The sequence below is a fragment of the Limosilactobacillus portuensis genome (assembly GCF_028607025.1).
Lineage (GTDB): Bacteria > Bacillota > Bacilli > Lactobacillales > Lactobacillaceae > Limosilactobacillus > Limosilactobacillus portuensis.
The window spans coordinates 345,009-460,351 of record NZ_CP117296.1; the positions used below are offsets into that span (position 1 = coordinate 345,009).

Below are 115,343 nucleotides of genomic sequence, written 5' to 3' on the forward strand. Positions count from 1 at the left end.
AAGGAGGGAATGGAATTGGCTCAACAAGTTCAATACAGTGGTACTGGTCGGCGTAAAGACGCTACTGCGCGTGTTCGCTTAGTACCAGGTTCTGGTAAGATTACAATGAACGGCAAGGCAATTGAAGACTACATTCCATTTGCCAACTTACGTGCTATTGTTAACCAACCATTTAACGTTACTAAGACTGACGGTCAATACGATGTTTTAGCTAACGTTAATGGTGGTGGTTTCTCTGGTCAAGCTGGTGCAGTACGTCACGGTATCGCCCGTGCATTACTCGCAGTTGACCCTGACTTCCGTGACGCTTTGAAGAAGGCCGGTCTCTTGACTCGTGACCCTCGTATGAAGGAACGTCGTAAGCCAGGTCTTAAGAAGGCTCGTAAGGCTGCTCAATTTAGTAAGCGTTAATATTCGATTTATCGCTTCCAAAAAAGAAGTTGGATTTTTGTCCAACTTCTTTTTTTATACACATACACAATCGTATTTCTTTTATCTTTAATTTAAAAGACGTATAATATAGTTGTTGTAACCGCTTACTAATATAAGGAGGCTAAATTATGGCAAAACGTGTTGCTTTAGTTACTGGTGGTAGTCAAGGTATTGGTAAGGCAATTGCAGAACGGTTAGTTAACGATGGCTTTTCCGTTGCTTTAGTTGCCCTTGAAGAAAATAAACTACAGGAAACTGCTAAGGAACTGGAAGAAAAGGGTGGTGAAGCTTTACCAATCGTTGCGGATGTTTCTGATCGTGATGCTGTATTCGCTGCGGTTAAGAAGACTGTTGATCATTTTGGTGATTTAAATGTAGTTGTTAATAATGCTGGCCTTGGTCCAACTACGCCAATTGATACAATTACTCCTGAACAATTCGAAAAGGTTTATGGAGTAAATGTTGGGGGTGTTCTTTGGGGAATCCAAGCTGCACACCAAGCATTTAATAAGTTAGGTCACGGTGGAAAGATCATCAATGCCACCTCACAAGCTGGGGTTGTCGGTAATCCAAACTTAGCACTTTATTCTGGTACTAAGTTCGCTATTCGGGGAATTACCCAAGTAGCCGCTCGTGATTTGGCTGATGAAGGCATTACTGTTAACGCATACGCTCCAGGAATTGTTAAGACACCAATGATGTTTGATATTGCCCACCAAGTAGGAAAGAATGCTGGTAAGAGTGATGAATGGGGAATGCAGACATTTGCTAAGAACATTGCTTTAAAACGGCTCTCTGAACCAGAAGATGTTGCCAATGCTGTTGGCTTCTTAGCTGGCCCTGATTCAAATTACATTACTGGACAGACGATCATTGTTGATGGTGGGATGCAATTCCACTAGAATGAGTGATCGTAACTCAGTGAAGAATTTGCGGAAGACTAGCGAGTTTTTGAGGAGCAAATTTCAATCATATTAACTAACGGGGGTTGGATAAAATTCCAGCCCTTTTCTTATTTTTAAATTTAAAATACTAAAATATTCTCCCAAACAAGGCTTATTTTGCTACAATCAATAGTTAGTAGTGAAAATAAGGGAGGCATAGCTTTTGGCAAAACGGCGGCGGAGAAGAACGAGGAAGAAAAGATCACAGGGAAGCATTTTTGTGTGGCTATTGGTTATTGTTATATTGTTCCTAGGCGTCTACGTTGGTCATCACTTTTACCGAATATGGAACCAACAACGCATCGAACAGGCTGCATTGAAACGGGACCGTGAAGCTAAAGAGTTGTTTATTAAGCAGGTAGCTCCAGAGGCTCAAGCAATGCAGAATACATACCATGTTTATGCGTCAATTACGATTGCTCAGGCGATCCTTGAATCTAATTGGGGTACCAGTAAATTAGCTACTCAGTATCATAATCTTTTCGGAATTAAGGGAACTGGTGCTAATTCAAAAGTTATGACAACTAAAGAATATACTGGTGGTAAATGGATTGTCATTAAGGACCGTTTTCGTGTTTATAGTAGTTGGGATGAATCGATTAAGGATCATACCCGGCTAATGCTTCAGGGAACTGATATGAATCGGCAGAATTATGATCGAGTTGTTAAGGCTGCTAATTATGAAGAGGCAGCAAAAGCTCTGCAGCAATCTGGCTACGCTACCGATCCAGACTATGCTAAGAAGCTTATTTCAGTCATTCAAACGTATAAGTTATATAATTATGATAAATAATCAAGAGGGGTTTATATTATGAGAGAATTACAAGAGAAGATTGAACAATACGGAACGGTTCTTCCAGGAAATGTTTTGAAAGTGGATGCTTTTCTTAATCATCAGGTTGATCCAGAATTAATGCTTAAAGTTGGTCAAGAGTTTGCAAAATTGTTTGCAGATGAGGGAATCACTAAGGTTTGGACGGTTGAATCATCAGGGATTGCCCCTGCTGTAATGACAGGATTAGAACTTAAAGTTCCTGTAATTTTCGCCCGGAAGCATAAGAGTTTAACTCTGAATCAAAATATGTATACCGCAGATGTTTATTCTTATACTAAAAAGACTACTAACCGAATTTCAATTTCTAAAAAGTATGTCGATGCTAATGATAAGATTTTAATGATTGACGACTTCTTAGCTAATGGTCAAGCGGTTGAAGGAATGCTGGAAATTGCTGATCAAGCCGGGGTTGACGTTGCTGGTGCCGGAATTGTTATTGAGAAGAGTTTCCAACCTGGTGCGCAAGAGTTAAAGGATCGGGGCATTCGCGTTGAATCACTAGCACGGATTAAGTCATTAGCGGATGGTAAAGTAACCTTTATGGAAGATTAATGATGAAGTGGAGAGGAGAATTAAATGAGTAATACAATTTTTCCTGGGAGTACTTTAGGGATTATTGGAATTAACCGTAATGGAGTAGCTATGATTGCAGCTGCTAAAAAAGCGGGATTCAATGTTGGTGTCTATGTTGATCATTCTCAACCAGAAATCACTAAAATGGCAGACTTTACAATTGATGGTGCTTATAATGACAAGCAAAAACTTACCGAATTTGGTGAAGCCTGTGATGCTATTATTTACCAAACGCCGAACATTGATTCAACTGTAATTCGTTTTCTTGGTCAATATGCAGCAATCCCACAAGGAATTAACGGCTTGGAAATTGTTCAGGATCGGTTAATGGAACGCGCATTTTTGGATCAAATCAATATTAATATTGCTCCCTATGTTACCGTTATCGGATTAGATGATGTCTATCAATCAATTGATTCAATCGGTTATCCGGCCCTTTTGAAGCCGATTCAACGAGGAATTGGCGAACAATCAATGATGATTAAGCGTCAATCTGACATTACTAGAGCTGCGGACTTTATTGATACAGGAACTTATTTACTGGAATCATGGATCGACCACACGACAGAATATACCCTAACTGCTGCTTGTGCTAACGGCGAAGTTGAAATCTTCCCCTTAGCGCAATTGGAATATAACGAAGACCGGCAATTAATTTCAGTAGCTTCACCTGCTGAAGTTGCGGATGATATGTTACAAGAAATGCACCGTATTATTAAGAGCGTTGCTGATTCACTTCAATATACTGGTGTTTTCTCGGTTAACTTTTATGTGACCTCAACTGGAACACTATATGTTAAGAACATTGAATTAGGGCTAACATCAATTGCCAATGTCTATGACAACACGACAAATGTGGATCAGTACGAACAACAGTTGCGAGCAAGTGTTGGGATGCCGCTTCATGTTATCAGACAGTTACAGACGGCATTATTAATGATCATTCGGAATTATCAGGCGGTTGCTATTCGTCGTCAGTGGCTCCTTAAGAATAATTGGAAGTTCCGGTTCTTTAATAATACGGATAAAGATGATCCAGCAGGAATTCTTGGCTTTGTTTGGGTTACTGGCGATACCGACCTGAATGCTTTACAAAATCAGGTTGATGATACTGAGGTTTGGAATAAAACATTGCCCAATTCATCGTCAGATAACGAAGAGCAAGAAAAATAAATAAAAACTGAGCTGAGACTGCTCACGGAAAGTCTTAGGCTCAGTTTTATTTTTGCAACATATGTTCGAAAACAACCAAAAGAAGTTGAAAATTTGGTATAATATGAGCCGACTGAAATTTAGAGAGGATGGAAATAGGCGTGAATAGTCAAGCACTTTTAGACGGCATGAATGATAAGCAAACCGAAGCAGTCTTAACAACAGAGGGACCGCTCTTAGTAATGGCTGGAGCTGGTTCAGGAAAGACTCGGGTATTAACCCATCGAATCGCATATCTGATTGAAGAAAAGGGTGTGCTCCCTTGGAACATTCTTGCGATTACTTTTACGAATAAGGCCGCACGAGAAATGCAAGAACGTGTTGGTAAACTTTTAGGTGAAAGTGCCCGTGACATCTGGGTTTCCACATTTCACGCCCTCTGTGTACGGATCCTGCGACGCGATATTGAAAAGCTGAGTTATAACCGGGCTTTTACGATCGCTGACACCAGTGAACAACGAACATTGATGAAACGGATTTGTGCAGAATTAAATATTGATACCAAAAAATTCGATCCTCGAAGTATCCTTAGTGCAATCTCTAACGCGAAAAATGCATTACAAACTCCTGATGACTACTCAAAAGAAGCCAATAGCATGTTTGAAAATATGGTTGCTCGTGCATACAAGCTCTATCAACGGGAACTAGAGGCTAATCAATCCTTAGACTTTGACGATTTGATTATGAAAACAATTGAACTCTTTGAAAAGGATCAAGAGACTTTGGAATTTTATCAAGATAAGTTCCACTACATCCATGTTGACGAATACCAGGATACCAATGATGCTCAGTATAAATTAGTTAACATGCTTGCCCAGGGATACAAGAACCTTTGTGTTGTTGGGGATGCTGACCAAAGTATCTATGGTTGGCGTGGTGCAAACATGAATAATATTTTAAATTTTGAACATGATTATCCACAAGCACATACAGTAATGCTGGAACAAAATTATCGTTCAACCCAGACAATTTTGGATGCGGCTAATGAAGTGATCGATAATAATGTTTACCGAAAGAAAAAGAATTTATGGACAGAAAATGGCAAGGGAGATCAGATTTCTTACTACCGAGCTCAAAATGAGCATGACGAGGCTCAATTCATTGTTTCTAAGATTAAGGAGGAGCGAGAAAAGAATAATTACAAGTACAACGACTTTGCTATTCTTTATCGTACTAACGCTCAATCACGGATGATCGAAGAAACTTTCTTAAAGAGTAGTGTGCCTTATACCATGGTTGGTGGTCATAAATTCTACGACCGGAAAGAAATTAGGGATATTCTTGCTTACTTGACATTGATTGTTAATCCTCAAGATTCAATGAGTTTTGAACGAGTGGTTAATACCCCTAAGCGAGGAATTGGGATGACCAGTGTTGATCATTTGCGAGAATTTGCCAATGATAATAATTGGTCCCTTCTTGAAGCAGCCGAAAATGTTGATATTGCCAATAACATTTCCGCACGGACGCGGGTTAAAATTGATGAGTTTGGTCAGTTAATGCGTAACCTAACTAAGCAAGCGGAATTTCTAAACTTAACTGATTTAACGGAAGAAATCTTGGATAAGAGTGGGTACAATAAAGCGCTTGAACAGGATAAAAGTCTTGAAGCACAAGCTCGACGTGAAAACCTCGATGAATTTAAATCCGTTACCCAAGAATATGACGAACAGCATAAGGATGACGATGATAATAATATTCAAAAGATTACCAACTTCCTTGCTGATCTTGCACTGGTTTCCGATCAGGATGACGTTGACGAACAGGCACCAGCAGTGACGTTAATGACTCTTCATGCTGCTAAGGGACTGGAATTCCCGGTAGTCTTTCTTGTGGGGATGGAAGAAGGAATTTTCCCACTTTCCCGAGCAATTTTGGAAGATGATGAGCTGGAAGAAGAGCGACGGCTTGCATATGTTGGTATTACCCGGGCAAAGAAAAAGCTTTACCTGACAAATGCCTTTTCGCGACTTCTTTACGGACGAATTCAGCGAAATCAGCCATCTCGGTTTGTAGAAGAAATTAATCCCGACTTACTTAAGTTTGAAAATGACCAACCTGCTGATCGTCTTGGGGGACAAAAATTACCATTCGGTGGTGAGGCTGCTACTGCAACTACTTATCGAGAACAGAAGCAACGTCGCCAATACCGAAGTGCGGGGAAGCGAGTAAAGCCAGTAACTAATACTGGAACAGGAGCTGATCAAGTTTCCTGGAAGACTGGTGATAAGGTGACCCATAAGAAGTGGGGCGAAGGAACTGTTGTTAAAGTTAGCGGAAACGGTAACGATAAGGAACTTGACATTGTCTTCCCTCAACAGGGAGTTAAGCGGCTGTTAGCTAGTTTTGCTCCTATTAAGAAGGTTACTGATTAATTAAAGTGAGGCCAATAAAATGGATAATCAATCAATCCCGGTTGCACAATTAACACTGGATCAGGCAAAAAAAGAAATTGCTCCATTACGAAAGCAAATTGCTCAATGGGGGAAAGAGTACTATGAACAGGATAGTCCTACTGTGGAAGACTATGTTTATGATCGTCAATATCAACGACTTGTTCAAATTGAACAACGCTTTCCCGAATTGCAAACGCCGGATTCACCAACACAGCAAGTTGGTGGTGAAGCTGAAAGTCAGCTGACGAAGGTTCGTCATGAGATTCCGATGTTGTCAATGGGGGATGTGTTCTCAATTGAAGAGCTAATGGACTTTAACCATCGCCAGCAGGAAAACCGTGACGTTGATGTTGAGCCAGAATATAACCTTGAATTGAAAATTGATGGTCTATCGTTATCGCTTGTTTACGAGAACGGGAAGCTGGTTCAAGGTTCGACTCGAGGCAATGGTAATATTGGGGAAGATGTTACTGAAAACGTAAAAACGATCAAGTCAGTACCGCGTGAGCTTCCTGAACCACTCTCCGTTGAATTTCGTGGTGAATGTTATATGCCTAAGGAGTCATTTGCTAAGTTAAATGCTCAACGTGAGGCTGATGGGCAGCCAATTTTTGCCAATCCCCGCAATGCAGCTGCCGGAAGTCTCAGACAATTAGATCCAACTGTTACGGCCAAACGTGACTTAGATACATTTATGTACTATGTTCCCGAGTACCAAAAGTTGGGAGTTACGACCCAATCAGAAGCCCTAGATAAGATGCGTGAACTTGGCTTTAAAGTTAATCCGCATAACCGGGTTGTTCATAATCGGCAAGAAATAGAGGATTACATTAATGAATACACTGCTAAACGTGATCAACTAGCTTATGGAATTGACGGAATTGTGGAGAAAGTTAACGATCTTGAGACTGAAGAAGCACTTGGAAATACCGTTAAGGTACCCCGGTGGGAAATTGCCTACAAGTTTCCTCCAGAAGAACAGCCGACAGTTGTCCGTGACATTGAGTGGACTGTAGGGCGAACCGGGAATGTAACGCCGACTGCTGTAATGGATCCGGTTCAATTAGCTGGAACAACGGTTAGTCGCGCCTCTCTTCATAATCCCGATTACTTAAAAGAAAAGGATGTTAGATTAGGCGATACTGTTTATCTTCATAAGGCCGGTGATATCATTCCCGAAATTTCTAAAGTTGATCTAAGTAAACGACCAGCTGATAGTGAACCATACCAAATTCCGACAAAGTGTCCTGCATGTGGATCTGAACTAGTTCACCTTGATGATGAGGTGGCTCTCCGGTGCATCAATCCAATGTGCCCAGCGCAGATTAAAGAAGGATTAGCTCACTTTGCTTCAAGAAATGCAATGGATATTGGGGGGCTCGGGCCAAAGATAATTGAACAGCTGTGGGATAAGAAGCTAATTCATGACGTTGCGGGGCTCTATGCCTTAACTGAAGACCAATTATTAACTTTAGATAAATTTGGTGAAAAATCAGCGACAAACTTATTGACATCGATCAATAATAGTCGTAATAATTCTGTCGAGCGCCTTTTATTCGGACTTGGTATTCGTCATGTTGGTGCTAAAGCAGCACGTTTGATTATGGCCCACTTTAATGATTTGGACCGACTAATAGAAGCTAATGCTGATGAGATTTCCGCTGTTGATGGAATCGGCCCGACAATTGGTGAAAGTGTGGAAACATACTTTGCCAATGAACAGGTTCAGTCATTAATTGAAGAGCTTCGTCAATCCGGTCTCAACTTTACCTATCTTGGCACAACTACTTCAGTCGATGAATCAAGTGACTGGAATGGTAAACGGGTTGTTTTAACTGGAAAACTAGTAGAAATGACTCGGACAGAAGCAAAAGACTGGTTAGAGGCCCATGGTGCTAAAGTAACAGGCAGTGTTTCGAAAAAGACTGATATTGTCATTGCCGGAGAAAAAGCAGGAAGCAAACTCAGTAAGGCTCAAGAGCTTGGAGTTGGTGTTTGGGATGAACAACGCTTTAGCCAGGCAATGAAGGAGGAACAATAAACGTTGAAGAATAAAGTGAAAAAATTGACTGTTGGGATTGCTCTCTTGATGTCAACGCTTGTCTTGACTTCATGCGGATTTGGTCATAAGTCATCAAAAGATTATAGTACTACTGGATCTCTAAGTGGAACTTATCAGGGAGTTATTAAGGACGGTCACTATAAGACAAGTAAAGCGCGGGGAGTAAATGTTAGTCAAAATAGTAATCCCTATAACCTTAAAAGTTTTGAAAGTGGCTTAACTCAAGTATCAAAACGGGTTTTTTCAACCAAAAATTATATCTTCCAGGAAGGTCAGTATCTTGATACTAGTACAGTTGAGAATTGGCTAGGACGGAAGAGTAAGAGTAATCCGGAAGGCCTCAACCCTGCTGAAGGGAAGAAGAGTGATCCAAATCCAGAGTACATTCAACAAATTGAAGAACAGGATTACATGCAGGAAAGCGGTAATTCAATGAAACTTCACGGTATTACTATTGGGATTGGGATTAATTCCGAATATAATTACCAGAAGAAGACCGATGGACCAAACTATACTAAGAACATTAGCGATGCTGAGGTTAAGCGTCAGGGTGAAATTGCTGCTCAAAAGGTCTTAACCCGGTTGCGGAAGAAAAAAGAATTGCGGAATGTTCCGATTGTGATTGCTCTATATAAGCAGGCACCAGATGACAGTTTAGTTGGTGGAAGCTTCTTTGCTTATAGTAAGAATAATGGAAACAAGATTAGCAGTTGGCATAAGCTTGATTACCGGACTGCTGTATTACCAAAGGCTAACGGAACTGATCAAGAAACCAAGTCCGATCAAACGGATAACGATAGCTTCTCTAACTTTAAGAGTCAGGTTCAGAGTTTCTTCCCTAACTTAAGTGGGGTTACTGCTCAAGCCCAATACAACGGTAGTTCATTGACTGGAATGCATATTACCATTACAACGCAGTTCTACAGTCAAACTGAAATTACCAGCTTTACCCAATACATTGTACGAGCCGCAAGAAAATACTTGCCAAGCGGAATTCCAATCGATATTAAAATTCAATCTAGTTCCGAAATGCAAGCCGTTGTTTACCGTAATTCCGGCTCCGACAAATTCCAAAGTCACGTGTTTGATTCGTATTAAAAACTAGAGTGTGAGCCAGCAAAGGACTTGCTAGCCCTAGCAAGTCCCTGGCGAACACATTTCGGCTATGTTGCCGAGATAGCTTGAGGGAGCTTAGACTGAACGAGTTTCGACTATGTTGCATTAGGCGGAAGTTGCGGTCACGGCGAACACATTTAACTAAATAATAAAATTAAGTGTTTCATAACATGAAGTTTCACTTCTTCATCAATTATGAAACACTTTCTTTTCCCTTGAATATTTAGGGATGAATAGTTAAAACCATTAGTATTCTGTGCTAAAATTATTAAATGTATGTACTATATTTAAGCCATAATTACTGGAAAAGAGGTAGAGAGAATGGCCAGTAAGATCACTGAGCAACAAGTAGAACACGTTGCTGAACTTGCTAAGTTGGAATTTAAAGATGAAGAACTTACCAAGTTTACCACTCAATTAGGAAGCATTATTGATATGTTTGAAGACCTCACTAATGTTGATACCGAGGGCGTTGAACCAATGACTTCAGCTTCAGATCGGGAAAATGTTATGCGTGAGGATAAGGCAGTTAAGAGCTCTAAAGAAGAGACTGATGCACTGCTTAATAACGCTCCTGATACTGATGATGGGTACATTAAAGTTCCTGCAATCATCGATGAAAGTGAGGACGGCGAATAATGGATTTCTATCAAACCGACTTAAGTCAGTTGCATGATGATTTAAAAAACAAGAAGATCAGTGCAACCGAATTAACGAAAGAAACCTTTGATCACATTAAGGAAAATGAAGATCAAGTAAAGGCCTTCATTACCTTAAACGAAGAAGCAGCAATGAAAAAGGCTGCTGAAGTTGATCAACAAGGAATCAGTGAAGACCAATTAACTGCTGGGGTCCCATTGGCAGTTAAGGATAACATCTTAACTAAGGGATTAAAGACCACTGCAGCATCTAAAATCTTGGAAAACTTTAACCCTGTTTATGATGCAGCAGTTGTTGAAAAGTTAAATAACAACGGCTTTATTAATGTGGGGAAAACAAACCTAGATGAATTCGCCATGGGTTCATCAACTGAAAATTCGGCATTCTTCACCACTCATAACCCATGGGATCTTACCCGGGTTCCTGGTGGTTCTTCAGGTGGTTCTGCTGCCGCGGTTGCTGCTGGGGATGTCCTTGGTGCATTGGGGACTGATACTGGTGGTTCCATTCGGATGCCAGCTTCATTTAACGGAATTGTTGGGATGAAGCCAACATATGGCCGGGTATCTCGTTGGGGAATTATTGCCTTTGGTTCAAGCTTTGACCAAGTTGGGTGGTTGACGCGAACGGTTAAGGATAACGCATTGTTAACTCAAATGATTAGTGGCAATGATGAACACGATATGACATCATCCTTAAAGGAAGTTCCTAACTGGGCAGCTCAATTAAACGACGATACTAACGTTAAGGGCTTGCGGATTGCTGTTCCTAAGGAATACTTCGAAGGAATTAATGATGATGTTCATGAAGTAATTAAGAACGCCCTTGATCACCTTGAATCACTCGGTGCCATTATTGATGAAGTTTCCTTACCACACACCAAGTACGGTGTTCCTGCATACTACATTTTGGCCTCATCTGAAGCTTCATCAAACCTTCAACGGTATGATGGGATTCGGTATGGCTTTCGGGCACAAGATGTTAAGAACATTGAAGATGTTTATGTTCGTTCCCGGACTGAAGGTTTTGGTGAAGAAGTTAAACGGCGGATTATGTTGGGAACTTTCTCACTTTCGGCTGGGTTCTACGATGCTTACTTCAACAAGGCCGCTAAGGTTCGTCGCTTAATTGCTCAAGACTTTGACATTGTCTTTAAGGATCATGACGTTATTCTTGGTGCTACTGGTGCCTCAACAGCATTCAAGATTGGTGCCGAAATTGATGATCCGCAAACCATGTACATGAACGATGTTTTGACCGTTCCTGTTAACATGGCAGGTCTTCCCGCAATGTCAGTTCCAGCTGGCTTCTCAGCAAAGAACGGCATGCCAGTTGGTTTACAAATCATTGGGAAGCCATTTGATGAACAAACAGTTTACAACACTGCTTATGTCTTTGAACAAACTACTGATGTTCACAAGAAGGCACCTAAGTTAGGAGGTCAAAACTAAGATGAACTTTGAAACAACGATTGGGCTAGAAGTCCACGTCGAATTGAAGACTAATTCAAAAATTTACAGTCCATCACCAGTAGAATATGGTGACCAGCCTAACAGAAATACTAACGTGATCGACTGGGGTTACCCTGGTGTTTTGCCAACCTTGAACAAGGGTGTTGTTCGTGACGGGATCATGGCCGGCCTGGCTCTTCATGCCCAAATTGCTCGTCACATGCACTTTGACCGGAAGAACTACTTCTACCCAGATAACCCAAAGGCTTACCAGATCACTCAATCAGAAACACCAATTGCTCATGACGGTTGGATCGAGATTGAAGTTGATGGTAAGAAGAAAAAGATCGGAATTGAAGAAATGCATATTGAAGAAGATGCTGGTAAGAACACTCACACCAGCAAGTACTCATATGTTGACTTAAACCGTCAAGGAACACCATTAATCGAAATTGTTTCTAAGCCGGATATTGCTTCACCTGAAGAAGCGGTTGCTTACTTGGAAGCTCTTCGTCAACGGATCCAGTTTACTGGGATTTCTGATGTGAAGATGGAAGAAGGTTCAATGCGTGTCGACACTAACATCTCCATTCGTCCAGTTGGCTCTGACCAGTTTGGTACCAAGACCGAAATGAAGAACATCAACTCCTTTAACTATGTTCGGAAGGCATTGGAATTCGAACAAAAGCGGCACCAAAATGTTTTGCTTTCAGGTGGTCACATTGCCCAAGAAACACGGCGTTATGATGAAGCTACTGGTGAAACAATTTCAATGCGGACAAAGGAAGGTTCCGATGACTACCGTTACTTCCCAGAACCAGATATTCCTGATTTAAACGTTGACCAAAAGTGGATTGACGAAATTGAAGCCGAAATGCCTGAAATGCCAGGTGAACGGCGGGCACACTACGTTAAGGATCTTAGTTTAACTGATTACGATGCAATGGTCTTAACCCAAACCAAGGAAATGTCTGATTTCTTTGAAGAAGCAGTTAAGGATGGTGGCGATCCTAAGCGGGTTGCTAACTACTTAATGAATGATGTGAACTCCTACTTAAATGATAAGCAGGTCGACTTACCTGATACTAAGTTAACCCCAGCTAACCTGGCCGGAATGGTTAAGTTGATTGAGGATGGCACCATTTCATCCAAGATGGCAAAGAAGGTCTTCAAGGGAATTCTTGATGGTGAAGAACCAAGTGCTTACGCTAAGGAACATGGTTTGGTTCAATTATCTGACCCAGCTCAATTGCAACCAATCGTTGATGATGTTTTAGCAAACAACGAACAGTCAATTGAAGACTTTAAGAATGGTAAGGATCGGGCTGTTGGTTACTTAATGGGTCAAATTATGAAGCAAACTCGTGGTAAGGCTAACCCACAAGTTGTTACTAAGTTGTTGATGAAGTCATTAAACGCTAAGTAGTTTGGAGGGATGACCGTGCGAAAACGTGCCCGGATAATTTATAATCCTACTTCTGGTCGTGAAACGTTTCGGAGCGATCTGGTTGATATTCTTTCAATCTATGAAAAAGCTGGTTATGAAACTAGTGCTTTTGCCACAACGCCAGCACCTGATTCGGCGAAGAATGAGGCCACTCGCGCAGCTAAGGAAGGCTTTGACCTGATTGTTGCCGCTGGTGGTGATGGAACCCTTAATGAAGTAATTAACGGAATTGCCGGATTAGAGCATCGGCCAACCTTGGCAATTATTCCTGCTGGAACGACGAACGACTACGCGCGGGCATTACGGATTCCCCGTGATGATCCGATTGCCGCTGCTAAGCTGATTTTGAAGAAAAATAAAAAGTTCAAGATCGATATTGGTAAAGCCGGTGAGAACTACTTTATGAACATTGCCGCTGGAGGAACGATGACTGAGTTAACCTACGAGGTTCCTTCTCAAATGAAGTCCCTCTTTGGTTACGCTGCCTACTTTGCTAAGGGTGCGGAACTTATCCCGCGGATCAAGCCAATTGAGATGCAGATTAAGTACGATGGCAAAGAATATCGGGGTAGCGCAACGATGTTTATGATTGCCCTAACAAATTCTGTTGGTGGTTTTGAACAAATCGTTCCCGATGCTTCTCTTGATGACGGTAAGTTTACGATGATTATCGTGAAGAAGACGAACATGATTGATATGTTGAGTCTGATGGCAAAAGCCTTGCAAGGAAAGCATTTAGATGACCCACGAATTATCTATGAGAAGGCAACCGATATTGAAGTAATTCCACTAAATAAAGATGATCGCTTAATGGTTAACCTTGATGGTGAATATGGTGGCGATGCGCCAATGAAATTTCATGATCTGAAACAGCACATTGAGGTTGTTGCTAACCTGGATGAAATCCCTGATGATGCCATTACGGTTTCTGATGACTTTAAACGGGTTGAACAAGACTTCGTGAAGAGTGTTGATGACATTAAGGATCATGAAGAAAAGCAAAATTAAATAGTTGAACGGCTAGCGTCCTAAAATAGGAAGTTAGCCGTTTATTTTGTTATAATAGGGAAAGTTTGTCACGTTGAAATTAATGGAGGAATAACGTTGAAATTAAATATTCCAGTACATAAAAACGAAGAGTACCCCGCTAAGGTAGTTGATTTGACCTACGAGGGTAATGGGGTTGTGAAGATTGCTGATTTTCCTGTTTTCGTTCCGAATGCTTTGCCTGGGGAAGAGATCACTGTCCGTATTACAAAAGTTGCTAGTCATTTTGCTTGGGGTCGCGTAATGGCCTGGCAAACAAAGAGTCCTGACCGGGTTGATGTCAAGGATAAGAAGTATATCCAGACGGGAATTGCACCACTTGGTCACCTTAAATATGAAGCCCAATTAAAGTTTAAACAGCACCAAATCGTTGAGTTGCTGGCAAAAGCGCATCTAGATGAGATTGAGGTGTTGCCAACGATGGGGATGGACAAACCATACCATTACCGGAATAAGGCCCAGGTACCGGTCAAGATGGTTCGTGGTCAATTAGAAACAGGCTTTTATAAGCGTGGAAGTCATACCCTTGTGCCAATTGAAGACTTCTATATTCAAGATCCGGCTATTGATAAGGCAATTATGGTTGTCCGTGATTTATTACGGAAATATCATGTAACACCGTACGATGAACGAACTGGCAAGGGTGTGATCCGAACTGTCATGGTGCGTCGAGGATATTACAGTCATGAGGTAATGGTTGTTTTGGTTACCAACACCAAGCGTCTACCGATGGAGAAGCAAATTGTTGACGGGATTGTTGCTGAGGTGCCAGGAGTAAAAAGCATCGTTCAAAACATCAATGACAAAAAAACCAACCGTTTACTTGGCGATAAGAATAAAACGCTCTGGGGTACCGATGAAATTCATGACCAATTGCTCGGCATTGATTTTGCAATTTCACCATTATCGTTCTACCAAGTTAATCCGCAACAAACTGAACGCCTTTACCAAACGGCCATTGAAAATGCCGGCTTAGATGGTAGCCAGACAGTCATTGACGCTTATTGTGGAATTGGGACTATCTCATTAGCCGCTGCTAAGCACGCCAAGCAGGTTTACGGGGTTGAAATCGTTCCGGCTGCGATTGAAGATGCCAAGCACAATGCCAAACGGAACGGGATTAAGAATGCCCAATTTGTTGTTGGTAAGGCGGAAGAGCAATTCGCTAAATGGCAAGAAGAAGGTTTGAAGCCGGATGTCGTGATCGTTGACCCACCACGCAAAGGTCTTGCCGAATCCTTAATTGAAGCGACTGGTAAGATGGCACCACAAAAAGTGATTTACGTTAGCTGTAATCCTGCAACTTTAGTTCGTGATATCCAACGTTTTTCTGAACAAGGGTACCATGTGACAAAACCGATTCAGCCAGTCGATCAGTTCCCGCAGACGACGCATGTGGAGAGTGTTACGGTCCTCGAACGTACAGAAAAATAGCTCATAAACCGCGCTCTGACGGCATTTATAGATGATTGAAAGTGTACTTTTTCCCTTCTGAACTATTGGAATTAGTACACTTTTTCTATTTGAAGCTGGCGGGTCGAGTGTTCTATGTCCTATTTCGATAGTCGAGTAGACGAAGGTCCAGTTTGGCAGGTCGTGTCGATTAGGGTTGTGGAAGTAGAGGTGAGCCTTGATATGGTAGCGTTTGTGGTATGTACGAATCGGTCAGTTTGGTACTAAGGATTGAGTTAACAAAAATAATATTGAATTTATGCCAATTCGGTTAAAATATCGAAAATTCGCAGGAGAGTTGTATACTCGACGTATATGACAAAAATTATTCTTTTTAAATACATATAGAATAAACATGATGATTACGAATGAAGGTGCTTTCATGAAAAATAAGTGATAAGAATATGTTTCAGAATTTTGAGGTAAAGGCCTACTGGTTTCTTAATGACAATCAAAATTCCGGCTCTTACGGTTTTTTAAAATATAATGCTGGTCAGGATTCTGTATTCGAGATATCACCTGCTTTTTGTGATAAAACTGAACAATTTAATAGTCCATCACCATATGATATTTGTGGGATTTCTGAATATGGAGAAATTATCCGCGGAATTGTATACAGAGTAGGTAGTTCTTTTAATCATCCGGGATTAAGCATTGAAAAGATTCAATTCTTTGATTTAAAATAAAAAACGAAAGATGGCTCGAACCCCCGTCTTCGTTTAAAGAAAGGACCATCTTTCATGGATTATTCTCGCGATCAATCATCGTAGTAAGGATGAACTCAATCATTTACTCGCAATTAAATGGACCCAGCTTCCCCAATCACTTCAAAAAGTTCAACGGACTCTCCGGAGGCATCGTAAAGAGATTATCATCAGCTTTAAATATGGTGACTACACGAATGGTCCAGTCGAAGGAACTAACAATAAGATCAAAGTTATTAAACGAACTGCTTATGGCTTTCGTAACTTCTTTAATTTTCGGGCTCGAATCCTGCTTGCCCTTCCTAACTCATACTTTGCCATCAACTGGAAGAATAAAAGAACAGCTCATGTCCAATCTCAGACACGAGCTGTTTGAAAAGTTATTCAAATTTTTCTATCAGTACTTCTTGACGAAGAGCCATAAAAAAGAACTGCTCCATCAAAAGCAGTTCTTCATAATATTAGACAAATTATTGTGGAACAACATTAGTCGCTTTAGGTCCTCGATCTTCTTGTTCAACATCGTAACTAACTTTTTGCCCTTCCTCAAGACTCTTAAAACCGTTAGTTTTAATTGATGAAAAGTGTACGAATACATCTTTACCATCTGAACCAGAGATAAACCCAAAGCCCTTATCAGCATTAAACCATTTTACAGTACCATTTTGCATATATATATCCTCCTAGGAATCAAACCAAAGTAACCAAATTGAATTAACATCTAAGAAAATAATAGATAGCAAAAATGAATGATACTTATAACTTCCGTATATGTCAATTTAACTAACTTTAACACTTTAATTCGCTGTATGCAACCCTAAATAATTCAAGCGCACAGTTTTTCATATGACTATAATGATGTCCAATCGGAGTTGCTCAGTGTGATAAATAATTGGGTAAGTTCCTCAAAAGAGTTACAGTTACTGGTGGATGACTATTTGTTAACGGTTAACTACAGGCCGGTAATTGAAAATGATCTTGTCAATTATACACAAGGCATTGAATCGTATTTTAGAAATGCACGTCTTACTTTGAGGGATAAAATAAACAAATTTATTGAGGAATTGCCTGAATCCTATAGAGAACTATTATCTGAACACGTTGGAAATACAGATGATTGGATTGGAAAGCTTGTAAGCACAAGGGTATTCCTAACACACGGAGATAGAGAAAATATGGCGGTATCTAATCCTTATAAGTTAGTGCAGATGACAAAAATATTCGGCTTTATGGTTAGAATCTTTATTTTACAAAAATTAGGGATAACCATTGATAAACCAAAGATACTTAATAAATTTAAGAATGTTTTAACTACTCATTACTATTAAGTAACACGAACTTACTGTAAATTAGGTTTAATAAAGATCAGAATGTTTAAAATAGCACCCAGCCAAAATAGCTGAGTGCCAATATCACATATTAACTTTAATCACTTCACCATCTTTGAATGTGAATTCCATGTAGCGTTTGAAGATGGTGATTTTTTCTACTAAACGGCGAACCAGTTGTTCATCAAAATCTACCAAGCCATATTTGTGGAATTCGACCAGTTTGTTGATTTCATCAAGGTTGTGTAGTTTGGCTTGTTGATTAGTTTCCCGACTCTGTACTTTTTCTTTTTGTTTGCGAAGGTCCATAATTTGTTGGGTTAGCGCATCACAATCCTGGTGTTGGCTGGCAGCTTGAATCAATTTCATCTGCACTTTTTCCAGCTGGTGGTCGATTTGATCAAGTGTTGGTCCTTTGGAGTTCTTGATGACCTTCATGATGTTAGCTTTAATTTGCTTACTGGCTAACTCGTGGCCTTCGATTAATTGATTGAATGCTTCAACAGTGGCTTCTTTTAGCAATGGTTCTTTGACATTCCTGATCATACACCGCCGGCCAGTTTTACTTCTCCTTATCCGGCTAGCACAACGCCAGACCGCTACTTTCTCTGGTCGATACCACATATTCCGTTGCAAAATGTCACCGCATTTACCACAGAATAATTTTTGAGAGAAGCAATATTTGCCGTTAAGTCGCCGATGTTTCCCGTTTTTAGTGGTGATCCCGTTACGCCGCTGTTTGATAATCTGCTGAACTTTCGTGAACACCGATTTAGGAATAATCGCCGGATGATCATTTTCCACATAATACTGGGGCATAATGCCGTTATTCTTAACTCGCTTTTTATTAAGAAAATCAACGGTGTAAGTCTTTTGTAAAAGGGCATCACCCATGTATTTTTCATTCTTTAGGATTTTAGCCACGCTGCTAGAGCGCCAATTTTTTGTTTTGCCACCAGTCAAGATACCATCAGCTTTGAGCGAATCGGCGATTTGTTTCATAGTCATTCCGTTTAGGTAGCTATAGAATATCCGTTTAATGACCTTGGCTTCCTCTGGTTCAATTACTAGATTTCCCTGAGCATCTTTGGTGTAACCGAGGAAGTGATTATGATTGACAAACACTTTACCTTGTTGGTAACGGTATTGAATCCCCATTTTGACGTTTTGCGATAAGGACTCACTTTCTTGTTGAGCAAGGGAAGCCATGATGGTAATCAGAACTTCACCTTTGGCATCCATGGTATTGATATTTTCTTTTTCAAAGAAGATTGCAACATTGATGGCTTTTAAGTCTCTGATATACTTCAGGCAATCAATAGTATTTCGAGCAAATCGGCTAATTGACTTGGTGACAATTAAGTCTATTTTACCGGCTTTACAGGCTGCAATCATTTTATTGAATTGTTCCCGTTTCTTGGTGTTGGTTCCGGAGATTCCATCATCAGCATAGATACCTGCAAATTCCCAGGTGGGTTCCTTTTGAATTAGCTCTTTGTAGTGAGCTACCTGAGTTTCGTAGGAGCTAGCCTGCTCATCATAGTCGGTTGAAACCCGGCAATAAGCAGCTACCCGGAGCTTTTCAAAAGGTTGTGAACTACGTTGATGATGGACGCTATTTCCTTTTGGCTGATGGGCAGGAATAATGCGTACTTTACCCAATTAAATCACCTTCACTTTCGATAATACTGTACAAATATTCTGCTTGTTTGATTGGATCGTTATAACGTTGTTTGATCATGCCACGATAAAAATGTTTATCAATGGTAGCCGTCTTGGACAGCTTTTCATATAACTCCAATCCACATTGCAGTTTAAATACTACTTTGTTCGGGTTATTTACAACAATCTGTCGCACAAAATGTTGAAATAGTGTGTCACTAAAATCAGACAGTTTTTGATCCTGTTGGCACCAATGTAATAGGTCTCTCACGTCCTCAAAATTATTAGCTGAATCAGTATTCTGAGCGTTAAGTTGCTTGATCTTTTTGCGACACTGGTAGGTATCCTGTTCGAGTTTGGCAGTTTGATTTACGTAGATGGCTTTATCAAGTAGTTCGGCCTGCATCAGTTGAGTGAGCGTTTCCGCCTTTTGATCATTGATTTTGATTCTGCTGGTTAGATCTTCTAATTGACCATTACTATCGCTATTAGCCTGATTTTTTAAATCCTCTAGCAATGGCCGTAATAAGAACTTTTGGCCGAAAATCAATTTATTCATCATGTTGCAGAAAGCAGTTTTTAGACTCGCTTCAGAAACCGCCTTAATTGAACATTGTTTGGCGGACTTTAGATGTTTTTGACAGGCCCAGCAGATTTTATGGGGACGTGTTTGTCGCTTGAAAGTAGTGCCGCAATTATCACAGATGATTTTGCCAGAGAATAGGTAGTGCTGTTGATACTTATAGCTGCCAGTTTCGATATGACGTTTTTGGGCCGCCACTTTAAGCAGTGCTTGAACCCGGTTAAAAGTTTCGTGGTTAATCAGACTAGGATGGTGATTCTCAATTAAGTATTGGGTGAGTTCACCTTGGTTAAAATGACGATGATATTGATCATCACGGTAGGTCTTTTGACAGAGCATATCACCGGTGTAATTACTGTTTCGCAAGATGTTGATAACAGTATTGCTTCGCCATTGGCCGCCACGTTTTGTTGCTACACAGTTATGATTCAACTCCTTAGCAATACGACTAGCTGACATCCCATGTGAAAATTGTTGAAAGATTTTTCGCACAATCTGGGCTTCAGCTTGATTGATAACTAAGTTGCCATCTTCAATCGAATATCCATATGGAGCTGAAGATACTCGGAATTCACCACTGGCGAAACGTTGTCTGATCGCCCAGCGTAAATTTCCTGCGGTGGAGTGTGATTCGTCCTGAGCAATGCTGCTGAGAATCGATAGAAATAACTCGCTGGCCATCTCACCAGTGTTGATGCGTTCCTTTTCAAAGATGATGGGGATACTCAGCTGTTGTAACTCTCGAACAATTCGCAGACAGTCGGTAGTGTTCCTCGATAAGCGGCTGATCGACTTGGTAATTACTAAGTCAATTCGGTGATTATGACAATCAGCTAGTAATTCTTTTAAGGCATTACGCTTCGTCAATTTGGTACCTGAAATTCCTTCATCGTAATAGATCTTAGCTAACTGCCAGTTTGACTGATTGCTAATGTATTTTTGATAGTGTTCACGCTGATTTCCAAGACTTTCTAGTTGTTCAATGTTGTCAGTTGAAACCCGACAATAGGCCGCCACACGGAGTTGTTTGACATCACGTTGGTAGCTTTGAATTTTAGTAATGGTCGACATGACACTCCTCCTTTCGTCAGTGTGGTATGTTAGCTCTAGAGGCCTGATGTATCAACGCTTCCGGGCCCTAATAATGGTGGAAATGATTGTTTATTTAAGGCATCAATGTTCTTAAATTCGGTGGGTGAGATTAAGCCTTTATTAAGCAGATTCTGGATGATCTGTTTTGCTTGTTGATAATGCAAATCATTCAATAATTGCTCTGAGCTAATATTCTTACTTGTTATTAGTGGTTGATGGGTTACTGGTTGTACTTTCTTCACCATGTTTAATTACCTCCACTGATAAGCCAGAACAAGCGGAAAAGTAAACCATGGCAAAAGAAAAAAGCCTGCAGATCGTAGTCCACAGGCAAAAGTTACAGTAGTTGATTGACACGTTTTTGAATTTGAATTGGATCATAGCAGGCCTGTTTCAAACGGGTAATTCGTTCCTTACCATTACCCCAGGATCCTCGGATAACTTCACAGGCGATTTGGTCGACTGACTTATGATTCAACAGGCGATTAACTTTTTCCTGTACCACTGCGTAGTCGTAACCAGCAGCGGTTAAACGTTGTTGACGGTCGACACCATTGCCCCATTGACCATTTAATACTTCAGCAGCTAGTTCATCAGGATTTTTCCTGGTAACTAGCTGTTTTTTGTTAATAACTGCTGCGTAATCAATGTAGGCATAATCCAGATCACAGTTGCCATTGACACCTGGAACAGAACCAGTAGAGGAATGTTGCCAGATTCCGTAATTACCACTGTAGTTACAACGCGGACCATATTCAGCCACCCAGACAGCATAACGCTGAGCGACAGCTGATGAAATATAGTTTTGTAGTGGTGACCGTGAGATGTAGAGACCGGTGTAACAACCGTTTTGTTCTAGCACACAGCAAAAACTTTTGACTAAACTATCACAGAAGGCACGTCCCTGATGGAATTGCCATTGTTCTTCGAGGTCAAAGTAAATTGGATAATCAAAATGACGGTTACCTAAAACAGTCAAACAGGCACGAGCTTCGTTAGCTGCGTCTTCGGGAGAAATAGCATAGGAATACCAATAAGCTCCTACTTGTAAACCGGCTGCTTTGGCTTGGGTATAGTGTTCTGCAAAGTAACGGTCTTCTTGGCTCGCTGACCGACCATAGCCAGCTCTGATTAGAACAAACTTAACACCACTTGCTTTGACTGCATTGAAATCCACATGTCCTTACCATTCAGAAATATCAATCCCAGGAATCATGATTTATCACCATCCTTGTCATGTAATTGTTGGAGAATACTCTTTAACTTATCGGGCACAGGTAAGCCTAAGCGACTGGTATTTTCCAGTAATGAAATTCCTTCATTAGAGATATAGAAAAAGACTGTTGCTGTTCGGATGGCCGAACCGTTTTTTAGCAGATAGACGTCAAGAGAGTGGGCAATACCTACTAAGAGTAGAATCAGCATTTTTCTAGTGAGACCACGAAAACCGATCTCACTGGAGAGTTTATGTTCATTAATTGCGCAGAGCACACCGGTAATATAGTCCGCCACCATGAAAATGAGTAGAACATACAAAAAGCCATCCAGGCCGCCTAAAAACCAGCCAAGAAATGCACCAACAGCACCAAAACAAGTATTGATGATGGTTAAACTAGTTGTCTTCATCTGGATTATCAACTCCTCTCGAATACTCGGCCTTAATTTCCAGATACTCATGGTTGTATTTGACGTCATCGATAAAGCCGATATTGTAGCCGCGTCCTTCAAACCAGATGTTAGTTTCTTCGTCAACGTCGTCACGGTATCGGATAATAAAGGACAATTGCTTTTCCAATTTAACGGATACCGCCGTGTAGTATTCCTGACCGTGCAATGCCGAGACTTTAGCCCATACATCACCGAGGCGAACATCTTTGTACATCGACATTCCAGTATTAGGATTTTCGCCGACATATTTCTTTTTCATTAGAGTAATGCGTCGATCTAGTTCACCAATATCAGCAATCTTACTGATACGTTTGTTTTGCTGTTGCATTAAAATTCCTCCTTCCGGTAAGGGGACAAAATGGCCCGAAGAAATTTAATCATGGCATCAAAATCAGCTGTTTCCCGATATTCATAAAGGTAAGCCACTGTATAGAGAATGGCGGTATGAATATCATCAGGGAGGGGATCAAACGCTGATATTGGTTGGCGAAGCACATTCTCGACCGTAGCTGTTGCCGATCCAATCAACTTTGTAATGAGGTCATCTTCAACAGTGTTGTCTACTCTCAGGTAGGCTTTTGCTTCGGCCAAAGTAATAGCAGCCACATTTCATCAATCCTTTCTATTTAGCAGCCATGGACAAGGTTTTAATTGCTTCTGGTAGGATAACTTTGCCGTCAACTCTTTGTGAGCCTAAAAAACCAACTTGACCAGTTACGGCATAAAGTTCATTAAGACGTTTGAAAGTTCGGCCTTGTCGATCTGCAATCCAGTAGTAATTGAAGTCGCCGAAGAGAACTGGCTTATTGGAAGCAGACAGTGTTGGCATGAATGGACTGGTATAAACAGGGCAGTTGAGGATTCTGTCTGGCTGACCTGCTTGAACGGAAGGTTGCCAAATGTATTGGTCATTTTTATCTTTCATCTTGCGGATGGCCTTCACAGTATCATCATTCATCAAAAAGACAGCATTTTGACGGTATGGTGTCTTCAAAGAATAGAAGAGATCGATTAAATCATCAAAAGTTAATGAATCGGCCTTAGCAGCTGTGGATCCGGCTGAAGCACCATTAGTGTCAGTTAAGATGCCAGTAGGTTGACCAGTACCGGTACCGGTTAAAAAGGCTTGTTCTTCGGCATTACCGAGCCTGCGACCGAATTCATCAGAGAGATAGGACATCAAATCAAATGCGGAATCGTTTAGTAATTCTTCCGACACTTTGATTAGGGTTCCTAACTTATGGGCGCCTAGTGACACCTGACTAAATTGTGTGTTGGACTCTGTGTAGGCCGTTTCTTCTTCAAGCCAAGCAGCTGTTCCTTCGCTGGCAACAACCGGAATCTTGTGTTCACCGCTGTTGGTTTGGATGACATGGCTGATGGTTCGTAGGACATTTGTTTCTTGCAACTTTTGGATAAGCTGGTTTTCAAATTCGTCGGGCACTAAGAAACCACCATCGGGGTCCGCACCTTCCTTAAGAGCATCCACGACGGCATGTCCACGCATCATTTGCCAGAAATCTTTTGCATAAGCATCCTGGCTCTTTGGTAGCTGATCAGCAGTTGGGGAATTAGTAAGGGCCTTACTGGTGGGTTGGTTCAGTATCACTTCAATTTCTGCCTGCTTGTGCCTTCGATCGATTTCCTTACCTAAGTCGACAACTTCTTGCTCCATCTTTTCATAGCGGGCATTGTCTTCGGCTGATAGTACATCCGACTCCTTTTGCTTAGTATCCAAAAAATCCTTTGCTTGCTTCCAAATACGGGCACGCTTTTCTTGTAATTCAGTAATCTTACTCATTGATAAGTCCTCCTAAAAATTAGTGTGATAACAAAGAAAGCCGCTTTTGTAGCGACTTTACAGAGATAGTATTTTGGCTTGTTCGTTTGAGTTTATTGAGGACAACGAGATCCGATTGCTTATCCGAATAGGAATAACAATCTGTGATATCTTTATTTTGACCTAGCATATCATCAGCAAAGCCCAACTCAATCGCTTTATTGACATTCATCCAGGTTTCGTCATCCATCATGGCTGAAATCTTCTCGCGGGGTAGGTTTGTTTTAAGCTCATAGGCATTAATGATTGATTCTTTGGTTTCAGCTAGCATCTGTGCAGCTTGATCAAGATCTTCTTTTTGTCCACCAACAATGGTTAATGGATTATGGATCATGATCATCGCGGTTGGAGCCATGGAAACTTTTGTTCCTGCCATGGCGATAACTGATGCCGCTGAAGCAGCGATACCGTCAATTTTGACGTTCACGTCATCGGGATAATTCATTAGCATCGTGTAAATGCGACTGGCAGCGACACAGTCACCGCCGGGAGAATTTAACCAGAGATTGATTGGCCCTTTCCCTTGACTTAATTCATCTTGAAATACTTGGGGGGTGACTTCATCATCAACCCAGCTATCTTCAGCAATCGTACCGTTGATAGTTAAGACACGTTGATTTTGAGGACCGCTCCAGTTCCAGAAACGTTTCATTCTTTTGGTTCCTCACTTTCTTTAGATGGCTGAGAACTATAGAAGTTACCAGCTTGGTTGAGTGGTAGCATATTACCGTTAACCAGGTACTGATCACCGCCTTCATCAGCGGGGATACGGTTGAGATCCTCTAACTCACGAATGTCATTAGCGGACAACCAGCCGTTTTGTCGACCAATGGCGTAACCATTCATGCGGCTTTCGTAATCACCGCGCAGCAGGCCATCAACGTTGAATTTGATGAAGTATTTCTGCTGGTCGTCAGGTGAAAGTAATTGCTGGTTCATCGCTTGTTCCCAACGGACACACCAAGGGTTCAGGGTGTACTTTACGAATTCTAGTGATTGCTGCTCAATATTTGAGAAAGTTGAACGGTCTAGGTCACCAACCATATGCGGTGGAACACGAAAAATTCTGGCAATTTCGTCGAGTTGGAATTTTCGGGTATCAAGAAATTGCGCTTGGTCAGGTGGAATGGAAAGTTGATGAAAAGTCATTCCTTCTTCCAAGACAGCAATGCTGTGATTATTAGATCCCGAAAATTGTGACTGCCAACTTTTCCGAAGCCGTTCAGGGTCTTTGACTACATTAGGATGCTCGAGAACACCACCAGGTGTGGCATCATTTTTGAAGAAGGTTGCTCCATATTGTTCGGCGGCCATAGATAATCCAATCGCATTCTTAGCCATAGCAATAGGGCTGTAGCCGATCAAACCATCAAATCCTAATCCTGCGATATGAAGGACTTCATCGGACAAGAGAATTACTTGCTTCGATTTATTTTTTGCCTGGTAATCATCGTAGTTGCGAGTATAGGTGTAGTAGATTTCACCGTTGGCAGCACGGTTAACGTCCATTCGATCAGGCATCAAAGGATAGAGCCCAGTGATCTCGCCTTGACCGTTTCGAATGATTTGTGCATAGGCGTTACCCCACAGCAATAAATGGTTCATCATGGTTTCACGAAAGATAAAACTGGTCATTTCTGGATTTGGCGCATCATGAAGCAAAAAATAAAGCGGGTGGTTAATTGCTCGCTGTTTACCACCATCGTTGGTGTATTGATAAATGTGGAGTGGCAGTTCAGCTAATCCTTCAGCCAAGACTCGCACACAAGCATAAACTGCTGTATTCTGCATTGCGGTGCGTTCGGTCACATTTTGGCCAGCCATCGAACTGCCGAAGAAAAATGACATGGTGCTGGATAGGGTGTTTTTGGGTGAAGCTTTATTGGTATGGAACAATTTATTAAATAGACTCATGGCATCAACTCCTTTCAGTTCTTCGTAATTACAACATTAATAGACCTCGACCATCATAAACAGAATCACCATTATCCTCATTTCGGATAGCACGATCCAGTCCCATAATGGTGGCCACTACGCCATCAATTTTTTCAGTTGACTTAGCCTTGTCAGGTTTAATATTCCCAGCTGGGTCAGTGCGGATATAGATATTGTCCATCATCCAACGCAAGACCGGATGACCGCCATGAGCGATCTTCTTTTCCAGAGTTAATCGCATTAGTTCTTTAGTTGGAGGCGTCATGTCCTTAAATCCCTGGCCAAATGGGACCACGGTGAATCCCATACCTTCAAGATTTTGAACCATTTCGACAGCTCCCCATCGGTCGAAGGAAATTTCACGGATGTGATATTTCTTTCCCAGATCATCAATAAAGTGTTCGATGAATCCGTAGTGAACTACATTACCTTCCGTGGTTTGTAGGTAACCCTGTTGTTTCCAAATATCGTAGGGAACGTGATCACGGCGCACCCGCAGATCAACGTTATCCTCTGGGATCCAAAAGTAGGGCAGCAAAGTATAACCTTCGGAGTCATCTCTTGGGGGGAATACCAGTACAAAAGCCGTAATATCAGTAGTTGATGACAAATCAAGACCACCGTAGCAATCGCGGCCACGTAATTCATCGGGATCAACAGGAAAGGCACAAGCATCCCATTTATCCATGGGCATCCAACGAACGTCCTGTTTTACCCACTGATTTAAACGCAGCTGTCGGAAGGTATTCTCTTCAGCCGGATTCTCCTTAGCTGAATTATAGGCATCCTTGACCTTCTCCATTTTGACAGTAATACCCAGAGAAGGATTAGCTTTTTTCCAAACTTCAGGACTTGACCAATCTTCGTCACGTCCGGCGCCATAAATGACCGGATAAAAACGGGGATCATGTTTACGGCCCTCCATGATGTCGATTGCTTTTTGATGAACCTGGTAACAGATAGAGTGTTCATCATTACCAGCAGTGGTTATTAGAAAGTAAAGGGGCTGTGTTCTGGCATCCCCCGAACCTTTCGTCATGACGTCGTATAGTTTCCGGTTCGGTTGGGTATGAAGTTCATCAAAAATAACGCCAGAAACATTAAAGCCATGCTTGGAGTAGGCATCGGCGGACAAGACTTGGTAGAAACTATTAGTTGGTTCATAGATCAAGCGCTTCTGAGAAGCTAAGATCTTGCACCGCTTCTTCAAGGCAGGATTCATCCGTACCATATCAGCAGCTACGTCGAAAACAATCGCGGCCTGCTGGCGATCAGCAGCACAACCATAAACTTCTGCACGTTCTTCACCATCAGCGCAGCAAAGCAGTAGAGCAACAGCCGCCGCCAGTTCTGATTTGCCTTGCTTTTTTGGAATTTCGACGTAAGCAGTATTGAATTGACGATACCCATCAGGTTTTAAGATGCCAAAAATGTCGCGAATAATTTTTTCCTGCCAGTCAATGAGGTCAAAAGGCTTACCCGCCCAGGTTCCCTTGGTATGGCATAGGCATTCGATAAATGAAACTGCAAAATCAGCTGCGTCTTTGTTATAAGTAGAGTCCTTGGCCATGAACCTAGTTGGCTTGTAATCTTTTAGTTTTCGCAAGAGGGCATCACATCCTTTCAGTTGTACTAAAAAAGCACTGAGTGTTAACTCAATGCTTGATTGATGATTAATTAAACTTGCCAGTTAATATCAAATTTACGTATCCGGCGCGGTCAGTATTCAAGTAATCGATTAAGTCATGGCAGTTATAGTAGTATGCCAGTCTTTTGACATTTTCCACATCAAACATATTGGCTTCACCAGTGTTGCGGATTTTTAAGACCTGCTGGCGGATTCGGTTACGTTTAGCTAATTCGTCCTTAATTCGATTCATGATTAGTCCCCCTGGTTCTTAAAAGCAGCTGATCCAGTTAAGTTGCGTAACAATACTTTCCGTTGGTCTTTAAACTTGGGACCGATAAATCCTAGGCGTAGCAGGAAACAGCGGAAAGCATATTTTTCATTACTCTCTTCGTGTGGTTCTGACATGATTCGCTGGTGGCTGATGGCATATTGGACCAGCTTGTCGACAAATTGTTGATAAGCCAAAGCATCGTCAAGTTTCACTTCTTTAAACCAATCGAAGGATACCTGTTTTTCATCGACGTTTAAGGGGAGGGCTTCCAGCTGGCAAGCGTCCTTAATTAACTGCCCCTTAGCCCATATTAGGTGGCGCAGGTTATCAAGAGCCTGATCTGTAAACTTATCTCGCTGGTAGGCTAGGTTCAACTTGATTATTTCAGTAGGGTGGAAGCCTTGCTGTTCAAGATAATCGAGTAAATTGGCCGGGATCTCATCCGGGGATGTTAGGACTCCATCTTTGTTAACAGTGTACTTGCCAATCTGATAAGCGTAGGTAGGTGTGTATTGATATTCGGCCTTTCGATGAGTATAGTCAGCCAGCTTCGTCACCAATTCTTTTCGTTGCTGGCCGTGTACATTAAATTTAATTTCCATCTTCTGTACCTCCTTGTTTGATCACTGTATACATCACTCTAAAGGGTACAGATAGCAAGGAACTTTGAAGTGCCTCATAATTGTTAGACAAAAGTTCTAACGATTGTGAGGCACTTTTTATGACTAAATACAAACCTGACTTTAAAGCTAAAATTGTCCACGAATATCTGACTACTCCACAAAGTTCTCGAGCCTTGGGGCGCAAATACAGTATCAGTAGCCGACTGATCAGGAAATGGATTCAAAGATATCGCTTAAGTGGGATAGACGCCTTGAAACGGCGTCGTCATCCACGAACCCTTACCGCAGATTTTAAGTTGAGTGTGATAGACTACTACCAAACTCATGAGGAATCGATGGTTAAAGTAGCGGCTCGATTTGACGTGCAAGCGTGCCAAATTTCACTTTGGCGGTCACAGTTCAAGCGAGATGGTATTGAAGCCTTGAAACCTCACCCGAAAGGTAGGCCGTCAAAGGTGAAACATACTAAGAAACGACTTCGTCGTCTTACTAATAAGACTGAAGTGGAACGTTTAAAAGAAGAACTTGCCAAGAAAAGCCAAGAACTCTATGACACAAAATTGGAACGTGACATCTTAAAAAAATCGTTGGCCCTGTTCGGACCCTCCAAGGCAAAGAGAAAACGCAAATAGTTGATCAGATCAGGGCAGATCAAGCATCGCTACCGAAGAAATATCGCTATAAGATTGGTGACATTCTCCATAAAATCAACCTTCCTAAGGCTACTTACCATGATGAGCGCAAGCGCATCGCTAACCATCATGATAAATATGCGAGTGTTAAGCAAGTGATTCTTAGCGTGGCTAAAGAAGGGCAAGTCCGCGGACGATGGACCTACGGTTATCGTCGCGTGAACCAAAAACTGCGGGCAATGGGCATTCATTTGGCGGACATGACGGTGAACAAGTTGATGGCGAAATTAGATGTTCAAGTGGCACTGTATAATCGCCACCGTAGTGGTAAATACTCATCTTATGAAGGTAATGTGGGCACAGTTGCGGATAATCTACTAAAACAACAATTTCAGGCCACCATTCCTTATCAAGTCCTCCACACAGATGTTTCTCAAGTTCGCTTAGCTAATCACAGTTGGGCTTATATTTCCTCAATTATCGATGAAGCCAGTAAGGAAGTTTTAGCCTTCCAATTGAGTCAACATCCTGATCGACAGTTGATTACCGCTACTCTCAACGAGCTATGTACAAAGCTGCCTGATAATGCTCAACCAATTATTCATTCTGATCAGGGGTGGCACTATCAACTGGGGTACTATACCCAAAAGTTAGCTGATAATCACTTTATTCAAAGTATGTCCCGTAAGGGAAATTGTCATGATAACGCACCAATGGAGAGTTTCTTTCACCTGTTTAAGACAGAGTTATTAGATGGTTTCCCACCATGTAAAGACTTAGCTGAATTAAAATCACTCTCAGCTCAATACATTCATTACTTTAATTACCAACGTATCTCCTTAAAAACAAAAGGTATGACTCCGGTTGAATACCGAAATCATACCTTGGTAGCTTAAATAATCAATTTTGTCTAACTTTTTTGTTGCACTTCAGTCTTGTTATAACAGATGATATTTTTAATTTTTATCATAAAACTGTTCCTAATAACTTTGAGCTGTCAAATGATATAGGAATTCGTCACAGACCCTTGGATATACAAATGATGAATGTTTACATTTCACCAGGTGATACGGTATACTTTAAAATTCCTATTAATATTGGCTATGCAAATTTAAGTTCATTGATAAAATTTATTTGTAAAGACCCGAATTTTATGTCGAGTAACGGAACAACCTGTAGTTATCCTTTTGACAATCCTGAAGAATTAGACAGATTCCTTGAAAATATGAATTCATTTCCAATACAAGTGAACGTTTGTTTTAAAATTACTGATATTGAGGGTAATATTTATAATAAAGAACAACCGGTATATGCTTATTTTGATATTAGAAAAATCAGAAATAATGATAATAAAGAACATATGGATTATTTTATAACAGGTGGTATGAGTACAAGTAGTATTTTCCCAAATGATATACAGGAAATAAAGGGATTAAAAGAGTATATTGAAGAACAATTTTCAATTAATAATAAAAATGGTACCCAGCCAAAATAGGTGAATGTCATGATGCGCTGAAAGATGTTAAATTTCCTACTAATCGATCCATACACTTATTAGAATCTTTCAATACAAGAAAACGATTTTATAAAATAGTTCAGATAACCTTCTCATTTGCATAATGGGCAAAATAAATGAAGGTTGCGCCATGAGAGATAAGCTTTTTCCAACTATGGCTTAGAATTTTATTATTGTATAAGGGTACCTGTTCTTGTGGATATAAATCACCAACAAATGCCTCTCCGCTATCTAGAACAAGAGATATAGAATCTACACTATGACCAGGTGAACTCAAAATTGTGCCTGAGATTCCACATTCACTGAGGAAATGACGACTATCAGCTAAGTTTAACTTGTGGATATGTTTATCATTAATTGGCTGAAAATCAGGGTTATTTTCTTTTTGAAAGATATAATCACTTTGATGAATATAGGCTATTTGACAATCAAGCACCACTAAGGAGATTCCAAGGTTCATCAAATCAGTTGCTAATCCCATATGGTCGGGGTGGTAGTGGGTAATTAATAGATAATCAATATCTTGGACCTTTAACTTTTTTCTTCCTAGCTCTTGGAAAAATTTAGGAAGAGTACCCGCCCAGTCTGTATCAATTAACAGATTTTTCTTTGTTCCTTTTAGGAGATAACATTTAGTATTACCGTATTTTAATTGAATAATTTTAGTCATGAGGAGCTCCAATTTTTATAATTAGTTAAAATATAATCGAACTATATCTTTTCTTCCTAGGGCATAATAACACGACTTAATTATGCTTTAGTTTTTTCCGTGGAAAAAGCAAACAAGTAAATGTTAAAAGCAGAACGAAAACAATTGAATAACTATATAGTTTAGTAAATGCTTTGCCATATTCATTAATGGCAAAGTTTTTTATTTTTGTAATTTTAGCATTAATATTTTGATTTATTGTTTTAAGCTTCAAGTCTACCTTTGATTCAACTTGGATATAGATTTGCTGCTTGGCTGCTTCAGAAATTGAACCAGATTATTTCTCTATTACCTTTCACCATCTACATAGAGTTCGCGTTGAAAAATGGTGCTTTTTAATTTGGTGTAATCAAGCTCCAAATATTAGTTATTCTTATTGTATAATTAAACAACCAAAATTAAAGGAGGGACAGGCGATGACCCAACTCGAACAAAAAAGACTTGCTCTAGCTGTTAAGCAAAAAAGAGGGCTGCATTTTATCGCTGCTTCTGTAATAATTTGGCTTGCGATTGCATTTGTTTATTCATCTGCTATGCCGATCTTGACTAAGAATTTATTTGTTTTTATTTGCACGGGTATCTTATTACCGCTGGCATGGGGAATTTCAAAAGTACTGAAAGTTAACTTTAGTGATAATGAAAATCCTTTGTCAAATTTGGGCATCTTATTTTCAGTGAATCAGTTATTATATTTGCTGATTGCCATGTGGATCTATCCAACTATCCCAGATAAAATGCTGATGGTTATTGCAATAATTTTTGGTGCGCACCTAATGCCCTTTAGCTGGTTATATAAATCTAAAGTGTACTTGCTGTTCTCAATAGTTATTCCGTTTTTGGCGCTATTCATTGGCTTATCGTTTAGTCCAACTATTTTAGCTGTTGGAATGACAATTATAGAAATCATTTTTGCGGTTGCATTAATTGTTGAAAATAAAAGTTGAAATTTATGGAATATGATTAGCAATATAAACTTAATCCGGTCAAATAAAGGCGTTGCAGTATAAGACCTCGTTAAGGTGTAAAATAAACTTAGAGACTATCCAATCGAGGCGAAACCACATGCGTAAATATGTTAAAGCACTAATCATGATTATTCTGATCCTAGTGCTAATGGTTGTTGGTCAAATTACACCACTAGCGGTAGCTGACCACTTAAATTTCTCAGAAAACACGGCAGTTATCCTAATGACAGTTACTTATCCAATAATTGTTATTGGTGGGGGATGGCTACTAAATCATTTCTTGTTTCATCAATCGCTGCCGTTAGTATCCAAATGGCGTTTTCAGTGGTGGCCGATTTTATATGCAATCTTGGCGGATGGCTTAATATACCTATTTTCTTGGATTGCGCAGACTGGCTTCCATTCATCAGTAACAACGATGAATAATTGGTGGTTACAATTCGCTATGACAGTGATCAGCGCGCCATTGGTTGAAGAATATGTCTTTCGTGGGTACGTATTTGGTGCACTGGATAGCATTTTTAGTCGTTCCGTAACGGTTTGGCTAACAGCATTTATCTTCGGCTTAATTCACCTATCGTCACTCGGCAAAGCAGCCTGGTATAATGCAGTGTTCCTCGTAATTGCTTATACCGCAATGGGGATGTTCTTTACCCTAATTGCCGTGGCGGGGAAAAGTTTATGGGCCAGTTTTACCGCGCACGTTATTAATAATCTGCTGATTTATATCGTTGGTATCTGGGCGGTGGTTTCCACTTCGTCAAGCATGATGTGGCGAAGTTTAACCGGAACTTTGCTTGGCATGGGGATTGCTGCTGGATTGGTTTATTGGCGTTTTCTAAGAAACAAACAGGGCCGAAAATTGTAGTTACTAAAAGGCCAATTCTGACTTAACTACTCAAAATAATATTGTTTATAAATCAGTCAGTGTTCTTTGAAGTACCATTAACAAGTTTGTGGATGGTATTAATATTAGTAGTAAAGATCAGCAAAGCACCATACATTTCCCGTATCCTAGCTTAATTATTTGGTAATACCGTCAATAGATTAAATCACCGATACTTTACTTTAGAATTTAAGGAATAAGCAGGTGAAATTAAAATGAAAGTATTTATTGCTGGAGCATCTGGTCGTGTTGGTACCAAGCTAACCCATAATTTAATTAAAGATGGTCATGAAGTTATTGCTGGGGTACGTAATATTGAGAAAGTTGTTAAAAATGACCATGTAATTCCTGTAAAGTTTGAATTGCATGAGAGTGTGACAGAAATGGCACAAACAATCGGTAAGGTTGATGCAATTTACTTTACCGCGGGCTCTGGTGCTAAGGATCTGCTGCAAGCGGATGCTTTCGGAGCTATAAAACTTATGTAGGTGGCTGCGCAAAATGGCATTAAGCGTTTTATAATGTTAAGTGTATTATTTTCTATTGAACCAAGCAGATGGCGGACATCTAAGGGCCTTGATGGTTTAACGGATTATGACATTGCTAAGTTTTTCGCTGATAATTACTTAACTCATACTACTTTGGACTACACAATTTTGCAGCCAACGGTTATGACTGATAAGTCTGGTACTGGTAAGATTACCGTTGATGATGGTGAATTTGGTTACAATCCAGCATCTGAAATTTTGAAATATCAAAATACCAAACGTAAAATTATTAAAATGCGTGAGGGTAGTACCCCAATTGATGAAGCACTAAGTCGAATTTAATCTAAAAACAGCTTGCGATGACCTAACGCAAGCTGTTTATTTTTAAAGTTTATTATTGACAAGCGACTTTAGTGGTTTGGTAAACTAAAATTAGGAAAGCAATCGAAGAAGTATAATCACTGATTGCTCAGCGTTCTAAAAATAACACGGGAAGTAATTAATAATGAGTAAATATGATCAATTATGGCGATACATCGCTAATAATAAGAGCAAAAATTTTGAACTGACATTTAAGCAAGTTGAGGAAATTGCCGGAGTGCCGCTCGATCATTCTTTCTTAAGATACAAAAAAGAGTTGTTAGATTACGGTTTCAAAGTAGAGAAGATTTCGCTAAAGAATCAAGTAGTTAAGTTTACTAAATTAGATGAGCAATAATTACAAAAGAATACATAGGAGAAGCAATCAATGAAACTAAAGACCCTTCACGATACCATTAAGGAAAAATATGAAAGTGGGGATTACAATAACCCAACCGAGGTGAAACAACTAAAATCAAATAAAGAAAAGCAGTATGAGCAGATGCTTGGCAGTACAATGAGTGTTACTGCATTATTCTTAATTCTTCTTTGTACAGAAATTCCAGAACGTTATGCTTGGTTGGAGGATATCTTAATATTCTTAACGATTGCTAACGGCCTTGCTTGTATCTTTTCTGCTGTAAAGTTAAGCCAAATAAAGAAGCATTCAAAAGACCAGCATTAGTCTGCATACCTTTACTTCAACAGTACTATAATATTTTTAGGATGGTACAGTGGAGGTAATTGTAATGCGGCAAATACCGATTAATCAGGCTAAGTCTATCTTAAAGCAGCTTTTAAAGGCAAAAAATCAACAGAAAGTTAGTTTGCTGACCAATAAGAAGGATCGCTCATTAACGATTATCGTTAATAATGGTGAAATAACGGTCACAGAGCAAGGGTATGTTAACGATACTAATACTTACTTCACCGAGAGTACCGCCAAGCATGAAGTTACAAGGGCCTTTAAACGTGAATTTCCTCGTAGCCACCAGCTATACATTAGTCACAGATAGTAAGTAAAGGTCAAATAGTCAAATGAATATAGAATTTTACAAACCTGGCTGTAAGGACTTCTTTAAAAAACACGCTAGCCAGGAAGCAGTAATTAAGGAGAAAACCAAGGCAGCAATTATTAAGGAAAATAGTACGGGGATGACCAAAGTTAAATTAGCCAGCAAGGAACGGCTCAATGGCCAACCGATTTATGAGTTTCGGCTTAACGTTGGTAAAATTGGTTCAATTAGGGTCGCCTTTACGCTCTTTAATGATCAAATAACGGTATACTTTATTACTACCAAATTACAAAAGTCAGTCTTTAGTCAAGAATTTTTCAAAATTGTTAAAGGTATTCATAATAATTAATAACTAAGGCTCTCAATCAAATTTATAGTAATATATTTAGTATAATGAAATCGAAGACAGGTATTATTAATGACTATTTTTGTAATCCTATTAATTTATAAATTTGTTAAAGGAACTTTCGAATATGAAAAGGTGACACGATTTGACCTGGTGATTATCCCTGCTTACTCGGCAGTGATGATGCTTCTAAGTTTTAGAAATATTCAATCCACGACAGCAATCTGTATTGCGATAATCCTATTATTGGTTGGGGTGTCGATTGGGTTTCTCCAAGCCAGTAAAGTGAAAATTAGTGACACCAATAAAGTTGATTCACACCAACGGCCGATTCTCAAGGTTAAAAGAGATTGGCCTTATTTAATTGGTTGGCTAATTACGTTTGCTATTGGAATTGGTGTTGAGATTTTCTACGGGGCTCATTTAAATGCTGGCGAAGTTTCACAAGAGCTGTTTGAAGAGGTCTTAAAGGACTTGTCAGTAGTTGCACTTTTGAGTGGGCATAGCACCTGGTTCGTTTGGCTCTTAAACGTCGCCACTAGTTTTACCTATGGCGCCTGCATTGTAATTCGTCATCCAAAGATTAGGGATGCAATTCAGCGTAAAAATTCCAATAAAAATAAATCCATTTAAAAAGCATCGGCTTCGCAAAATTCGTAAAACCGATGCTTTTTCTAATCTTCTTGTTCAATCTTCTTAATTACTTTTGCGGGCACGCCACCAACGACAACGTTATCTGGAACGTCTTTTGTAACGACAGAACCTGCTGCCACGACGACACCATTACCAATCGTTACTCCGGGACAGATTGTTGAATGACCACCAATCCAAACATCATTTCCAATTGTTACTGGCTTACCGATGCCGAGACGTTCTTGGCGTCCCTTAGCAGTCAACGGATGGTTAACGGTATAAATGTCAGTGTTTGGACCAATCCAAACGTTATTACCAATCTTAACCGGAGCAATATCCAAAACGGTTAAATTATAATTAGCGAGGAAATTATCACCGACATGAATATTCTTCCCATAATCAACGTTTAGTCGACTGTGAACGACTAAGTTTTTCCCCGTTGAGCCAAAGATTTCACGGGCTTTTGCTTCCTGTTTTGCTGGTTCATTTTCGGGAATATTATTAAATTCTTGACAGAGGACTGCTGAGTTAATCTTTCGACTAGCCACTTCTGGATCGTTGACCTTATACCATTCACCATCAATTAACTTTTGTAATTCACTTTTTGCCATTTGGATATCACTCCTTGTAATTCCTTTTTAATTTCATGTGCTATCATACAAGTTAAACCATGGTTTAAGTCAACAGAAAAAAGGAGAAAAATTTATTCGTTACTCAATTGGTCAAGTTGCTGAAAAATTAAATCTACCGACTTCAACCCTTCGTTTTTTACGATAAAAAGGGTCTGCTACCATTTGTTGACCGTGATGAAGCAGGACGCCGAAGCTTCAAAGAAAATGATTTGAATTTTTTAGAAGTGATTGAATGTATGAAAAAGTGTGGGATGTCAATCAGTGAAATCCGCCATTTTATTGATTTATGTATGGCAGGTGATGTAACTTTAGATGCACGTTACGATTTGTTAGCTAAAGAAGAGTCAGCAGTAAAGAAACAAATTGCTGAGTTACAAGAACAATTAGACTTTCTTCATTATAAGATGTGGTATTTTAAAACTGCTCTTGTGGCGGGAACCGAGGAGATTCATATGGTTGATACAGATGAGGGTGAACGGGTAGCTCCCGATATTCAGAAACAATATCAAGAAGCCCTCGCAAAGTGTCATGATATTAAAGAGTTAATTGATTACCAAAAGAAAGCTTGATTTCTAATAATTATTAGAGAAGACACTATTAATTAACTTCGACAGGACTGGTGTTAATACGTCTAATCACCATTTGTGGACACTTGAAGAATAGGGGATAGATAATGAAATTTATCGAAATAAAAGAAAATAAAAAATCATATCTCGATTTGTTACTATTGGCAGACGAGCAAGAGGATATGATTGACCGTTATCTTGATAGAGGGAAGATGTACGTAATCAATGATGACGGAGTGAAATGTGAGTGTGTGGTAACAGATGAGGAAAATGGGGTACTTGAAATAAAAAATTTAGCAACTAACCCTAAGTATCAGGGAGAAGGGTATGCTAAAGCGATGATTGATTTTATCTGTCAGAAATATCGGCATAATTATTCTATCCTGCAAGTTGGAACTGGTGACAGTCCATTAACAGTTCCCTTTCTATGAGAAATGTGGCTTTATCCGTTCGCATGTTGTCGCGAATTTTTTTACTGACAATTACGATCACCCAATATATGAAGCCGGGGTGCAACTAGTTGATATGGTGTACTTGCGGAGAGAAATTTGAAATGGATAAGACTATATCGGCCGAAAACTAAGCTAGGAATTATGAACGTTCTGAAAACCAATTATTGGACATCCAATTAAAAAGAGTAATAATTTAGTTAAAGTTAAAAATGCTCTAGGATTGCTAGATTTTCTAACAATCTTAGAGCATTTTTATTACATTCTTCTATGTAAATTAAACCAAATTATCAATAAAAATGGTACGAGCGTTAACGCTGCACTAATACTAAATAAGCTACAATTTTTGATTAGTTGATCACTTTGTTGGACAAGCTGGTAGGCATAATAACTTGGCAGAAGCTTTTGGACGCTAGTCATTAATTTTATCATTGAATTGACTGACAGAAAGACATTCCAAGGGACAATAAATATTGCCAATAGGAACATGAGGGGAGTAGAACCAGCATCAATAGAAGTACGGTCAAAGCTGATTCCAAATGCAAAGCCGATTACACTGAGATAAATTCCTAATATATTTACTAAGCCGAGAGCTAACCAAGTCGAGTGGTTAAAATTAATTGTTTGTAGAATGCAAGCTAATAATACTAGTAGGATGGTAATAACGAGGTTAAGGATAACTTGAGTAATTAGTTGCGAACCCATGTACCGCCAGATTGAATATTGACTGATCCGAGCCTGCAGGAAATAAAAACGGCGATTTGAAGCAATCCGTTTACTGAAGGTCACGATCGAGTTACCCAAGATACCGATTAAAAGAGCTAATACTAGTAAGATCAGTTGGAAAGTTTGATTATGTGGTACATTGATTAGTTTAATCATCATCCAGTACCAGAGGGTCGGAAAGATAATCGTAAAGATAAGAAAACGGCGGTTACGAATAACTTGTTTGAGCTGAATAGCAGTAATCATATTAAGCCTCCTTATTGTTAAGCCGGTACCATTGAGCGATTGTTTGGTGATGACTGTGGATTTCTTTAACACTAACGTCATGAGAAATAATACCGTCTTTTAATAACCACACTCGAGAGAAGTATTTGTCAATTTGATCGAAATCATGGGTAACTACAATTGTGCTCCCATTACGCTGATCTAATAACCTCCAAAAAAAGTCAATTGAGGTAAGATCCATTCCAACAGTAGGCTCGTCTAAAATTAATAACTTAGCTGTTCGCAAGGTGCTTACTAGTAAGCTAAGGCGTCGTTTCTGACCGCCTGATAATTTTTGAACGAATTGATTAGCCTGATCGCTTAATTTAAATTTAACTAATAGATTATTGATAGATTCCGGTTGGTAAACCTTATTAATTAATGCGGCCAATTTAACTTGTTCCATAACCGTAAGATCTGGAATTAGAACATCATCTTGAGGCATCACATTTAGATCCTGTTGAAGATTAAAATGATATTTAATTTTGCCACTGTCTGGGCTAAGTAAACCAATAAGAATTTTTATTAAGGTTGATTTACCAGCACCATTACTACCAAGAAGCGCAATTCGTTCATAGTTACTAACGCTGAAATTAATATCCTTTAGAACAGGTTTATTAAAGGCTTTCTTTAGATGCTTTGCGGTTAATAACAAAGTATTGGGATCCTTACTACCAGTTACTAAATTATCTAAGCTTACGTTAAAAAGCTGTGCTAGTGAAATTAAATTATCTAGACTGGGTTCTGTATCACCATTTTCCCATTTAGAAACTGCTTGACGCGATACAAATAGTTGACTAGCAATATCATTTTGAGAAAGCTGTTGCTCTGTCCGGAGTTTTCCCAACTGATGGGCAAAAATATTTTTCATGAGAGTACACATCCTTGTAGAAATGATGTTTTTATTTTAATGGATTTTTTAATGACATCAACTAAATGCCTAGATAATAATGTTTGCGCAAGTTGCAACCATATGTTGACAGCTAATTTCCTGGGAAATAAAAGAAGTATCTAAGAGAATAGTACAAACAAGTTTGCTAATCCTAAATAGTCATAATCCATGAAAATAATTTCATGAATTATTGATTCTCTTAAATGAATATAGCCAATATGATCTGTATTATTCTGAATGCCTATTCAAATGCCATGTTAATTAGTTAATTAATATTCAAACTATGAATGTTTAAACAGACTAACAAAATTGACTATTTATTACTTATTGACTAATAGATAAAATCCTGTAAAGTTATTCGTGAAAGCGTTAACAATAGCAATTAAATCTATTGGGAGATGGTTAAGATGACAGCTAATCATTTTAGATACTTGGTAGGCTTTGCCGCATTTGGATTTGTGATGGGAACAGTTAGTTCAGCAAGTGCCTGTACAACGGTTTTAGTTGGGAAAAATGCCAGTACAGACGGCTCAACAATAATTGCGCGGAATGAGGATGTTGATACTTCCTGGGCTAAGCACTATGTTTATCACCCAGCTACATCAGGAACAAATACCCAGTACCGTTCTACTGATAATGGATTTACCGTTGATTTACCCACTAATGCTCAAAGTTACACAAGTACACCAGATTGGCAGCAGAAGAAGGGGCAGGATCAATTCGGTGAAGATGGGATTAACAGTAGTAATGTTGCAATGAGTGCGACTGAATCAGGAACGACCAATAAACAAGCACAGAAAGCAGATCCGTTTGTAAAGAAAGGGATTTCTGAACCATCAATGGTTGATGTTGTTTTACCATACGCTACTTCCGCAAAGGATGGGGTTAAGCGATTGGGGCACATTGTTGAAACAAAAGGATCGGCCGAAAACAATGGTGTGATTTTCAGTGACAAGGATTCAATTTGGTATATGGAAATTGGTTCTGGCCATCATTGGGCTGCTGTTCGGGTGCCAAACAATAAGTATGCGGTGATTCCTAACCAGAATGTCATTGGCAACGTTGATACTAAGAAGAGCAATTTTATGACCTCGAAGAATTTGCCTAAATTCGTTAAAAGTCATCATCTAAATGGTTATGTCAATAGTCACCAGGTTAACTTCGCTCAGGCATTTGGGACTAATAATAAGGAAGATGCCACCTACAATCGTCCACGAATTTGGGATGGTCAACGAATTTTAACACCAAGTAAGAAGCAATCAATTACCCAAAAGCACTATGCAATGTTTATGAAACCAGATCATAAAATCTCTGTGCAGAAGGTTCAACAGGTATTAGGATCTCACTTTAATAACACCAAATACGATAGTAATGGTAAATGGGTTGGCGGTTATCGGCCAATTAATGTGCCAACTGATGTTGAGTCCCATATTCTGCAAATTCGTCCCAACGTTCCTAAGGAGATGGCTGGAGTTCAATGGTTAGCAATGGCTTCACCGGCTACTAGTGTTTATGTTCCGTTCTATACAAATGTAAATAATACGCCGACTAGCTACCAAAAGGGAACGGACAAGCCTGACAGTGAATCAGCTTATTGGACATATAAAATGACGAAAGTATTAACTGATCCTTATAAGAATAAGCTGGTTAATAAAGATGTTGTTCCAGTTCAAAAGAAAACAACTAGTCATTTAAAGGCATCGTTAAAGAATAATGATCAGCAAGCAAGAAATCTTACCGGTGATGAGTTAACTAATTTCTTAACCCAATGCAACCAGCAAAATGCTGACTATGCGCAAAATGTTTTCCAAAGGTTGAATAACAAGTTAATCGTTGACTCAACCCGTCAAACAAAAATTGTTCAGGATAAGAATTTATAATATTGTTCCAATCCTTATCAGCAAATAATTAGCTCTCAAGATTCAGTTTAACTGTACTCTGAGAGCTTTTTTGCATGTTCGTATTTCCCAGGAAATAAAATATTAGGGTAGAGTAAGAACTTTCAGATTTGATATAAAAAAATTAATTATGATTTTGCAATATTAAAGATAGCTTAATTGTTTTAATTAATATTATCTATACTATAATATAAATAGAATTATAAAATAGTGATAAGGAGTTCTGAGAAATGAGAGTAACAAAGTTAGTTGTCGGAATATTGCTGTTGGTGTTGGCAGCTTGGTTATTAGTTGATGGGATTGCAAACGGAATTCTGGGGATTTGGACTGATCCAAATTACGTTTATGCTAGTTTAGAAATTATTTTAGCCGGATTATTTATTGGTGCAGGTGTCGTTTACATTGTTCAAGAAGATAGTCCGTTTCTCGGCGGTGATATTACTGGGCTAATTTTGTTAGTAATTGGCGGTATTATTGGGATTGTTGGTGGCTTCATGGATCGGTGGATGTTTCTCTACGCTGTTATTAGTCTGGTAGTTGGTGTTGGCTTCTTTATCTGGCATAGTAAAACGTGTGAGGATATCTAGTAGTTTTATGAATTTTAATTAAAAATTTGTGAGTGTAAAAACGGCTTCCAGTGTTCGCTGTTACTAACCTCTGGAAGCCGTTTATGTATATTAAAATTTTCCTATCATTAGAATTGAGAACCGAGGAGCTATTATGGATGATAAAGTAACACCCAAATTACTTACAGCAATCTTATCAGCGGGAATGCTTTCTTTTTTAGGAATCCTTGATGAAACGGCTACTACAGTTACTTTTCCAACGTTAATTAGGGAATTTGCTGTTACTACTGATCAAGTCCAGTGGGTTAATACATTGGTTCTTCTTGTGATTGCGACAATCGTTCCTATTAGTTCTCAAATTAGTTTACGGTTTACGACTAGGGGAATCTTTCTTGCTGGAATTACCTTTTTTGTGCTTGGCTTAGTAATTGATATTTTTACTCCACGGTTTGATTTGCTCTTACTAGGGCGAGCATTTCAAGGAATCGGAACCGGAATTGGGTTACCATTAATGTATAATATCATCCTTACTAAGGTTCCTAAGACCCATCTTGGCTTTATGATGGGAATCGGAACAATGATTACTGCAGCAGCGGTTGCGTTAGGTCCAGTGTTTGGTGGAATTGTAACTGAGCTTTTAAACTGGCGCTGGATCTTTATTATTTCGATTTTTCTTGCAATTATTAGTGCTTTTACGGGAACTTATTCGATTACTCAACTTAATAAATTACAAAAAGTTTCCTTTAAATATGGTCAGTGGCTAACGATTGCCGTTGGTTTAGTTTGCTTGATGCTGGGCTTCACTAATCTTACGAAAAATTACTTTTGGTCAGGACAAGTTGCTGGGTGTTTACTGTTAGGATTGGCTAGTTTCCTTATTTGGGGCAAGATTTCTTGGGATGATCCAGCAGCCTTAATAAGTCCGCGTCTCTTTACAAATATTACTTTTAGTATGCAGCTTCTTTGTTATTGTTTTGCCAAGATTACTACGTTAGCGCTTGGCTTTATTTTTCCTATTTATGTTCAAACGGTTAATCAGGGTTCAGTTTCCCTTGCTGGCTGGATAATGTTACCAGGAGCAATTATTGATGCTTTAATGGCAGCCTTGGCAGGAAGACTATTGGATAAGCAAGGTGCCCGTCTGCCGATTATCCTTGGAACGATTGCTAGTTTAACTGGAGTTGTTATTATGAGTGTTTGCGGAATGCATCTTTCTAATCTTGCAATTATTTTTCTCTATTCTCTTTATTATGGTGGCTATGGAATGTGCTTCAGTAGTTTAATGACAAGTGGCTTAACCTCATTAACCACAGATAATCATGCACAAGGAAACGCAATTTTTAACACTTTACAGCAATTTTCAGGTGCTGTTGGTACAGCACTTGCGGGAACACTTATTGCACTTAGTCAAAGTAACCATCAAATTTCTCGATCAATAGCTACGGCAATTGGTGCAAAATGGACCTTTCTCGTTTTAACTGGCTTAATGATCCTTAACCTAGTTCTTGTTACTATCTTTGTTCCGCGGAAAAAGCATTGACGCTTCTTTTAACAGCTAACTGCTATTTTCTAAGAAGGTGAGTGTGTGTTACTTCTAATAATCTTTTCCTTCCTTGTTTTATATAATTTTATCCGGGATACATTTCGTTTTGAGCCGGTAACACGGACAAGTTTTATTATTCTGCCAATTTACGCCACAATAATGACTGTTATCTCAATGATTGTCGAATTAAAGGAATGGCATTTCTCAGTTATTTTAACGTTAGCATTAATTGGTGTACTCCTTGGATGGTTCCAAACTTTTAGCCTAAGGGTTATCCAGATTGATAAGCATTCACATGATAAGTCTTCTGGATTTAAATATTGTCGTGGCTGGTCATATTTGTATGGGTTTATTTTAATCTTTATTGTTGAAATAATAACTAACTTTTCATTAGGAGAAAGAGTAACCTTTAAGGGAGTCTTTTTCGAATTGATTAATGAAATTTTACGTGAGCGATTTAAATTTTTGCCATATAATGGATGGGTTATTTGGCTTTTATTGGCGGTAACAACTAGTGTTTACACATTGATCTTAATTCATCGATATCCGATTATTACTAAGGTGTTAACATGTAAGCAACATGAAAAATAGAAAATTACTTTTATATAATCCTTACTATAGGAAATCATAAAAATAGCGAAGACGCTGAGAAAAATTCTTTTCGTCCTCGCTATTTTAGTTAAAATTTTGGTAATCAATTATCGTTCATCACTTGAACCAAAAATATCCAAGAAATTAATAAAGAGGTTGATGAAATCAAGGTATAGTTGTAAAGCACCGAGAATAGCCAGTCCGGTAGTAGAAGCTCCTTCACCATATTCCAGATAAATATTTTTCATTCGTTGAGCGTCCCAGGCGGTGAGAATGGTAAAAATAATAACGGCAATTACTGAAAGAATATAGTCAATTGCAGGATTTTGTAGAAAGAAGTTAACAACCATTGCAATAATCAAACCGATCAACGCTGCTGAGGCAAAGGAACCGGCTCTGGCAAAATCGCGATGCGAACAAGTACCAATGAGTGCCATAGTTAGAAAAATACCAGCAGATGAAACAAATGCGGTTGCAATATCAGTTCCAGTATATGCACCGGCAATAAATGCAAAGGTAATCCCATAAACAATTGACGTAATTATTAATAAAACAAGCCCTAATCCAGGACTACGAGTAGCGTTAAAACTAATTCCAAAAGTAAGAAAAATCGGTAACAAAATGATTAACCAAATTCCCCACCGGTTGTTGATCATGAAAGAAGTAAATTGTTTAGCGAAAACTCCCATCACCAACCAAGCTGTTAGAGCGGAGACTAGTACCGCTAAAGTCATTAGTCCGTACATTCGAGTTAGAAACCTATTTAAACCATTAATATCATTGACTACTCTTCTATTAGGTGAAAATTCATCCATGACTAGCACTCCTTTCGTTTACTATTTACTATATCTCCATTATATAATATAAATAAAATAATAACGAATATGATTGATTATAAATATTGGAGGATACCAAATTGCAAATCTTGACGATTGTCGGAGTAATTATTGTTGGTTTAATTACTGGAACTGTTACAAGCTTGATCGGTGCCAGTGGTGTTTGCGTTGTAGTCCCAGCATTAACACTCTTTTTTGGCCTTAATTCGCACTTAGCAATTGGGACAAGCTTAATGGTAGACGTAATTACTAGCATTGTCGTTGCTATTAACTACTTTAAGCACGGTAACGTCCGTCTTCAAGCAAGCTTATGGATTACAGTTGGATCAATTTTAGGCGCCCAGTTAGGTAGCCATTGGGCCGGAATGATTAATGATGCTTCACTCAGTATGATCTTCGCAGTTGTTTTAATTATTTCTGGAATTGCCACCTTAAAGAAAGGGGTTAATAACCACTTTGATTCACAAAAAGGGATTCATTTTAAAAGTAAGCTTACTCAAGCATTGTTATTATTATTTATTGGTGCCGTAATTGGGGTTATTAGTGGCCTTGTCGGTGCTGGTGGTGGCGTAATGATCCTATTAGCGATTATTTTCATTCTTCATTATCCAGTGCATCAGGCGGTTGGAACATCTACTGTCATTATGGCGATCACGGCTTTATCATCCATGATTGGTTATGCTCGTCAGGGAAATGTTGATTGGCTGATGGGAGTACTTATTGCCAGTGGCGCGGTAATCGCTGGGATTATCGGTGCTCGTTATGCAAATTCAATTAATGAAGAGAAACTAAACAGGGTCATCTCATGGATCTTTATTATTCTGGGCTTCATAATGATCGGGATGCGCCTAATTCATTAATTTCCCGGGAAATTAAATTACTGACGGGTAACTGTCAGGATTCTGGCGGCTAGATGGCGTTGTTATCCGTAATATTAAAGTGTAATTTAAAAGTACAAGCAAATAAGGGAGGAATGTCCCATGGTGGAGACTGAAGTCAAAAAATTACGAGTTGCCAAACACTTATCTCAAGAACAACTTGCTGAAAAAGCCAAAGTTTCTGTAAGAACTATTCAACGGTTAGAAGCGGGTGATGACGCTAGTATCTCAACGTTAAATTTAGTTGCAAGCGCACTAGGAGTAGAAGTTGGTGAGCTATTTCCCCAAACTCAATCTGCACAGCAAAAAGAAAAAATACAATCAGCTGATGAACAGTTACAATCACAGCTATACCAGCGGCATGAGGAATACCATACTTTTAAGAGTATCTACAATACCTGCTTTATTGTTATTATGATGATTTGGGGATGTCTTTTTCCATTAATCCACAATAATGCTTTTTCTTCAATCGCTGGTGTTTTGTGGATTGGTGGTTGGTTGCTTTTCGGTCCGTTAAAAAAGGAAATTAAAATCAAAAGAATCGACCCTAAATTAGATGCTAAATATCCATTGACCGTTAATCGGATTGATAGAGATGAGGAGACAAAATAAAAGTCAGGAGCATTTTTCTTTATCTCTTATAAGAAGTGAGTAGAATAATAGTTACCATATCGCTTAAGAGGGGAGAGTTATTTATGAAAAAGTTAACTGTGACTGACGCGGCATTGGAACGAATTAAGAAATATCTTAGTCCTGATAAGCAAATTGTCTTAGACTTTGACGATGGGGTTGGTCCATTCTCAGCAATTGGCAATTGTAGCTTAGACGCTAATTATCGACTAATTTTTGTTAACCGTGACGTTAAATTACCTGATTTTGACGAAATCGTTAGTTCTAATATTGGTGATATTCGGATCAAGAGTGAATGGTATGCTAGCGCTCAATTTGAAGATCAAATGGAACTGCGCTTTGATCCTAAGCACTTTACAATGCCATTGGTTAGCCCAACAAAAATTTTAACCGATAATGTTGAAGTTGTTGAGATTGATGAACCGCTTAAAACAGAATATAGTGGAACTCATGATTGCTAATAAATAATTTAAAACCAAATGAAAATATCCAAAAATGAAGCTACGAACTTTGAACTATAATAATTGTTCGTGGCTTTATTTTTAGAGTGTAATTAATGGGGGAAGAAGAACATGAATCCACAACAAATTTATCAATTGCTAAATCATAATGAAATTGAATATCAGTTAGTTCACCATCCGGCTGTCTTGACGACAGATGAAGCTGACCGGTATGTACAGGACTATTCGTTTGCGAGAACAAAGAATCTCTTTTTGCACACCCATAACCGAAAGGAGTATTTCCTATACGTTCTTCCTGAAAATAAGCGTTTTAATGAGAAGAGCTTTCGTCAGACAGTTAAAACCTCTCGATTATCATTTGCTTCCCCAGATGAACTGAACCAAATTCTAGGTGTGGCTCCGGGGATGGTGTCACCCTTTAACTTACTTAATGATCGATATCATCAGGTATCACTAATTGTTGATCAAGAAGTTCTTAAAATGAATAAGTTAATTGGAGTACATCCAAACACTAATACTCAGACTGTGATATTAAAGACCGCTGATTTGTTGGCACTTTTGAAAAAGGTTGGTACTAGCATTCAGATAATTAATTTTTAGCTTCAGTCGGAGTTAAACAAGTGGTGATTGTCGTTCGCTTTTATTGACACCCGATCCGAATAACATTAGAATTCTAATGACTAAGTAGTCTATTGGGGAGTAATTAAAAATAGGAGTAATAAGCAATGAGAGTAAATATCTTACAACATACATCTAATGAGGGGCCTGGTTCTATTCGGGATTGGATTCATGCAAATAACGATGAAATGTATGTTTATCACCCAGATCAGTTCGGTAATCTACCAACCGCTGCTGAGACCGATATGCTAGTCGTTCTTGGTGGACCAATGAGCCCCAACGATGACTATCCGTGGTTGGAAGAAGAACGCGAATTAATTCGTACTTTGATTGATGAACGTAAACCAATTTTTGGTGCTTGTCTAGGAGCGCAGCAGATCGTTAAGGCATTAGGTTACCAGGTTACCGCAGCTCCACATAAGGAAGTTGGCTGGGCACCAGTGTACCGGCAAAATGATGCAATTCCCGGGATTCCCGAAAAGTTAACCGCTCTCCATTGGCATCAGGATATGTTTGAGATTCCTGATGATGCTAAATTGCTTTTTAGCAGCGATTTAAATGAAAATCAGGGCTTCCTGTATCATGATAATGTTATCGGTCTCCAATTTCACTTTGAACCGATGAAGGATAATGTTCGTGAAATTGCAATTAACGACAACCAATACCCGCTTGAAAATAATGATCTCCACCAAACAACTGCCGAAATTATTAATCACGATGTTCCAGCAGAAAATAAGCAGATAATGTTCAAGCTGCTAAATTACATCACAAAATAAGAATGGTTGGTGGCTTTAGAAGACTACAGTAAAGCAATTTAAACCTGCTTGTTTTACACGATTATACAATTGTTGTCACTTCACTTTTGAGGTTGCTAATTTAGTATTCAAAGTGTTATTGTGTAAGGTATATGAGAAATGAGGTGATTTGAATGGCTGATCGATATACCGTAATTCGCCAAGCATTAAGTGAGCCGGAATTAAACGCAAAGTTATTTGCATCGGAGTTTGGACTAGAGGCAAAGAAGCACCGGGTATTAACTAATGGTCGAGCAAGTCGGTACCCATATCCAGAAGCGCTGCGTTCTCGTCGTCATAACTTATATTTGAATTCTGGCTTTACTGACAACATGATTGATTTTGAAACATCACCAGTTGTTGGCAGTAAAAATGCAGTTCGTCAATTGAAGATGCTTGAGCAGATTATGGTTGGTCAACTCCATGAGGATGAACGTTTATGGCCACTCAGCCTTGCTCCAGCACCTGTTTATAATCATGATTTAGATTACCTAATGACTGCTAATACGAAGACTTGGGACCGAGCTAATCACGATTATTTAGGCAAGAAGTATGGGATTACCCAAGAACTATTAGGTGATGTTCATGTTAATTTCAGCCTTAACAAGGAACTCTTGAAATCCTTATATGGCCAATTTTATAGGGATGAATATGATTCACTTGTTGATTTTCAAAATCATCTTTATTTTAAGATGGCCCAGTGTTTTGTTCTTTACCAATGGCTATTCACTTACCTTTATGGTGCCAGTCCGGTTTCGGAAGATATGCATATTCCAGAACATCTTGAATTGCCAGTTCGTAGTTTACGGTGTAGTGATTACGGTGATGATAACCTTCCTAATGAACAGGTTGGCTATAATTCATTAGAAGAACACTTCGCTAAGCTGCAGCAATTTTTGGATGACGGGACGTATTACAGTATTAAGGAGTTCTTTGGCCCTGTTCGCTGTCGGCGTCATAATCAAGATGTTGGTGATTTACAGGGAATGTTGACTAAGGGAATTAACTATCTTGAGTTTCGTTCGTTTGACCTTGATCCGCTTTCTCGGACAGGAGTTAGTGACGATACAATTAATTTCCTTGAATTATTAATGATTAATACATTAATTAAGCCGCTTCCGGATAATTTACCGGAAGAACTCGCTGCTGCCCGGAAACTTAATAATGAAGTTGCACTTCAAAAGCCAAAAGAGCAAACTCCAGAGATGCACGAGGCAGCGATTAAGATTATTACTGAATTACAGGATTTAGTTGATGAATTTAATGCGCCACGTGAATATCGCTTGGCCCTTAAATTTGTACAACGGCGAGTTGATGATCCCGCTTTAACGATTAGTGGTCAATTAGCGGATCAGATTGAAAATGGGAATTTACTTTCATTTGGATTAAAGTTAGCTAATGATCGCTTTACCGCCAACATGAACATGACTCACCCGCTTCAAGCAATTAGTAATAAGTATTCCGATGATACGCAACGCCTGATCAAAGCAGCAATTGAGTTGGGGGTAAATGTTTCATTTAATGATGATGGTGTGACCTTGACGGTTGGTGATCACGATGAAACGTACGAGGCTCAAGGAGACTTTGAGTTCCCCGATGGTCCACGTAAGTATACTTTAGATACATTTCCTGAAGCAATTAAGTTTCAAGAACAACAATAAATTAGATACTATTAATGAATAATGGGGCCTCACAATTTCTTGTGGTGCCCCGTTTTTGGTTAAGGAGGATCAAGATGCGAAAGATTGGAATTATTGGTTTGGGGCATATTGGACGATTATTAGCGCATACCCTAGTCACAACCGACAAAGCAGATCAATTGGTTTTAATCGATCAAGATGATGAGGTGGCTGTTGGCTTGAAAGCAGATTTAGAAAATGCCCAAACTGCCTTGATGTCAAGGACTACAATCACTATTCAAGATTACGCAGCCTTAAAAGATGCGGATCTTTTGATAACTGCATTCGGTGATAGTCAACTTCTTCAAGAACAACAGATGGCAGAATTATCGCGTAATGGACAAACTATTGATCGGATTGCACCACGGGTTAGACAAAGCGGCTTCTCAGGAATCGTCTTTAATATTAGTGATCCGAACGAAGCAATTACCGCCTACCTTCAGCAGCAACTTGCCTTGCCACCGAAACAGGTAATCGGAATTGGGACAACAATTGATACCATGCGAATGCGTCAGGCAGTTGCCAAAGGCGCGCAAGTATCGTCACAGAATGTTAGTGGCTTTGTTTATGGTCAGCATAACGGTGAAAAAGTATTTGCGTGGTCAACGGTAACCGTTAATGGTCAAAATTTAGAAAAGGTGATTAACGGTTACCACCTTGATCAGAATAAATTAAGAGTTAACGCTGATATGGATAATTGGTACACCCTAAAAGGACTTGGCTATAATGCAAGTGCTGTTGTCACTTGGACGCTTCAGATTATTTCTGTAATTTTAGGAAGTGGTAATTTGACCGTCCCGTTAGCAATTTATCAACCACAGTACGAATGTTACATTAGTTTTCCAACGCTGATTAATCGTCATGGCCAAGGTAATCCGATATTATTGAATTTATATCCTGTAGAAGAAGCTGCTGTTAAGACAGCGACAAATGCAATCCAACAGCAAGTTACGATCTTGCAACAAGGAGGGAAAGAAAATGATTAATTCATTAGCTGTATATTGTGGTGCAAGGGATGGTAATGATCAGAAATATTTAACAGCAGCGCGACAGCTGGGTGAATGGATGGCTGCCCACCAAATTGATCTAGTTTATGGCGGTGGTCAATTTGGTTTAATGGGTGCCGTTGCTAATGGGGTCCTTGATAATGGTGGAACTGTTCACGGCATTATTACCGAAACTCTTGCTAGTCGGGGAGCGGCTTATAAAAAAATTCAGGATCTCAAAATTGTTCCTGATATGGATCACCGAAAAGAAAAAATGATGGCAATGGCTGACGGAATGTTGGCCCTTCCCGGTGGCATTGGAACCCTTGAAGAAATTAGTCAAGCTGCTTCGTGGATTACAATTGGTGAGAATCTGAAACCAGTTGCCTTTTATAACCAGGACGGGTTTTATTCACCGCTCGAACAGGTGCTTGAACACATGAGTCATGAAGGCTTTCTCGAAAAAGTTTATCTTGATAGCATGTACTTTAGTGATGATTTTGACCAAATCCTTGACTTCATGGAACATTACCATGCACCTCATTACCGGGAATATAAGAAGTAGTTTTAAAAATCAAAGGGTGCTGGAAATAGTAAGAGACTGAAAAAAACAAAATGTTTTTTCCAGTCTCTATTTTAATGGTTGAATTGTATAAACCTGATCGTCAGCTTCATCAATTAATGAAACAGGACGTTGATCATTTGCTTGAATTGTAATATGGTAACCGAATTTATCAAGGTAAACTAATTTATCTTCACGAACTAGTTGAACTGTTGCAGGAATTTCTTGATTATCAATTCCTAGCTTTAGTTCTGGAGAGATGGTGATTTTATGGGTTCGGTTGCGTTCTTGATCATAATATTGCCAAGTCCCGGCATAAAAGATTGGCAACGCAGCCGATGTGTTACTTTTCTTCGCGTGACTGAACCCTAACGTACTAGAGAGTCCAGCCATTAATCCCGCGCCGAAAAGTAGCATTCCCTTTTTTTTCATATTCCATCAATCTCCTCATTTATGTGATAAGTCATTTTTCTACAAGCTTATTATACACATAATTATATGATCGAAAGATTTCATTTCTGTTAAAAACAAACAATAATTGGTATGATTAATGTAACAAGTTAAATATCTGATAAGGGAGTTGGCTTAGATGCTTAAGTTAGGAATTATTGGAACTCATATTATTACGGATCAAATGTTAGATGCTGCCAAGACTACTGGTAAGTATCAATTAACCGCGGTCTATTCACGGACACTAGACCGGGCTAAGGAATTTGGTCTGCCATACGGTGCTACAGAATTTTATGATGATCTTGAGAAATTCTTTGAAGATGGTGACTTTGACGTTGTCTACATCGCGTCACCAAATAGCTTGCATTACCAACAAGCACGCTTAGCAATTGAAAATGATAAGTTTGTGATTGTTGAAAAGCCAGCGTTTGTAAACCCAAGTGAATTTTCCGGGATTCAATCTTTATTGGCAGCTCACCCGAAGGCACGATTGGTGGAAGCTGCTCGCCATATTCATACGCCACTCTATAAGGAAGGACTAAAAAAAGTTGATGAAATGAAGAAGCATTATGTTCAAGGCGCAACAATCACTGTGATGAAGTACTCCTCACGGTATGACAAGGTCTTGGCAGGGGATGAACCTTATCCAAACATTTTTACCTTGAAGTATGCTGGTGGGGCTTTAATGGATCTTGGTGTTTACGCAGTTTATGGCGCACTAACAATGTTTGGTCAGCCACAATCGGTTGTCTATTACCCAACCCTATGTAAGACAGGCGTTGATGCTAAGGGTGTTGCCATTTTGAATTATGATAAGTTCAGCGTAACCTTAAACTTCGGTAAGACAGCCAATTCATACTTGCCATCCGAAGTTTATGGCTTAAAGGATACCCTCGTTTTTGATAGTATTTTTGAAACTCAAAAGGTAACATATTACGATGCTGATAAGAAAGCACACCAACTTGATGCACCGGTAGAGAAAAATTCAATGACAGATGAAATGAACGACTTTGCTGACTTGTTCAATGATCCAGATAATGAAGAACAAATGAAGAAATATAAGGGCTGGATGGATCTTTCAGAAATGGTTAACTCCGTAATGTACTCACTTCGGCAATCAGCTCAATTAGAATTTCCGGCAGATAAAGATCAAGAATAGGATGGGGATAACATTTGATCGAACAATTTCAAGAAAAATTCAATCAGCAATTTAAACAACCAACTGCAATCCAGGAGGCAGTTGCTAAGCCGTTAGCTGAGGATAAATCAATTATCGGCATTGCGCCTACTGGTTCAGGAAAGACGCTGGCATTTACCTTGCCCCTTCTTCCTAAAATTATGCCCGGGGCTGGCACCCAGCTACTAGTTCTCGCACCATCACAAGAGTTAGCGATTCAGACAACCCGTGTAATGCGTGAATGGGCTAATATTATTGGCGTTAAAGTTCTTGCCTTAACAGGCGGTGCTAACCTTCGCCGACAGGTAATGAAGCTTCGTAAACATCCGGATGTCGTTGTCGGTACGCCTGGCCGAGTTCTCCATATGCTGGATAACCGGCACCTCAAACTCGGGCACCTTCAGACAATGGTAATTGATGAGGCCGATGACTTACTGCGTGATGATACCTTAGCCGTTGTTGAAGATATCGAGCGCGCTACACCATTAAGTGCTCAGTTAGCATTCTTTTCTGCCACCAAGTCTCCAGTGTTTAAGCAACTTTCAGTGATGTTCGGTCGGGATATTTTAACCCTTGATGTTACTGATAGTGATCATACTCGGGGAACTGTTCGGCACGGATATATTGATGCCCGGACTAATGCTCAAAAGACTGCTGTTCTTCGCCGGCTGACCAGTATCAAAGACTTTCGGGGGCTGGTTTTCTTCAATAGTACCAGGACGCTCCATTATGCAGCTAGTCGCCTTCGCCATGAACATATGGCAATTGGGACTTTAGGGGGTCGGCAAAAACAAACGCAACGTGAAAAAGCAATGCGGATGTTTCGGAAACGCCAGATTAAGCTATTACTGACAACAGATGTTGCTGCCCGGGGAATTGATATTCCTAAGCTTCCTGCTGTTATTAACTTTGATTTACCAACAGAAACGAATACTTATATTCACCGTGTTGGGCGGACTGGTCGTCAGGGCGAACCAGGATTAGTGATTAACTTGGGTGATGATCACGATATCCGTGATTTGAAAAAGATCCTTGCCCCAACTGATTATCATTTGGAGCATCTTTACATTGATAATGATCAGATTACGGATCAAAAACCACAAAAGGGTCAAAAATCAGTTTCGGTTCGGCGGCAAAATAGTCGGCAATTACAACAAGAACAGTGGAGTGACAGCACAAATGTTGAAAAGACTGTTCATCACACTCTTGGCAAGCCAACAAAGCGAAAGAAAAAGCCTCATAAGAAAAACCGGAAGAATAAGGGAATTCGTCTTAAACACCGTCGTAAGAGTGGCATGTGATTAAGGCGGTGCTTTGAATAATTAATGAAAAAGAGTAAAATTAGCTTTACGAGGTTGTTCGTAAATGCGATAATACTCTTTGTCTGGTCCTATAGTATAACTGGATAGTACATCCGCCTCCTAAGCGGCCGATTCCGGTTCGATTCCGGATGGGACCATTTGGGCTTAACTAGGTAAGAAAAGACGTTTTAATAATGTGTTTTCTTACCTATTTTTTGTACTATTTTAGTGGTGCAATGAACCATTGCTAGTGCTGTCTATCGTTATTCGATATACTTAATCCAAAAATAAGGAGAGACCAATGAAATTTGGCGAACAAATTAAAGAACGACGACAGGAGTTAGATTTGACACAAGCGGAGGTAGCTGAAAAGTTATTCGTTACTCGACAAGCAGTGTCTAATTGGGAGCACGATAAAACATATCCTGATTTGAATATGCTTGTAAAAATTAGCAATGTTTATCAAATTTCACTTGATTCTCTATTAAGGGAGGACCAAAAGTTGAAGGACTATTTAGAACAAGGGAGAGCAATGAATTCGTTTAGTGTCTCCTATGGTTTTATTTGGATAATGTTTGGACTTAGTTATCTTCTTGATGATTCAACAAAGGTGGGCAGTATTGCTTGGAATGGCATGGCAGCAATCTTTTTTCTTGCCATGATTTATGAAGAACTGGTAAGCCCGTTTTTTCTTGGGATCAATCGACGGACATTTTATCGGAGTGGTAAACGGCCTGACGAAAAATTATCAGTCTTTGCGAAATTATTCTACGGAGTATTTGTTTTAGCAGTTATTATTAGTGTGATTTTAGTTCATCAGGGAATGTCAGGGAGATATGCACTTTCGGTTTTAACTATTCTAGTGGGATTTCAGTATCTCTTACGAAAATATATATACGTGGTAAAAAACTAAAATTAATTAGTTGTTAGAAATTTGAACTGTTATTTCCCGGGAAATAAAGTTTATCCGGAGTAAATTTTCCAAGATATTATTAAATGTTGTACAATTAAAATAGTATTTTCGCAAAGGAGTTGTCACTGTGCAGAAGCCATTTAAAATTATGCTTTTATTTGGGACGCGTGCTGAAGCGATTAAGCTTGCACCAATTATCGAGCAAATGAAACGGGATCCGAGTACTTGGAAACCATCAATTGTCATTGCTGCCCAACAGCGACGCCCACTCCTCCAACAAACGATGGATTTCTTGAATTTAACGGCAGATTTTGATTTAGATCTTTCTGGCCTAAAGAATACTGATTATGCTGAACAACTAAGTCAGTTAATTCATAACCTTGATAATGTTATTAATGCTGGTCAACCAGATATGCTTTTGGTGGTGGGGGATGCGGTTACTAGCTTAGCAGCTAGTTTGGTAAGTTTTTATAACCACCTTCCGTTAGGGCACGTTGAAGCCGGATTGCGGACCTATGATAAATATCTACCATTCCCGGATGAAATGCACCGGCGAATTACAGATAATTTAGCTGATCTCTACTTTGCTCCGACGACTCGAGCACGGGATAATCTACTAAGTGAACATCATTCTGCTCAACAAATCTATGTAACTGGTAATCCGGTGATTGATTCCGTTAAAGAGCGGTTAACAACTAATTTTCAGAGTGCACTCCTTGAACAGATCCCCGATGATCACCGCATTATTATTTTGACGATGCAACGGGTTGAAAGTATTGGTGCGCCAATGAAACGAGTCTTTCATACAATGAGAGATATTGTTGAGACCAATGAGGATGTTGATTTAATTTATCCGGTTTACCCCAATAGCGAGGTAATGAGCCTGGCTGACGAAGTACTGGGGAATAAAGAACGGATTCATTTAATTCAGCCGCTTAATCATGGCGACTTCTTAAACCTTGCTGTACGGTGTGACTTCATTGTGACTGATTCTGGTGGGATTCAAGAGGAAGCACCGGCAATTCATAAACCGGTTTTGCTTCTGCGAGAAAAAACAGAACGACAGGAAGCAGTGGATGTTGGTGCCGTTAAAGTCGTTGGTACTGATCCAACAAGTATCCAACAGGCTGTCTTTACATTGTTGAACGATCATAAAGCCTATAAAAAAATGGATCAGGCAGAGAACCCGTTTGGTGATGGTCATGCCAGTGAACGGATCCTTGATATTATTGAAGATTACCTAGATAAAAAATAAGAGCCGGTGAATATCTTCGCCGACTCTTTCTTTTGACTATCTAACTTTCTGAATTAACTTTAAGGCTTCATCATGGCTCATGCTGTACATATTAGTTAGTTTGTTTGCAATCTGTTGGTCACTAAAGCCTGAATTGATTAGAGCTTCAACGGCTCCTTCCCCTTTACCTTCTCTTCGTGCATCCATCAGGTCAAGTTCATATTTCATAAAGCTATGCCTCCTTATTGGATCTTCACGAATCCGTTTCATTTCAGCCCGTACTTGTTTAACAAGCTGATCGTCTGTGTCAATTTGGTTTCCCATCAATTTGAGGAATCCCTTTAATTTCATATTACCATGAAACTGGCCAGCCTTTGCATTGAAGATCGTAATTTGCCGTTGATCACCTAGCTTAAGTTTTGGATCGACAACACAGCGATTTTCAAACTGATATTTACTCCAGCCGCGACCAAAATAATCAAAATCGCAAAACATAATTACGTAGGTCGGATACTGTGCTAATTTTGAGTAATCGTCGCCAACGTTTAAAATATCGAAATCAATTTGCTGTTGGTAATAACGAAGCCGAAAGGAAAGATTGTGCTTATCCGCAACCTGCATTTCAACCACGAAAGTACGCTGCTCTTCATCACGGACAAACACATCAAACCGGACTGTTCGTGCACTGATTGGACCGGTAACTTGTTTCTGGGGAGTAATTCGCGAAATTGTTTTAAATATAATTCACGTTGGTCCATTTGCCACCATCCTTATTAGAGTTGAGGCTTTCAATCCTCCTAAATATATAAGACGGCATTTAATCGTTTTTATATGAAAAGCAACGAAGAAAAAATAGCAGCCTGCATCAATCACTGATTCAGCCTACTAATATTTACTTATCTTCAATCCCACGATTATCCTTAAAGATTAACCACTTCGAGAAAATATAATTAGCGATTACAACAATAACGTTATCAATAAACTTAACAATAAATTGTTGTAATGGGGTATCGAACTTGAGGACTTGAATACCAACATAGGTAATGACCATATCAATTACTAGGGTCAGTCCACGATAGAAAAAGAAGCGAAGGATTTCAACTAAGAAGTCACTAACGGTCGTGTAGTGAGAACCAAAGACCCACACCTTATTGGTGAAGTAAGCTACCAGGACAGAGGCAAACCATGCAATTACGGTTGCTACTTCAACATTCCAGTGAAGACCGGAACTTAAAATTTGAAAGACCGCTAAGTTAACAACAGTAGTGACAACGCCCCAGAACAGGTAGGCAATGATGGACTTATACTTACTCCAGAGTTGCTTAATCATTACTTAGCCGCCTTTTCAATTAATTTGGCAACAAAACTGTCAAGAGTTTTAATATCGTCTTCGTCTGGTGATAAGTTAATGTGAACATTATCAGCACCCTTAGTGGCATGAGCTTTTTCAAAGGCTTCACCGAAGAGGTCAACTGCCTTGCAATAATCATCAGCGTAGAAGGTGTCACCTGATCCAGCAACCCCGTAAACTTTACCAGTTAAGTCGGCTTCTTGAAGATCATCGTAGAAATCTAGTCCTTCATCTGGAAGAGCTCCTTCATCATAGGTATAAGGACAAACCACACAAATGTCGACATCCTGAAAGTCTTCCACGTCAGCCATTGTAATTTCCGTCTCGTCGACTTCCACACCTTGATCCTCGAATGATTCAGTAATGATATCGGCGACATCTTCGTTGTTACCAGTGATGGTTGCGTAAACAACAAGTGCTTTAGCCATTTTTATTCCCCCGTTTAAAATAAATTACGTTTCATAGTATAGCATGCTTTGCTACTTCTTTGGTGACAAGTGTTATACTAGTTTACGTATAAAATAATGAAGGGGACAATTTAATGATTACATTAAAATCACCACGCGAAATTGAAGCGATGGAAAAGGCCGGTGCTGCTCTTGCAAGTATGCATATTGGAATCCGGCAATTTATTAAGCCAGGAATTTCAAGCTGGGAAATTGAAGACTTTGCCCGGAAGTACTTTAAGGCTGCCGGTGCTAAGGCTGAACAAATTGGCTTCGAAGGGTACAAATACGCAACCTGTGTCAGTGTTAATGATGAAATTTGCCACGGCTTTCCACGGAAGAAGCTCATCTTTAAAGATGGCGATTTAGCTAAGATTGATACTGTTGTTAGTGTTGACGGCTTCTTTAGTGATTCCTGCTGGAGCTATGGAATTGGCAGTGTTAAACCAGAAATTCAAAAGTTGATGGATGTTACCAAGAAGTCATTATTCATGGGGATTGATCAATGTGTTGCCGGCAACCGGATTGGTGATATTGGTGCCGTTATCCAACACTATACTGAAGATGAAAATGGTTATGGTGATGTTCGTGAATTTGTTGGCCACGGTATTCAACCAACCATGCATGAAGATCCAATGGTTCCTCATTATGGCGAACACGGGCAAGGACTCCGCTTAAAGAACGGGATGACAATTACCGTTGAACCAATGATTAATACCGGGACTTGGGAGGCCGATACTAGTGACCCGAGTGGTTGGCTTGCTAAAACTGCTGATGGTGGTTGGTCTTGTCAATATGAACACACGCTTGTCGTTACTGATAAGGGACCAAAGATCTTGACTTCTCAAGATCCAGAGACCGATGCCAAGTACATTTATGACGACAACTACGCCAAGTACTTAAAGCATTACAGTGAAATTGCTAAAGACGTGGCTAGTCATTTTGAATAGAGTGCGAGCCAGCAGAGGGCTTGCGGAAAGCTAACAATTTCTCCCGACTAGATACTGAAAGCATCTGGGAGGGAGGTTGTTAGCTCTAGCAAGGCCCTGGCGAGCAGGTTTCGACTCCGTTACACTCCATTGACCCATAAGAAAATAAAGTGACTGCTAAAGTTAAATAAAGAGGACGTAAAAATGCATAAATAAAATGGCAGATCTGCTAAAGAAAAATTAGTGATCTGCCATTTTATGATTTATGAGAATTGAAAGAGCAAGCTTTACTAAGAGTTATTCAAATAAAGCGTTCATAATGCTTAATGATTATATTAATAAATATACATAAAATTATTGCGATAATCACTAATAATGTATTTTATGCGTGAATAAGCCGACTAATATGCATAAATAAAATTAGAAAATGATAAGAAATATTGAAAAACTCTTTTATTTTTAGTAAAGAGGACTATACTTAAAATATTAAATAATTTCTTATTCTTATTTAAGAATCTTTGCGTTATATTATGGAGGTTTTTTATTTTGGATGAGCAGAGTAGTAATAAAAAAATGATTACTACCTTCGGCCTAGTGACGATGATCATTACTGCGATCTTTGGTTTTGGTAACGTATCAAACGCCTACTTGCAAATGGGCTACGGCAGTATTATCTGGTATGCGCTTGCAGGGATTTGTTTCTTCTTCCCGTGTGGCTTAATGATGGCAGAATATGGTTCTGCATTTAAGGACGCTAAAGGAGGAATTTACTCCTGGCTTGCCGGTTCAATTGGTGAACGAATGGCTTTTATTGGGACTTTCGTTTGGTTAGCTTCCTGGATTGTTTGGATGGTTTCCACCGCTTCCCGGATTTGGATTACTTTTTCCGCATTGATTTTTGGTAAGGATACCACTCAGCAGTGGCACTTCTGGGGAATGACTTCAACTGAAGTTATTGGTGTCCTTGGGATTATCTTAATGATTGCTTGTACCTACTTTAGTTCTCGGGGAATGACCGCGATTGCCAAAGTTGGTTCACTTGGTGGGATCTTCACCGTTGTTGTTAATATCATTTATGTGATTGCAGCTATTATTGTTTTGATTATTAACAAGGGTGTTTTGGCTCAACATTTTGACGGTGCTCAGAGCTTAATTATGTCACCTAATCCACAATTCCAGACGCCAATTGCAATTATTTCTTTCGTTGTTTATGCAATCTTCGCTTATGGTGGTATGGAATCACTTGGATCCGTTACTGATTCAATGAAGAACCCTGAAAAGACTTTCCCACGTGGCTTAATCATTGCCTCTATTTTTACAATCGGTGCTTATGTCATCATGATTTTGATGGCTGGTTGGTTTGCTAATTACAAGCATGACTTTGCAGTGTCAACAACTAACCTAGGGAACGCTACCTATGTCCTCTTTAACATCTTAGGGGTTAAATTAGGAACTGCCTTAGGTTTCTCTCACGCAGTTGCTCTCGAATGGGGTGCTGCCATGACACGGATTGTTGCCTTCTCACAGGCACTAGGATTCTTAGGGGCCCTCTTTGTTCTGATGTATTCACCAATTAAGGCCTTTATCCTTGGTTCTAACCCTGATTTATGGCCGAAGAAGCTGACTAAGCTTAATAAGGCGGGAATGCCTGCCAATGCAATGTGGCTTCAGGTTACAGTTGTTTCCATTATTATCTTCTTGGTTGCCTTTGGTGGTTCTGCTGCTCAACGGTTCTACACCATCTTAACCGATATGGCCAACGTTTCTACCTGTTTCCCATACCTTTTCTTAGTTGGTGCATTCCCATTCTTTAAGAAGCGGACAGATATTGAACGGCCATTTGTTGTCTTCAAGAACAAGGCATTGACTAATACGATTGTTTGTTTCGTTGAAATTATTTTGATTGTCGGGATTCTCTTTACCTTTATCCAACCAATGTTAGATAAGGATTGGGAGACTGCTTTCTGGACAATCGCTGGTCCTGTCTTCTTCGCTGCAGTAGCATTGATCTTCTACCAAATCTCTGCTAAGAAGCACCATGTTAAGAATGTTATTAAGTAGAGTGAGTGTGAGCAGGTAAAGAAGAATCGCAAGACAACAATTTTTCCTGACTGGATGCTGAAAGCATCTGGGAGGGAGTTTGTTGTCTATAGAGGCTTCCCTGCGAACACGTTATGACTATGCCGCAGTAGTAATGCTGGCTCTGGCAAGCACGTTTTTTGAGTCGTTATCTCGAAGTATTAAAAATTAAATCGGTGCAACAAACAAGTTATCGGTGCAAAATCGACTGATTTTGCACCGATAATCTTTAAATTGCACTGATAATATTAATATTTTTCATTTATCTTGTAGTAAGAAATCAGAAAAGTTCGATTAATTTCATAACTTTTCTGATTTCTTTCGTTTTAAATAATCGTGGATAGAACAATATTTCTTCTAAGACATTGAGAGGTGAGATATAATGTATATCAAATATATATTAACGGAGGGCGTTAAAATGACAGTTAAGATCAGACGAGTGGGGACATCGGATGTTCTTACCGTTCCTAAATCCATTAAGAAACGGTACAAGGAATATGAGGTATACCAAGATCGAAATGGGGCGATAGTGTATATGCCTAAACGGAATAATCCCTTTAAGAACAGTGAATTTATTGCAAAGCATCTTTATGATGGTGATGATACTGGCTTTATTGATGGTGAGGTAAGGGATGACGAATTATTACATTAACAAGTATATTCCCCAAAAACAGGATCTGATTTGGATTGATTTTGAACCTTCCCTCGGTGAAGAAATTAAGGGAAGACACCCGGCAATTGTGATGAGTTCTGCTAATTACAGTAAGCTCACCGGGCTGGTAATGGTCATGCCGATTACCCATGCCAAGAATAATCGATTGAGGGAGTTCTTCATACCGTTGCATACAAAGGAAATCGAAGGCTATATTAACCCGCTTCAAATTTTTACGTTTAGTATTCGAAAACGTCGGGTAGAATTTACCGGAGAAATTGCTAGCCCACAAGATTGGGCTCGCGCTTTGATGATCCATAATGAAATATTGGATAGCTAATAAGTGGAGGCGGCTTTTCTCACAGTTCGCACACAATTTAAAATAATGTATAATGAACGAGTATTACTGATGAGGAGTTGGGCAATGATCGGGAAGCTAAATAAAGCAAAATTAAAGAATTTAATTGCGATGCTGGTCAAGCATTTTACCCTGGCCCAACTATCTAGTTCTGCAGCGACACTCGCGTACTATACGTTACTTTCAATCTTTCCGGCACTGCTGGTGATTGGGAACTTATTGCCGATGATCGGTCTAGATGCAAATACCGTTCTTACCTATTTACAAACACTAGTTCCGGCAACGGTTTACAGCTTTATCCGGCCGTTAGTCCTGGACTTCTTACAGCGGGGGAGCGGGGGCGTCCTGACCACCGGGGCCTTGATTGCTCTCTGGTCGACTAGTCAGGGAATCGCTGCTTTTCAGCGAAGCGTCAACCATGCTTACGGGATTGCCGAAAATCAAAATCCGATTAGCAATCGGGTGATTTCATTCATCTGGATGATTGTCGTTGTCATTATTATCTTCGTGATCGTCTTTCTATATGGTATTGGTGAACAATTCCTGAAATGGCTTCAACCATTCCTGCACTTCAATCGGCGCTACATCTTCCTGTTCAGCAGCCTGAAGTGGCCGATTACCTTTGCCGTTATTTTTATTGCTTTAACGATGTTGTATTACTTTGTTCCTAACGCTAAGGTCGGCCTTCGCTTTGCAGCAATTGGGGCTTTTCTTGTTTCGATCTTCTGGCTATGGCTTTCCAAGTTGTTTGGGTTATATACCGTTCTTTTCAGTCATGGCGTGATTGGTTATAAGACAATTGGAGCCTTTATTGCAATGATGGTTTGGCTGGATTTTTCTGGCTACTTAATCATGATGGGAGCGGCAATTAACGCAGCCCTTCAAGAAGCTCACGACGGGAAACTTGAAGAAAAAGAGCACTTCTGGCAGTTAATTAAAACGGAACATGATGATGCTCGTAAACGAATTGTAAGAAAATAGCGAGACTGGAATTAACCAGCCTCGCTATTAAGGTAAGGATTATTATAATGGAATATTGCTATTCAGCTACGGGAGCTTGCTTTTCGGCATTGAAAAGAACTGTTGGAATTGTGTCAACGTACTTCGCGGCAATTGGAGTAACGTACAACTCTTCACTGTCCTTGAAAAACAGGTGGGTATTAGCTAAGTTAATCATTGCCTGACGGACCGTTTCAGCATCTAGTTGATCATTTGCATAGCTTAGCTTAAGAATGTGTTTCTTACCAAGGCTACCTTTGAAAGTTAAATTAAGAGTTTTCATAAATTAAATCTTCCTTTCTGATTTTAGACAAGGGAAATTGATTGAGTATTAACCACGTCTGCGCCAATCACTTTTTCGGTGGTTAGAATTTCAATGGCAGAGCTAAGTAAGTTGAATTGTTCTTCGCTGACATTTTCAGAAACGTTATTCAGGACATGCTTTACTCCCTTGGGTGCTTTTCTCCGACTAACGTTAATTGAATCTTAGCTGCTTTGAACTTTCGTGACATGCTCATGATGAATTCTCCTTTGGTTTAATTTAATTGATAAGTAGTGGCCACTGCTTACACCTATTAACAACGAATGAGAAGCGGATTTGTAAAGAAGGAATTTTAAAATGGCAAAAATTACTAAAATTGAAGCGCAAAAAAGGCAGGGAAGGTATAACGTTTACTTAGATGGTAAATATGCCTTCCCAGTAGCTGAGAGTGTATTGATCCAATTCCGGTTGATGAAGGGGATGGAGATTGATCAGAAACTTGAAGCACAAATTACGACCGCTGATCAAATTGCTCGTGCTTATTCGCGAATGCTTGACTACTTATCTCACCAGTTGCGGACGGAAAGTGACGTAATTCAAAAGCTTCACGATCTTGAAACGCCAGAAGAATTTATTGAGCCAGTTTTGCAAAAACTCCGTGCGCAAAAGCTTCTCGATGATCATGAATATGCCGCTAGCTACGTTCGCACCGAGATGAATACCGATCTTAAAGGGCCGGGAAATATTCGGCAGAAGCTCCGGTTAAAGAAGATCGGTGAAAATGATATTGATGATGCATTAGCTCAATTTACTCTCGAACGTCAATTAGAAAACGCCACAAAATTAGCAAAAAAACTTTTTCGTCGCTATCGTTCCCAACCCATTCGTCGTCAAGAACAAAAAGTTCGTCAGGGATTAATGACAAAAGGATATGCTAGCACGATTTATGACCAAGTTAAGGATCAGGTTGAACCAGAAGAAGATTTTGACCAGCAAGAAGAGCTGCTGAACCACCAGGCAGAGAAGATCTGGCACCGTTATCGTCGCTACCAAGGTTATGAGCGAGAAATGAAGTTTAAGCAAGCAATGTACCGGAAAGGCTTCGATTTAGATGCTACGCAAGCTTGGCTAGATCGTCAGGATTCAGAGGAAAGCTTTTCAGACGAGTAAAATGCTGGTAAAATGTGTAAGATACGTAGAAAAGTACAAAAATAAAACTTAAAAGAGAAGTATAATGACACAAAAGAAAATTCATATTGATGAGAAAAAACTGCAACATCAGTATGGCTACCGGTTTATCAAGCGCCTTTTTGATGTAGTCGCGTCTTCAGTTGCGGTAGTGATTCTTAGTCCAGTTTTTTTAATCATCGCGATTGCAATTAAAGTTAATGATCCTGCGGGACCAGTTTTTTATACCCAGACCCGGGTCGGAAAAGATGGCAAGCCCTTCAAAATGTTTAAGTTCCGATCAATGGTTACTAACGCTGATGAGCTGTTAGAAAAGCTCCGTGATCAGAATGAGGTTGAAGGCGCAATGTTCAAAATGAAGGAGGACCCTCGGATCACCAAGGTTGGTAAGTTTATTCGGAAGTATAGTTTGGATGAACTGCCTCAATTATTGAACGTTGTTGGGGGTTCGATGAGTATTGTTGGCCCTCGACCACCGTTACCTTACGAAGTTAAAGAGTATACCGATTATGATCGCCAACGCTTAATGGTTAAGCCTGGTGCTACTGGGATGTGGCAGGTTGGTGGACGAAACGCCTTAAGCTTTGATCAAATGGTTGAACTTGATTTGACCTACATTAATGAACGTTCAGTGTGGCTTGATCTTAAGATTATGTTTGAAACTGTTAAGGTGATGATTAAGCCTAACGCTGCTTATTAAGGAGAACGACTGTGAAGACAAAAGTATTAGTTGCTGCTCATAAGAATTATGCAATGCCCAAAGACCCATTGTATTTGCCGGTCTTTGTTGGTAAAGAGATTCATCCTGATGTTAACCATATTTTCCAGGGTGATAATACGGGGGACAATATTTCAGCGAAGAACCCTTACTATAATGAATTAACAGCGATTTACTGGGGATGGAAGAACTTAGACGTTGATGCAATGGGGTTAGTTCACTATCGTCGTTACCTAAGTCTCAACCACCAAAAATCACTGGATGAGGTATTATCAAGTGAACAAGTAGCTGACTTACTTAAGGATCATGATATTATCTTACCGCCTAAACGACGTTACTATATCGAGACAAATGAGTCTCACTACCTTCACGCTCATGAGCATGAACCATTTGAGGTAATGCGTCAGGTGATCCACCAAAATTATCCTGAATACGCAGCTGCTTTTGAAAAAGTCATGAAGCGGACATGGGCCCACATGTTTAATATGTTCATTATGAAACGTAAACCGCTAGATGAGTATTGTACATGGATGTTTGATGTTCTTGGCGAAGTGGAAAGTCGGATTGACATTTCAAATTATTCAACCTACGAACAACGGGTTTATGGATTCTTGAGCGAGCTACTATTAGATGTATGGCTTGAGGTTCACCCAGAATACTCGACGGTTGAAGTAAAGTACGTCTTCATGGAGCATATTAACTGGTTCAAGAAGGGCGGTAAGTTTGTTCTGCGGAAGATTACGGGACATGCGTAAAGAGGAGGCAGATTTAATTGCCTAAGTTATCCATTGTTGTTCCTTGTTACAATGAGCAAGAATCAATTCCATTATTTTATCCTGCTGTTGAAAAAGTTGTTAATAAGATGCCAGTCGAGGTTGAATATTGGTTTGTTAATGATGGTTCGGCTGATAAGACCCTGGATGAATTACGAAAGTTGCATCAACAAAATCCTGATAAAGTTCATTATGTATCCTTTTCTAGAAATTTTGGTAAGGAAGCTGGGCTATATGCTGGACTTGAAGCGACGACAGGAGATTATGTTGTTGTAATGGATGTTGATTTACAAGATCCTCCTGAATATTTACCAATAATGTATAAGTATATCTCTACGGGAGAATATGATTGTGTTGGGATGCGACGAACTGATCGTACTGGTGAAGCGAAGGTTAAATCATTCCTTAGTGATAAATTCTACGACGTTATTAACAAGATCTCTGATACAAAGATTGTTAATGGTGCTCGTGATTATCGAATGATGACTCGCCAAATGGTTAATGCCGTCTTATCTTTAAAAGAATATAACCGTTTCTCAAAAGGGATCTTTAATTGGGTTGGTTTTAAGACCAAATACCTACCATATAAAAATGTCCAACGGGTTGCTGGGACAACTGATTGGTCCACTTGGAAGCTATTTAAGTATGCTATGGATGGCATAACTGACTTTTCCGAAGCACCACTGTCAATTGCCACCTGGATTGGTGGGATGTCAGCATTCTTATCAATTTTAGGATTGATTTTTGTAATTGTTCGGAGAATTATTGAACCAAGCAGTAGTGCCTTTGGTTGGGCATCGATGGTTTGTATTATGCTTTTACTTGGTGGACTTCAGTTGATGTGTATTGGAATTGTTGGCAAATATATTGGTAAGATTTATATGCAAACTAAACAACGACCAATCTATATTGTAAAAGAGAAAAAGTAGGAGGGAAGTAGGGTGCAATATCTATCATCCAAATATCAACGGTTAATTAACCTTGAGTTAGATGGACAAATCCTTTATGAAATAGCGTTTGCCTTTTACTTTGTGATTGCTTTTCTTCAAACCTCAACCTATACTTTTTATTTTCCTGGTAACCTTCTACATCAAATTGCTTTTATTCCATTAGCGATCGTTTTGTTTAAGATTATCTTTTTTGATTCAAATACAATAAGAAAAATAACGGTTAATCTTTTAGTCCTTGCTATTCTATTCATTACTTGGCGGACATCAGGTGAGTTTATCCTCTTTCCAATGGGGATTTTTGTTTTAGGTGCTAGAAATGTAGATTTTAAGAAAATCATTTACTTATATTTAGTGTTAGGAACGATCCTTCTCTCGTTTGTCTTTTTTACTTCTCTAATCGGTTTAACAAAGAATCTGATTTTCCATCGGGGAATTCACACATTAAGACGGGCATTTGGGATTATTTACCCAACTGATTTTGCGGCCCATATTCTCTATCTAGTATTGGCATATTGTTATCTTTACTTCAATAAACTTTCGTGGAAGAGTTATACAGTATTTGTACTATTAGCAATCTTCCTCATTAAGTTTTGTGATGCACGTTTGAATGCCTATGCTTTGATTTTGGTAATTCCAGTAATGATGATCGGACAACGGGCACAAAAAGGATATATTGTTTCAAGATCAATTGCTATCTTTTACTGGATTTTACCAGTTTTAGCAGCTTATGTTACAGTTTTCCTGTCGTATCTGTATGCATCTGGACACAAGTTATTTGAACAAATGAATAGTTTATTGTCTGGTCGGCTATTTTATAGTCACGAAGCTATAAAAAAATATGGCTTTAGTCTTTTTGGTCAGCATATTCATGAAAATGGCCTTGGTGCTGTTGGTGGGATAAAAAATGCAGCTGCTGAGGGAGCAAACTATTTTTATATTGACTCAGCATTTATTCGTTTATTCGTTATCTATGGAGTAGTGATAGCTTTAGTGGTTATTATTACTATGACAATTGTTTCTTATCGTTCTATCAAAAAAGCTGATTTTGCCTTAGCAAGCATTATGGTTATTGTAACGATTAGTGCAATTGTGGAACAACGTCTGCTAGATTTCGGCTACGATCCGTTTTTAATTGCTATTTTTGCGCAATGTTATTTTTCAAACAAATTGATATCGGAGGAGAAAAATGAAAAACGTAACTTTAAATAATTTAATGAAAAAATACGGGAAACCAGTTTTAGTTGTTTTTATTTTTGCTATCCTCGGTGCTTTAGTAATGGGAGTAGATGCTAAAAAGAAAAAATCAACTACCTATACCGCTAGTCGCCAAATTGTAATTTCTCACAATATTCCTCAAGAAATGCGGACAATGTCAAGTGGTGCTAATATTTCAATTGTTGGTGAAGATAATAATATGATGCCAACCTATAAGGATATTGCTGAAAATGGAACCATTGCTCAAAAAGCACGAAAGCATTTGTCTAAGTCAATGAAGAAAAAATACTCAACAGATGATATTAAGAGTGCCATTGATGCTAAAATTTCACAACAATCGTTAGTGATGGAGTTAAAGGCAAAAACATCGTCTAGGGAAGCGTCTGTAAAGATTGTTAACGCAACTGCAAAGGCAATGAAGGAAGAATTACCACAGCTACAACCGGGTTCGGGAAAGGTAACCCTTTTGCAAAAAGCAACCGTTAATAATACCGATAGTAAAACAACTCCTAGCACGAAAAAGTATGTAGTTGTTGGCTTTGCTTTAGGCGCATTGCTGGGATTAATTATTGAATTTGTTGTTTTTACAGTTAAGAATTTTGGACATAAAGAGTAGAAAAATGAAAAAAGTAGTTTTTACGGTTGCTGACTATGGAAAGGACAATGATGCAGGACCAAAGGCAAAAAGAGATGTGGATTATTATTTATCACAATCTGGCTTTGAAGTAATTCATCAGCAATTAAACAACAAATCTAAGTTAGATAAAATTAAAACAGCATATTGGGTAATTCCGCGTCTATTTAACAATGTAGAAAAGTTTGATGAGCTATTTTTCCAGTATCCAACTTATTCTAGCTATGTGATGAAAAGACTTATAAATAAAATGCGTTCAAAAAGTAAGAAGCTGTTCTTCATTATTCATGATGTTGAATCGCTTCGCCTTTTTCAAAATGACCAAAACTATTGGGATGGTGAACGAGCACTTTTTAACGCTACTGATGGCTTGATAGTTCATAATCATAAAATGAAACGATGGCTACAGGAAAATGGGGTTACTGTTCCAATGGTAGAATTAGGAATTTTTGATTACAACAATCCTCAAAAAATAAACCAAAATTCAGAATATGATAGAACAATATGCTTTGCTGGGAACTTAGCAAAGTCCAAGTTTCTTGATAAAATAAGTTTACAAGCTGGAAAATTAGAAATCTTTGGTTCATATCCAAGCGAACACTATTTAAAAGGCGTTTCTTATCATGGTCAAATGAGTCCAGATGAATTACCGAAGAAACTTACTCAGAATTTCGGGCTAGTCTGGGATGGCTATCAATTAGATACTTGTAGTGGGAAGTTTGGTAATTATATGCGCTATAATAATCCGCACAAAGTTTCCCTTTACTTAAGCAGTGGACAGCCAGTAATTATTTGGAAAGAAGCCGCTCTTGCTGATTTCATTTTGAGAAATAATTTAGGAATTGCAGTAAACAGCCTCGAAAATCTTGATGACATTTTAGAAAATATTACTGAGAATCAATATTCTGAAATGAAGATGAATACTATTGAGATCGCTAAAAAGTTACGAAAAGGTGACTTTATAAAGAGCGCAGTTAAAAAAATAGAAAATATTACTGAATAAAAAATATAGCCAGATGGTAATTGTAATTACTATCTGGCTATATTTTTAGTTTTGTTTAATTCTGTTTAACAATTTGGGCATTACTTGGTAAGCTTCCTGACCAATCCTGATAGTTTGTTTGTGAGCTGCCTGCAATTGTTTGACGATCCATTCCGTCACTATCAACATGGTGAGTAACACCATATTGATCGGTCCAAACAGCAACATCGTTAAGCCCTAATTGTTTTTGACTGTTATTATTGACATTACTATTAGCAGTTGAAGAGCTTGATTGCGACGATGATGTTACGCTTGCACTGCTGCTAGTTGAGCTTGTCTTCTTAGTAGAATTTTGCTTACTGTTTTTACTTGTCTTTTTAGTAGCTTTCTTAGTAACTTTTTCAGTTTTGGTATGTGAAGATGATGCAGTGTCCTTAGAATCCTTTTGTGAACCACAGCCAGCTAACCCAAATCCTAAGATTGTAACTAACATTCCAGACAAAAATAAACGACTAAATTTCTTCATATAAGTATCTCTCCTATATTGAAAGGTTCAAATCAACTATACTTGATAAGTATTTAATAGTATAATTATAGCATTTGCAGGAAGTTTATTACTAGTTGAATAAACGCAAACAAACTGATTTTAACATTATCTAAAATTTTCATCAATAAATAACGTTACATATGAAAGGATGAGCGTTCCATGACAAAGTATGACTATCTTGTGGTTGGTGCTGGCCTATTTGGTGCCACCTTTGCTTACGAAGCAGCTAAGCGTGGCAAGAAGGTTAAGGTAATTGAAAAGCGCGATCACATTGCGGGAAATATTTACACTAAGGAGGTTGACGGTATTCAAGTCCATCAATATGGTGCCCATATTTTCCACACTTCCAATAAGGAAATTTGGGATTACATTAACCAGTTTGCTGAATTTAACCGTTACACAAACAGTCCTGTTGCTAATTACAAGGGGCAAATGTATAACTTGCCGTTTAACATGAATACCTTTAGTGAAATGTGGGGTGTTCGTACTCCAGCAGAAGCACTGGAAAAGATTAACGAACAGCGTCAAGAAATGGCTGGTAAGGAACCTAAGAACCTTGAAGAACAAGCTATTTCGCTAATTGGTCGGGACATCTACGAAAAGTTAATTAAAGGTTATACCGAGAAGCAATGGGGGCAAAAAGCTACCGAACTACCAGCATTTATTATTCGGCGGTTGCCTGTTCGTCTGACGTATGACAATAATTACTTCAATGATCTCTATCAAGGAATTCCAATTGGTGGTTATACTCAAATTGTTGAAAAGATGCTTAATAGTGAATTAATTGATGTTGAAACTGGAGTTGACTTTTTCGATCAGAAGGACGATTATTTAGCTAATTATCCTAAGGTTGTATTCACTGGAATGATTGATCAATTCTTTGATTATCAACTTGGTGAACTTCAATATCGAAGTTTGCGCTTTGAAACTGAAGAAAAGAATGTTGGTAATTACCAGGGAAACGCGGTGATTAACTATACCGATGCTGAAACACCATACACACGGATTATCGAACATAAGCACTTCGAATTTGGTAAGGGCGACAAAGATAAAACGATTATTACTCGAGAATATCCAGCAGACTGGCATCGTGGCGATGAACCATACTATCCGGTTAATAATCAGCAGAATAATGAGCTTTACAAGAAGTATGCTCAACTTGCTGCAGAAAAGGCTAATAATGTTATCTTTGGTGGACGGCTTGGTCAATATCGCTACTACAATATGGATCAAGTTCTCCACGTAGCCTTAGTTGCCGTAAATAAGGAGTTTAAGTAATTAGCAATGAAAGTTATCAAGAACTATTTGTATAATGCGGGATATCAAATTTTGAACATGATTATTCCATTGATCACTGTTCCTTATATTTCTCGTGTTTTAGGTGCACATGATGTTGGGATTAACGAATACACTAATGCATGGGTAACCTTCTTTTACCTTATGGGGCAAATGGGAATTACTCTTTATGGTAATCGAGAAGTAGCCTACCATCGTGATGACTTATATGAACGTTCGCGAACTTTTTGGGGAGTTGAAGCGTTACAATTATTGACCGTTTCTTTATCCCTTATTGCATATTTAGCTGCTGTTTTTCTTTTTAGTACGACTTTTAAATATTATTTTCTCATGCAGGGTCTCTGGATTATTGCAACAGGCCTGGATGTTTCATGGTATTTTATGGGGTTGGAAAACTTCAAAATTACGGTGGTGCGAAATGCACTAGTTAAATTAGCCTCTGTAATTTTGATTTTTACTTTTATCAAGTCAACAGCTGATTTAGGAAAATATATTTTAATTTTAGGTGGCGCCCAAGTTGTTGGTAATTTAACATTATGGCCCTATTTAAAAGGAAATATTGTTTGGGTTAAAATTAGTGATTGGCATCCATTTAAGCATTTTTATCCATCATTATTACTGTTTATTCCAACTATCACCACACAGGTCTATCTTGTGTTAAACCGATTGATGTTAGGACATATGGATTCACAGGCTGCCTTGGGTAATTTTGGACAATCAGATAAGATTGTTAAGTTTGTTTTAGCAATTGTTACCGCAACTGGAACAGTAATGTTACCGCATGTGGCTAATAAGTATGCTAAGGGTGACATTGAAGGTGTACGAAATAGTTTGTATTCTTCATTTGAATTTGTTTCATCTATTTCGATTCCAATGATGTTTGGGTTGATGGCAATTTCAAAACAATTTGCTCCATGGTTCTTAGGGAGTGGCTTTCAAATGGCTGGTCAAATTATGTTCCTTGAATCACCAGTAATTGTTTTAATTGCATGGAGTAATGTTACTGGTACTCAATATTTGATGCCGGTTAACCGAGTTAAGGAATTTACAACTTCAGTAACTATTGGCGCTGTAAGTAATGTTGCGTTTAATCTGGTTCTAATTCCGTTTTGGGGAGCTAACGGGGCAACTTTGGCAACAGTTGGCTCAGAATTCTTAGTTACTGCTTCTCAGCTAGCAATGATTAGAAAGACAATTAGCCGACGTAAGATGTTTGAGGAAGTTTGGAAATATGCAGTTAGTGGGTTAGTAATGTTTATAATTGTCAATCGAATCAGTAATACTATCCAAATGACGATTGCCAATTTAGCATTGGAAGTTGCCGTCGGAATAGTAATTTACTTATCTGGCCTGTTTATCCTCCATGCTAAAATTTTGAGCCAAGCAAAAAATATTATCAGTAAGAATTAATATATGACAAAAACCTAACAATTTTCTTGAGAAGTTGCGAGCATAAATTTTATCTTTTATACTTGACAAAGTGTTATGTTTAAAAATTAATTTAAAAAATAGATTTCGTCCCACTTTTAGGAGGATTAAAACGTTTTGAATAGTCGCAAAAAAAGATTTAAACTTTACAAGTCAGGAAAGCAATGGATTACAGCAGCGATCGTTTCGATCGGTTTTATTGCTGGAACACAAGTAAAGCATGTTCATGCTGATACGACTACTAATCAGATCCAAACTACGCAAACTCAAACCACAGCAGAGAGTAATGCTTCTCAAAGTACAACTTTGACTATTGCTAATAATGAAAATAGCAATTCTGCTAGTGCTTCAGTTGCAAGTGCTCAAGCTGCTGCAACTCAACAAAATCGAAATATCAATGCTGAAACCTCATTTGCTCAAAGTAAGGTTGCTGTAAATGATACAACTAATCAAGTAAATGTTAGTTCTCAAAGCTCTGATAATATTAATGCAACTGATTTAAATAGTCAGGCTAGTGATATTGTTGCTCAATCAGATGCGAAAAACATTGGTTGGCAAAAAGTAAATGATAACTGGCATTATATTAAAGAAGATGGAACCGCACAAACAGGTTGGTTTGAATCACCAGCTGGTTGGTGGTATTACTTTAATAATGATGGTCAATCACGGACCGGCTGGCAAAGTATTAATAATAAGTGGTATCATTTTGATGAAAATAATTCATCTGCAGATAAAGGATGGTATAAATCAGCAGCTGGTTTCTGGTACTATTTTAATGATAGAGGAGATGCGCGAACCGGCTGGCAAAATATCAACAATAAGTGGTATCACTTTGATGAGGTTAATGCATCGGCTGATACTGGTTGGTACCAAAGTGCTGCAAGTTTTTGGTACTATTTAGATCCAGAAAATGCTTGGGCTCATACTGGCTGGTACAAGTCGGCAGCAGGTTTTTGGTATTACTTCGATCAAAATAGTGCCAGTGGTGCAAAGGGTTGGCAGAGAATTAATAACAAATGGTACCATTTTGATGAAGCTAATTCTTCTGCAGATACCGGTTGGTTTAAAACACCAGCGGGTTTTTGGTACTATTTAGATCCAGAAAATGCTTGGGCTCATACTGGTTGGTATAAGTCAGCAGCAGGCTTCTGGTACTACTTTGACCAAAATAGTGCTAGTGGTTTACGTGGTTGGCAAAGTATAGATGGTCGTTGGTATTATTTTGATTGGAATAATGCTAGTGGTTTACGAGATTGGCAGTACATCAATAATCATTGGTACCATTTTAATTGGGATAATGCCTGGGCGGATACCGGCTGGCAAAAGATTAATGGTAAATGGTATTACATGGATCCAACTAATGCTTGGATGTTAACTGGTACTCAAGCGATTAATGGCAAGACTTATACTTTCAATTCTGATGGTTCTTGGGCTGATGGTTGGGACTGGCCATTCCCTCAAGATGGTGAAGGTTATTTTGGTGGTGGACAATTATTTGGTGTTCATGCCGGTGGTGAATTCCGATTAAATGGCTTCCATGATGGCTTAGACTTTGGTTCAATTGATCACCCAGGTAGAGAAGTACATGCTATTCACGGTGGTACTGTTAAGATTGTCGGATATGGTTCCGGATTAAGTTGGTATGCCGTAGTTGATACTGGTGAATATCTAGTTGTTTATCAAGAAGCATTCTCCAGCAAGAATAATATTCTCGTTCATGAGGGACAACAAATTAGCACTGGGGACGTTATTGGTATTCGTGATACTTCACACGTCCACATTGGTATTACCCGAGATCACAATTTTAACCGTGCTTTAGCTAGTTCATTTATTAATAATGGAACTTGGCTCGATCCACAGAAAATTATTCGTGAAGGACTATAATTTAATTAATCTGATATTTGATTAGGTATAACGAACTGATAGTTAGCGAGAAAGCTAATTATCAGTTTTTGATTAACAAGGAGTTATTGACTTATTTTTTGACTGCAATCATAAAGATATTTTATGAGAGAAGTTGGACTGGTGCTATGGCTGTTTACAATGATATTACGATGTAAAATTGAAGAGTTGTTGAAAAAATAATGCTGATTTCAATAAAAAAGATGAGATTGGCCTAACTAATAAAACTATTATTAATATTTAACTTGTTGTTTTGTGTCAAATTGGGATAGAAAAGGGCACACATTTTAGGTGAATTAGGGCTATTACAATGATGATGACAGTTAATCTAATGTCTAGTAATGGGTTAATGGGAAAACTTATCTGTTCGATTAGTTCTAATTGCCTAAAAATAAGTAAATATAGCAGATTTGATTTATGATATAATAACGTCGTTTCATTATAAAAATTAGGGAGGAACTTTAATAATGAAAGATTTTTTCTGTCCAAATTGCGGTATAAAATTAAAAGCAGGAACTAAATTTTGTCCAAATTGTGGGCATAATGTTGAAAGATTTACTAAGAATAGCAATGATAGTAATCAAAATACTGATTATATTCAAGGTGCTCGAAGAGAGTCTTCAAGAACGGTTAAGTCATTTACTCAAAAATGGGGTTCTAATAAAAAACGTAATAATATTATTTTAGCTATCATTATTTTATTAATAGTCTTTTTAACATGGGGACACTTTTATTATCAAGAAGATAACCAAATGAACAGAGCAATTACTGCTATTGGAGACCCTAATAAAGCTGCTGCAAAATACGTTACTTCAACAACTTCACAAGTAAAAATTAATAATAGCACTGTTAAGCCAATTCAAAAATATTTCCAAAAATATCCTGGCGACTTAAATAGTTTAAAGCAAAAGTTTAGTGAGGGTGAAAAATGGAACGACTATCAATTTATTCAAAAAGGACGCGCTTGGCTTATTTGGCCTCGCTATAAAATTCAGGCTGAACCAAATTATATTACAGTTAATACGGACCAAAAAGGAATGCTTATTAAAATGGACGGTAAGTCCTTAGGTACAGTTACATCTAATGCTAATACAAGTGATAATGGTACTAGTGATGTTAATTCATCTGATAGTAGCAATAGTTCATATTCAAGATCATTTGGCCCATACTTACCTGGCCTACATACATTTGTTGGTACAAAGAATGTCGATGGGCATCAATTAAAAACCACTTTAATTAGTTCAGATGATACTATTACAATTAATAATGGTATCTCAAATGATAATGCACAGTCTCTTTTATCAGGTGTTTTTCAGAATAATGTAGATGATGAAGATGAAAGTTTTGTTGACGGTCAAAATAACACTGGATACAAACAACTAGTTAAGATGTTTGATGGCTTTCAAGATGATGATGGTGTTAGGAGTTATAATGCTAAAGTTAACGTTAATAGTGTTACACCAATTAGTGATAAGAAATTTAAGGTGAACTATCAGGTTAAATTCACTTTTGATAATCAAAATAATGATGACGATGATAGTTCAACTAAAAAGATTCAGGTATTTAAATATACCGGTACTATCGTTAAAACCAATGATCAGAACAGTAATAATGGATTAAAAATCAAAGATCTTGGTCATGCTAAAAAGGTAAGTGAGTCAAACGAACATGAAGATTAACCTCTGACTTAATTAATATGTATAATAAAAAGCTTAGAGTTTGAAACATTCTCTAAGCTTTTTATTTGCTATATTGTTAGTTAATCTAATAGCCATGCATTATCTTGATCAAAATGATAAAGTTTACCATCAATATATTGGTAGCCAGTTACAGCATGCCCATCGTTATCAAAGTAATACCGATGTCCATTAATATTTTGCCAACCTGTTAGGGTCCAAGCGTTATTTGGATCGAAGTAGTACCATTTACCATCTAATTTTTGCCAGTTTGTATAAGCACTTGCATTAGTTAGATCAAAGTAATATTTGTGATTATTAATGGTTTGCCAGCCAGTTCGTGCACGACCATCATTGTCAAAATAGTACCACCAGCCACCTGGTGATTTGAACCATCCAGTAACTGCCCAGGCATTTGCAGCATCAAAGTAGTACCAACTATTATTATGACGGTACCAACCTCTATAATTAGAAGCATTGGTAGGATCAAAGTAATATTGATGTCCATTGATGGTTTGCCAACCAGTACGTGCTTGACCATTATCATCAAAGTAGTACCACCAGCCAGCTGGAGATTTAAACCAGCCAGTAGCAGCATCACCACCATTATTAAAGAAGTACCAGTGACTGTTCAAGTTAAACCAGCCAGTCTGCATTGCACCAAAGTAGCCATTGTGGTTTGGCTGAAGATAGTAAACTTTGCCGTTAATTGTTTGAAGACCACTTTCTAATTGACCAGTACTTGGACTTAAGTAATACCATTGTCCACCATTGTAGCGCCAACCATGACTCAACCAGGCATTACTATCATCAAAATAATACCAAGCATTGTCTAAATATTGAAATCCTTTGAGTGCCCAAACGTTACTAGGGTCAAAGTAATAACGATTACCGTTAATTGTTTGCCAACCACGCAGCGCCCAAGCATTTGTTAGATCGAAGTAATACCAATTATTATTGATGTTCTGCCAGCCCTTGTCAGCCCATGCATTATTGTAATCAAAGTAATACCAATTATTATTAATATATTGCCAACCAGTTAAAGCCCATGCATTAGTATAGTCAAAGTAATACCAGTTGCCAGCACCTGATTGATACCAGCCAGTTTGCGCAGTACCATCTTGGTTGAAGTAGTACCAGTTATTATTTATTCGTTGCCAGCCAGTAACATTATTGCCATTAATTGAATATGACCATTTCCCATTATTGTTAGACCATTCGCCCGAGTTAGCTACTAACCCTTGATAATCGATCGAAATATCTAAGTCACCATTATATCCAGGAATGCGCCCATGGGCGTTAAACTGCCATGCTCCATAGTTCTGGTTCCTTAGGTTAGCTGAAGATGGTGAATAAAGGTATTGGGCAACCCAAGTACGGTTTTTCCCGACTGTTGAACTAACATTATAAGTTTGATCATAAGAAGTTGAGGCATAGACTGCATGGTTAGTAAAACCACGAGTATTTAATTGATTCCAGAAAGCATTTAAATGATTAGCAACTCCGTAATATTTGGTAGTTGTATCTTCCATGTCAGCATAGATTAAGGTGTTCTTGTCTAACCCTAATGCTTCCATTTCATTTGCTAAATAATTAGCCTCGTTGATAGCGGCATTTTGACTACCAAATTTGGCATAGTGATACACTTGAACATTTAAGCCAGCATTTTTAGCGTAATTAATTTGTTGACCAGCGTATCGGTTAATATAGTAGGTCCCTTCAGTAACCTTAACAATCGCTGTTTTAACTCCGAGATTTTTTAAGGTAACAAAATTATTAGGAGTCATACTAGCTTGATAACCACTAATATCAACTGCATCTACTCGAGGATAGTTAGCGTCACCAATATTGATTACTGGTGTGCCATCATAAGCAGTTTGTGCAGCTGCTTTTACGGTTGTATATGCGGTTGCTGGTGCAGCCGAATTTTGACTGTTAATACTTAATGATTGCGTTGGTTCAGCAGCACTTTCGCTGGCCACATCATTGGAGTTAGTAGCAAAAGTTGCTGAAGTGGCACTTTGACTTTGTGCAGAGGCAGAATCGGTATTTAAATTTACATTTGAATTTACTTGTTCAGTTGATACTTGTTCAGTATCGGCTTGAACGTTTTTTGAATTTAAATATAACGAGGTTGATAAAGATAATAACGTTAATGTTGAAGCAAGATAGATATGATTCTTATGAGTCACTATAATCCTCCTAAAAAATTTATATAACGATAACTATTATAGTTCCTAATACTAATTGTTTAATTTCAATAATATTAAGATCTGTTAACAAATTGTAATTTTTTTATGATTAACGTGTAGGAAGAAAGGAAAAATAGTGATATATTACTAGTGTTAAATTATTTTATTTGGGAAGGTAATTATGAAAAAACATTTTAAGCTTTATAAATCAGGAAAGCTTTGGGTTACTGCAGCGGTTGCAGTATTATCATTTGCAGCTTCAGCTAATTTAAGTCAAGCATCTGCTTCTGACAATCCTGAAGTTACCACTGCACAAACAATGAAAGCAACGAGTGATTCGGAAAATAACAATAATTCTGATAATTCAACTGTAACAACTAACATTAACGGTTATACGAATCAAAATGGTACTTGGAAGAATACTAGTGGCCAAAGTGCGAATGGTTGGCAAACTTCTGGCAACGATTGGTATCACTTTAACAATGGTAATCAAAATAAAGATTGGCAAAACATTGATAATAACTGGTACTACATGAATCCAGATAACGCCAAGATGGAAACTGGAATTCAAAAAATTAATAATAAAACCTACTACCTAAACGAACAACATGATGGTACGTATGGTGCAATGAAAACTGGTTGGCAGTATGTTGATGGTAACTGGTATGGCTTTAAAGGCGATGGTAGTGCATATACTGGCTGGAACTATCTTCATGGTAATTGGTACTACATGAATCCAGAAACCGCAGTTCTAGAAAGTGGTATTCAGAAGATCAACAATAATTTCTATTACCTGAATGATAAAGCTGATGGGAAATTTGGTGCAATGAAGACTGGTTGGCAGTATGTTGACGGTCATTGGTATGGTTTCAAAGGCGATGGTAGTGCATATCTTGGTTGGCAAAACCTTAGTGGTAATACTTACTACTTCAAACCAGAAAATGCGCAAATGGCAACCGGTGATACTTTAATTGATGGTAATTACTATTACTTTGATCCAGTATCTGGTCACCAATTAAAGGGAATGTTAGTTGATGCTAATACTAAATTATTGAAGTATTACGATCCAAGTACTGGTATTCGGCAAAGTGAACTTACTGTAAATGGCCATACCTATAAGTTTAATCCATTAACTGGGATGATTGATACTAGCACTCTCAATGATGGGTTAAATCAAATTGCAGGTCACATCTATTATTACAATCGTGGTACAAATAGTTTTGCCTTTAATAGCTGGCAAAAACTAAATGGTGCTTGGTATCACTTTAACAACGATGGAACAGCTTCTACAGGCTGGTTCAAGTCCCCAGCAGGTTTTTGGTACTACTTTGACAATGATGGAGCAAGTCTTCTCGGTTGGCAAAAGCTTAATAATAAGTGGTATCACTTTGATAATACTAATGCCTCAGCGGATACTGGTTGGTTTAAGACTCCGGCAGGTTTTTGGTACTACCTTGATCCAACAAATGCTTGGGCACATACAGGCTGGTTCCAATCACCAGCAGGTTTCTGGTACTACTTTGATAATAACAATGCTAATGCCTTAACTGGTTGGCAAAAGCTTAATAATGCTTGGTATTATTTCGACAATGTTAATGCCTTTGCTTGGACTAATTGGCATCTAATCAATGGTAGTTGGTACTTCTTTGATTTAGCTAATGCTTGGGCTGATACTGGATATCATATTATTAATGGGATCGAGTATTACTTTGATCCGGTTAATGCTAATTTATACCAAAACCGCTGGGTAAATGTTAATGGCTGGACATACCATGCTGATAATAGTGGTCGTTTATGGTTCCCTCAGTGGTATAGTCAGTTTAGGCCTTATGGTGTAGCGGAAGGATGCTCCATCTTCTCTTTAGCAATGTTATTAAGTCCTAAAGAATATATTAATTTCCCTTATGCATGCCAATTACTGCAAGCTCGTCAATCAGGTAATATATATACAGGAGTAGGTTTTTCACTTATTATTCAGCCAGATTCTCTTGTAGAACTTGCTCATCACTTTGATTCCTCTGTTCGTAATATTTCTGGAAGTAGCGTTCAGGATATTATTAACATTATTAATTCAGGTCATCCAGTGGAATATTATGGATTTTCTGCGTATGAAAGGACTTATTGGCATCGAAATCATGCAAAAGTAATTGTTGGCTACCAAAATGGTTGGTTTAGGGTTTTTGATCCTTGTTATAGTTATACCAATGAGGGCTCAGCAGGAATGAATGCTTTCGATTATGGTGCTAAAAGTTGGATCACAACAGCTCAATTTGCTCGTGAATATGCGGGACAAGCAATTACAGTTGATTAATTTATTGAGAGATTCTTATCAAGCTGATAGGAATCTCTTATTTTTTGTAAATTGTAACAATATCAGGAATAGCTTATAATTATTAGGTTAGATTAAAAACAAAGCGGGAATAATATGAAACAGTTAACACGAAAAGAAGTTAAACAATATTTACTAGACATCTTGGTTAATTTTGATCAATTTTGTAAGCAAAATGATTTAACAATGTACTTATGTGCGGGGACATTATTAGGTGCGGTCCGTCACCATGGCTTTATCCCTTGGGATGATGACATTGATGTGTGTATGGACCGTGAAAGCTACAATCGGTTAGTAAGTATTGCGAAGAAAGATTCAGTATTTAATAAATACTATAAGGTGATTGATTTTCAGTTTGGTGACTCGAATTACCCATATATTAAAATTGTTGATTTGCGGACAAAAATGAGTCAACAATTTGGTAATGATGTGGCTGACTATTTATGGATTGATGTTTTCCCAATGGATGGGTTACCAGATGATGAAAAACAACAAAAGCGACTTTACAAGAAGATATCAACTATCCGTGAGATTTTAATGTTAAGCTTTGCCAAACCAGGGCAGGGGCGAAGTTTTGCTAAGAAAGTTCTTAAAACACCATTGATCCCACTTGCTAAATTATATGGGCTTGAAAGAGCAAATAATCAATTATCAAAGCTTTCCCAGAGCTATGATTACTATAAGACGGGGCTAATTGGTGATGTCCTTTGGGGAGATTATGGTAAAGAAATTTTAACTGTCAAAGAATATTTTAAATCCACTAAGGTTACCTTTGAGGATTACGTATTTGATACCTTTGCTTGTTGGGATAAATATTTAACAGAACTTTATGGTAATGATTACATGGAAATTCCACCAAAAAGTAAACAAGTTAACCATAACCTACAAGCATGGCTTAGATAAGATAATGGAAGGTAAATCATGCAAGCAGTACTAATTATCGCTCATAAAGATATTGATCAGGTTATTGAATTATCCAAAAAACTTAGACCAACATTTAAAGTAATTATTCATTTTGATAAGAAAACACCGGTTTCAGAAGAGCAAAAACAGAAGCTTCAACAATTAGGTGTGGACTATTTTTCAAAAATTAGTGTTCATTGGGGAAGTTGGTCAATTGGGCAAGTAGCTGTTGAATTAATGCGCCGGGCAATGCAAGATCCAGAAATTGATTATGTCCACTTGATTTCTGGACAGGATTGGCCGTTAAAGTCAGTTGAAGAGATTAACAATTTTTATAAGGAAAACGATAATATCTATTTAAGGTATTACAAAGCTGATGTAAAAAAGGGACGTGACAATGCTCTTAATTGGCAAAAGTTTTACTATAATTACGATAAAATAGATCGTCACTCTTTGTTTGGTAAAGTCTACAATCGTTTAAGCACCTGGGTTCAAAGCTTATTGAGGGTAAATAAGTTAAAGAAATTAGGAATTGATCTTGAAATCTATACGGGGGCTAATTGGTGTGACTTACCGCGCGATGCGGTCAAATATTGTTTGGATTATTTCGATAATCATGAAAACTTCCGTAAAATGTTAAAGACCGGGAGTTTCTCTGATGAATTCTGGGTACAGACAATTATTTGTAATACTCCACAATTTAAATCACGATTACAGTATGATTACCATCGCTTTATTAAGTGGGAGCATATTCATAATAGTTTTCCTGCAATTTTGGATGAACGAGACTATAAAGCAATTAAGAAGAGCAATGCGATGTTTGGGCGGAAATTTGAGAGTCCGTATTCAGATAAGTTAAGACAGTTACTACCTTAGATAGTGGGAGGAAAAAATGAAAAAAGTTCTGGTTGTTGGGGATTTTATTAGTGGTAGTGGTTTAACACAAGTTATTTTTAACGTGTTTAGTCGGTTTGATCCTGTAAAGTACAAAATTGATGCCGTAGGTTATGGAACTGATCCTGAAAATTTAACTGATAAAGAATGTGAAAAATTGGGATGGATGTTTGAGCGGGTTATCCCGGTTACTAAGAACCCAATTGAACACTGGAAATGGTGGAAAGCTTTCTTTAAAAAGCATCATTATGACATTGTTTACTTTAATTATTCGTCTTCTTGGAACTATCTTCCCGTAATTTATGCTAAGCGGTATGGAAAAGTAAAAAAAGTAGTGTGCCATTCGCATAATTCTTATTTTAGTCATGAATTCTCTAATAAATTATTGATGAGAATTTTGGTGGCAGTGAATAACCACGGAAAAAGGATATTTAACAAATATTCAGATCAAAAAATTGCTACTTCAAAGGAAGCGGCAAGATGGATGTTTAATGAAGATGATGATGTATTTATTAGTATTAATGGAATTGACATCCCTAAATTCTCTTTTTCAACGGAGAGCAGAGAAAGTATTCGGCATAAGTTAAAGATTGATACTAAGACAAAGTTAGTTGGCTTCGTTGGAGTTCTTCAAGACCGCAAAAATCCTCTTTTTGCACTGGAAGTATTTGCAAACTATCATAAATCAAATCCGAATAGTGTATTTTTGATGTTAGGAAAGGGATCATTAAAGGAGCAAATTAATGAAAAAATTCAATCGTTAGGCATTAGAGATAGTGTTATTCAATACGATTTTATTGCTGATGTTAATAAATGGTACTCAGCAATGGATGCCTTGCTTTTTCCAAGTATGTATGAAGGATTATCGTTAGTAGCTTTAGAATCACAAATTAGTAATCTGCAAATTTTAGCTTCGGATACTAATGTTGAGGATATATTTGCGACAAGTAATATTAAGAAGATGCACGGATTGGATGCTGCTAGATGGGCTAGTGAACTGGAAGATTCATTAAGTCAAAGTAAGAGCCGTGATTATCTTGATAGTAATCTGGAGAAATTCAGTGTTGCTCGCCAAGCGGAAGATATAGAAAAGTTGATGTAGGAATATTTCTTACATCAACTTTTTTAATATATTTCTTTAATAACATTATCTAGTTTAGCGAAATAATTATCATTATAGAATTCATTAATACTATTCTGAATTTTCTTTTTGTCTTTGATATCTTTAATTTTAGCGATAGCTTTAGTAAGCTTGTCAATGTTACCTGGTTCATAGGAGAAACCATTAATTTTTTCTTTGACGACATCATCATAACCATCAAATTGACTAGAAATAACTGGTACACCACGTGAAATTGACTCTAAGAAAACCATTGGTAAACCTTCAAATTTAGAAGTCAAAATTATTCCGTCAATGTTCTTATCTTCAAGGTAATGCCACGGATCTTTTTGCCAGCCAGCCCAAGTAACTTTTGAAGTAATTTGATTTTTGGCGATATAGTTCTTACATTTTGCTATTTCTTCTTTTGAACCGTTCCCCACTATAAATAGGTTAGTATTAGAAGAATTTTTCAAACCGTCAAAAAGTTCTTTCAGATTTTTTTGACCTTTAAAAGAGCTCCTGCCAATATAGGCAATGTTAACTCCATCGTGCTGCTGGGAGTGCCAAATACGTTCTTGCTTGATAGGATTGTAGATCACCGCGATATTTTTTTCTGCCACTCCTAAACTTACCAATTGTTTCTTGATTTTATTACTGATTGCTAAGTGGTAATCTGCATATGTGATGTCATGCGGATTAAAAAGATCTTGATCAACTAGAGAAAAGTGAATCCAGGAAATTATTTTAAAATTTGATAACTTAGCTTTACGAAGTAGTGAAGAAAGCTTAATAAATGATGGGCTAAGTGAAATAAGAAGGTCATTTTTCTTAATAGAAAAAGCTTCTTGTGTGAAAGAGAGTAGTTTAGAAAATTTACCTGAATAATTTATAATCCTAACTTTTATATTAGAATTTAACTTACTTAACCAATAATCGTTATCGGGAGCTCCAAAAATGACTAGTTCGACAGAGTTATTTTTAGCAAAATGATTGAGTACTGGGACTAACACCGTTTCAGTCCCACCATTTCCAGAGAGGTGAGATGCAACAAATTTAATCATTAAATACTTTCCTTCCATGATGTTTTAATGATTTAACTATACACCAGACATAAATAACAGTAAATTTACTTTTAGCAATGATTGTGGATAGTTATTAGTAGTGTTAAAATAGTTTTGTTCAATTTTATATAAAAGGATAGAATATATGAACAAACAATTACTAGACTTATTCAAATTAAAATTAAAAAAGCCTCAAGCAACTCAAAGAGAATTGGCAAAACAGTTGAATATCTCTTTAGGCAAGGTTAATCAATTATTAGATCAATTAAAGCAGAATAATCTCTTTAATGAAGAACTATCTCTAACGATTAAGGGAAAAGAGTATATTGAAAACCACCATCCGCAACAGGCAGTCATTTTAGCTGCTGGCTTTGGAATGCGAATGGTTCCAATTAATACTGAGGAGCCTAAAGGATTGCTAGAAATTAATGGAGAACCATTAATTGAGCGCCTGATCAAGCAGCTTCAAGCTAAAGGGATCAAGCGGATTAAAATTGTTGTTGGCTTTATGAAAGAACATTATGAATACTTGATCGATCAATATGGGATTGAATTAATAGTTAATACTAAGTACGGTGAATGGAATAACCTGTATTCATTGTATCTGGCCAAGGATTATTTAGAAAATAGTTATATTGTCCCATGTGATCTCTGGTTTAAGAACAATCCGTTTTCAGAACTTGAAGATCAAGCATGGTATATGTTTAGTCGACAAACTAATTCGGATTCAAACTGGCAAGTAACCAATCGGGGAAACATTAAGCCGGTTAATCAAGATGGCAATCGAATGGTTGGCCTTGCATATCTGAATAATGAGTTAGGAAAACAATTAAAACAACGATTAATTGAACGAGTAGAATCTCATGATGGGCTTAATCAGTTTTGGGAATCAACGCTAGACTTTCATGGCTCGGTGATTGATGCCAATTTGGTTGATGAGCATGAGTATGCCGAAATCAACTCTTATGAAGAATTGCGTGATCTTGATGGTAATTCCAATCATTTAAAAAATGACGCAATTGATGTAATTGAACAGACGCTAAACGTTCCTGGAAAAGCAATTAATCAGATCCACGTCTTGAAGAAAGGGATGACTAATCGTTCCTTCATCTTTTCTTGTCAGGGAAAACGATACATTATGCGGATCCCTGGAACAGGAACTGGTCAGTTAATTAATCGTCACCAAGAATACGATGTTTATCAAAGGATTAAAGGATTACCTTATGTAGAACGAACCTTGTATTTGAATCCCCAAAACGGTTATAAACTAACTGAGTTTATTGAAAACTCTCGAAATTGTAATCCTAATAATTGGGATGATGTTCAACAATGCATGCACCTATTGAAACAAATGCACCAAGAGAACTTAAAAGTTGATCATCAGTTTGATTTGGCTGGTCAAATTAATAAGTATGAGCAGTTACGCAGTGCTCCTTCTGCTTATCGTGACTACAGTAAGGTGAAGCAACAGGTAGAAAAACTCTTGCAATATATTGAGCGGTTAGATAAAGAGTGGACACTCTGTCATATTGACGCGAATGCCGATAATTTTGTGTTTGATCAACAAGGAAATATTTTCTTAATTGATTGGGAATATGCTGGAATGCAGGATCCCCACGTCGATATTGCCATGTTTGCAATTTACTCAATGTACAATCAATCACAGATCGATCACTTAATTGACTTATATTTTGAACATTCAGTCAGTGAGGCTATTCGATATAAGATTTATGCTTATGTTGCTATATGTGGTCTGCTTTGGAGTAATTGGTGCGAATACAAGCAGTCATTAGGCTTAGACTTTGGTGAATACTCATTAGCTCAGTATCGGTACGCCAAAGAGTACAGTCAAAAGGTGCTTCGGTACTTGGAAAGGAAATAAGATGGCAGAAATAGAAAACGCAATTATTATGGCAGCGGGCTTAGGCACCCGGATGCGTCCGTTAACCTATAAAACACCTAAACCGCTAATTAGGGTTGCGGGAAAGCCAATGGTCGAATCAGTAATTGAAGGACTGCACCAAAATGGAATTTATGATATTTCGATTGTTGTTGGTTACTTAGCCGAGCAGTTTAATTATCTGGGAGAAAAGTATCCCGGGGTAAAGCTAATTAATAACCCGTACTATAACCAGTACAATAATATCTCATCATTGTATGTGGCTCGTAATGAATTAAAGAACACGGTAATCCTCGATGGTGATCAGTTAGTAATGAATCCCAAATTATTAAAGAGGAAATTTGCCCATTCTGGATATGCCGGAGCGAAGATTGGTCAATTTACTGATGAATGGATTATGCATCCCGATCAAAATGGTAAGATTTTACGATGCGATCGGTCAGGAAATGATCATGGGTGGCGCCTATATAGCCTATCAAAATGGCAGGCAGAAGATAGTCTGCGTCTAAAAGATTACTTAGAAGCAGAGTTTGAACATGCTCATCACTATGATATTTACTGGGATGATATTGCCATGTTTGATTACTTTGATGAGTTTTCATTATATGTAATGCCAATCACGGCCAATGATATTATCGAAATTGATAGTGTCGATCAGTTAAAACAGGTTGATCAGCAGCTGACAAAGAGAGGATAGGATCGTGAAAAAGTATAAACAAATTGACTGGTCCTTAGTTACTATTCCGATTATTGTTGTTTTTGGTCTGAGTTTTTTATTAGAACACTTCCCTAAAAATTCACAGCTCATTTTGGAAGGTATTCGGTCATTCTTAAATAATCAATTATCGTTTCTCTATATTTTGGTGGGATTGTTCTTTTTTATCAGTACACTGTACGCTGCTTTTTCAAGGACTGGCCGAATCAAGCTCGGTGATTCAACAGACAAGCCCGAATATTCAAACCTTCGCTGGGGAGTCATGATTTTTACTTCAACCATGTCAGCCGATATTATCTTTTACGCCTTATGTGAATGGCTAATGTATTCCAGTGAGACGTTTATCAAGCAAAAAGGTGCAACAATGGAATGGTCGTTAACCTATTCGTTGTTTCATTGGGGACCGATTGCTTGGTCGTTTTACCTAATGTTGGCGGTGGCATTTGCCTATATGCTATATGTGACCAAAAATAAACGACAGAAATTTTCAGAAGCTTGTCGACCATTACTGGGTAAATATACTGATGGTATAGCGGGGAAATTGATTGATTTAATCGCTATTTTTGCTTTAATTGCAGGAACAGCGACTACCTTTTCCATGTCCATGCCATTATTGTCGCAAACAGTTGGTGTCCTTTTTGGAATCCGTCAGGTTAAGCAACTATCGATTATTTTAATTTGCGTGGTTGTTTCAATTTATTTGATTGCTTCAGTAATTGGAATGAAGGCAATTTCGCGGTTAAGTACGATTTGTTATGTCTTCTTTATTGGCTTATTACTCTATGTTTTACTTTTCAGCGGTTCTTTTAGTTATATTGTCGATGCCGGTGTCCAGGCAGTAGGGAATTTAACCCAAAATTTTATCGGAATGGCGACGACAACTCATAGCCATGGCTTTACTCAAAACTGGACGATCTACTATTGGTCGTATTGGATCGTTTGGTGTGTGGCGACACCGTTTTTTATTGGTAGTATTAGTCGGGGACGGACAATTAAGGATGTAGTTTTACGCGGTTATGCTTGGGGACTAGGTGGAACCTTCTGTGCTTTCGTTGTGTTAAGTAGCTTTGGCATGTCACGCCAAGTGCAAGGATTAGTCAACGCTACTCAATTAATCTCAGACGGCAAAAACTATGCCCAGGTAGCCATTAAGCTAATGGAGACTTTGCCCCAGTATCGCATTGCATTGATTCTTTTGGCTTTAGCAATGATTGGTTTATATTCAACCGTGTTTGATTCCATTACTATGGTTATCTCTAAGTATTCATATAAGCACTTATCAATCGAAGAAGAACCTAGTAAAACTATTCGGGGCTTTTGGGCAATTGTGTTTATGGTATTGCCAATGGCGCTGTTAATTAGTAATAGTAATATGTATAATATTCAGTCGGTAGCTATTATAGCAGCATTGCCGACAATGATCGTGATGATTATGATCGTGGTTGGGTTTTATAAGGAGAGTAGGGATCAATGATAAAAAAAAGTAATCGTAATTCGAGCATTGAATTACTTAGAATCCTAAGTATGTTTGCAATAGTGATTCATCACTATGCCTATCACAGCACATTTAACTGGGGTGTTTATAATACGTTATATGAAGGAGCGTTGAAAGTTAACTTATTTTTACACTTTTTTGGTAAATTAGGGGTCGATATTTTTGTGATTATTGGTGCCTACTTTTTGTGTGAAAAGAAATTTAACTTTAAAAGACCAATCAATTTGATTCTTACTACGATGTTTTATAGTTTTGGGATATATATTTTCTTGGCGTATGTATTAAGAGTGAAATTGCTTATTCCTATTTCATTAAAAGGAATTCTTTTACCATTTCCGTTACCAAGTGGCTATTGGTTCGTATATTCTTATGTTGTAATGTTATTTGCCATGCCGTTCTTAAATATAATTATTAATAGTTTAGAAAGGGCTAAACTTTTAATGTTAATCAGCGGATTAATCATTTTATGGTCTTTTTTGGTTATTGGATGTATAGTCTTTAATGACAAACCCGGGACATCTATAGATGACTTTGGTTATACATCAACAACTTTTTTCTTCTTACTATATTTCATTGCTGCTTATGTCAGAAAATATAGTGGAAAAATTTTGAATTCCAAAAAATATACAGCAATCGGATTTGTTGTTGGATTATTGCTGGCAGTTGTATGCTCGTATTTAGCGGATTCTCAGAAGTTATTCAATGGTATTTTGGATACTTTTGATAAAATGGTCCGATTGTCATTGCAACATCAGTTTTTATATTTTCTTTTTTTAGAAATTGCCATTTTAGTAATCAAGTTATTAATTATATTGCCGGCTCAATGTTTGGTGTTTATTTGATCCACGAAGATTCATTTGTAAGGCCAATAATATGGGATCAATTAATATCTTCCAAACTATATGTTCATTCAGGATTAGAATATTTAATGGCAGGATTGTTTTTTTCGTTATTAGTATTTATTGTGTGTATCATAATAGATATTGTTTGTAGAAGACTAATTTTCAGTAAATTAATTAATAAATTAACTAACTATATAAATGAGCTTATAAAAACTTTAGTGAAAAATGTATTGAAATTATAGGTATATTCAAACAGAAAGTTACCCATAATTATATTAGGGAGTGTTAAAAAATTGAGTGTTTATGAAGAGGCTTATTCAACAGAATTAAAAAAGTACGTTAGTGCATTAGAAGCAAATTACGAATACAGTAAAGGAAATATAAAATTAGGCAAGTTTCAGTGCTGTGATAACTGTAAATTCCCTCTTACCTGTGCAAATTTGAAGATAGATTTCACTGAAAGATTAAACACTACAAAACATAGAAGACCCTATTTTACACCAGCAGATCGGAATGCTAGACATTCTAAAAATTGTAATATAAAAAAGAGAATAGTATTGAGATATGATAAAAAATATGAGCAAAGTGATACTTTTCTAGAAGAGGGTAAGGAATTTAGAGTAAATTATGATCCAACTAATGGATTAGTTATTAATTCATCTCGCCCTTCTACTAATAGTGCTATTAGTTTCCAAAATAATGGTAACATGAAGAATAGCATGAAGAAAAAATATAATTTTCAAAGCAAACAAGTAGGAACGACAAAAAAGCATATTATCCAAAGCAGAAATGGATTTAAGGATATGGTAGAAATATTCACACTTTATAAAATGGGAATATTAACTGATATAAGTCTTTATGATAGAAATAATAATCCGTTAAACTTTAATTCTTTTTTTATAAATACGAATAGAGCTTCAAAAGTATCTCCATTTAAGATTGTTGATGAAGGTAAAAATCTTTTCTATTATGGACAAGCCTATGCACATTTTAGTAAAAAAGATAAGAAAATAATTATATTAAAATTTTCAAATAAAGTAAAAATAAATGGGAAGAATATTATAGCGCAACCTTATACAATAATTTTTCCTAAATTAATGCAAAAAAGTAGGAGAAAGGGTTTATATAATGAGTTAAAAAAATATGCAGAACGATTTGAAAAGAATAAGAAAGTAAGAGATTCATACTTTACTCTCTTCTTTAGAGGGAGTTTTGAGATTTATCAAGGAAAATATTTACGATTTAATTATTCTAATTCTCAATTACCAATCGAAAAAAATATTGAAATAATTCCAAATTAAAAATATCAATTATCATATTTCTATTAATGAAAGGAAAATAAAATGTCACCAAAACAACTTGCTGAAGCAGTTAATAAGCGGCGGACATTCGCCATTATTTCACACCCGGACGCGGGTAAAACGACAATTACTGAACAACTCTTACTTTTTGGTGGGGTTGTTCGTGAAGCGGGGACTGTTAAAGCCCGGAAGACTGGTAACTTTGCTAAGTCTGACTGGATGGAAATCGAAAAGAAGCGGGGAATTTCCGTTACTTCATCTGTTATGCAGTTTGATTTCCAAGGAAAGCGAATTAATATCCTTGATACTCCAGGGCACGAAGACTTTTCTGAAGATACTTATCGGACTTTAATGGCGGTTGACTCCGCAGTAATGGTTATCGACTCTGCTAAGGGGATTGAGCCACAAACTAAGAAACTTTTCCAAATTTGTAAGATGCGGGGAATTCCAATCTTTACCTTTATGAACAAGTTTGACCGGGATGCTCGTGATCCACTGGACTTGTTAAACGAGGTTGAAGAGACTTTAGGAATTGAAACCTACCCAATTAACTGGCCAATCGGTTCTGGACGGCAATTTAAGGGGATTTATGATCGCTTTAACCGACGTGTTGCCCTAACTCATCCAGTCGATGAAGATAATCCATATTTGCCGTTGGACGATGATGGTAATGTTAAGGGCGATAATCCATTGGTTAATGATGGTGAATGGCAAGATGCCCTAGATGAAATGGAATTAGTGGATGTTGCTGGTAACCAGCTTGATCGGGAGAAGATTGCGGCCGGTGACCAAACGCCAGTCTTCTTTGGTTCAGCATTAACTAACTTTGGGGTGCAAACGTTCTTGGAGACTTACCTTCAGTTTGCTCCAGCGCCAAGTGATCACCATACAGAAAATGATGGGGATGTAAAACCGCTCGATCCAGAATTTTCTGGTTTTGTTTTCAAGATCCAAGCTAACATGAATCCTCGACACCGGGATCGGATTGCTTTTGTCCGGATTTGTTCCGGTGAATTTGATCGGGGGATGGATGTTACTCTTGAACGAACCAAGAAGCCAATTCGTTTGTCTAACGTGACCGAATTTATGGCGGATACTCGAGAAAACGTTGAAAACGCGGTTGCCGGTGACATTATTGGGTTATATGATACTGGTAACTTCCAAATCGGTGATTCAATCTATACTGGTAAAAAAGACATTAAGTTTGAGAAACTTCCGCAATTTACTCCTGAGTTATTTATGCGGGTAACGGCAAAGAATGTAATGAAGCAGAAGTCCTTCCATAAAGGAATTAACCAGTTAGTTCAAGAAGGGGCAGTGCAATTATTTCGTTCATACACTTCTGGAGACTATATCCTTGGTGCTGTTGGTCAACTTCAATTTGAAGTTTTCAAGTTCCGGATGCAGAATGAGTATAACTCTGAAGTAGTAATGGAACCAATGGGGAATAAGACAGCCCGGTGGATTGATCCAGATCAACTCGATGAGAAGATGTCGTCATCACGGAATATTCTTGTTAAGGACATTCATGATCAGCCATTATTCCTGTTTGAAAATCAATTTGCTGAGAACTGGTTTAAGCAGAAGTATCCTGATGTAAAGTTGACGGCGAAGCTATGAGGATCATAGACATGAAAAATGAAAGAACGTATAGTTTCCTCAGATATTTAGTTGTAGTTGTCATTTTTTCATTTATGTCATTTTGGAATTACATTACTCCCCTTTGGAATGATGATGAAGGTTGGACTAGAATGTCGTTTGCATCTATTATTAAGAGTTGTGCAGAGGATTATATGAACTCTAACGGGAGATTTCTAGGACAATTTTTTGCGAAAATAATGGTAAATATTCCTTTACCATTAGAAGCTGTTCTAAATGCAATAGCCTTTACAGTAATGATATTGTTGATATTTAGAATAGCAAGTTTATCAAACGTGTATGGTATAAATAATGAATTTACTAAGCTATTACTGTATATTTTCATTCTTCTTAATATTTTTTTATTGACTCCTGGATTTTCACAAGTTTATTTATGGAGACCAGGAGCAGGTAATTATTTATGGTTAATGGTAGTAGATCTTATCTTTATTAATTTAATCATAAATAAAAATAACAGCTTTCTTTATTTAACAATTACAACCATTTTTGGCTTTTTGAGTGGTGGCGCCAACGAAAATACAGGAGGGGGGGTACTTATTGTAGTTCTGTGCGCTACCATTATTAATGAGAAAAGGGCAAAAAATATTATACCAATTATTGGGTTTATAGTTGGTTACGCAATTTTAATGTTATCTCCTGGAGATCACTTAAGAGCAAGGTTAACTAATCCAGAATTTGTGAAATTATCGTTTTGGGGTAAAATTATGACTAATCTTCCTCAAATTAATAATTTTGTTGTTCACAATTTAGTTTATGAAGTGATACTTTTCTTTATATTATTTGGATTTGGAATTTTCAGTGGAAAGAATAAAAAATTATTACTGGAGTCTTTGGTATGGTTTATTGCGGGAATACTAGTATGGTATGTATTAGTACTGTCACCTGGATCGCCAGACGAACCTCAAACATATTTTGGAGGATTCATTTTAGTTGTTGTTGCTAATGCAAAACTATTTGTAATCTCTGCTAAAAATGATGTGATAATTAATCAAATTTGTACAATTACTTTATTAACTTTGGCATTTTTCACTTTTGTTAATGTATCTAATGGTTTTATTGATGCGTGGAGAACTGATAAAGCTATCGCTAGAAGAAATGAGGAAATCATTAGTAAAAAGAAGAAAGGTATTAATAATATAAAAGTGGTACCTTTGGATTATTATGGGAAAAGCAAATATGCGATGTTCTTTTGGCAATTTGATATAAGTAATGATCCTAATTCATGGTCTAATAAATCGGTAGCGCATCATCATAAGATCAGAAGTATTGTTTTGGAAAATTAGTATAAAGATATAAGTAACGGAATCAAGACAACTATTGGTAAACTGATTATTGTATAGAAAAACTCAAGCTAATAAATTAAGAAGTTTTTTGTTATCATATTAAGTTACTGTTATATAGAATTGATGGAAGAGAGAAAATAATTATTTTACAACGAATGCGATTTTACTACTGTAATCAGTTTCTTATCTCTTTATTTGGATATAATTGTTTATTTAACAGATCACCTAAACCAAGCTGAAGTAATCTTCCTATCATTAAAGAAAAGATACAGATATGCTTTGGTTCTTCCAATTCTAATTATTACTTGTTTAATTTTTTAACGATTGAATTTTTAATAAGTCTTTTAACAATGATGTAGATATGATCTATTCCTTTCTTATATTTATATTATGCAATATACTTCTTCTTTTTCTTGGGCTGTTCCTTATATAGATATCCAATAAAAGTCTACGCGAAACTTAATAACACGGATTATCAAATTAGATATAAAGTTGCTGATTTGTACTTTTCAGCAAGTGTTTTAATAAGACTTTCATTTTGCCAATTAATAAATTAGAGAACGTATATCTTTATACTAAGCAGGATCATAACTCCTTAAGGTTAGAAATATTTTTAAAATTATTTGTTTTAAGTTTATTGTTAACTATGTTAGTGAATATCCCTCTTTTTTGGTTTAGAGAATGGATAAATTGGTTCTGGCGACTTGGCATTTTAGCTTTTATTGCTTCAGCTTCTTTAATTATCATGATTAAGAAGATACCCGATATTATTTAATAATCCTTATTTTATAATATTGTATATACTATACTTGAAAATACGGTAAGTGATAAGTTGTCGTAAAGCTTTAATAAAAATTAGATAAGAAAGGTAAAGTGTAGAGCTAAGATAATATAGATGTGTAGAGAAAAATTAGGTGAAGTGCCCCATAGTTAGAATCCTTTGTCCAACTATGGGGTACTTCACCTACAAAACACTTCACATCTATCTTAGAAAAATCTAAAAACGTTAAGTATTATAGTATTAATTGTAATTAATTTTCATGTACTACCTGCGCCTCACTCGGCAAAGGTCCCGACCAATCTTGGTAATGAATTTCAGAACTACCAGGAATTGTCTGGCGATCCATGCCATCGCTATCGACGTGGTGAGTGATTCCATATTGATCTGTCCAGGTTGCAACATCACCAAGGCCTAACTGAACACCGTTATTATGTTGAACTTTATCTGATTGATTTGGAATGATTGGACCAGCGTTGTGAATAACCTGAGCGTTACTTGGTAAAGCTCCTGACCAGTTTTCGTAGTGATCTTGAACGCTTCCAGGAATAGTTTGGTGATCTAAGCCATTACTATCAACATGGTGAACGATTCCGTATTGATCAGTCCAAACGGCAAGATCGTTAGTGCCTAGTTGGATATCTTTTTGCTTTTGAGTAGCTGGATTGTTTTTTGTGGCTAATACCGAATTATTAGCTTGATTAGTCGTACTAGTTTGTTGATTTGTTGAGGATGACTGAGTAGCGTTTTGACTAGGAGTATTAGTTGCTAATTTATTATTAGTAATAGCTTTAGCTTCTTTATTAGTTGGCAATTGACTACTAGAATTTTCTTGCTTAGTTTCTGTAGCAGCTTTTTTATGACTACTTTGCTTAGCAATCTTAGTACTAGTAGGTTCATGATTTGCCTTATGGGTAGCTACACTACTAGTTGCACAGCCACCTAACCCTAGCGCAAGAACACATACTAATAAGCTATCGATTATTTTATTTTGCATCTTTAACATAATGTAGCACCCCTTTCTAAGCTATTATCTAGTTTCCTTTCATCTATATTGTAACATTTTTGAAATATTTAAGTAACAAATATGCAATGTGATGAAGAAAATAAAGCTTATTGACAGCAATAGAATTAATTATGTAAGTAATATAAATTTAGATAGCTTATTATCAACAGTTTCAAGAAGCACTAATAATGATGTAAATGAACCAGAAAGATCTCTATCTAGTTTTTTTATTTGGTGTTAGTATAAGAATTGTTTAATTTTATGGAGGGGGTAAGGATCCTATGAGAAATCATTTTAAGTTGTATAAAGCTGGCAAACTTTGGTTAACTGCTTGCATCACAGTGCTTGGAATTATGGGTGCTTCGAGTGTCTACGCTGATGATCAGCAATCAACTGTTACGGCAACAACTCAGTCAAATGTTGCTGCTCAGGTTCAAAATAACGTTACTAGTGATCAACTTAGTAATTTAACAACACCAACAGAGATTAATGGGTACACTAAGCAAACAGATTCTAACGGTACTACTAGTTGGAAGAATACTAGTGGACAAACGGCAAATGGCTGGCAAACTAGCCAGAATGATTGGTATTATTTCAATAATGGTCAAAACGCTACTAATTGGCAATATATCAATAATAATTGGTATTACCTAAACCCGCAAAATAGTGCGATGGAGACGGGATTACAAACGATTAACAATAGTAAATACCTTTTAAATCCACAACACGATGGCACATATGGTGCAATGCAGACTGGTTGGCAATCTGTTAATAATAATTGGTACTACTTTGCTAATAATGGTGCGGCTGTGAACGGCTGGCAATGGTTAGAAAATAATTGGTACTACTTTGATCCATCCAGTTCAATTATGCAAAGTGGTTTAAAACAGATTAATAACCATGGTTACTACTTAAATGATCAACATGACGGCACTTATGGCGCAATGAAGAATGGCTGGCAACAAATTAATGGCCGTTGGTATGGCTTTGGCGGTGCTAATGATGGTGCTGCCTACACTGGTTGGCATCTTATTAACAATAACTGGTACTACTTCAACCAAGACGGAGAAGCTCGGACTGGTTGGCAAACGATCAATGGTCACCGCTACTACTTTGATGATAATAACGCTTAGGCACTTAAAGGTTGGCAAGTGCTGAATAATGACTGGTACTACTTTGATAACAATAATGCCTGGGCTTTAACTGGTTGGCAATGGTTAGGTAACAATTGGTATTACTTTGCTCCTACAAATAATGCAATGCTTGCTGGTCTTCAGACTATCAATAACAACTTGTATTACCTTAATGATCAGCATGACGGTACATACGGTGCGATGAAGACTGGTTGGCAATTAATTAATGGCAACTGGTACTACTTCAACAACAGTGGTTCAGCATTATCTAGTTGGCAAACAATTAATGGTAACCGTTATTACTTCGATCCTACTAATTACCAAATGTTCACAGGTGTTCGCTCAATTAATGGCGACTACTACTTCTTTAGTCCATCAGGAAGTCAACAAAAGGGATTAGTTTATAATCCAGCATCCGGTTCACTTCAATATTATGATTTAGTAACTGGAGTTCGTCAAAATTCTGCTATAGTTGATGGACGAACATTATTATTTAATTCAGCAACAGGTGACTTAGATCTTACTAGTCTTAATGAGGGATTAAATAGTCTTGGTAATAATCGTTATTATAAGCAGGGAAACCAATTGTTAGCTAATGCCTGAGAAAAGGTAAACGGTAGTTGGTATTACTTTGGTGATAATGCAGCCGCAACTACTGGTTGGTATAAGTCTAATGCTGGCTTCTGGTACTACTTTAACCAGGATGGAACTGCCAAGACTGGTTGGCAAAGCATCAATGGTCACCGGTACTTGTTTGATGCTAACAATGCAAATTCAGTTCTAGGCTGGTACCAATCACCGGCAGGTTTCTGGTATTACTTTGATCCGGAAAATGCATGGGCTCATACTGGCTGGACATTTGTGGGTCATAACTGGTATTACATGGATCCAACTAATGCCAATATGTGGACTGGCGGTCACTGGATTGATGGTCACTGGGTAAATCTACAAAGTAATGGTGCTTTTGTTGGCTTTAGTCAACGGGTAATTAATTGGTTCTTGGCCCGTGAAGGCAAGTTGACTTATTCGATGTATGGTTCACGAACTGGAGCTGATGGAACTGCTGACTGTTCTGGATCAATGACTCAAGCTGTTTGGAGCGCTGGTGGTCATACACCTGCCCATACTTATTCCACTTTAGATTTGGGTAATTACTTGCTTCAAAATGGTTACTACCTTACAGGACGTGGCCGTGGCGTTCAAAATGTTCAATACGGTGATATTGTGATTTGGGGTAACCCAGGTGCTTCTGCTGGTGGAGCAGGTCATACGGTAGTTATCTCTACTGCAGACCCAGATCCAATGTGTATCTCAACTTGTGGATACTACTGGAGTTCAAATCCAAATTCTCGGTACGGTGCTGCTGGTCAAGCTGTTCAAGAATTTAACTATCAATGGTATTGGAACGATGATGATCGGCCATACCAAATGGTTTACCGTCCTAACTTCTACTGGGCATAATGATAATGAGATCTCATCAGTTGATGGGATCTTTTATTATTAATTGCGGTGTTAATTCTAAAATAGATGTTGTAAAATAATTGTGATTAAGCGTAAAAAAGGAGAATCATCAATGACTAACAAGAGTCTTCATTCTCATAAATTGAGAAATACGATTTTAGTTGCCGGTGCTGCTTTGACACTTGGATTATTATCATCTAACACTAAAGTAAGTGCTGATAACATTGCTACCGAAAATACAATCTCAAGCTATGCAGCTAAGGCTAATACTTCTGCTAGTTTAGCCGCAACTCCAGCAGCTAATAGTTATGCTGCTGCAAGTTCAGCAATTAGTGCTACACGTACTGCTAGTGCCGCTAAGTCTGCCGCTAGTTCAGCAATTGCTAGTGAGTCTTCTGCAATTGATTCTGAATATGCTGCTAAGAGTGCAGCTCAAGTTAAAGCAAATTCAGCAGCTGAAAAAGAATTATCTGATGCTAATTCCTCAGCCTATGCAATTGCTTCTAGTGCTGTAAATACTGATCCAACAAAAATTCCTGGGATCGAATCAGCTGCCCCAGCAGAATACAAAGCATATAGTGATGCTACTTCAAGTGCTAATGCCGCATACGCTCAAGCAAGTGATTCGGCTGCCCAAGCTTCAACAGCTGCATCAGCTGCTAAGGTAGCTAGTGATAATGCTGCTTCTGACCTAGATGCTGCTAAGAAGGTCGCTGAATCAGCTTCAAGTGATGATAAATCAAATGCTGAAGCCGCAGTTGCGGAAGCAGAAAAGAAGAGTGCTGAAGCCAAGAGTGCATATGAAAAGGCACAAAAGGAAAACGAAGATGCTCAAAATAAGTTAACAGAAGCTAAGAAAACTCAAGAAAGTGCATTGGCAACTGCCAAGACTTTGTTTATCGGTTCGCTTGCTCAAAGTGGCTTCCTGAATAAGCTTGAACAAAGTAATCGAGACGCTTTACAAAAATTACAAAAAGAAAATCGGGCAAAGCTTGCTGCGATTGAAAAAGAAAAAGCGAATACTCTTGCTTCAATGAAAAACACAATTAATGGTTATTTAACAGCTCAACTGGCTTACTTGAACACCAATCCGTTTTTACCAACAGGAACTCCTAATAGTTGGGGAACTAAAGAAGTTAAGCAAGAAGATGGTACTACTGAAACTGTTTGGTACTACTATGGAAAAGATGGTAAAGCTCTACAAGGTTGGCAGCAATTAGGTGGCAACTGGTTCTACTTCACACCAAGTGATGGTTCCATGGTTACTGGAATTCAAAAGATTGATGGGAATATTTATTACCTTAATATTAATCATGATGGTTCTTATGGTGCAATGAAGACCGGCTGGCAAAAGGTTGATGGCAAATGGTATGGCTTTAAAGGCGATGGAAGTGCATATCTTGGCTGGCAATTGCTTAATAATCACTGGTATTATTTCGATACTGATGAAGGATACGCCTTAACTAGTTGGCAAAAGATTAACGATCATTGGTACTACTTTGATCCGGTTAACGCCTGGGCGCAAACAGGTTGGTTTAAATCTGGAGCTGGTTTCTGGTATTTCTTCGATTACAGTAATGCCTGGGCCCTTACTGGTTGGCAACGACTTAATAATCGTTGGTACTACTTTGATCCAGTCAATGCTAATGCTCAAACAGGCTGGTATCAATCACCGGCTGGCTACTGGTACTTCTTTGATTACAACAATGCCTGGGCATTAACTGGCTGGCAATGGTTAAATAGTCACTGGTACTGGTTCGATGCTAACAATGCTAATGCTTATACCGGTTGGAAATGGTACCGTGGTTACTGGTACTTCTTTAACCAAGAAAATACTTGGATGTCAACTGGCTGGACAACCAATCGTGATAACAATGAGTTATATTACCTTGATGCAACAGGTCACCCAGTTACTGGTTGGCAAATGAGTCAAGATGGTACTTGGTACTACTTCCAATCAGGTAGTTACGCTGCTGCTACTGGTTGGCAATGGTTAGGCGGCAACTGGTATTACTTTAATACTGGTTATCCCAAGCATGGTGCCATGCTGACAGGCTGGCATACACTTTTATGGAATGACGTATATAAAGATTACTATTTCTATGCCAATGGACATTTGAGATAGGCTACTAAAATTTTAAATTAATAATTTGTCGATAAAAGCGTTTTGACTCGATGAGGGTCAAAACGTTTTTTGTAACAAAAAATTTCACTAATATTACAAGACGGCAACATTCGTTAACAAACTGACGACATTCAACTTTTTAAGAAAAATTTATTGTATAGTAGTAATCGTTGAAATTATTGATGAACGAATTAAAGGGAGTTGTATTTTAGTTTATGAGTAAGAAACATTACAAGTTATATAAGAGTGGTAAGCAATGGTTAACTATAGGAATCACTATTGCTTCATTAGCTTTTGGTATAACAATGGCTACTGACGCTCAAGCTGATGTAGTTGCTCAAGACAATGCAACTTCGACTACTCAAGTTGCTCAATCACAACAAACTGTTGAAAGTGCAACTGTGGCAGCTAGTTATGCAAGTACCAATAGTAGTACTGCTAGTGCAAGTAATAATGTCGTTTCAGCACAGCCAGCAACGATTAACAACTTTTCCACTAATGTTGCTAGTCAAGCTAGTCAAACAACTTCAGTAGCCCAAAACGGTTTAGTTAAAGAAAACGGTAATACTTATTACTACAATAATAATGCTAAGGTTACCAATGAATGGGAACAAGTAAACAACAACTGGTATTACTTTGGCAATGAAGGAAATGCCCAAACTGGTTGGTACCAATCACAAGCTGGCTTCTGGTATTACTTCAATAACGAAACTGCTCAAGCAGAAACTGGTTGGCAAAAGATTAACAATAACTGGTATCACTTTGACGAAACCAATGCTAATGCAAGTACTGGTTGGTATCAGTCAAATGCCGGTTTCTGGTATTACTTCGATCAATCAAATGCCTGGGCTGAAAAGGGTTGGCAGAAGATTAACAATAACTGGTACTACTTCGATGATACCAACGCTAATGCTTTAACTGGTTGGCAAAAGATTAACAATGTTTGGTACCACTTTGATGAAAGTAATGCCTGGGCTAACACCGGTTGGTATAAGTCTAACGCTGGTTTCTGGTACTACTTTGATACTACTAACGCCTGGGCTTTAACTGGTTGGCAAAAGATTAACAATGTTTGGTACTACTTCGATACCACCAATGCTAATATGCTTACTGGTACCCAAACGATTGATGGTAAGACATATAATTTTGGATCCAATGGTGCTTGGTTGGATGATCATAGTGAAGCCGTAAACAAGGCAATGTCAATGCGTGGTCGTGCTTATGTATGGGGTGGTAATAATCCATCTACTGGTTTTGATTGCTCTGGGTTAGTTCAATGGGCATATGGCTTAGGTTCTAACTATCGAACAACTTACCAACAACAAGCATTAGGTACTCACCATTATGACGTTGCTAATGCTCCTAAGGGTGCGTTGCTATTTTATGGTAGTGATAGCGCACCATACCACGTAGCTATTTCTCTTGGTAATGGTGCATATGTCCATGCTCCAGAACCTGGTGACGTAATTAAAGTTGGTTACACTAAGTACTACTCAGCAAGTTACTACGTTGTGTTGTAATTAGTCTTAGAATATAAGATAATAGATGAAACAATTAATAAAGAAGGAGCATTATTATATGAAAAAACTTATGGCAACTGTTGCTGCCGGTGCATTAATGATTACTTTAGCAGGCTGTGGTAATTCAAGTAGTTCTACTAAAGATAATTCAAGTAATGATGCATCTTCAAGTAAGGTTGTAAAAAGTGCAAAAACTTCTGGTAAGACCGCGGCTACTTCTACTAATCAAAGTAAGAAGACAAGTGAAAAGTCAGTATCTAGTTCTGCAGTAACAAGTAGTTCATCCAGTAATGTTACTTCTAGTAGTAAGTCTACTACTGCTACTTCGACATCAGAGCAAAGCACTCGTGAACAAATGACAGCACAAGATGCCAAAAATATTGTTAAAGAACATATTGGTAATCAGTTAAACAATGCTGGTATCTCAGGTAAGCCAGCTACTGGATTACCTTCAATTGATGAGGTTGATGGTTATACGGCTGTTCAAAATGGAATTAACGATTGGACTGTTAGTGGTAACGGTCATTCATTCCATGTTACGGCTACTTCTGTTACTGGAAAATAATTGAATATAATATATAATCCATAGTCTACTGTGACGTAGATTATGGATTTTTTATTTTGGACTGAAAGATATTGCGGATAGGCTGAATTGCTTTATAATTACAGTGTTAAAGACTAATTTTGGAGGGTTTTTAATGAGAAAAATAGGTTTAGTAATTGTTACGTCGCTACTTGCTGTAACTTTAGCAGCATGTGGTAATCCACATAATAGTAATTCATCTTCTAGTTCGAACAATACAAAAGTTGCTAAAAAGGCAGCTAATAGTACTCCCTTGAATACTTCTAGTAATTCAACGCTCGATCCTAATCAGCTAACGCCAGCTCAAAATGCTGCACTAGTTCTTTATTATACTGGTGAGCATATGCCAGGGGCTGATCAAAATGATTACTCTAAGGATATGGACGTATCTGGTCAAGGAGCGGTTGTAAAAATTTATAATAAGGATAGCGTTTCTAAGGGAGAGGGACCGCTTTATAAGGATTATCCTGATGGTGCAGATCTTTTATACTATGTGAAACTTAATCAAAAGGATAGTGAACATGGAATAGATAGTACTTACTACACAATAGCTGGGAATAAGACTTACATCTCTGATAGTGATGCGGGAATATCTCCCGATGGGGTAACTAAAGCTGAGATGGTTGCTTATGCTAAGCAGCATCATGCAGTTAAGCGGATTATGAATGTTGCTAACAATACTAAGGTTCAAGACCTGCGGAATCAATCTACATCAGCAAATAATTCACATAATTTATCAACTCAGCAACTGGGAACTCTTGTTGCTTTATATCAAGAACCAGATTGGTTTAAGGATGGAATAAGTGATGGAATGATGTGGTATGGAAGTAACTCAAATGGTTTTAGTTACGTTACCGCTAATGGTGATCCAACTAGCTGGCTGTATTTTAAACGGAATGGCAACAATGTAACAATTAAATATGTTGATCCAAAAGAGGGACAATCAGTAGCAGAAGCTTCGACTACAACAAAACACGTTACGGTGTCGGGATTAATTCGTGATTACTACACTAATCAATCACAGAAAGATGAAGTTAATGGTTACGCTAATAAGTTAAAACCAGAATCAGATTATAACAATAATTAATAAAAGAAGTCATCCAGAATCATAGCAAATTCTGGATGACTTCTTTTATTATTCGTGAGTTGTGACTGATCTTTGAACTGTGTGGGCTGTAGTATTTTCAGATACATGACCTGTAGTTGCAGCAGGAGTTCGAGTTGTTTGGTATTCGTTACGAATAGTTGACTGGGTTCTTCTTTCCGTTTGGGGAACTTGAGTAGTAACTTGCGAGCTCCTTATTTCTCCATAGGTTCTCGCACTATTAGAATAGGTGGAAGTATGTTTTTGCGATGATGTTTTACCACCAATAACATAATCACTCCCGTTACCACTACCTGGATCGTTGTAACTAGCACCGCCCGGTAAGACAAAGTCTGTATTGGTTACACCATTATAGAATGGCTGAGATTTGTACATTCTCGTTTCGTGGTTAACAACTTTCTTAGGTTTAAGACCTAGTTGTTTACGAATGAGTTTAGAAATACGATTAATTTCTTTTGGACTAGCAATTTGGAAGGAAACACCATCGATTGTGGCATCTTGTCCTTGGAAATGATAAGTTGTAACGTTATCCATAGCAGCATGGTAATTACCGTATAGTGTTGCAATATCGTCAACTGGGATATTAGTTTTTACGCCATCTTTAACTGCATCAAGAATATTATTTGCAGTTCCAATAGAGCCGGATTTCTTAAATTTCTGAATAACACTTTCGATAATTTGTTGTTGACGTTTTTGCCGTCCATAATCATTATTTGGATCACTATAACGCATTCGGGAATATTTAAGAGCTAATTCACCATCAAGGTGTTGCTTCCCTTTCTTGAAGTGGTGTCCTTCATAGGTAAACGCAAAAGGATTGTCTACAGTCACACCACCAACCGTATTAACAACTTTTTTTAAAACCCCCATGTTAATTACAGCATAGTAATCAATCGGGACATCTAATAACTCAGAAACAGCTTTAACGGTCTTTTTGGGACCACCGATTGAATATGCCGCATTAATCTTTACGTATGTAGGACCTTCTTTAGTCGGAACACGAACTAGCGTATCACGAGGAATACTGGTCATAGTTATTTTCTTTGTTTTAGGGTTAATTGTAAACAATTCAAGCGAGTCAGTATTTCCACCAGTATTTCCACGATCCAAGGCACCGACATCAGTTCCCATTGCTAGGACAGAAACAGGCTCACCTTTTTGGAGCTTTTTGCTGATTTTACCATCGCCACTGCCAAAAATATTATTAGCAACCGAATTAATCTTATGGTATTCGTAGCCACCACCGAGTAATACCAAAATAACTAGTGCCCAAATAATATTTTTAACCCAGCGAGGAGTTCGGTAGTGATGAACTTCTGGTGTATTTGGATTCATATTTGATGAAGTTCTCCGTGGGTTATTATTTGAAGACTTAAATTTTGGTAACTTAAATTTTGACATTTTGGATTCATGATTTTGCTTCTGATCCTGAGCTACCTTATCATGGATCCGTTGTTCCATCTTTTTTCGATATTCTTCACGTGTCTCGTGATTGTCATTCATATTTTGTACCTCAATCAAAAGTTTTTAACCTTATTAATATACTATAAATGTAAGGGTCATTTCAATTTGCTAATATTAGCTTAACAATTCTGTAAACATTTCGTTCTATAATGCCATTTAGTGTAGAATTATGATATAAGATTATTTCGATAAACTATGGGGGAAGATTGATGAATAAAAATCTTGTGAAAATAACGACAGTTGCAGCACTGACCACCGCAATAGGGATCGGAATTGCTGAAAATAATGTTCTCGCTGATACACAACCAGGAGATACAGCGACAAGTGTTGATTCTGGTAATATAAATAACAATCAACCTACTATCAGTAATGTTGTTCAACAACAAGCCTCAGCAACAACGACAGCACTCTATTCGGCAAATTTAAATACACAAGAAGCCCAGTACGTAAACTTCCCGCAAGGATATACTCTTAATAAATTAAGGGGTATTTCTAATTCTACTGAAGCAAATAATTTTCAGCAGACAACAATTAGTGGGATGAGTATGAATAACTACCAATCAAATAGTACTGCTGCCAAAGAATATGTAAATGTTAATAACATTAGTCCTGAACAAACGATTCAAATGAATCAGTATGGGGTAGGATTAGTAAATCAAATTAGAAGTGAGTTTGGCTTGGAGCCTTTTCGATTAAATGACGAAACGATAGATCAGGTTCGGTCAATGGCGTTGGAATATCAAAATAAGAACGAATCATTGATGAATGGTCATTGGCATGATCCGGAAATTCTTAACAATCATAGTGAAAATATTGCTGCCCAACAGATTTATAATGACAATATAAATGGGTTAACCGTTCGTCCTTTTGCAACGGCTAAGGGGGATGAATTTATTAACAATAATGCTGTTCCTGTATTTAGCATAACCACAATGGATGATTTACGGGCATTAATCTACTATGGTGTAATGGGAATGCTTTTTAATGATGCTTCAGATATTTTCGGTCATGCACAAAACTTTTTGACTAACCCACAAAGTATTAATACGCTTGGAATCTATCCTTCAATTACTAAGTCCGTTGGTACAGGAACATATAGTGATGGTTCGAAATTTAATTTTAATTTGTTAAATATTGATATGCACTTTATTTGGGCTGAAGGAGATAATAATTCTAGCACGGCTGAAGAATATAATACTCCTGGTTGGCATTTAGTTGATAATAAGTGGCGACATTTTGATCAGGCTGGATTACTAGAATTAGGGTGGAAGTGGATCAATGGTAATTGGTATTACTTAGATCCAGCTACTGGTAATATGCAAACTGGTTTGAAAAATATTAATAATAATGTGTACTACTTAAACAATAGTGGTGCGATGGTAACTGGTTGGCAAAGGATAAATAGTAATTGGTATTACTTCCAAAATAATGGTGTTGCCTTGACTGGCTGGCAATTTATTAATGGTCACTGGTATTACTTCACTGGTCAGGGAGTTGTTGAAACAAATTGGCAATGGATTGGAAACCATAAGTATTACTTCGATTTAGATAATGCATGGGCGTTAACCAATTGGCAAAATTTGAGCGGTAATTGGTATTACTTTGATTTAAACAATGCTTGGATGGATACGAATTGGCAGTGGATTGATAATAATTGGTTCTACTTTAACCCTAGTTATGGTCAAATGATGACAGGATTACAAACGGTCGGAAATAGTTTGTACTTCTTAAATACGCAACATGATGGCAGTTATGGAGCTATGCGGACCGGCTGGTGGAATATTAATAATAACTGGTATTTCTTCTATAATAACGGAGCCGCAGCAAGGGGTTGGTTCCAGTCTGGTGCAGGCTGGTACTACTTTGGTAATGATGGTAAAGCATTGACAGGTTGGCAAAAGGTTAATGGGCATAGTTATTACTTTGATACTGTTAATGCCTGGGCAGTACGTGGATTTCAGTTGATTGATAATAATTGGTATTACTTCGATCCAGTAAATACTTGGCAGAATAGTGGCTGGCAGTTTATTGGTAATCATTGGTTCTATATGAACCCCACGACTGGCCAAATGGAGAGTGGATTACAAACGGTTAACGGAAATGTATATTTCTTAACCACTCAACATAACGGTTTGTTTGGAGCAATGACTACTGGTTGGCAAAAAGTTAATGGGAAATGGTATTACTTTGATGCTAGCGGCTCAGCATTAATCGGCTGGCAAAAGATTAATGGTCACTACTACCACTTTAAGAACAATGGAGAAGCAGATACGGGGGATGTTTACTTAACCAATAACGGACAAAGTAAGCTTTACCATTTTGATGAGCAAAATGCATGGTTAACTGAATAAGTTGATTAAGAAAGGTTGGCGTTGAGTCAGCCCTTTTTATGTTAGCTTGTTAGCTAAATAATTAAGTGCTAAAATGAAACCGTATTTTGTTACTTTTGGGGAGGAATAATCTTGAAAAAGAAATTATGGTTGGTTTCAACCACTGTTTTAGCAGGATTAGCGCTTGGAATTACAAGTGTTAGTGCTGATACTAATGTAAGTACAAATAGTAGCAATATGAATAGTGCAACTGTTGCTACTGCTAATAATGTAAATACAGATAGTAGTGCTGTATCAACTCAAGTAAGTAATAGTGATGCAGCAGTTACGAGTGCTTCTGCTGATACTAGTGCACAAGGTGGTAATGTTGCAAGTGAACAACAAACTATCACCAGTGCTCAGCCTGCCACAGCTACTACCAGTCAAGCACGAGCAGATTGGTACTCTGGTTATTCAACTGGTTGGCAATCAAGTCGGAATTATGATGGTACCTATGATTGGACTTATCGTAAGGCTGATGGTACGCGAGCTAGTAATGAATGGTTATTGATAAATGGTTCCTGGTACTACTTTGATGGCGATACAATGGCTAATCGTGGTTGGTGCTATGCTCCATGGTATGGTCAAGGACATTCGTATTATTTCGATGCCAATGGTCACTATGCAACAAATAGTTGGCATTCATATGATAATGGAAAGAATGCATACCCGAGATATGACTGGTCATATTCTAAGGCGGATGGCACACAAGCTAATAACGAGTGGTTGTGGATTAATGGTTCCTGGTACTACTTTGATGGAAATACAATGGCAGCAAATGGTTGGCATTATGCCCCATGGTATGGTCAATATCACTCATATTATTTTGACGCCAATGGTCACTATGTAACAAATTGTTGGCACTCAACCAGTAATGGTAAGAACCAGTACCCTACATGGACATACTCCAAGGCAGACGGTACACAAGCCAACGATGAATGGCTGTGGATTAATGGCGCTTGGTACTACTTTGATGGTAATGACATGGCAGCAAATGGTTGGCATTATGCTCCATGGAATGGACAGTATCACTCATACTATTTTGATGCCAATGGTCATTATGTAACCAATAGCTGGCATTCAACAAGCAACGGTAATAATCAATATCCCACATGGACATACTCCAAGGCAGACGGTACACAAGCTAATAATGAATGGGTGTGGATCAATGGCGCTTGGTATTACTTTGATGGTAATGATATGGTAGCTAATGGGTGGCACTATGCTCCATGGAATGGCGAATATAGAGAATATTACTTTGATGTCAATGGTCATTGCCTATAATTAAATATAATCTAGAAGGTTGTCTGGATTGGCAGCCTTTTTGTTTTACAAGAAATTGATGATTAGAATATAAAAAGAGGAATCAACGCTAATCGTTGACTCCTCTTTTTGTGAAAGAATGCTATTTCTACTATTTTAATTATTCGTTATGACTTACCGTAACTCCACTTGGTAATGCCCCTGACCAGTCCTTGTATTGAACTTGGGAGCTTCCCTTGGTAGTGTAACGATCCATTCCATCGCTATCAACATTGTGGGTAACCCCTTCAGAGTCAGTCCAAGTTGCAACATCACCTAAGCCAAGTTGAACTGATTTTTGTTCCTTAACGCTGCTTGATGAACTAGCAACTTTAGCTGGAGCAGTAACTTGCTGGCTAGCATTATTGTTAGTTGTATTTGTAGACGCAGTGGTAGTTACGTTCTTAGCGGAGCTTGTGCTACTACTTGAAGATGCAATGTTTGTACTTGCTGAGTTGTTGGTAGCAGCCGCAGCCTTAGCACTGGTTGAAGCTGACTTTTCACTCTTCTTATGGCTTTGTTTAACTACTTGTGAGCTTGATGCTTCGTGGGTCTTATGTGATGTGGTTGTAGAACTACCTACAGCACAACCGCCTAGACCTAGTGCAAGTAAAATAACAAGTGAACTATTTAAAACCTTTTTACTCATCTTCATAGTAATAGCACTCCCTCCGGCAACGTTAATTTTAACGTTGTTGTTTCCTTTCAATATCTATATTGTAACATAGTTGAAATATTAATGTAAATATTTAGCAATTAAAATGATTGATTTTGCAACTTATGTAACAAAATGCAATAAAAGAGTAATAAAGGAGAGTTAATTAATATTACTTGGACTTTTGTTGATTTAAGGTCTAAAACGCATTCTCTTTTTATTTATGATGCTATTCTTAGCCTATCTATTCTGATTTGTAGTATCACATGAATATCATAATGATACTTAAAAGGATAGCTTGATATGACTGCATCAACATCTAAAGAAAAAATCGGTTCAACGGTTCGTTTAGATCCAGAACTCCGTAAAGAATTAGTCAAAGGGCTAGATAGCATTAATATGACTCTTAATAGTTACTTCACTCTGGCTGCTAAACAATTTGTCATTCAAGGTAAGGTTCCATTTGAAATTAAAACTGCGTCTAAAGTAGAACACGTTACTTTTAACGAAAAGACTAGAAAAGCAATTGTACGAGCCTTTGCAGAAGAAGAAGGCCTTCTTCCTAACACTGCTGAAACTTTTGATAATACTGATGATGCAATGAAGGAGCTTTTCCATGACTAGTAATAACTGGAAGGTCAGATTCGATCGTCAGTTCAAGATTGATGTGAATAATTGGCGAAAGAAAGCGGATAATCTTCAAGTTGAGCTTCAGGGCACCATTGACTATATCTTAGAATATGGTGAAATCCCAGCAGAATATGATCCACATGAACTTATTGATCCAACTTTACCCTATACTGGTAATATGGATTCCCATTTATTCGATGGTAAAGTTGATTTGTTAATTATCTATACAGAAATTAATAAGCGAAAAGTATTCCGCTTTATGTGTCTTGGAAGCCATAACGAACTTTTTCATCCAAGACAGTAATGAATACTTCTTATTACATATTAAAGAAGAGTAAATAGTAAGATATATAGCTGTGAATAGTAAATATTAAGCTGGCAACTCAGATAGTTGAGTATAGTTGTTCTGCAAGAATTCCATAACGACGCTATTTGAACAAAGTTTCTGACTATGCTTTTAACACAAAATCTTAACACATTTAAGGTGAAATCCCTTTACATCAAGGGGTGATCTACCCTAAAAAGCGACTTTAATGAGCACTACAAAGAACACATAAGCCTGTAATATCAGCGATTACCGTTGGTGTTACAAGCTTTTTTCGTTGCTTAAATGGCGCTGCTTAAACACTTTGTTAACACGGGCGGATGTTGGTAGACGGTTTTTGAGTGGCTGAAGTGGTGAGATTGTTGATGAGGCAGAGTTAGTCGCGTGTTAAAATATGTTAAAGGCTTCCATGTGGAGAGCAAAAGATTATAAACTATCATATAGGTGCAAGATCTAATAAGGGGTGATAATTATGGACGATAAATTTATTGATATAATTTTTAAGGAGTTATGGAGTGGTTTAAAGATTTATTCAAAAAAAGATGATGATCATTGTGTAGAACTTAATTTAAAACTAGAGAATAAAGAAGGAGCAAAAATTGAAGCTTCAACTACTAATATAACTTTAAGTAAGAGTGAATTATTAGATTATATAAAAGAAAGTGCAGAGTCAGTGGTACTTGATAATAAAATTTTTCTGAACAAAGATAAAGGATTAATAGAGGTACCCATTTATATTGAACCTAATTTTAGACTGATGGTACGTCATGTGAAGGATTCAGAGTATATACATGATTCGAAGAATAAGCTGAACTATAAAATTTCTCCTATCTCTGTAGGAGCAAGTATTCGATTGCTTTTAAAAGAAAAAGATAAACATGGGATTCAGCTAATTTTGAGAAGGTTTAGACCATTTCCATATAGAGAACACTACAAAATTAGTAATCAGAGTTCAATGTCTAATGAAAATAAATTGAGGAGAGAAGCTCTATCTACCATAACAAGTCCGAGAGGAAATTTTTTTGTAGTTAAAATTAAAGATGATAACTTAAAAGATGCTAAATTTTACAAAGAATATGTTAATTCACTAGTGTTTAATATGAATTTAGTGAACTATAAAGGCTGTAATTTTAGAATTGTGGATAATTTAAGTGACTATGTAAATGGGCAATCCAGGGTTTTTCATCATTATTCAAGAAAAATTGTAAAAACACCTAAATTATGTTATCCTAAACACCTAACGGATCTTTATTCAGCAGGTAGTTGGACTGATAACCCCTTTACTGCCTTTATTAACTATTATCAAATTATTGAGTATTTTTTCAACGAAATTCCGGATAACCGATTGTTTAAAATAGTGCAGTCGGAAATTACATCACCACTTTTTTCTTACGATAAAAAAGAGGATGTAATGAGATTGACAAAGAAAATATACAAAATAAGATGTAGTGATATGAATGAGTTAAATTCATTAGAGATAGTATTAGATCATTTCTTAGATATTGATATGTTGAAGAGCCTTTTAGATGAGAATTCAGAGAATACTTACAAGAATGATGTTCCAATTTTTGTTTCTAATAATAAAAAAGAAATATGCTTTAACATAAATTCATTTGATGAAAATAGAGATGAAAATATAAAGTGTTTAGCACGAAGAATATATTCAATAAGAAATGCACTAGTTCACAATAAGGATAATAATCAGAATAATTATAATCCTCAACATCACTATAAATCCTTAACTAAGGAAGTTCCCCTAATACGTGCAATTGCAAGTAGCATCATTATAAAATCTGGAGAGCCATTTCAAAGTGAATTGTAGGTTTTAGGATCGTACTTATCGCAGTTATTTCCCGTCACACCAGCTTTTGACCATAGTTTCTGACCATGCTTTTAACACAAAGTCTTAACACATTCAGAGTCGACTGCTGTTGTGCCAATACCTCAGCGGCCACAAAACAGTGACTCTAGTCAGTATTTATAACCATGAAAATGCTTAGGCTGTTACATAAGCTATATTACTTAAGCAAAATACAAACGACGCAGTATACAAATGGGATTCAGTGCTCAGAAAATCCGAACGCTGAATCTCTATTTGTACTTCCTAAAGACTAGCTACGCGTCGACGGGAGTTCGAAAACGAACTAGTGAAGTCCTTTTGTATACTATTTTTTTGTATCTTCCTACCGTCTATATTAAAATAGGAAAGATATTATATTAGGGGAGAAAATCATGCGTCGAGTAAAAAATAATCTACTCTGGGTTGTGCTGATGCTCTGGGTGGGAATTGCTCAGGTATATTGGCAACTTGGACCACATATAGCGAATTACAGTAATGCCAGTCTCCACACCAGTGCATATGGAGTCTTAAAAGGCTTAACATTGCTTGGCTCTGACATTCTGATTTTACTGTTAGGGTATTTCCTATCACAAAAGAGTCATCGTGAGTCAACAATCATTAAGGCGTGGCTGAATACTTTAGTCTTGGGTGTCCTGGCTAGTGTATTAGTGGCACTTAGCACCAACCAGCTGGCAAAGGTCACAGTCTTTCATACCGACTTCTTTAATGCAGCTTTTCCGTTATTGCGGAATACTTATCCACTGATCTTTGGAAGTTTACTAGGATTAATTCTGACTGCAGTAATTAATGATCAACGATTCATTTGACGACGACCGACTTTGATTGGTATTTGGCTCCTTATGATTGTCTCGCTCTTTTGGACACCGAATATTTGGGGATGGACGAGTAACCATTTAACACTATTTTATGCGTTACTATTTGTCCTTGGCGCCAATGTTAAGCAGGAAAGTCATCATCGAAAATGGCTTCTTATTACTGGCTTGGGATTACTGATCACAGTTGTCCTTCAAGGAATCATGCCATTCATGAGCATTGATGGACAGACGGCGAGTCGTTTTACAACGCCAACTAATATTTTCACCATTTTAGCTACTTATGGAATTGTCAAAATTACGGTGAATCACTTAGAACAGCCAAATTGGCGATCGTTATATTCCTACTTAACGTTAATTGAGAATACGGCATTACTGGCAAGCGTCCAACTCATCGTGAAACTTCACAACGCTTATGGCAGCTTGAAGGCGGGAATGATTACAATTATTTTTCTCCTTTTTGCCTTAGCATGTTCCTACATTTGGTGTGGATTATCAATGGGTAATTTTGCTAAGCACCGTCTTCAGCGAATTGATCGGTTCACTAGTCAATCCGCTGACGAACAGCTTCAATTAATAAAACAGTGGCTTAATTCCTGGATGCCAAACATTATTCTGGGAATTATTTCATACTTAATCGCAGCTCTTTCGATGCTATTAATGAATGACGGCTTTTCCGTAAGTCCCAACGTTGACGCAACTTACAATATTTTTGCCTACACTTTTGGTCAACGGGAGCTACTATTACTTTTTACTGCATTCTTGATCTTCGCTGTCATTAAATTTATTCAGGCCTTGACTAATCGCTACTGGGTCGGGCTGATTAGTGTTATTGCAGTTAGTGCGGTCTTTGTTGTGGCTAATCATGAAAAGATCGTTGCCCGAAACGAACCAATCCTTCCTGCAGATCTCGCGATGGTACGGGTGGCTAAGAACTTATTTGGTATGGTTGACGGGGTAGTTTGGATAGTTGCCCTGGTAACTTTAGTGATT

General features: G+C 37.9%; 114 protein-coding genes, 1 tRNA gene and 5 pseudogenes (2 of these 120 cut by a window edge). 90 read left to right on the plus strand and 30 right to left on the minus strand.

Features of this window, described 5'->3' with window-relative positions:
* The 16 genes and pseudogenes from rplM to PRK60_RS01675 all read left to right on the plus strand — a co-directional run.
* On the plus strand, positions 1-2 hold a 2-nt sliver of the coding sequence (gene rplM / locus PRK60_RS01600; RefSeq protein ID WP_273646179.1) for a 50S ribosomal protein L13. The gene continues 442 nt to the left of window position 1, outside the view; just 2 of its 444 coding nucleotides fall inside the window; its start codon lies beyond the left edge, outside the window; the stop codon is cut by the window's left edge — 2 of its three bases fall inside, at positions 1-2.
* Between the two features lie 7 nt (positions 3-9).
* On the plus strand, positions 10-411 hold the full coding sequence (rpsI, locus tag PRK60_RS01605) for a 30S ribosomal protein S9 (RefSeq protein WP_056974559.1): 402 nt from the start codon (positions 10-12) through the stop codon (positions 409-411).
* Positions 412-560: 149 nt separating this feature from the next.
* A complete protein-coding gene (locus tag PRK60_RS01610) occupies positions 561-1,334 on the plus strand; it encodes a (S)-acetoin forming diacetyl reductase (RefSeq protein WP_003716686.1) in 774 nt (257 codons plus the stop codon).
* Positions 1,335-1,539: 205 nt separating this feature from the next.
* Positions 1,540-2,169 (plus strand): glycoside hydrolase family 73 protein, encoded by a 630-nt coding sequence (locus PRK60_RS01615; protein ID WP_040530818.1) that lies wholly within the window; start codon positions 1,540-1,542, stop codon positions 2,167-2,169.
* 18 nt (positions 2,170-2,187) lie between these two features.
* Entirely contained in the window at positions 2,188-2,763 is a 576-nt protein-coding gene (locus PRK60_RS01620) for a xanthine phosphoribosyltransferase (RefSeq protein WP_102168773.1), read from the plus strand.
* A gap of 24 nt (positions 2,764-2,787) precedes the next feature.
* Positions 2,788-3,957 carry an ATP-grasp domain-containing protein gene (locus PRK60_RS01625; RefSeq protein ID WP_148444440.1) on the plus strand — a complete coding sequence of 390 codons (1,170 nt, stop codon included), beginning with the start codon at positions 2,788-2,790 and terminating at the stop codon, positions 3,955-3,957.
* A 128-nt stretch (positions 3,958-4,085) separates the two neighbouring features.
* Complete coding sequence (gene pcrA, locus PRK60_RS01630) at positions 4,086-6,371, plus strand: DNA helicase PcrA (protein WP_273646180.1); 2,286 nt, start codon at positions 4,086-4,088, stop codon at positions 6,369-6,371.
* Positions 6,372-6,390: 19 nt separating this feature from the next.
* The gene (gene ligA / locus PRK60_RS01635; protein WP_273646181.1) at positions 6,391-8,433 is read left to right on the plus strand and encodes an NAD-dependent DNA ligase LigA; all 2,043 of its coding nucleotides are present in this window, start codon (positions 6,391-6,393) and stop codon (positions 8,431-8,433) included.
* Positions 8,434-8,436: 3 nt separating this feature from the next.
* Positions 8,437-9,552: a CamS family sex pheromone protein gene (locus tag PRK60_RS01640; RefSeq protein WP_102168769.1), complete on the plus strand. Its 1,116-nt coding sequence runs from the start codon at positions 8,437-8,439 to the stop codon at positions 9,550-9,552.
* Between the two features lie 339 nt (positions 9,553-9,891).
* Complete coding sequence (gene gatC / locus PRK60_RS01645; protein WP_003716693.1) at positions 9,892-10,209, plus strand: Asp-tRNA(Asn)/Glu-tRNA(Gln) amidotransferase subunit GatC; 318 nt, start codon at positions 9,892-9,894, stop codon at positions 10,207-10,209.
* Positions 10,209-11,681, plus strand: a complete 1,473-nt coding sequence (gatA, locus tag PRK60_RS01650; protein ID WP_273646182.1) for an Asp-tRNA(Asn)/Glu-tRNA(Gln) amidotransferase subunit GatA — start codon at positions 10,209-10,211, stop codon at positions 11,679-11,681. The genes gatC and gatA overlap by 1 nt, the downstream gene beginning before the upstream one ends.
* Position 11,682: 1 nt before the next feature.
* Positions 11,683-13,107, plus strand: coding sequence for an Asp-tRNA(Asn)/Glu-tRNA(Gln) amidotransferase subunit GatB (gatB, locus tag PRK60_RS01655; RefSeq protein ID WP_102168767.1), 1,425 nt, complete (start codon positions 11,683-11,685; stop codon positions 13,105-13,107).
* A 9-nt stretch (positions 13,108-13,116) separates the two neighbouring features.
* Positions 13,117-14,136 (plus strand): diacylglycerol kinase, encoded by a 1,020-nt coding sequence (locus PRK60_RS01660; RefSeq protein ID WP_102168766.1) that lies wholly within the window; start codon positions 13,117-13,119, stop codon positions 14,134-14,136.
* Positions 14,137-14,232: 96 nt separating this feature from the next.
* Positions 14,233-15,609 (plus strand): 23S rRNA (uracil(1939)-C(5))-methyltransferase RlmD, encoded by a 1,377-nt coding sequence (rlmD, locus tag PRK60_RS01665; protein ID WP_273646183.1) that lies wholly within the window; start codon positions 14,233-14,235, stop codon positions 15,607-15,609.
* A gap of 422 nt (positions 15,610-16,031) precedes the next feature.
* A complete protein-coding gene (locus PRK60_RS01670; RefSeq protein WP_273646184.1) occupies positions 16,032-16,313 on the plus strand; it encodes a hypothetical protein in 282 nt (93 codons plus the stop codon).
* Between the two features lie 58 nt (positions 16,314-16,371).
* Positions 16,372-16,707: pseudogene (locus PRK60_RS01675) on the plus strand (transposase); the annotation flags it as partial.
* 94 nt (positions 16,708-16,801) lie between these two features.
* Here PRK60_RS01675 and PRK60_RS01680 read toward each other — a convergent pair.
* On the minus strand, positions 16,802-17,002 hold the full coding sequence (locus PRK60_RS01680) for a cold-shock protein (RefSeq protein WP_057741383.1): 201 nt from the start codon (positions 17,000-17,002) through the stop codon (positions 16,802-16,804).
* A 210-nt stretch (positions 17,003-17,212) separates the two neighbouring features.
* Between PRK60_RS01680 and PRK60_RS01685 the strand changes: the two genes are divergently transcribed.
* Positions 17,213-17,659 carry a HEPN domain-containing protein gene (locus tag PRK60_RS01685; protein ID WP_273646185.1) on the plus strand — a complete coding sequence of 149 codons (447 nt, stop codon included), beginning with the start codon at positions 17,213-17,215 and terminating at the stop codon, positions 17,657-17,659.
* An 84-nt stretch (positions 17,660-17,743) separates the two neighbouring features.
* Here the strand turns inward: PRK60_RS01685 and PRK60_RS01690 are convergent, their stop codons facing one another.
* The 13 genes from PRK60_RS01690 to PRK60_RS01750 form a co-directional block, all read right to left on the minus strand.
* Entirely contained in the window at positions 17,744-19,321 is a 1,578-nt protein-coding gene (locus PRK60_RS01690; protein WP_273646186.1) for a recombinase family protein, read from the minus strand.
* On the minus strand, positions 19,314-20,975 hold the full coding sequence (locus PRK60_RS01695) for a recombinase family protein (protein WP_273646187.1): 1,662 nt from the start codon (positions 20,973-20,975) through the stop codon (positions 19,314-19,316). The genes PRK60_RS01690 and PRK60_RS01695 overlap by 8 nt, the downstream gene beginning before the upstream one ends.
* A gap of 35 nt (positions 20,976-21,010) precedes the next feature.
* On the minus strand, positions 21,011-21,241 hold the full coding sequence (locus tag PRK60_RS01700) for an SHOCT domain-containing protein (protein ID WP_159209896.1): 231 nt from the start codon (positions 21,239-21,241) through the stop codon (positions 21,011-21,013).
* Positions 21,242-21,333: 92 nt separating this feature from the next.
* Complete coding sequence (locus PRK60_RS01705) at positions 21,334-22,173, minus strand: GH25 family lysozyme (RefSeq protein ID WP_273646188.1); 840 nt, start codon at positions 22,171-22,173, stop codon at positions 21,334-21,336.
* 35 nt (positions 22,174-22,208) lie between these two features.
* On the minus strand, positions 22,209-22,622 hold the full coding sequence (locus tag PRK60_RS01710) for a phage holin family protein (protein WP_057748745.1): 414 nt from the start codon (positions 22,620-22,622) through the stop codon (positions 22,209-22,211).
* Positions 22,609-22,992: a phage head closure protein gene (locus PRK60_RS01715; RefSeq protein WP_072575339.1), complete on the minus strand. Its 384-nt coding sequence runs from the start codon at positions 22,990-22,992 to the stop codon at positions 22,609-22,611. The genes PRK60_RS01710 and PRK60_RS01715 overlap by 14 nt, the downstream gene beginning before the upstream one ends.
* Positions 22,992-23,270 (minus strand): head-tail connector protein, encoded by a 279-nt coding sequence (locus PRK60_RS01720; protein ID WP_273646189.1) that lies wholly within the window; start codon positions 23,268-23,270, stop codon positions 22,992-22,994. Before PRK60_RS01720 ends, PRK60_RS01715 begins: the two co-directional genes overlap by 1 nt.
* Positions 23,271-23,286: 16 nt before the next feature.
* Positions 23,287-24,465, minus strand: a complete 1,179-nt coding sequence (locus PRK60_RS01725; RefSeq protein WP_273646190.1) for a phage major capsid protein — start codon at positions 24,463-24,465, stop codon at positions 23,287-23,289.
* A 19-nt stretch (positions 24,466-24,484) separates the two neighbouring features.
* Positions 24,485-25,156 (minus strand): head maturation protease, ClpP-related, encoded by a 672-nt coding sequence (locus PRK60_RS01730; RefSeq protein ID WP_048687325.1) that lies wholly within the window; start codon positions 25,154-25,156, stop codon positions 24,485-24,487.
* On the minus strand, positions 25,153-26,418 hold the full coding sequence (locus PRK60_RS01735) for a phage portal protein (protein WP_260235982.1): 1,266 nt from the start codon (positions 26,416-26,418) through the stop codon (positions 25,153-25,155). The genes PRK60_RS01730 and PRK60_RS01735 overlap by 4 nt, the downstream gene beginning before the upstream one ends.
* A 28-nt stretch (positions 26,419-26,446) precedes the next feature.
* Positions 26,447-28,045 (minus strand): terminase large subunit, encoded by a 1,599-nt coding sequence (locus tag PRK60_RS01740; RefSeq protein WP_316243090.1) that lies wholly within the window; start codon positions 28,043-28,045, stop codon positions 26,447-26,449.
* 67 nt (positions 28,046-28,112) lie between these two features.
* Entirely contained in the window at positions 28,113-28,319 is a 207-nt protein-coding gene (locus PRK60_RS01745; RefSeq protein ID WP_007124177.1) for a DUF5049 domain-containing protein, read from the minus strand.
* A 2-nt stretch (positions 28,320-28,321) separates the two neighbouring features.
* Entirely contained in the window at positions 28,322-28,942 is a 621-nt protein-coding gene (locus PRK60_RS01750; RefSeq protein ID WP_072575343.1) for a hypothetical protein, read from the minus strand.
* A gap of 119 nt (positions 28,943-29,061) precedes the next feature.
* On the opposite strand from PRK60_RS01750, the gene PRK60_RS01755 reads away from it, so the two are divergent.
* The 3 genes from PRK60_RS01755 to PRK60_RS01765 all read left to right on the plus strand — a co-directional run bounded on the left by PRK60_RS01755 (position 29,062) and on the right by PRK60_RS01765 (position 31,090).
* Positions 29,062-29,595, plus strand: a complete 534-nt coding sequence (locus tag PRK60_RS01755; protein ID WP_102169382.1) for a helix-turn-helix domain-containing protein — start codon at positions 29,062-29,064, stop codon at positions 29,593-29,595.
* 8 nt (positions 29,596-29,603) lie between these two features.
* The gene (locus PRK60_RS01760) at positions 29,604-30,491 is read left to right on the plus strand and encodes an IS3 family transposase (protein WP_260846181.1); all 888 of its coding nucleotides are present in this window, start codon (positions 29,604-29,606) and stop codon (positions 30,489-30,491) included.
* A gap of 143 nt (positions 30,492-30,634) precedes the next feature.
* The gene (locus tag PRK60_RS01765; RefSeq protein ID WP_146001921.1) at positions 30,635-31,090 is read left to right on the plus strand and encodes a hypothetical protein; all 456 of its coding nucleotides are present in this window, start codon (positions 30,635-30,637) and stop codon (positions 31,088-31,090) included.
* 100 nt (positions 31,091-31,190) lie between these two features.
* Here PRK60_RS01765 and PRK60_RS01770 read toward each other — a convergent pair whose 3' ends face one another.
* Positions 31,191-31,781 (minus strand): MBL fold metallo-hydrolase, encoded by a 591-nt coding sequence (locus PRK60_RS01770; RefSeq protein WP_178696023.1) that lies wholly within the window; start codon positions 31,779-31,781, stop codon positions 31,191-31,193.
* Between the two features lie 455 nt (positions 31,782-32,236).
* On the opposite strand from PRK60_RS01770, the gene PRK60_RS01775 reads away from it, so the two are divergent.
* The 8 genes and pseudogenes from PRK60_RS01775 to PRK60_RS01810 all read left to right on the plus strand — a co-directional run bounded on the left by PRK60_RS01775 (position 32,237) and on the right by PRK60_RS01810 (position 36,514).
* A complete protein-coding gene (locus PRK60_RS01775; RefSeq protein ID WP_102168497.1) occupies positions 32,237-32,764 on the plus strand; it encodes a DUF7010 family protein in 528 nt (175 codons plus the stop codon).
* Between the two features lie 118 nt (positions 32,765-32,882).
* The gene (locus PRK60_RS01780; protein ID WP_273646191.1) at positions 32,883-33,653 is read left to right on the plus strand and encodes a CPBP family intramembrane glutamic endopeptidase; all 771 of its coding nucleotides are present in this window, start codon (positions 32,883-32,885) and stop codon (positions 33,651-33,653) included.
* 233 nt (positions 33,654-33,886) lie between these two features.
* Positions 33,887-34,501 (plus strand): annotated as a pseudogene (locus PRK60_RS01785) (NAD(P)H-binding protein).
* Between the two features lie 163 nt (positions 34,502-34,664).
* A complete protein-coding gene (locus tag PRK60_RS01790) occupies positions 34,665-34,877 on the plus strand; it encodes a hypothetical protein (RefSeq protein ID WP_191913466.1) in 213 nt (70 codons plus the stop codon).
* Positions 34,878-34,907: 30 nt separating this feature from the next.
* Positions 34,908-35,204, plus strand: a complete 297-nt coding sequence (locus PRK60_RS01795; protein ID WP_102168495.1) for a hypothetical protein — start codon at positions 34,908-34,910, stop codon at positions 35,202-35,204.
* Positions 35,205-35,268: 64 nt separating this feature from the next.
* The gene (locus PRK60_RS01800; protein WP_102168494.1) at positions 35,269-35,535 is read left to right on the plus strand and encodes a hypothetical protein; all 267 of its coding nucleotides are present in this window, start codon (positions 35,269-35,271) and stop codon (positions 35,533-35,535) included.
* Between the two features lie 22 nt (positions 35,536-35,557).
* A complete protein-coding gene (locus tag PRK60_RS01805; protein WP_102168493.1) occupies positions 35,558-35,884 on the plus strand; it encodes a hypothetical protein in 327 nt (108 codons plus the stop codon).
* Positions 35,885-35,953: 69 nt separating this feature from the next.
* Complete coding sequence (locus tag PRK60_RS01810; RefSeq protein ID WP_102168492.1) at positions 35,954-36,514, plus strand: hydrophobic protein; 561 nt, start codon at positions 35,954-35,956, stop codon at positions 36,512-36,514.
* A gap of 41 nt (positions 36,515-36,555) precedes the next feature.
* Here the strand turns inward: PRK60_RS01810 and PRK60_RS01815 are convergent, their stop codons facing one another.
* Positions 36,556-37,125, minus strand: coding sequence for a sugar O-acetyltransferase (locus PRK60_RS01815; RefSeq protein WP_102168491.1), 570 nt, complete (start codon positions 37,123-37,125; stop codon positions 36,556-36,558).
* A gap of 173 nt (positions 37,126-37,298) precedes the next feature.
* On the opposite strand from PRK60_RS01815, the pseudogene PRK60_RS10065 reads away from it, so the two are divergent.
* From PRK60_RS10065 to PRK60_RS01825, 3 genes and pseudogenes are all read left to right on the plus strand, one after another.
* Positions 37,299-37,370 (plus strand): annotated as a pseudogene (locus PRK60_RS10065) (MerR family transcriptional regulator); the annotation flags it as partial.
* A 12-nt stretch (positions 37,371-37,382) separates the two neighbouring features.
* Positions 37,383-37,715 (plus strand): MerR family transcriptional regulator, encoded by a 333-nt coding sequence (locus tag PRK60_RS01820; RefSeq protein WP_219721731.1) that lies wholly within the window; start codon positions 37,383-37,385, stop codon positions 37,713-37,715.
* A gap of 104 nt (positions 37,716-37,819) precedes the next feature.
* Positions 37,820-38,264 (plus strand): annotated as a pseudogene (locus PRK60_RS01825) (GNAT family N-acetyltransferase).
* A 155-nt stretch (positions 38,265-38,419) separates the two neighbouring features.
* On the opposite strand, the gene PRK60_RS01830 reads toward PRK60_RS01825, so the two are convergent.
* Both PRK60_RS01830 and PRK60_RS01835 read right to left on the minus strand, forming a co-directional pair.
* Positions 38,420-39,133: a lantibiotic ABC transporter permease gene (locus PRK60_RS01830; RefSeq protein WP_273646192.1), complete on the minus strand. Its 714-nt coding sequence runs from the start codon at positions 39,131-39,133 to the stop codon at positions 38,420-38,422.
* A gap of 1 nt (position 39,134) precedes the next feature.
* Positions 39,135-40,022 (minus strand): XRE family transcriptional regulator, encoded by an 888-nt coding sequence (locus PRK60_RS01835; protein ID WP_273646193.1) that lies wholly within the window; start codon positions 40,020-40,022, stop codon positions 39,135-39,137.
* A 428-nt stretch (positions 40,023-40,450) separates the two neighbouring features.
* Here PRK60_RS01835 and PRK60_RS01840 point away from each other — a divergent pair, with 428 nt between their 5' ends.
* From PRK60_RS01840 to PRK60_RS01855, 4 genes are all read left to right on the plus strand, one after another.
* Positions 40,451-41,923, plus strand: coding sequence for a C69 family dipeptidase (locus tag PRK60_RS01840; protein ID WP_216972202.1), 1,473 nt, complete (start codon positions 40,451-40,453; stop codon positions 41,921-41,923).
* A 248-nt stretch (positions 41,924-42,171) separates the two neighbouring features.
* On the plus strand, positions 42,172-42,528 hold the full coding sequence (locus PRK60_RS01845) for a hypothetical protein (protein ID WP_102168485.1): 357 nt from the start codon (positions 42,172-42,174) through the stop codon (positions 42,526-42,528).
* Positions 42,529-42,661: 133 nt separating this feature from the next.
* A complete protein-coding gene (locus PRK60_RS01850; protein ID WP_273646194.1) occupies positions 42,662-44,047 on the plus strand; it encodes an MFS transporter in 1,386 nt (461 codons plus the stop codon).
* Between the two features lie 45 nt (positions 44,048-44,092).
* Positions 44,093-44,641 carry a hydrophobic protein gene (locus PRK60_RS01855; RefSeq protein WP_148444525.1) on the plus strand — a complete coding sequence of 183 codons (549 nt, stop codon included), beginning with the start codon at positions 44,093-44,095 and terminating at the stop codon, positions 44,639-44,641.
* A 107-nt stretch (positions 44,642-44,748) separates the two neighbouring features.
* Here the strand turns inward: PRK60_RS01855 and PRK60_RS01860 are convergent, their stop codons facing one another.
* Positions 44,749-45,456 carry a Bax inhibitor-1/YccA family protein gene (locus tag PRK60_RS01860; RefSeq protein WP_273646195.1) on the minus strand — a complete coding sequence of 236 codons (708 nt, stop codon included), beginning with the start codon at positions 45,454-45,456 and terminating at the stop codon, positions 44,749-44,751.
* Between the two features lie 101 nt (positions 45,457-45,557).
* Between PRK60_RS01860 and PRK60_RS01865 the strand changes: the two genes are divergently transcribed.
* The 8 genes from PRK60_RS01865 to PRK60_RS01900 all read left to right on the plus strand — a co-directional run bounded on the left by PRK60_RS01865 (position 45,558) and on the right by PRK60_RS01900 (position 52,088).
* Positions 45,558-46,337: a sulfite exporter TauE/SafE family protein gene (locus tag PRK60_RS01865; RefSeq protein WP_273646196.1), complete on the plus strand. Its 780-nt coding sequence runs from the start codon at positions 45,558-45,560 to the stop codon at positions 46,335-46,337.
* Positions 46,338-46,457: 120 nt separating this feature from the next.
* Positions 46,458-46,967 carry a helix-turn-helix domain-containing protein gene (locus PRK60_RS01870; RefSeq protein WP_102168481.1) on the plus strand — a complete coding sequence of 170 codons (510 nt, stop codon included), beginning with the start codon at positions 46,458-46,460 and terminating at the stop codon, positions 46,965-46,967.
* Positions 46,968-47,050: 83 nt separating this feature from the next.
* Positions 47,051-47,446, plus strand: a complete 396-nt coding sequence (locus PRK60_RS01875) for an iron-sulfur cluster biosynthesis family protein (RefSeq protein ID WP_102168480.1) — start codon at positions 47,051-47,053, stop codon at positions 47,444-47,446.
* 111 nt (positions 47,447-47,557) lie between these two features.
* Complete coding sequence (locus PRK60_RS01880; RefSeq protein ID WP_102168479.1) at positions 47,558-48,046, plus strand: prolyl-tRNA synthetase associated domain-containing protein; 489 nt, start codon at positions 47,558-47,560, stop codon at positions 48,044-48,046.
* Positions 48,047-48,171: 125 nt separating this feature from the next.
* Positions 48,172-48,840, plus strand: coding sequence for a type 1 glutamine amidotransferase (locus tag PRK60_RS01885; protein ID WP_102168478.1), 669 nt, complete (start codon positions 48,172-48,174; stop codon positions 48,838-48,840).
* A gap of 152 nt (positions 48,841-48,992) precedes the next feature.
* Positions 48,993-50,519: a glutamate--cysteine ligase gene (locus PRK60_RS01890; RefSeq protein WP_273646197.1), complete on the plus strand. Its 1,527-nt coding sequence runs from the start codon at positions 48,993-48,995 to the stop codon at positions 50,517-50,519.
* 74 nt (positions 50,520-50,593) lie between these two features.
* Positions 50,594-51,523, plus strand: a complete 930-nt coding sequence (locus tag PRK60_RS01895; RefSeq protein WP_273646198.1) for a lactate/malate family dehydrogenase — start codon at positions 50,594-50,596, stop codon at positions 51,521-51,523.
* Positions 51,516-52,088 carry an LOG family protein gene (locus PRK60_RS01900; protein ID WP_102168475.1) on the plus strand — a complete coding sequence of 191 codons (573 nt, stop codon included), beginning with the start codon at positions 51,516-51,518 and terminating at the stop codon, positions 52,086-52,088. The genes PRK60_RS01895 and PRK60_RS01900 overlap by 8 nt, the downstream gene beginning before the upstream one ends.
* Positions 52,089-52,154: 66 nt before the next feature.
* Here the strand turns inward: PRK60_RS01900 and PRK60_RS01905 are convergent, their stop codons facing one another.
* Complete coding sequence (locus tag PRK60_RS01905) at positions 52,155-52,517, minus strand: DUF4828 domain-containing protein (protein ID WP_102168474.1); 363 nt, start codon at positions 52,515-52,517, stop codon at positions 52,155-52,157.
* 157 nt (positions 52,518-52,674) lie between these two features.
* On the opposite strand from PRK60_RS01905, the gene PRK60_RS01910 reads away from it, so the two are divergent.
* The 5 genes from PRK60_RS01910 (at position 52,675) to wecB (ending at position 57,181) form a co-directional block, all read left to right on the plus strand.
* The gene (locus tag PRK60_RS01910) at positions 52,675-53,694 is read left to right on the plus strand and encodes a Gfo/Idh/MocA family protein (RefSeq protein ID WP_102168473.1); all 1,020 of its coding nucleotides are present in this window, start codon (positions 52,675-52,677) and stop codon (positions 53,692-53,694) included.
* 14 nt (positions 53,695-53,708) lie between these two features.
* Complete coding sequence (locus tag PRK60_RS01915) at positions 53,709-55,013, plus strand: DEAD/DEAH box helicase (RefSeq protein ID WP_102168472.1); 1,305 nt, start codon at positions 53,709-53,711, stop codon at positions 55,011-55,013.
* An 85-nt stretch (positions 55,014-55,098) separates the two neighbouring features.
* Positions 55,099-55,171 (plus strand) — tRNA-Arg (locus tag PRK60_RS01920).
* Between the two features lie 143 nt (positions 55,172-55,314).
* On the plus strand, positions 55,315-55,926 hold the full coding sequence (locus PRK60_RS01925; RefSeq protein ID WP_102168471.1) for a helix-turn-helix domain-containing protein: 612 nt from the start codon (positions 55,315-55,317) through the stop codon (positions 55,924-55,926).
* A gap of 127 nt (positions 55,927-56,053) precedes the next feature.
* The gene (wecB, locus tag PRK60_RS01930) at positions 56,054-57,181 is read left to right on the plus strand and encodes a non-hydrolyzing UDP-N-acetylglucosamine 2-epimerase (RefSeq protein WP_273646199.1); all 1,128 of its coding nucleotides are present in this window, start codon (positions 56,054-56,056) and stop codon (positions 57,179-57,181) included.
* A 36-nt stretch (positions 57,182-57,217) separates the two neighbouring features.
* On the opposite strand, the gene PRK60_RS01935 is transcribed toward wecB, so the two are convergent.
* The 3 genes from PRK60_RS01935 to PRK60_RS01945 form a co-directional block, all read right to left on the minus strand.
* Positions 57,218-57,790, minus strand: a complete 573-nt coding sequence (locus PRK60_RS01935) for a hypothetical protein (protein ID WP_273646200.1) — start codon at positions 57,788-57,790, stop codon at positions 57,218-57,220.
* 262 nt (positions 57,791-58,052) lie between these two features.
* Positions 58,053-58,490 (minus strand): GtrA family protein, encoded by a 438-nt coding sequence (locus tag PRK60_RS01940; protein WP_273646201.1) that lies wholly within the window; start codon positions 58,488-58,490, stop codon positions 58,053-58,055.
* Entirely contained in the window at positions 58,490-58,939 is a 450-nt protein-coding gene (locus tag PRK60_RS01945) for a flavodoxin (RefSeq protein WP_102168468.1), read from the minus strand. Before PRK60_RS01945 ends, PRK60_RS01940 begins: the two co-directional genes overlap by 1 nt.
* A gap of 113 nt (positions 58,940-59,052) precedes the next feature.
* On the opposite strand from PRK60_RS01945, the gene map reads away from it, so the two are divergent.
* From map to PRK60_RS01970, 5 genes are all read left to right on the plus strand, one after another.
* Positions 59,053-59,907 (plus strand): type I methionyl aminopeptidase, encoded by an 855-nt coding sequence (map, locus tag PRK60_RS01950; protein ID WP_102168467.1) that lies wholly within the window; start codon positions 59,053-59,055, stop codon positions 59,905-59,907.
* 525 nt (positions 59,908-60,432) lie between these two features.
* Positions 60,433-61,947 (plus strand): glutamate/gamma-aminobutyrate family transporter YjeM, encoded by a 1,515-nt coding sequence (gene yjeM / locus PRK60_RS01955; protein ID WP_148444522.1) that lies wholly within the window; start codon positions 60,433-60,435, stop codon positions 61,945-61,947.
* Positions 61,948-62,383: 436 nt separating this feature from the next.
* Positions 62,384-62,617: a hypothetical protein gene (locus PRK60_RS01960; protein ID WP_050754849.1), complete on the plus strand. Its 234-nt coding sequence runs from the start codon at positions 62,384-62,386 to the stop codon at positions 62,615-62,617.
* Positions 62,598-62,957 (plus strand): type II toxin-antitoxin system PemK/MazF family toxin, encoded by a 360-nt coding sequence (locus PRK60_RS01965; RefSeq protein WP_273646202.1) that lies wholly within the window; start codon positions 62,598-62,600, stop codon positions 62,955-62,957. The genes PRK60_RS01960 and PRK60_RS01965 overlap by 20 nt, the downstream gene beginning before the upstream one ends.
* Positions 62,958-63,041: 84 nt before the next feature.
* A complete protein-coding gene (locus PRK60_RS01970) occupies positions 63,042-63,956 on the plus strand; it encodes a YihY/virulence factor BrkB family protein (protein ID WP_273646203.1) in 915 nt (304 codons plus the stop codon).
* 58 nt (positions 63,957-64,014) lie between these two features.
* On the opposite strand, the gene PRK60_RS01975 is transcribed toward PRK60_RS01970, so the two are convergent.
* A complete protein-coding gene (locus tag PRK60_RS01975) occupies positions 64,015-64,257 on the minus strand; it encodes a DUF2922 domain-containing protein (protein ID WP_191913421.1) in 243 nt (80 codons plus the stop codon).
* Positions 64,258-64,593: 336 nt separating this feature from the next.
* Here PRK60_RS01975 and recX point away from each other — a divergent pair, with 336 nt between their 5' ends.
* The 7 genes from recX (at position 64,594) to PRK60_RS02010 (ending at position 70,717) form a co-directional block, all read left to right on the plus strand.
* The gene (gene recX / locus PRK60_RS01980) at positions 64,594-65,406 is read left to right on the plus strand and encodes a recombination regulator RecX (protein WP_102168462.1); all 813 of its coding nucleotides are present in this window, start codon (positions 64,594-64,596) and stop codon (positions 65,404-65,406) included.
* A 64-nt stretch (positions 65,407-65,470) separates the two neighbouring features.
* Positions 65,471-66,124, plus strand: coding sequence for a sugar transferase (locus tag PRK60_RS01985; RefSeq protein ID WP_102168461.1), 654 nt, complete (start codon positions 65,471-65,473; stop codon positions 66,122-66,124).
* 11 nt (positions 66,125-66,135) lie between these two features.
* Entirely contained in the window at positions 66,136-66,897 is a 762-nt protein-coding gene (locus PRK60_RS01990) for a DUF4422 domain-containing protein (protein ID WP_102168460.1), read from the plus strand.
* Positions 66,898-66,914: 17 nt separating this feature from the next.
* Entirely contained in the window at positions 66,915-67,844 is a 930-nt protein-coding gene (locus PRK60_RS01995) for a glycosyltransferase family 2 protein (protein ID WP_003716755.1), read from the plus strand.
* A 12-nt stretch (positions 67,845-67,856) separates the two neighbouring features.
* Positions 67,857-69,074 (plus strand): hypothetical protein, encoded by a 1,218-nt coding sequence (locus PRK60_RS02000; RefSeq protein WP_102168459.1) that lies wholly within the window; start codon positions 67,857-67,859, stop codon positions 69,072-69,074.
* On the plus strand, positions 69,052-69,696 hold the full coding sequence (locus PRK60_RS02005; RefSeq protein ID WP_102168458.1) for a YveK family protein: 645 nt from the start codon (positions 69,052-69,054) through the stop codon (positions 69,694-69,696). The genes PRK60_RS02000 and PRK60_RS02005 overlap by 23 nt, the downstream gene beginning before the upstream one ends.
* Before the next feature lie 4 nt (positions 69,697-69,700).
* Positions 69,701-70,717, plus strand: coding sequence for a glycosyltransferase (locus PRK60_RS02010; protein ID WP_102168457.1), 1,017 nt, complete (start codon positions 69,701-69,703; stop codon positions 70,715-70,717).
* 55 nt (positions 70,718-70,772) lie between these two features.
* Here the strand turns inward: PRK60_RS02010 and PRK60_RS02015 are convergent, their stop codons facing one another.
* Complete coding sequence (locus PRK60_RS02015; protein ID WP_273646204.1) at positions 70,773-71,222, minus strand: hypothetical protein; 450 nt, start codon at positions 71,220-71,222, stop codon at positions 70,773-70,775.
* Positions 71,223-71,402: 180 nt separating this feature from the next.
* On the opposite strand from PRK60_RS02015, the gene glf reads away from it, so the two are divergent.
* The 4 genes from glf (at position 71,403) to PRK60_RS02035 (ending at position 77,548) form a co-directional block, all read left to right on the plus strand.
* Entirely contained in the window at positions 71,403-72,521 is a 1,119-nt protein-coding gene (gene glf / locus PRK60_RS02020) for a UDP-galactopyranose mutase (protein ID WP_102168455.1), read from the plus strand.
* Between the two features lie 6 nt (positions 72,522-72,527).
* Positions 72,528-73,949: a flippase gene (locus PRK60_RS02025; protein WP_148444520.1), complete on the plus strand. Its 1,422-nt coding sequence runs from the start codon at positions 72,528-72,530 to the stop codon at positions 73,947-73,949.
* A 135-nt stretch (positions 73,950-74,084) separates the two neighbouring features.
* A complete protein-coding gene (locus PRK60_RS02030) occupies positions 74,085-75,851 on the plus strand; it encodes a KxYKxGKxW signal peptide domain-containing protein (protein ID WP_178696039.1) in 1,767 nt (588 codons plus the stop codon).
* A gap of 485 nt (positions 75,852-76,336) precedes the next feature.
* Positions 76,337-77,548 (plus strand): zinc-ribbon domain-containing protein, encoded by a 1,212-nt coding sequence (locus PRK60_RS02035; RefSeq protein ID WP_273646205.1) that lies wholly within the window; start codon positions 76,337-76,339, stop codon positions 77,546-77,548.
* Positions 77,549-77,628: 80 nt separating this feature from the next.
* Here the strand turns inward: PRK60_RS02035 and PRK60_RS02040 are convergent, their stop codons facing one another.
* Positions 77,629-79,737 carry a GH25 family lysozyme gene (locus PRK60_RS02040; RefSeq protein WP_148444519.1) on the minus strand — a complete coding sequence of 703 codons (2,109 nt, stop codon included), beginning with the start codon at positions 79,735-79,737 and terminating at the stop codon, positions 77,629-77,631.
* A 181-nt stretch (positions 79,738-79,918) separates the two neighbouring features.
* On the opposite strand from PRK60_RS02040, the gene PRK60_RS02045 reads away from it, so the two are divergent.
* The 4 genes from PRK60_RS02045 to PRK60_RS02060 all read left to right on the plus strand — a co-directional run bounded on the left by PRK60_RS02045 (position 79,919) and on the right by PRK60_RS02060 (position 84,965).
* Complete coding sequence (locus PRK60_RS02045; RefSeq protein ID WP_273646206.1) at positions 79,919-82,048, plus strand: KxYKxGKxW signal peptide domain-containing protein; 2,130 nt, start codon at positions 79,919-79,921, stop codon at positions 82,046-82,048.
* Between the two features lie 114 nt (positions 82,049-82,162).
* Positions 82,163-82,969 (plus strand): LicD family protein, encoded by an 807-nt coding sequence (locus PRK60_RS02050; RefSeq protein ID WP_273646207.1) that lies wholly within the window; start codon positions 82,163-82,165, stop codon positions 82,967-82,969.
* A gap of 18 nt (positions 82,970-82,987) precedes the next feature.
* A complete protein-coding gene (locus PRK60_RS02055; protein WP_273646208.1) occupies positions 82,988-83,845 on the plus strand; it encodes a beta-1,6-N-acetylglucosaminyltransferase in 858 nt (285 codons plus the stop codon).
* A gap of 16 nt (positions 83,846-83,861) precedes the next feature.
* Positions 83,862-84,965 carry a glycosyltransferase gene (locus tag PRK60_RS02060; RefSeq protein ID WP_102168446.1) on the plus strand — a complete coding sequence of 368 codons (1,104 nt, stop codon included), beginning with the start codon at positions 83,862-83,864 and terminating at the stop codon, positions 84,963-84,965.
* 23 nt (positions 84,966-84,988) lie between these two features.
* Here the strand turns inward: PRK60_RS02060 and PRK60_RS02065 are convergent, their stop codons facing one another.
* Positions 84,989-86,026: a glycosyltransferase gene (locus tag PRK60_RS02065; RefSeq protein ID WP_178696047.1), complete on the minus strand. Its 1,038-nt coding sequence runs from the start codon at positions 86,024-86,026 to the stop codon at positions 84,989-84,991.
* 145 nt (positions 86,027-86,171) lie between these two features.
* On the opposite strand from PRK60_RS02065, the gene PRK60_RS02070 reads away from it, so the two are divergent.
* The 7 genes from PRK60_RS02070 (at position 86,172) to PRK60_RS02100 (ending at position 95,221) form a co-directional block, all read left to right on the plus strand.
* The gene (locus tag PRK60_RS02070) at positions 86,172-87,908 is read left to right on the plus strand and encodes a phosphotransferase (RefSeq protein WP_102168444.1); all 1,737 of its coding nucleotides are present in this window, start codon (positions 86,172-86,174) and stop codon (positions 87,906-87,908) included.
* A gap of 1 nt (position 87,909) precedes the next feature.
* Positions 87,910-88,623 (plus strand): NTP transferase domain-containing protein, encoded by a 714-nt coding sequence (locus PRK60_RS02075; RefSeq protein WP_273646209.1) that lies wholly within the window; start codon positions 87,910-87,912, stop codon positions 88,621-88,623.
* A gap of 4 nt (positions 88,624-88,627) precedes the next feature.
* On the plus strand, positions 88,628-90,115 hold the full coding sequence (locus PRK60_RS02080) for a BCCT family transporter (protein ID WP_178696049.1): 1,488 nt from the start codon (positions 88,628-88,630) through the stop codon (positions 90,113-90,115).
* On the plus strand, positions 90,112-90,978 hold the full coding sequence (locus PRK60_RS02085) for an acyltransferase family protein (RefSeq protein WP_273646210.1): 867 nt from the start codon (positions 90,112-90,114) through the stop codon (positions 90,976-90,978). The genes PRK60_RS02080 and PRK60_RS02085 overlap by 4 nt, the downstream gene beginning before the upstream one ends.
* A 293-nt stretch (positions 90,979-91,271) precedes the next feature.
* Positions 91,272-92,279, plus strand: a complete 1,008-nt coding sequence (locus tag PRK60_RS02090) for a hypothetical protein (RefSeq protein ID WP_273646211.1) — start codon at positions 91,272-91,274, stop codon at positions 92,277-92,279.
* Positions 92,280-92,321: 42 nt separating this feature from the next.
* A complete protein-coding gene (locus PRK60_RS02095) occupies positions 92,322-93,899 on the plus strand; it encodes a peptide chain release factor 3 (RefSeq protein WP_273646212.1) in 1,578 nt (525 codons plus the stop codon).
* Positions 93,900-93,910: 11 nt separating this feature from the next.
* On the plus strand, positions 93,911-95,221 hold the full coding sequence (locus PRK60_RS02100) for a DUF6056 family protein (protein WP_178696053.1): 1,311 nt from the start codon (positions 93,911-93,913) through the stop codon (positions 95,219-95,221).
* Between the two features lie 1,031 nt (positions 95,222-96,252).
* On the opposite strand, the gene PRK60_RS02105 is transcribed toward PRK60_RS02100, so the two are convergent.
* A complete protein-coding gene (locus PRK60_RS02105; RefSeq protein WP_102168437.1) occupies positions 96,253-97,005 on the minus strand; it encodes a hypothetical protein in 753 nt (250 codons plus the stop codon).
* A gap of 281 nt (positions 97,006-97,286) precedes the next feature.
* Here PRK60_RS02105 and PRK60_RS02110 point away from each other — a divergent pair, with 281 nt between their 5' ends.
* From PRK60_RS02110 to PRK60_RS02140, 8 genes and pseudogenes are all read left to right on the plus strand, one after another.
* Positions 97,287-98,138 (plus strand): KxYKxGKxW signal peptide domain-containing protein, encoded by an 852-nt coding sequence (locus tag PRK60_RS02110; RefSeq protein ID WP_273646213.1) that lies wholly within the window; start codon positions 97,287-97,289, stop codon positions 98,136-98,138.
* A gap of 18 nt (positions 98,139-98,156) precedes the next feature.
* Positions 98,157-98,741, plus strand: a complete 585-nt coding sequence (locus PRK60_RS02115) for a hypothetical protein (RefSeq protein ID WP_273646214.1) — start codon at positions 98,157-98,159, stop codon at positions 98,739-98,741.
* Positions 98,742-98,759: 18 nt separating this feature from the next.
* Positions 98,760-98,882: pseudogene (locus PRK60_RS10105) on the plus strand (choline-binding protein C); the annotation flags it as partial.
* A 6-nt stretch (positions 98,883-98,888) separates the two neighbouring features.
* The gene (locus tag PRK60_RS02120) at positions 98,889-99,599 is read left to right on the plus strand and encodes a peptidoglycan amidohydrolase family protein (RefSeq protein WP_273646215.1); all 711 of its coding nucleotides are present in this window, start codon (positions 98,889-98,891) and stop codon (positions 99,597-99,599) included.
* 112 nt (positions 99,600-99,711) lie between these two features.
* Entirely contained in the window at positions 99,712-101,724 is a 2,013-nt protein-coding gene (locus PRK60_RS02125) for a hypothetical protein (protein ID WP_273646216.1), read from the plus strand.
* A 215-nt stretch (positions 101,725-101,939) separates the two neighbouring features.
* Positions 101,940-103,244, plus strand: a complete 1,305-nt coding sequence (locus PRK60_RS02130; protein ID WP_273646217.1) for an NlpC/P60 family protein — start codon at positions 101,940-101,942, stop codon at positions 103,242-103,244.
* A 58-nt stretch (positions 103,245-103,302) separates the two neighbouring features.
* Positions 103,303-103,809 carry a hypothetical protein gene (locus tag PRK60_RS02135; RefSeq protein WP_102168432.1) on the plus strand — a complete coding sequence of 169 codons (507 nt, stop codon included), beginning with the start codon at positions 103,303-103,305 and terminating at the stop codon, positions 103,807-103,809.
* A gap of 133 nt (positions 103,810-103,942) precedes the next feature.
* A complete protein-coding gene (locus tag PRK60_RS02140; protein WP_273646218.1) occupies positions 103,943-104,914 on the plus strand; it encodes an Lreu_0056 family protein in 972 nt (323 codons plus the stop codon).
* 48 nt (positions 104,915-104,962) lie between these two features.
* Here the strand turns inward: PRK60_RS02140 and PRK60_RS02145 are convergent, their stop codons facing one another.
* Complete coding sequence (locus PRK60_RS02145; protein ID WP_392391049.1) at positions 104,963-106,267, minus strand: LCP family protein; 1,305 nt, start codon at positions 106,265-106,267, stop codon at positions 104,963-104,965.
* Positions 106,268-106,605: 338 nt separating this feature from the next.
* Here PRK60_RS02145 and PRK60_RS02150 point away from each other — a divergent pair, with 338 nt between their 5' ends.
* Entirely contained in the window at positions 106,606-108,747 is a 2,142-nt protein-coding gene (locus PRK60_RS02150; protein ID WP_273646220.1) for an SEC10/PgrA surface exclusion domain-containing protein, read from the plus strand.
* A gap of 111 nt (positions 108,748-108,858) precedes the next feature.
* Entirely contained in the window at positions 108,859-110,049 is a 1,191-nt protein-coding gene (locus tag PRK60_RS02155) for a hypothetical protein (protein WP_178696059.1), read from the plus strand.
* A gap of 139 nt (positions 110,050-110,188) precedes the next feature.
* On the opposite strand, the gene PRK60_RS02160 is transcribed toward PRK60_RS02155, so the two are convergent.
* Positions 110,189-110,722: a hypothetical protein gene (locus PRK60_RS02160; RefSeq protein WP_216972194.1), complete on the minus strand. Its 534-nt coding sequence runs from the start codon at positions 110,720-110,722 to the stop codon at positions 110,189-110,191.
* A 303-nt stretch (positions 110,723-111,025) separates the two neighbouring features.
* Between PRK60_RS02160 and PRK60_RS02165 the strand changes: the two genes are divergently transcribed.
* From PRK60_RS02165 to PRK60_RS02185, 5 genes are all read left to right on the plus strand, one after another.
* A complete protein-coding gene (locus tag PRK60_RS02165) occupies positions 111,026-111,346 on the plus strand; it encodes a damage-inducible protein J (RefSeq protein WP_102168426.1) in 321 nt (106 codons plus the stop codon).
* A complete protein-coding gene (locus tag PRK60_RS02170) occupies positions 111,339-111,656 on the plus strand; it encodes a type II toxin-antitoxin system YafQ family toxin (RefSeq protein ID WP_102168425.1) in 318 nt (105 codons plus the stop codon). Before PRK60_RS02165 ends, PRK60_RS02170 begins: the two co-directional genes overlap by 8 nt.
* Before the next feature lie 493 nt (positions 111,657-112,149).
* The gene (locus PRK60_RS02175) at positions 112,150-113,499 is read left to right on the plus strand and encodes a hypothetical protein (protein ID WP_102168424.1); all 1,350 of its coding nucleotides are present in this window, start codon (positions 112,150-112,152) and stop codon (positions 113,497-113,499) included.
* Positions 113,500-113,909: 410 nt separating this feature from the next.
* Positions 113,910-114,344: a hypothetical protein gene (locus PRK60_RS02180; protein WP_273646221.1), complete on the plus strand. Its 435-nt coding sequence runs from the start codon at positions 113,910-113,912 to the stop codon at positions 114,342-114,344.
* A 12-nt stretch (positions 114,345-114,356) separates the two neighbouring features.
* Positions 114,357-115,343, plus strand: partial view of an LTA synthase family protein gene (locus PRK60_RS02185; RefSeq protein ID WP_273646222.1) — the start only. It continues 1,491 nt past the right edge of the window; the window shows 987 of its 2,478 coding nt (coding positions 1-987); the start codon lies at positions 114,357-114,359; its stop codon lies beyond the right edge, outside the window.

Coding starts and splice junctions, on each gene's coding strand:
- PRK60_RS01925 (WP_102168471.1), top strand. CDS start 55,315: ATGAAATTTGGCGAACAAATTAAAGAACGACGACAGGAGTTAGATTTG.
- PRK60_RS01800 (WP_102168494.1), top strand. CDS start 35,269: ATGCGGCAAATACCGATTAATCAGGCTAAGTCTATCTTAAAGCAGCTT.
- gatB (WP_102168767.1), top strand. CDS start 11,683: ATGAACTTTGAAACAACGATTGGGCTAGAAGTCCACGTCGAATTGAAG.
- pcrA (WP_273646180.1), top strand. CDS start 4,086: ATGGAAATAGGCGTGAATAGTCAAGCACTTTTAGACGGCATGAATGAT.
- PRK60_RS02075 (WP_273646209.1), top strand. CDS start 87,910: ATGGCAGAAATAGAAAACGCAATTATTATGGCAGCGGGCTTAGGCACC.
- PRK60_RS02010 (WP_102168457.1), top strand. CDS start 69,701: ATGAAAAAAGTAGTTTTTACGGTTGCTGACTATGGAAAGGACAATGAT.
- PRK60_RS02175 (WP_102168424.1), top strand. CDS start 112,150: ATGGACGATAAATTTATTGATATAATTTTTAAGGAGTTATGGAGTGGT.
- PRK60_RS02025 (WP_148444520.1), top strand. CDS start 72,528: ATGAAAGTTATCAAGAACTATTTGTATAATGCGGGATATCAAATTTTG.
- PRK60_RS02095 (WP_273646212.1), top strand. CDS start 92,322: ATGTCACCAAAACAACTTGCTGAAGCAGTTAATAAGCGGCGGACATTC.
- PRK60_RS02085 (WP_273646210.1), top strand. CDS start 90,112: ATGATAAAAAAAAGTAATCGTAATTCGAGCATTGAATTACTTAGAATC.
- recX (WP_102168462.1), top strand. CDS start 64,594: ATGGCAAAAATTACTAAAATTGAAGCGCAAAAAAGGCAGGGAAGGTAT.
- PRK60_RS01850 (WP_273646194.1), top strand. CDS start 42,662: ATGGATGATAAAGTAACACCCAAATTACTTACAGCAATCTTATCAGCG.
- PRK60_RS01610 (WP_003716686.1), top strand. CDS start 561: ATGGCAAAACGTGTTGCTTTAGTTACTGGTGGTAGTCAAGGTATTGGT.
- PRK60_RS01810 (WP_102168492.1), top strand. CDS start 35,954: ATGACTATTTTTGTAATCCTATTAATTTATAAATTTGTTAAAGGAACT.
- PRK60_RS01625 (WP_148444440.1), top strand. CDS start 2,788: ATGAGTAATACAATTTTTCCTGGGAGTACTTTAGGGATTATTGGAATT.
- PRK60_RS01750 (WP_072575343.1), bottom strand. CDS start 28,942: ATGGAAATTAAATTTAATGTACACGGCCAGCAACGAAAAGAATTGGTG.
- PRK60_RS02180 (WP_273646221.1), top strand. CDS start 113,910: ATGCGTCGAGTAAAAAATAATCTACTCTGGGTTGTGCTGATGCTCTGG.
- PRK60_RS01695 (WP_273646187.1), bottom strand. CDS start 20,975: ATGTCGACCATTACTAAAATTCAAAGCTACCAACGTGATGTCAAACAA.
- ligA (WP_273646181.1), top strand. CDS start 6,391: ATGGATAATCAATCAATCCCGGTTGCACAATTAACACTGGATCAGGCA.
- PRK60_RS01755 (WP_102169382.1), top strand. CDS start 29,062: ATGACTAAATACAAACCTGACTTTAAAGCTAAAATTGTCCACGAATAT.
- rpsI (WP_056974559.1), top strand. CDS start 10: ATGGAATTGGCTCAACAAGTTCAATACAGTGGTACTGGTCGGCGTAAA.
- PRK60_RS01940 (WP_273646201.1), bottom strand. CDS start 58,490: ATGATTAAGCAACTCTGGAGTAAGTATAAGTCCATCATTGCCTACCTG.
- PRK60_RS01910 (WP_102168473.1), top strand. CDS start 52,675: ATGCTTAAGTTAGGAATTATTGGAACTCATATTATTACGGATCAAATG.
- PRK60_RS01735 (WP_260235982.1), bottom strand. CDS start 26,418: ATGAGTCTATTTAATAAATTGTTCCATACCAATAAAGCTTCACCCAAA.
- PRK60_RS01905 (WP_102168474.1), bottom strand. CDS start 52,517: ATGAAAAAAAAGGGAATGCTACTTTTCGGCGCGGGATTAATGGCTGGA.
- PRK60_RS01840 (WP_216972202.1), top strand. CDS start 40,451: ATGACAGCTAATCATTTTAGATACTTGGTAGGCTTTGCCGCATTTGGA.
- PRK60_RS02050 (WP_273646207.1), top strand. CDS start 82,163: ATGAAACAGTTAACACGAAAAGAAGTTAAACAATATTTACTAGACATC.
- PRK60_RS01875 (WP_102168480.1), top strand. CDS start 47,051: ATGAAAAAGTTAACTGTGACTGACGCGGCATTGGAACGAATTAAGAAA.
- PRK60_RS01820 (WP_219721731.1), top strand. CDS start 37,383: ATGAAAAAGTGTGGGATGTCAATCAGTGAAATCCGCCATTTTATTGAT.
- PRK60_RS02060 (WP_102168446.1), top strand. CDS start 83,862: ATGAAAAAAGTTCTGGTTGTTGGGGATTTTATTAGTGGTAGTGGTTTA.
- PRK60_RS01945 (WP_102168468.1), bottom strand. CDS start 58,939: ATGGCTAAAGCACTTGTTGTTTACGCAACCATCACTGGTAACAACGAA.
- PRK60_RS01710 (WP_057748745.1), bottom strand. CDS start 22,622: ATGAAGACAACTAGTTTAACCATCATCAATACTTGTTTTGGTGCTGTT.
- PRK60_RS01660 (WP_102168766.1), top strand. CDS start 13,117: ATGACCGTGCGAAAACGTGCCCGGATAATTTATAATCCTACTTCTGGT.
- PRK60_RS02005 (WP_102168458.1), top strand. CDS start 69,052: ATGAAAAACGTAACTTTAAATAATTTAATGAAAAAATACGGGAAACCA.
- PRK60_RS01715 (WP_072575339.1), bottom strand. CDS start 22,992: ATGCAACAGCAAAACAAACGTATCAGTAAGATTGCTGATATTGGTGAA.
- PRK60_RS02055 (WP_273646208.1), top strand. CDS start 82,988: ATGCAAGCAGTACTAATTATCGCTCATAAAGATATTGATCAGGTTATT.
- PRK60_RS01900 (WP_102168475.1), top strand. CDS start 51,516: ATGATTAATTCATTAGCTGTATATTGTGGTGCAAGGGATGGTAATGAT.
- PRK60_RS02130 (WP_273646217.1), top strand. CDS start 101,940: ATGAGTAAGAAACATTACAAGTTATATAAGAGTGGTAAGCAATGGTTA.
- PRK60_RS01845 (WP_102168485.1), top strand. CDS start 42,172: ATGAGAGTAACAAAGTTAGTTGTCGGAATATTGCTGTTGGTGTTGGCA.
- PRK60_RS02165 (WP_102168426.1), top strand. CDS start 111,026: ATGACTGCATCAACATCTAAAGAAAAAATCGGTTCAACGGTTCGTTTA.
- PRK60_RS02150 (WP_273646220.1), top strand. CDS start 106,606: ATGAATAAAAATCTTGTGAAAATAACGACAGTTGCAGCACTGACCACC.
- PRK60_RS02140 (WP_273646218.1), top strand. CDS start 103,943: ATGAGAAAAATAGGTTTAGTAATTGTTACGTCGCTACTTGCTGTAACT.
- PRK60_RS02110 (WP_273646213.1), top strand. CDS start 97,287: ATGAGAAATCATTTTAAGTTGTATAAAGCTGGCAAACTTTGGTTAACT.
- PRK60_RS02135 (WP_102168432.1), top strand. CDS start 103,303: ATGAAAAAACTTATGGCAACTGTTGCTGCCGGTGCATTAATGATTACT.
- PRK60_RS02125 (WP_273646216.1), top strand. CDS start 99,712: ATGACTAACAAGAGTCTTCATTCTCATAAATTGAGAAATACGATTTTA.
- PRK60_RS02045 (WP_273646206.1), top strand. CDS start 79,919: ATGAAAAAACATTTTAAGCTTTATAAATCAGGAAAGCTTTGGGTTACT.
- PRK60_RS01670 (WP_273646184.1), top strand. CDS start 16,032: ATGTTTCAGAATTTTGAGGTAAAGGCCTACTGGTTTCTTAATGACAAT.
- PRK60_RS02070 (WP_102168444.1), top strand. CDS start 86,172: ATGAACAAACAATTACTAGACTTATTCAAATTAAAATTAAAAAAGCCT.
- PRK60_RS02105 (WP_102168437.1), bottom strand. CDS start 97,005: ATGTTAAAGATGCAAAATAAAATAATCGATAGCTTATTAGTATGTGTT.
- PRK60_RS02015 (WP_273646204.1), bottom strand. CDS start 71,222: ATGAAGAAATTTAGTCGTTTATTTTTGTCTGGAATGTTAGTTACAATC.
- map (WP_102168467.1), top strand. CDS start 59,053: ATGATTACATTAAAATCACCACGCGAAATTGAAGCGATGGAAAAGGCC.
- PRK60_RS01835 (WP_273646193.1), bottom strand. CDS start 40,022: ATGAAAAATATTTTTGCCCATCAGTTGGGAAAACTCCGGACAGAGCAA.
- PRK60_RS01970 (WP_273646203.1), top strand. CDS start 63,042: ATGATCGGGAAGCTAAATAAAGCAAAATTAAAGAATTTAATTGCGATG.
- PRK60_RS02170 (WP_102168425.1), top strand. CDS start 111,339: ATGACTAGTAATAACTGGAAGGTCAGATTCGATCGTCAGTTCAAGATT.
- gatC (WP_003716693.1), top strand. CDS start 9,892: ATGGCCAGTAAGATCACTGAGCAACAAGTAGAACACGTTGCTGAACTT.
- PRK60_RS01870 (WP_102168481.1), top strand. CDS start 46,458: ATGGTGGAGACTGAAGTCAAAAAATTACGAGTTGCCAAACACTTATCT.
- PRK60_RS01775 (WP_102168497.1), top strand. CDS start 32,237: ATGACCCAACTCGAACAAAAAAGACTTGCTCTAGCTGTTAAGCAAAAA.
- PRK60_RS02100 (WP_178696053.1), top strand. CDS start 93,911: ATGAAAAATGAAAGAACGTATAGTTTCCTCAGATATTTAGTTGTAGTT.
- PRK60_RS01730 (WP_048687325.1), bottom strand. CDS start 25,156: ATGAAACGTTTCTGGAACTGGAGCGGTCCTCAAAATCAACGTGTCTTA.
- PRK60_RS01895 (WP_273646198.1), top strand. CDS start 50,594: ATGCGAAAGATTGGAATTATTGGTTTGGGGCATATTGGACGATTATTA.
- gatA (WP_273646182.1), top strand. CDS start 10,209: ATGGATTTCTATCAAACCGACTTAAGTCAGTTGCATGATGATTTAAAA.
- PRK60_RS01815 (WP_102168491.1), bottom strand. CDS start 37,125: ATGGCAAAAAGTGAATTACAAAAGTTAATTGATGGTGAATGGTATAAG.
- PRK60_RS01805 (WP_102168493.1), top strand. CDS start 35,558: ATGAATATAGAATTTTACAAACCTGGCTGTAAGGACTTCTTTAAAAAA.
- PRK60_RS01860 (WP_273646195.1), bottom strand. CDS start 45,456: ATGGATGAATTTTCACCTAATAGAAGAGTAGTCAATGATATTAATGGT.
- PRK60_RS01885 (WP_102168478.1), top strand. CDS start 48,172: ATGAGAGTAAATATCTTACAACATACATCTAATGAGGGGCCTGGTTCT.
- PRK60_RS01620 (WP_102168773.1), top strand. CDS start 2,188: ATGAGAGAATTACAAGAGAAGATTGAACAATACGGAACGGTTCTTCCA.
- PRK60_RS01765 (WP_146001921.1), top strand. CDS start 30,635: ATGATGAATGTTTACATTTCACCAGGTGATACGGTATACTTTAAAATT.
- PRK60_RS01770 (WP_178696023.1), bottom strand. CDS start 31,781: ATGACTAAAATTATTCAATTAAAATACGGTAATACTAAATGTTATCTC.
- PRK60_RS01725 (WP_273646190.1), bottom strand. CDS start 24,465: ATGAGTAAGATTACTGAATTACAAGAAAAGCGTGCCCGTATTTGGAAG.
- PRK60_RS01960 (WP_050754849.1), top strand. CDS start 62,384: ATGACAGTTAAGATCAGACGAGTGGGGACATCGGATGTTCTTACCGTT.
- PRK60_RS01975 (WP_191913421.1), bottom strand. CDS start 64,257: ATGAAAACTCTTAATTTAACTTTCAAAGGTAGCCTTGGTAAGAAACAC.
- PRK60_RS01680 (WP_057741383.1), bottom strand. CDS start 17,002: ATGCAAAATGGTACTGTAAAATGGTTTAATGCTGATAAGGGCTTTGGG.
- PRK60_RS01745 (WP_007124177.1), bottom strand. CDS start 28,319: ATGAATCGAATTAAGGACGAATTAGCTAAACGTAACCGAATCCGCCAG.
- PRK60_RS01790 (WP_191913466.1), top strand. CDS start 34,665: ATGAGTAAATATGATCAATTATGGCGATACATCGCTAATAATAAGAGC.
- PRK60_RS01830 (WP_273646192.1), bottom strand. CDS start 39,133: ATGATTACTGCTATTCAGCTCAAACAAGTTATTCGTAACCGCCGTTTT.
- PRK60_RS01780 (WP_273646191.1), top strand. CDS start 32,883: ATGCGTAAATATGTTAAAGCACTAATCATGATTATTCTGATCCTAGTG.
- PRK60_RS01985 (WP_102168461.1), top strand. CDS start 65,471: ATGACACAAAAGAAAATTCATATTGATGAGAAAAAACTGCAACATCAG.
- PRK60_RS01890 (WP_273646197.1), top strand. CDS start 48,993: ATGGCTGATCGATATACCGTAATTCGCCAAGCATTAAGTGAGCCGGAA.
- PRK60_RS02145 (WP_392391049.1), bottom strand. CDS start 106,267: ATGAATCCAAATACACCAGAAGTTCATCACTACCGAACTCCTCGCTGG.
- PRK60_RS01700 (WP_159209896.1), bottom strand. CDS start 21,241: ATGGTGAAGAAAGTACAACCAGTAACCCATCAACCACTAATAACAAGT.
- glf (WP_102168455.1), top strand. CDS start 71,403: ATGACAAAGTATGACTATCTTGTGGTTGGTGCTGGCCTATTTGGTGCC.
- PRK60_RS02065 (WP_178696047.1), bottom strand. CDS start 86,026: ATGATTAAATTTGTTGCATCTCACCTCTCTGGAAATGGTGGGACTGAA.
- PRK60_RS01965 (WP_273646202.1), top strand. CDS start 62,598: ATGACGAATTATTACATTAACAAGTATATTCCCCAAAAACAGGATCTG.
- PRK60_RS01795 (WP_102168495.1), top strand. CDS start 34,908: ATGAAACTAAAGACCCTTCACGATACCATTAAGGAAAAATATGAAAGT.
- PRK60_RS02160 (WP_216972194.1), bottom strand. CDS start 110,722: ATGAAGATGAGTAAAAAGGTTTTAAATAGTTCACTTGTTATTTTACTT.
- PRK60_RS02035 (WP_273646205.1), top strand. CDS start 76,337: ATGAAAGATTTTTTCTGTCCAAATTGCGGTATAAAATTAAAAGCAGGA.
- PRK60_RS01880 (WP_102168479.1), top strand. CDS start 47,558: ATGAATCCACAACAAATTTATCAATTGCTAAATCATAATGAAATTGAA.